106 protein-coding genes and 1 tRNA gene (2 of these 107 cut by a window edge) are annotated in these 93,283 nt (G+C 56.5%); 51 read left to right on the plus strand and 56 right to left on the minus strand.

The genetic code is table 11. From position 1 onward, the window contains the following. From HY751_05425 to HY751_05445, 5 genes are all read left to right on the plus strand, one after another. Positions 1 to 123: the 3' portion of a hypothetical protein gene (locus HY751_05425; protein MBI4665837.1), read on the plus strand. The gene continues 174 nt to the left of window position 1, outside the view; only the last 123 of its 297 coding nucleotides appear in the window; the start codon falls outside the window, past its left edge; its stop codon occupies positions 121 to 123. Between the two features lie 222 nt (positions 124 to 345). Next, positions 346 to 681 (plus strand): STAS domain-containing protein, encoded by a 336-nt coding sequence (locus HY751_05430; protein ID MBI4665838.1) that lies wholly within the window; start codon positions 346 to 348, stop codon positions 679 to 681. 51 nt (positions 682 to 732) lie between these two features. Next, positions 733 to 1,044, plus strand: coding sequence for a hypothetical protein (locus HY751_05435; GenBank protein ID MBI4665839.1), 312 nt, complete (start codon positions 733 to 735; stop codon positions 1,042 to 1,044). Positions 1,045 to 1,061: 17 nt separating this feature from the next. Continuing rightward, a complete protein-coding gene (locus HY751_05440) occupies positions 1,062 to 1,613 on the plus strand; it encodes a LemA family protein (GenBank protein MBI4665840.1) in 552 nt (183 codons plus the stop codon). 188 nt (positions 1,614 to 1,801) lie between these two features. Next, positions 1,802 to 2,647 (plus strand): M48 family metallopeptidase, encoded by an 846-nt coding sequence (locus HY751_05445; protein ID MBI4665841.1) that lies wholly within the window; start codon positions 1,802 to 1,804, stop codon positions 2,645 to 2,647. Between the two features lie 71 nt (positions 2,648 to 2,718). Here HY751_05445 and HY751_05450 read toward each other — a convergent pair whose 3' ends face one another. From HY751_05450 to HY751_05465, 4 genes are all read right to left on the minus strand, one after another. Then, positions 2,719 to 4,371: an FAD-dependent oxidoreductase gene (locus HY751_05450; protein MBI4665842.1), complete on the minus strand. Its 1,653-nt coding sequence runs from the start codon at positions 4,369 to 4,371 to the stop codon at positions 2,719 to 2,721. 54 nt (positions 4,372 to 4,425) lie between these two features. Beyond that, positions 4,426 to 5,922, minus strand: a complete 1,497-nt coding sequence (locus HY751_05455; protein MBI4665843.1) for a (Fe-S)-binding protein — start codon at positions 5,920 to 5,922, stop codon at positions 4,426 to 4,428. 21 nt (positions 5,923 to 5,943) lie between these two features. Beyond that, positions 5,944 to 6,660 carry a respiratory nitrate reductase subunit gamma gene (locus tag HY751_05460; protein ID MBI4665844.1) on the minus strand — a complete coding sequence of 239 codons (717 nt, stop codon included), beginning with the start codon at positions 6,658 to 6,660 and terminating at the stop codon, positions 5,944 to 5,946. Between the two features lie 120 nt (positions 6,661 to 6,780). Further along, positions 6,781 to 7,113: a TusE/DsrC/DsvC family sulfur relay protein gene (locus HY751_05465; protein MBI4665845.1), complete on the minus strand. Its 333-nt coding sequence runs from the start codon at positions 7,111 to 7,113 to the stop codon at positions 6,781 to 6,783. Positions 7,114 to 7,418: 305 nt separating this feature from the next. Between HY751_05465 and HY751_05470 the strand changes: the two genes are divergently transcribed. Genes HY751_05470 through HY751_05485 form a run of 4 tightly spaced genes read left to right on the plus strand, consistent with a single transcriptional unit; the run spans position 7,419 to position 9,106 of the window. Beyond that, positions 7,419 to 7,943: an HPP family protein gene (locus tag HY751_05470; GenBank protein ID MBI4665846.1), complete on the plus strand. Its 525-nt coding sequence runs from the start codon at positions 7,419 to 7,421 to the stop codon at positions 7,941 to 7,943. 3 nt (positions 7,944 to 7,946) lie between these two features. After that, positions 7,947 to 8,426: a universal stress protein gene (locus HY751_05475; protein ID MBI4665847.1), complete on the plus strand. Its 480-nt coding sequence runs from the start codon at positions 7,947 to 7,949 to the stop codon at positions 8,424 to 8,426. 51 nt (positions 8,427 to 8,477) lie between these two features. Beyond that, positions 8,478 to 8,723 carry a type II toxin-antitoxin system Phd/YefM family antitoxin gene (locus HY751_05480; protein ID MBI4665848.1) on the plus strand — a complete coding sequence of 82 codons (246 nt, stop codon included), beginning with the start codon at positions 8,478 to 8,480 and terminating at the stop codon, positions 8,721 to 8,723. Next, on the plus strand, positions 8,720 to 9,106 hold the full coding sequence (locus HY751_05485) for a type II toxin-antitoxin system VapC family toxin (GenBank protein ID MBI4665849.1): 387 nt from the start codon (positions 8,720 to 8,722) through the stop codon (positions 9,104 to 9,106). Before HY751_05480 ends, HY751_05485 begins: the two co-directional genes overlap by 4 nt. Positions 9,107 to 9,160: 54 nt before the next feature. Here HY751_05485 and HY751_05490 read toward each other — a convergent pair whose 3' ends face one another. From HY751_05490 to dsrA, 7 genes are all read right to left on the minus strand, one after another. Beyond that, positions 9,161 to 9,442, minus strand: a complete 282-nt coding sequence (locus HY751_05490; GenBank protein ID MBI4665850.1) for a type II toxin-antitoxin system RelE/ParE family toxin — start codon at positions 9,440 to 9,442, stop codon at positions 9,161 to 9,163. A gap of 3 nt (positions 9,443 to 9,445) precedes the next feature. Beyond that, entirely contained in the window at positions 9,446 to 9,664 is a 219-nt protein-coding gene (locus HY751_05495) for a hypothetical protein (protein ID MBI4665851.1), read from the minus strand. A 464-nt stretch (positions 9,665 to 10,128) separates the two neighbouring features. Further along, positions 10,129 to 11,358: a polysulfide reductase NrfD gene (nrfD, locus tag HY751_05500; protein ID MBI4665852.1), complete on the minus strand. Its 1,230-nt coding sequence runs from the start codon at positions 11,356 to 11,358 to the stop codon at positions 10,129 to 10,131. A gap of 12 nt (positions 11,359 to 11,370) precedes the next feature. Beyond that, the gene (locus HY751_05505) at positions 11,371 to 12,117 is read right to left on the minus strand and encodes a 4Fe-4S dicluster domain-containing protein (GenBank protein MBI4665853.1); all 747 of its coding nucleotides are present in this window, start codon (positions 12,115 to 12,117) and stop codon (positions 11,371 to 11,373) included. Then, entirely contained in the window at positions 12,114 to 12,491 is a 378-nt protein-coding gene (locus HY751_05510) for a cytochrome C (protein MBI4665854.1), read from the minus strand. The genes HY751_05505 and HY751_05510 overlap by 4 nt, the downstream gene beginning before the upstream one ends. Positions 12,492 to 12,617: 126 nt before the next feature. Continuing rightward, positions 12,618 to 14,021, minus strand: a complete 1,404-nt coding sequence (gene dsrB / locus HY751_05515) for a dissimilatory-type sulfite reductase subunit beta (GenBank protein MBI4665855.1) — start codon at positions 14,019 to 14,021, stop codon at positions 12,618 to 12,620. 63 nt (positions 14,022 to 14,084) lie between these two features. Beyond that, on the minus strand, positions 14,085 to 15,281 hold the full coding sequence (gene dsrA / locus HY751_05520; GenBank protein MBI4665856.1) for a dissimilatory-type sulfite reductase subunit alpha: 1,197 nt from the start codon (positions 15,279 to 15,281) through the stop codon (positions 14,085 to 14,087). Between the two features lie 499 nt (positions 15,282 to 15,780). Here dsrA and cobB point away from each other — a divergent pair, with 499 nt between their 5' ends. The 4 genes from cobB to HY751_05540 are packed head-to-tail and all read left to right on the plus strand — an operon-like array spanning position 15,781 to position 18,159. Next, entirely contained in the window at positions 15,781 to 17,199 is a 1,419-nt protein-coding gene (gene cobB / locus HY751_05525; protein MBI4665857.1) for a hydrogenobyrinic acid a,c-diamide synthase (glutamine-hydrolyzing), read from the plus strand. A gap of 15 nt (positions 17,200 to 17,214) precedes the next feature. Continuing rightward, entirely contained in the window at positions 17,215 to 17,691 is a 477-nt protein-coding gene (locus HY751_05530) for an OsmC family protein (GenBank protein MBI4665858.1), read from the plus strand. After that, positions 17,672 to 18,001, plus strand: a complete 330-nt coding sequence (locus HY751_05535; GenBank protein ID MBI4665859.1) for a hypothetical protein — start codon at positions 17,672 to 17,674, stop codon at positions 17,999 to 18,001. Before HY751_05530 ends, HY751_05535 begins: the two co-directional genes overlap by 20 nt. Beyond that, complete coding sequence (locus HY751_05540; GenBank protein ID MBI4665860.1) at positions 17,998 to 18,159, plus strand: hypothetical protein; 162 nt, start codon at positions 17,998 to 18,000, stop codon at positions 18,157 to 18,159. Before HY751_05535 ends, HY751_05540 begins: the two co-directional genes overlap by 4 nt. A 337-nt stretch (positions 18,160 to 18,496) precedes the next feature. On the opposite strand, the gene HY751_05545 is transcribed toward HY751_05540, so the two are convergent. Further along, positions 18,497 to 18,820, minus strand: coding sequence for a nucleotidyltransferase domain-containing protein (locus tag HY751_05545; GenBank protein ID MBI4665861.1), 324 nt, complete (start codon positions 18,818 to 18,820; stop codon positions 18,497 to 18,499). Positions 18,821 to 19,442: 622 nt separating this feature from the next. On the opposite strand from HY751_05545, the gene tusD reads away from it, so the two are divergent. The 4 genes from tusD (at position 19,443) to HY751_05565 (ending at position 21,250) form a co-directional block, all read left to right on the plus strand. Next, positions 19,443 to 19,799 (plus strand): sulfurtransferase complex subunit TusD, encoded by a 357-nt coding sequence (gene tusD / locus HY751_05550; GenBank protein ID MBI4665862.1) that lies wholly within the window; start codon positions 19,443 to 19,445, stop codon positions 19,797 to 19,799. A gap of 27 nt (positions 19,800 to 19,826) precedes the next feature. Further along, on the plus strand, positions 19,827 to 20,201 hold the full coding sequence (tusC, locus tag HY751_05555) for a sulfurtransferase complex subunit TusC (protein MBI4665863.1): 375 nt from the start codon (positions 19,827 to 19,829) through the stop codon (positions 20,199 to 20,201). 17 nt (positions 20,202 to 20,218) lie between these two features. Beyond that, positions 20,219 to 20,512: a sulfurtransferase complex subunit TusB gene (gene dsrH / locus HY751_05560; GenBank protein ID MBI4665864.1), complete on the plus strand. Its 294-nt coding sequence runs from the start codon at positions 20,219 to 20,221 to the stop codon at positions 20,510 to 20,512. 102 nt (positions 20,513 to 20,614) lie between these two features. Then, positions 20,615 to 21,250: a HEAT repeat domain-containing protein gene (locus HY751_05565; GenBank protein MBI4665865.1), complete on the plus strand. Its 636-nt coding sequence runs from the start codon at positions 20,615 to 20,617 to the stop codon at positions 21,248 to 21,250. An 11-nt stretch (positions 21,251 to 21,261) separates the two neighbouring features. Here HY751_05565 and lpxA read toward each other — a convergent pair whose 3' ends face one another. The 9 genes from lpxA to HY751_05610 all read right to left on the minus strand — a co-directional run bounded on the left by lpxA (position 21,262) and on the right by HY751_05610 (position 31,576). Next, positions 21,262 to 22,068: an acyl-ACP--UDP-N-acetylglucosamine O-acyltransferase gene (gene lpxA, locus HY751_05570; protein ID MBI4665866.1), complete on the minus strand. Its 807-nt coding sequence runs from the start codon at positions 22,066 to 22,068 to the stop codon at positions 21,262 to 21,264. Positions 22,069 to 22,074: 6 nt separating this feature from the next. After that, the gene (gene fabZ, locus HY751_05575; protein MBI4665867.1) at positions 22,075 to 22,509 is read right to left on the minus strand and encodes a 3-hydroxyacyl-ACP dehydratase FabZ; all 435 of its coding nucleotides are present in this window, start codon (positions 22,507 to 22,509) and stop codon (positions 22,075 to 22,077) included. Beyond that, positions 22,506 to 23,537: a UDP-3-O-(3-hydroxymyristoyl)glucosamine N-acyltransferase gene (gene lpxD / locus HY751_05580; GenBank protein ID MBI4665868.1), complete on the minus strand. Its 1,032-nt coding sequence runs from the start codon at positions 23,535 to 23,537 to the stop codon at positions 22,506 to 22,508. The genes fabZ and lpxD overlap by 4 nt, the downstream gene beginning before the upstream one ends. Next, positions 23,537 to 24,121 carry an OmpH family outer membrane protein gene (locus HY751_05585; protein ID MBI4665869.1) on the minus strand — a complete coding sequence of 195 codons (585 nt, stop codon included), beginning with the start codon at positions 24,119 to 24,121 and terminating at the stop codon, positions 23,537 to 23,539. The genes lpxD and HY751_05585 overlap by 1 nt, the downstream gene beginning before the upstream one ends. Positions 24,122 to 24,125: 4 nt before the next feature. Further along, complete coding sequence (bamA, locus tag HY751_05590; protein ID MBI4665870.1) at positions 24,126 to 26,420, minus strand: outer membrane protein assembly factor BamA; 2,295 nt, start codon at positions 26,418 to 26,420, stop codon at positions 24,126 to 24,128. 18 nt (positions 26,421 to 26,438) lie between these two features. Then, a complete protein-coding gene (locus tag HY751_05595) occupies positions 26,439 to 28,871 on the minus strand; it encodes an ATP-dependent Clp protease ATP-binding subunit (GenBank protein ID MBI4665871.1) in 2,433 nt (810 codons plus the stop codon). A 127-nt stretch (positions 28,872 to 28,998) separates the two neighbouring features. Next, positions 28,999 to 29,712, minus strand: a complete 714-nt coding sequence (locus HY751_05600) for an ABC transporter ATP-binding protein (protein MBI4665872.1) — start codon at positions 29,710 to 29,712, stop codon at positions 28,999 to 29,001. Positions 29,713 to 29,717: 5 nt separating this feature from the next. Then, on the minus strand, positions 29,718 to 30,305 hold the full coding sequence (locus tag HY751_05605) for a hypothetical protein (GenBank protein MBI4665873.1): 588 nt from the start codon (positions 30,303 to 30,305) through the stop codon (positions 29,718 to 29,720). Continuing rightward, positions 30,302 to 31,576: a lipoprotein-releasing ABC transporter permease subunit gene (locus tag HY751_05610; protein ID MBI4665874.1), complete on the minus strand. Its 1,275-nt coding sequence runs from the start codon at positions 31,574 to 31,576 to the stop codon at positions 30,302 to 30,304. The genes HY751_05605 and HY751_05610 overlap by 4 nt, the downstream gene beginning before the upstream one ends. 167 nt (positions 31,577 to 31,743) lie before the next feature. Between HY751_05610 and HY751_05615 the strand changes: the two genes are divergently transcribed. Both HY751_05615 and HY751_05620 read left to right on the plus strand, forming a co-directional pair. Continuing rightward, positions 31,744 to 31,995, plus strand: a complete 252-nt coding sequence (locus HY751_05615) for a type II toxin-antitoxin system RelE/ParE family toxin (protein ID MBI4665875.1) — start codon at positions 31,744 to 31,746, stop codon at positions 31,993 to 31,995. Then, positions 31,992 to 32,285: an XRE family transcriptional regulator gene (locus HY751_05620; protein MBI4665876.1), complete on the plus strand. Its 294-nt coding sequence runs from the start codon at positions 31,992 to 31,994 to the stop codon at positions 32,283 to 32,285. The genes HY751_05615 and HY751_05620 overlap by 4 nt, the downstream gene beginning before the upstream one ends. Before the next feature lie 23 nt (positions 32,286 to 32,308). Here the strand turns inward: HY751_05620 and HY751_05625 are convergent, their stop codons facing one another. Then, positions 32,309 to 32,953 carry an HD domain-containing protein gene (locus tag HY751_05625; protein MBI4665877.1) on the minus strand — a complete coding sequence of 215 codons (645 nt, stop codon included), beginning with the start codon at positions 32,951 to 32,953 and terminating at the stop codon, positions 32,309 to 32,311. Between the two features lie 96 nt (positions 32,954 to 33,049). On the opposite strand from HY751_05625, the gene HY751_05630 reads away from it, so the two are divergent. Beyond that, complete coding sequence (locus HY751_05630) at positions 33,050 to 33,430, plus strand: BON domain-containing protein (protein ID MBI4665878.1); 381 nt, start codon at positions 33,050 to 33,052, stop codon at positions 33,428 to 33,430. A gap of 4 nt (positions 33,431 to 33,434) precedes the next feature. Here HY751_05630 and HY751_05635 read toward each other — a convergent pair whose 3' ends face one another. From HY751_05635 to HY751_05730, 20 genes are all read right to left on the minus strand, one after another. Further along, positions 33,435 to 34,724 (minus strand): hypothetical protein, encoded by a 1,290-nt coding sequence (locus HY751_05635; GenBank protein ID MBI4665879.1) that lies wholly within the window; start codon positions 34,722 to 34,724, stop codon positions 33,435 to 33,437. Between the two features lie 78 nt (positions 34,725 to 34,802). Further along, positions 34,803 to 35,657: a radical SAM protein gene (locus tag HY751_05640; GenBank protein MBI4665880.1), complete on the minus strand. Its 855-nt coding sequence runs from the start codon at positions 35,655 to 35,657 to the stop codon at positions 34,803 to 34,805. Between the two features lies 1 nt (position 35,658). Beyond that, positions 35,659 to 36,846 (minus strand): three-Cys-motif partner protein TcmP, encoded by a 1,188-nt coding sequence (gene tcmP, locus HY751_05645; protein ID MBI4665881.1) that lies wholly within the window; start codon positions 36,844 to 36,846, stop codon positions 35,659 to 35,661. A gap of 132 nt (positions 36,847 to 36,978) precedes the next feature. Continuing rightward, positions 36,979 to 37,626, minus strand: a complete 648-nt coding sequence (locus HY751_05650) for a DUF484 family protein (GenBank protein ID MBI4665882.1) — start codon at positions 37,624 to 37,626, stop codon at positions 36,979 to 36,981. Between the two features lie 15 nt (positions 37,627 to 37,641). Next, positions 37,642 to 38,892 carry a cell division protein FtsZ gene (gene ftsZ / locus HY751_05655; protein ID MBI4665883.1) on the minus strand — a complete coding sequence of 417 codons (1,251 nt, stop codon included), beginning with the start codon at positions 38,890 to 38,892 and terminating at the stop codon, positions 37,642 to 37,644. A gap of 71 nt (positions 38,893 to 38,963) precedes the next feature. Further along, positions 38,964 to 40,193 carry a cell division protein FtsA gene (ftsA, locus tag HY751_05660; protein ID MBI4665884.1) on the minus strand — a complete coding sequence of 410 codons (1,230 nt, stop codon included), beginning with the start codon at positions 40,191 to 40,193 and terminating at the stop codon, positions 38,964 to 38,966. Positions 40,194 to 40,198: 5 nt separating this feature from the next. After that, complete coding sequence (locus HY751_05665) at positions 40,199 to 41,053, minus strand: FtsQ-type POTRA domain-containing protein (protein ID MBI4665885.1); 855 nt, start codon at positions 41,051 to 41,053, stop codon at positions 40,199 to 40,201. After that, a complete protein-coding gene (locus HY751_05670) occupies positions 41,043 to 41,984 on the minus strand; it encodes a D-alanine--D-alanine ligase (GenBank protein ID MBI4665886.1) in 942 nt (313 codons plus the stop codon). Before HY751_05670 ends, HY751_05665 begins: the two co-directional genes overlap by 11 nt. Beyond that, positions 41,977 to 42,858 (minus strand): UDP-N-acetylmuramate dehydrogenase, encoded by an 882-nt coding sequence (murB, locus tag HY751_05675; GenBank protein ID MBI4665887.1) that lies wholly within the window; start codon positions 42,856 to 42,858, stop codon positions 41,977 to 41,979. Before murB ends, HY751_05670 begins: the two co-directional genes overlap by 8 nt. Before the next feature lie 24 nt (positions 42,859 to 42,882). Further along, positions 42,883 to 44,265, minus strand: a complete 1,383-nt coding sequence (locus HY751_05680) for a UDP-N-acetylmuramate--L-alanine ligase (protein ID MBI4665888.1) — start codon at positions 44,263 to 44,265, stop codon at positions 42,883 to 42,885. Positions 44,266 to 44,290: 25 nt separating this feature from the next. After that, positions 44,291 to 45,364: an undecaprenyldiphospho-muramoylpentapeptide beta-N-acetylglucosaminyltransferase gene (murG, locus tag HY751_05685; protein ID MBI4665889.1), complete on the minus strand. Its 1,074-nt coding sequence runs from the start codon at positions 45,362 to 45,364 to the stop codon at positions 44,291 to 44,293. Continuing rightward, a complete protein-coding gene (ftsW, locus tag HY751_05690) occupies positions 45,361 to 46,482 on the minus strand; it encodes a putative lipid II flippase FtsW (protein MBI4665890.1) in 1,122 nt (373 codons plus the stop codon). The genes murG and ftsW overlap by 4 nt, the downstream gene beginning before the upstream one ends. Continuing rightward, positions 46,482 to 47,831, minus strand: a complete 1,350-nt coding sequence (murD, locus tag HY751_05695) for a UDP-N-acetylmuramoyl-L-alanine--D-glutamate ligase (GenBank protein ID MBI4665891.1) — start codon at positions 47,829 to 47,831, stop codon at positions 46,482 to 46,484. The genes ftsW and murD overlap by 1 nt, the downstream gene beginning before the upstream one ends. Before the next feature lie 7 nt (positions 47,832 to 47,838). Beyond that, positions 47,839 to 48,924: a phospho-N-acetylmuramoyl-pentapeptide-transferase gene (locus HY751_05700; GenBank protein MBI4665892.1), complete on the minus strand. Its 1,086-nt coding sequence runs from the start codon at positions 48,922 to 48,924 to the stop codon at positions 47,839 to 47,841. Further along, the gene (locus tag HY751_05705) at positions 48,924 to 50,318 is read right to left on the minus strand and encodes a UDP-N-acetylmuramoyl-tripeptide--D-alanyl-D-alanine ligase (GenBank protein MBI4665893.1); all 1,395 of its coding nucleotides are present in this window, start codon (positions 50,316 to 50,318) and stop codon (positions 48,924 to 48,926) included. The genes HY751_05700 and HY751_05705 overlap by 1 nt, the downstream gene beginning before the upstream one ends. Beyond that, positions 50,305 to 51,798 carry a UDP-N-acetylmuramoyl-L-alanyl-D-glutamate--2,6-diaminopimelate ligase gene (locus HY751_05710; protein MBI4665894.1) on the minus strand — a complete coding sequence of 498 codons (1,494 nt, stop codon included), beginning with the start codon at positions 51,796 to 51,798 and terminating at the stop codon, positions 50,305 to 50,307. The genes HY751_05705 and HY751_05710 overlap by 14 nt, the downstream gene beginning before the upstream one ends. Beyond that, positions 51,795 to 53,654 carry a penicillin-binding protein 2 gene (locus tag HY751_05715; GenBank protein MBI4665895.1) on the minus strand — a complete coding sequence of 620 codons (1,860 nt, stop codon included), beginning with the start codon at positions 53,652 to 53,654 and terminating at the stop codon, positions 51,795 to 51,797. The genes HY751_05710 and HY751_05715 overlap by 4 nt, the downstream gene beginning before the upstream one ends. After that, positions 53,641 to 53,943, minus strand: coding sequence for a hypothetical protein (locus HY751_05720; GenBank protein MBI4665896.1), 303 nt, complete (start codon positions 53,941 to 53,943; stop codon positions 53,641 to 53,643). The genes HY751_05715 and HY751_05720 overlap by 14 nt, the downstream gene beginning before the upstream one ends. 3 nt (positions 53,944 to 53,946) lie before the next feature. Then, on the minus strand, positions 53,947 to 54,894 hold the full coding sequence (gene rsmH / locus HY751_05725) for a 16S rRNA (cytosine(1402)-N(4))-methyltransferase RsmH (protein MBI4665897.1): 948 nt from the start codon (positions 54,892 to 54,894) through the stop codon (positions 53,947 to 53,949). A gap of 41 nt (positions 54,895 to 54,935) precedes the next feature. Further along, entirely contained in the window at positions 54,936 to 55,364 is a 429-nt protein-coding gene (locus tag HY751_05730; protein ID MBI4665898.1) for a division/cell wall cluster transcriptional repressor MraZ, read from the minus strand. A gap of 563 nt (positions 55,365 to 55,927) precedes the next feature. Here HY751_05730 and HY751_05735 point away from each other — a divergent pair. The 3 genes from HY751_05735 to argB are packed head-to-tail and all read left to right on the plus strand — an operon-like array spanning position 55,928 to position 58,216. Further along, positions 55,928 to 56,914, plus strand: a complete 987-nt coding sequence (locus HY751_05735; protein MBI4665899.1) for a tyrosine recombinase XerC — start codon at positions 55,928 to 55,930, stop codon at positions 56,912 to 56,914. Next, positions 56,901 to 57,302, plus strand: coding sequence for a hypothetical protein (locus HY751_05740; GenBank protein MBI4665900.1), 402 nt, complete (start codon positions 56,901 to 56,903; stop codon positions 57,300 to 57,302). The genes HY751_05735 and HY751_05740 overlap by 14 nt, the downstream gene beginning before the upstream one ends. A gap of 11 nt (positions 57,303 to 57,313) precedes the next feature. Continuing rightward, complete coding sequence (gene argB / locus HY751_05745; GenBank protein MBI4665901.1) at positions 57,314 to 58,216, plus strand: acetylglutamate kinase; 903 nt, start codon at positions 57,314 to 57,316, stop codon at positions 58,214 to 58,216. Positions 58,217 to 58,393: 177 nt separating this feature from the next. Here the strand turns inward: argB and HY751_05750 are convergent, their stop codons facing one another. From HY751_05750 to HY751_05765, 4 genes are all read right to left on the minus strand, one after another. Next, positions 58,394 to 58,747, minus strand: a complete 354-nt coding sequence (locus HY751_05750; protein MBI4665902.1) for a BrnA antitoxin family protein — start codon at positions 58,745 to 58,747, stop codon at positions 58,394 to 58,396. Then, positions 58,731 to 59,003 (minus strand): BrnT family toxin, encoded by a 273-nt coding sequence (locus HY751_05755; GenBank protein ID MBI4665903.1) that lies wholly within the window; start codon positions 59,001 to 59,003, stop codon positions 58,731 to 58,733. The genes HY751_05750 and HY751_05755 overlap by 17 nt, the downstream gene beginning before the upstream one ends. A gap of 426 nt (positions 59,004 to 59,429) precedes the next feature. Next, entirely contained in the window at positions 59,430 to 59,804 is a 375-nt protein-coding gene (locus HY751_05760) for a hypothetical protein (GenBank protein MBI4665904.1), read from the minus strand. 202 nt (positions 59,805 to 60,006) lie between these two features. After that, positions 60,007 to 61,011 (minus strand): flippase-like domain-containing protein, encoded by a 1,005-nt coding sequence (locus tag HY751_05765; protein MBI4665905.1) that lies wholly within the window; start codon positions 61,009 to 61,011, stop codon positions 60,007 to 60,009. Positions 61,012 to 61,157: 146 nt separating this feature from the next. Between HY751_05765 and HY751_05770 the strand changes: the two genes are divergently transcribed. The 13 genes from HY751_05770 to HY751_05830 all read left to right on the plus strand — a co-directional run bounded on the left by HY751_05770 (position 61,158) and on the right by HY751_05830 (position 72,108). After that, positions 61,158 to 61,436 (plus strand): type II toxin-antitoxin system RelE/ParE family toxin, encoded by a 279-nt coding sequence (locus HY751_05770; protein ID MBI4665906.1) that lies wholly within the window; start codon positions 61,158 to 61,160, stop codon positions 61,434 to 61,436. Between the two features lie 13 nt (positions 61,437 to 61,449). Beyond that, complete coding sequence (locus HY751_05775) at positions 61,450 to 61,734, plus strand: HigA family addiction module antidote protein (GenBank protein ID MBI4665907.1); 285 nt, start codon at positions 61,450 to 61,452, stop codon at positions 61,732 to 61,734. A 99-nt stretch (positions 61,735 to 61,833) separates the two neighbouring features. Next, a tRNA-Val gene (locus HY751_05780) sits at positions 61,834 to 61,908 on the plus strand. A 152-nt stretch (positions 61,909 to 62,060) separates the two neighbouring features. Further along, entirely contained in the window at positions 62,061 to 63,266 is a 1,206-nt protein-coding gene (locus HY751_05785) for an MFS transporter (GenBank protein MBI4665908.1), read from the plus strand. A 32-nt stretch (positions 63,267 to 63,298) separates the two neighbouring features. Next, on the plus strand, positions 63,299 to 63,763 hold the full coding sequence (locus HY751_05790) for a very short patch repair endonuclease (protein ID MBI4665909.1): 465 nt from the start codon (positions 63,299 to 63,301) through the stop codon (positions 63,761 to 63,763). Beyond that, complete coding sequence (gene dcm / locus HY751_05795) at positions 63,760 to 64,857, plus strand: DNA (cytosine-5-)-methyltransferase (GenBank protein ID MBI4665910.1); 1,098 nt, start codon at positions 63,760 to 63,762, stop codon at positions 64,855 to 64,857. The genes HY751_05790 and dcm overlap by 4 nt, the downstream gene beginning before the upstream one ends. Positions 64,858 to 64,870: 13 nt before the next feature. Next, positions 64,871 to 65,473: a hypothetical protein gene (locus HY751_05800; GenBank protein MBI4665911.1), complete on the plus strand. Its 603-nt coding sequence runs from the start codon at positions 64,871 to 64,873 to the stop codon at positions 65,471 to 65,473. Between the two features lie 90 nt (positions 65,474 to 65,563). Then, the gene (locus tag HY751_05805) at positions 65,564 to 66,979 is read left to right on the plus strand and encodes a sigma-54-dependent Fis family transcriptional regulator (protein MBI4665912.1); all 1,416 of its coding nucleotides are present in this window, start codon (positions 65,564 to 65,566) and stop codon (positions 66,977 to 66,979) included. 42 nt (positions 66,980 to 67,021) lie between these two features. Next, a complete protein-coding gene (locus HY751_05810; protein MBI4665913.1) occupies positions 67,022 to 68,167 on the plus strand; it encodes a hypothetical protein in 1,146 nt (381 codons plus the stop codon). Between the two features lie 5 nt (positions 68,168 to 68,172). Then, positions 68,173 to 68,661: a hypothetical protein gene (locus HY751_05815; GenBank protein ID MBI4665914.1), complete on the plus strand. Its 489-nt coding sequence runs from the start codon at positions 68,173 to 68,175 to the stop codon at positions 68,659 to 68,661. 15 nt (positions 68,662 to 68,676) lie between these two features. Then, positions 68,677 to 70,362 carry a HAMP domain-containing protein gene (locus tag HY751_05820; protein ID MBI4665915.1) on the plus strand — a complete coding sequence of 562 codons (1,686 nt, stop codon included), beginning with the start codon at positions 68,677 to 68,679 and terminating at the stop codon, positions 70,360 to 70,362. Positions 70,363 to 70,661: 299 nt separating this feature from the next. Then, positions 70,662 to 70,886, plus strand: coding sequence for a hypothetical protein (locus HY751_05825; GenBank protein MBI4665916.1), 225 nt, complete (start codon positions 70,662 to 70,664; stop codon positions 70,884 to 70,886). A 10-nt stretch (positions 70,887 to 70,896) separates the two neighbouring features. Further along, complete coding sequence (locus tag HY751_05830) at positions 70,897 to 72,108, plus strand: MFS transporter (protein ID MBI4665917.1); 1,212 nt, start codon at positions 70,897 to 70,899, stop codon at positions 72,106 to 72,108. Positions 72,109 to 72,155: 47 nt separating this feature from the next. Here HY751_05830 and HY751_05835 read toward each other — a convergent pair whose 3' ends face one another. Further along, positions 72,156 to 73,448 (minus strand): citrate synthase, encoded by a 1,293-nt coding sequence (locus tag HY751_05835; GenBank protein MBI4665918.1) that lies wholly within the window; start codon positions 73,446 to 73,448, stop codon positions 72,156 to 72,158. A 30-nt stretch (positions 73,449 to 73,478) separates the two neighbouring features. Continuing rightward, entirely contained in the window at positions 73,479 to 73,721 is a 243-nt protein-coding gene (locus HY751_05840) for a CDGSH iron-sulfur domain-containing protein (GenBank protein ID MBI4665919.1), read from the minus strand. 247 nt (positions 73,722 to 73,968) lie between these two features. Here HY751_05840 and HY751_05845 point away from each other — a divergent pair, with 247 nt between their 5' ends. The 10 genes from HY751_05845 (at position 73,969) to HY751_05890 (ending at position 82,587) form a co-directional block, all read left to right on the plus strand. Continuing rightward, entirely contained in the window at positions 73,969 to 74,280 is a 312-nt protein-coding gene (locus HY751_05845; GenBank protein ID MBI4665920.1) for a carbohydrate porin, read from the plus strand. A 179-nt stretch (positions 74,281 to 74,459) separates the two neighbouring features. Then, positions 74,460 to 75,521, plus strand: a complete 1,062-nt coding sequence (locus tag HY751_05850; protein MBI4665921.1) for a tetratricopeptide repeat protein — start codon at positions 74,460 to 74,462, stop codon at positions 75,519 to 75,521. After that, on the plus strand, positions 75,518 to 75,880 hold the full coding sequence (locus HY751_05855; protein ID MBI4665922.1) for a roadblock/LC7 domain-containing protein: 363 nt from the start codon (positions 75,518 to 75,520) through the stop codon (positions 75,878 to 75,880). The genes HY751_05850 and HY751_05855 overlap by 4 nt, the downstream gene beginning before the upstream one ends. Before the next feature lie 31 nt (positions 75,881 to 75,911). Next, positions 75,912 to 77,150, plus strand: coding sequence for a SurA N-terminal domain-containing protein (locus HY751_05860; GenBank protein MBI4665923.1), 1,239 nt, complete (start codon positions 75,912 to 75,914; stop codon positions 77,148 to 77,150). Positions 77,151 to 77,174: 24 nt separating this feature from the next. After that, on the plus strand, positions 77,175 to 77,675 hold the full coding sequence (locus HY751_05865) for a roadblock/LC7 domain-containing protein (GenBank protein MBI4665924.1): 501 nt from the start codon (positions 77,175 to 77,177) through the stop codon (positions 77,673 to 77,675). 53 nt (positions 77,676 to 77,728) lie between these two features. Continuing rightward, a complete protein-coding gene (locus tag HY751_05870; GenBank protein ID MBI4665925.1) occupies positions 77,729 to 79,645 on the plus strand; it encodes a tetratricopeptide repeat protein in 1,917 nt (638 codons plus the stop codon). A 3-nt stretch (positions 79,646 to 79,648) separates the two neighbouring features. Next, positions 79,649 to 80,881: a DUF4388 domain-containing protein gene (locus tag HY751_05875; GenBank protein ID MBI4665926.1), complete on the plus strand. Its 1,233-nt coding sequence runs from the start codon at positions 79,649 to 79,651 to the stop codon at positions 80,879 to 80,881. Positions 80,882 to 80,898: 17 nt separating this feature from the next. After that, a complete protein-coding gene (locus tag HY751_05880) occupies positions 80,899 to 81,387 on the plus strand; it encodes a MogA/MoaB family molybdenum cofactor biosynthesis protein (GenBank protein MBI4665927.1) in 489 nt (162 codons plus the stop codon). A 23-nt stretch (positions 81,388 to 81,410) separates the two neighbouring features. Beyond that, positions 81,411 to 82,160, plus strand: coding sequence for an ABC transporter ATP-binding protein (locus HY751_05885; GenBank protein ID MBI4665928.1), 750 nt, complete (start codon positions 81,411 to 81,413; stop codon positions 82,158 to 82,160). Beyond that, positions 82,150 to 82,587 carry a hypothetical protein gene (locus tag HY751_05890; protein ID MBI4665929.1) on the plus strand — a complete coding sequence of 146 codons (438 nt, stop codon included), beginning with the start codon at positions 82,150 to 82,152 and terminating at the stop codon, positions 82,585 to 82,587. Before HY751_05885 ends, HY751_05890 begins: the two co-directional genes overlap by 11 nt. Positions 82,588 to 82,605: 18 nt before the next feature. On the opposite strand, the gene HY751_05895 is transcribed toward HY751_05890, so the two are convergent. Together HY751_05895 and HY751_05900 are read right to left on the minus strand one after the other, a co-directional pair. Next, positions 82,606 to 83,451, minus strand: coding sequence for a methyltransferase domain-containing protein (locus HY751_05895; GenBank protein MBI4665930.1), 846 nt, complete (start codon positions 83,449 to 83,451; stop codon positions 82,606 to 82,608). A gap of 2 nt (positions 83,452 to 83,453) precedes the next feature. Next, positions 83,454 to 84,425 (minus strand): DMT family transporter, encoded by a 972-nt coding sequence (locus HY751_05900; GenBank protein ID MBI4665931.1) that lies wholly within the window; start codon positions 84,423 to 84,425, stop codon positions 83,454 to 83,456. 87 nt (positions 84,426 to 84,512) lie between these two features. Between HY751_05900 and HY751_05905 the strand changes: the two genes are divergently transcribed. Then, on the plus strand, positions 84,513 to 84,770 hold the full coding sequence (locus HY751_05905) for a CDGSH iron-sulfur domain-containing protein (GenBank protein ID MBI4665932.1): 258 nt from the start codon (positions 84,513 to 84,515) through the stop codon (positions 84,768 to 84,770). Positions 84,771 to 85,415: 645 nt separating this feature from the next. On the opposite strand, the gene HY751_05910 is transcribed toward HY751_05905, so the two are convergent. The 3 genes from HY751_05910 to HY751_05920 are packed head-to-tail and all read right to left on the minus strand — an operon-like array spanning position 85,416 to position 87,564. Further along, positions 85,416 to 86,195, minus strand: coding sequence for a type III pantothenate kinase (locus HY751_05910; GenBank protein ID MBI4665933.1), 780 nt, complete (start codon positions 86,193 to 86,195; stop codon positions 85,416 to 85,418). Positions 86,196 to 86,201: 6 nt separating this feature from the next. Continuing rightward, complete coding sequence (locus tag HY751_05915) at positions 86,202 to 87,002, minus strand: biotin--[acetyl-CoA-carboxylase] ligase (GenBank protein ID MBI4665934.1); 801 nt, start codon at positions 87,000 to 87,002, stop codon at positions 86,202 to 86,204. 19 nt (positions 87,003 to 87,021) lie between these two features. Next, positions 87,022 to 87,564, minus strand: a complete 543-nt coding sequence (locus HY751_05920; GenBank protein ID MBI4665935.1) for a cytochrome c family protein — start codon at positions 87,562 to 87,564, stop codon at positions 87,022 to 87,024. Positions 87,565 to 87,778: 214 nt separating this feature from the next. On the opposite strand from HY751_05920, the gene HY751_05925 reads away from it, so the two are divergent. From HY751_05925 to HY751_05935, 3 genes are read left to right on the plus strand one after another with little or no spacing between them, the layout of a single operon-like run. Then, a complete protein-coding gene (locus tag HY751_05925; GenBank protein ID MBI4665936.1) occupies positions 87,779 to 89,263 on the plus strand; it encodes a DUF3391 domain-containing protein in 1,485 nt (494 codons plus the stop codon). 13 nt (positions 89,264 to 89,276) lie between these two features. Then, positions 89,277 to 90,410 carry an aminotransferase class V-fold PLP-dependent enzyme gene (locus tag HY751_05930; GenBank protein ID MBI4665937.1) on the plus strand — a complete coding sequence of 378 codons (1,134 nt, stop codon included), beginning with the start codon at positions 89,277 to 89,279 and terminating at the stop codon, positions 90,408 to 90,410. Further along, entirely contained in the window at positions 90,407 to 90,676 is a 270-nt protein-coding gene (locus HY751_05935) for a DUF3343 domain-containing protein (GenBank protein ID MBI4665938.1), read from the plus strand. The genes HY751_05930 and HY751_05935 overlap by 4 nt, the downstream gene beginning before the upstream one ends. Here HY751_05935 and HY751_05940 read toward each other — a convergent pair. Continuing rightward, positions 90,673 to 91,047, minus strand: a complete 375-nt coding sequence (locus HY751_05940; protein MBI4665939.1) for a hypothetical protein — start codon at positions 91,045 to 91,047, stop codon at positions 90,673 to 90,675. The two genes, HY751_05935 and HY751_05940, sit on opposite strands and share 4 nt — an antisense overlap. Before the next feature lie 207 nt (positions 91,048 to 91,254). Here HY751_05940 and HY751_05945 point away from each other — a divergent pair, with 207 nt between their 5' ends. Beyond that, positions 91,255 to 91,665: a hypothetical protein gene (locus HY751_05945; GenBank protein MBI4665940.1), complete on the plus strand. Its 411-nt coding sequence runs from the start codon at positions 91,255 to 91,257 to the stop codon at positions 91,663 to 91,665. A 233-nt stretch (positions 91,666 to 91,898) separates the two neighbouring features. On the opposite strand, the gene HY751_05950 is transcribed toward HY751_05945, so the two are convergent. Then, the gene (locus tag HY751_05950; GenBank protein MBI4665941.1) at positions 91,899 to 93,035 is read right to left on the minus strand and encodes a type I restriction enzyme HsdR N-terminal domain-containing protein; all 1,137 of its coding nucleotides are present in this window, start codon (positions 93,033 to 93,035) and stop codon (positions 91,899 to 91,901) included. 111 nt (positions 93,036 to 93,146) lie between these two features. Beyond that, on the minus strand, positions 93,147 to 93,283 hold the 3' end of the coding sequence (locus tag HY751_05955; protein ID MBI4665942.1) for a transposase. Its footprint extends 289 nt past the window's final position; 137 of the gene's 426 nt are visible here — the last part of the coding sequence; the start codon falls outside the window, past its right edge; its stop codon occupies positions 93,147 to 93,149.

Consider the following 93,283-nt stretch of genomic DNA (forward strand, 5'->3'; position numbering starts at 1 on the left):
AATCTTTCCGCGGCTAAAAACGTGGTAAAACAAGGCGTGGCCAGCGCCCTGTCTTCCGGCCCGGGCGGGCTTGAATCCCTGATAGCGGAAACCACAGCGGCGAAGATCTCCACCAAAGCCTGAGCGGAAACCTTCCCCAGGGCTGTGGCGCATGGGGCTTATGGCGCCATGACAATGCATGGCGCGATCCCCGGTTGCGCCCGAGAACACTCAAAGTACCTCCTTTTTCTCCCGCCGTCCGCTATCATTTCGTTAAAACCGCTATCGCCGCAATTTGGTAGTGGACTATAACGCGTAATTCATTAGAATAAATCCGGGGTAACTACAAGCATGGAGTTAAACGCCGTGAGAGTTGAAACTAGGGAATCCGGAGGGGTAATAATTCTTGACCTGTTTGGTAACATCCGGACAAATGAGGATTACGCGGTTTTCAAAAAAGCGGTGGATGACATCATAGACGAAGGCAAAGTAAAAATCGTCCTGAATTTCAAGAGCGTCAGTTTCATAAACAGCTCCGGCCTGGGAAGGCTCGTGCTGGCGGCGAAAAGGATAAAAGAGAGCGACGGGGTAATCAGCATTGTGAACCTTTCCGGAGACTTGCGGGAGCTGTTCCTGTTCACACGGCTGGACACAAAGATACCCATTTTCCAGAGTGAGCAGGAGGCCATAGCGGGCGTATAGCATTCGCCCGCTGGCGGCCATCCGGCTTTTGGATGGGAGGACCATACGCCCATGAAATACAAAGCCGCGGCATCGCTTGCCGCATACCTGCTTTCGGCCTCCTGGTATGGGTGGGACGCTTATAACGCTTACATACAGGCCTTCGACGTGGCCTCCAAACCGTTTATTATGGATGTGAGCACAGCCCCATCCGTAGCCTTCACTTTCACCGGCCTTTTATACTGGGTCACTTTCGGGCTGGACCGGTCTGGCACCCCCGCGGCCATTGCGGGCTATTTCCTGGCAGGGGCCCAAGTTCTGGCGTTCGCGTTTCAGGTTTGGCTTGCCCCCACGCTCTGGGCGCTCAATAATCTTACTCAATAACCGTCAAGGAGATAATCATGACCGGATTGGTTTTACTGGGAATCGCAGTTCTCCTGGCTTTGTGGGTGATAGGCATTTACAACGGGCTGGTGCGCCTGCGGGCCCAGGTGAAAAACGCCTGGAGCCAGATAGACGTACAGCTGAAAAGAAGGTACGACCTTATACCCAACCTGGTGGAGGTGGTGAAAGACTACATGAGCTATGAGCAGGAGACGCTCACCCGTGTGGTGCAGGCCAGGGCCGAAGCCATGAAAGCCACCGCCATGGCCGACAAGGCGCAGAAGGAAGGGATGCTCACCGAAGCCCTTAAAAGCCTTTTCGCCCTTTCCGAAAACTATCCGGACCTGAAGGCCAACCAGAACGTGATGGCCCTGCAGGAAGAACTGGCCTCCACCGAGAACAAGATTTCATTCTCCCGCCAGTTTTATAACGACTCGGTGATGGAGCTGAACGTGAAATGCGAGACATTCCCCTCGAACATCGTGGCCAACTCTTTCGGGTTTAAACAGGAGGAATTCTTCAAGGTGGCCGAAGAGGAAGCCAAACCGGTTAAGGTTAACCTGCGGTGAGTTCCGGAAAAATCCCCTGCCCCCAGTGCGGTTACCAGAACCGCGAAGGGGCGGTGATGTGCAACCTTTGCCACGCCATCCTTCAAAGGGAGGGCAAGAAGGCCGAGCGCATCATAAAAAAGGTGGAGGCCAGAAGCTCCTTCTACGCCGAGAAGGAACAGAACCAGCGAAACACCAGTATCCTGCTAATGTCGCTGACCGGACTGCTTGTGGCCCTGGGGGGAATAATAGTTTACGCCGAAGGGGGCGATCCCTTATTGGGAGTGGGTGTGGCGTTCATCGTGGCTTCCGTAATGGGCGCTTTCTCATGGTTCGCGGGGGCCTCGATTATACTGGCCATGAGCGGGGCGAAAAAGGTTACCCATGAATCCGATCCACAGCTGTTCAACGTGGTGGAAGAGATGAAAATAGCCTCGGGCCTTCCCATGCCGGACGTATATATCATCGAGGAAGACGCGCCCAACGCCTTCGCCACCGGGCGGGACCAGGACCATTCGGCGGTGGCGGTGACACGGGGGTTGCTCAACAAGCTCAACCGCGACGAGCTTCAGGGGGTGATAGCCCACGAGTTTTCCCACATCCGCAACCTGGACATCCGTTACGCCATGCTGGTGGGGGTGCTGGTTGGGGCCACGGCCCTTATCGCGGACGCGTTTCTCCGGGGCTTTGGGCGGGGGGGCAAACGCGGTAGCAACCCGGCCCTGCTGGCGCTGGCGCTGGTTTTCGCGATTCTGGCGCCCATCAGCGCGAAGATACTGCAAATGGCCATATCCCGTAGCCGCGAGTTCATGGCGGACGCTTCGGCGGTGGAGCTTACAAGAAACCCGGACGGGCTGGCCTCGGCCCTGGCGAAGATCACTCAAGACCCCGCCCCGCTGGCGGCGGCCAACCGCGCCACCCAGCATCTCTACATCGTAAACCCCGTGAAGAGTTTCAACATGGACTCCAAGGCGCTCTTCTCCACCCATCCACCCACCGAGGCGCGCATCAACAAGCTTGTGGCCATGGGCGCCACGGGGAAATACACGGCTTAACCTTAAGGCCCAGACGAAAAAAAAGACGCGCGGTTTTCAGGCCTCGCGTCTTTAAAGTGGACGATGGGGATTTACTGCATGTCTATATAGCCGCAGGGGCAGTTCTCGGCGCACTTGCTACAACCGATGCAGTTCTCCAGCTTAAAGGCGTAATCCTTCGGGCCGTTCTTTATGACCGCGTTGTCCTGACAGTACATCCAGCAGTTCTCGCAGTCGAAACAGGCGCCGCAGGACATGCACCGGGCCGTCTCGGCCTGTACCTGCTCCAGCGTCAGGGAAAGGTTGGCCTCCTTGAAGCTCCGGCGCTCCTCCAGCGGGATGGTGGAGTAGTTGTTCCGGGGCGCGTTCTTGTACCAGCCCAGGAGCATCTTTTCCTTCACGGCGATCCCGCCATTCTGCTCCACCACCATTTCCCTGCCGCGAAGCTTGTTGTCTATGTTGACGGCGGCCTTGCGCCCCAGCCCCACCGCCTCGGTGACCAGCCCCAGTTTCAGGGTTACGTCGCCGCCGGCGAACACGTTTCCTTCCGATGTCTCGAAATGCTGGTTCACCCCAATCCATCCGTCGCCGTTCGAAAACTTTTCCAGCCCGGCGTAATCGGGTTTCTGGGACACGGCGGCGATGACGGTGGTGGCGGGCATCACGAACTCGGAGCCTTCCACGGGTTTGGGCCTTCTTCTGCCGGAAGCGTCCGGCTCGCCGAGCTCCATGCGGATCATCTTCACGCCGGTGGCGCGCCCGTCGGCGCCCTTGACTATCTCCACCGGAGCGGCCAGCTCTTCCAGCTTCAAGCCTTCGGATAGGGCCTCGTCCACCTCGTGGGAGATGGCGGGCATCTCCTTGCGGGAGCGGCGGTAGGCTATGGTGACGTTGGCGCCCAGCCGCCAGCTGGTGCGGGCGGCGTCTATGGCGGAGTCTCCCCCGCCGATGACCACCACCGTGTCGCCTATCTCCACCTTCTCGCCCTGGTTGATCTTGTTGAGATACGCGGCTCCTGTGAACACGTTTGGCGCGTCCTCGCCGGGGATGTCCAGGGTTATGCCGGTGTGGGCGCCTATGCCCAGGTAGATGGCCTGGTAGCCGCTCTTTATCTGGTCGAAACTTATGTCCCGCCCTATCTTGCAGTTGGTCTTAAGCTCCACCCCCAGGTCGAGGATGCGGCCTATTTCCGCCTTCAACACCTCGCGGGGGAGGCGGTAGCTGGGGATGCCGTAGCGCAACATGCCGCCCGCCTCGGGGAACTGCTCGAAAATGGTAACCTTGTAACCCCGCCTGGCCAGCTGGTAGGCGCAGGAAATGCCCGCAGGGCCCGCGCCAATCACGGCGATTTTTTCGGCATGGGTTTCATCGGTGAGTTTCGAAAGTTTCAAACCGTTCTGTATGCCATAGTCGCCGATAAACCGCTCGACATTGTTGATGGCCACCGGGCCGCCGTCATCCTCCTGCTTATACTGCCGGTTGCACCCCCCCTCGCAGGGATGGGGGCATACCCGGCCCATCACCGCCGGAATGGGGTTTTTGTCCACCAGCTGGCGCCACGACTCTTCTACGGCGTTGCCCTCGGCTATGTTGCGAAGGTAAAAGCGGATGGGCTCCGAACTGGGGCAGGCCACCTGGCAAGGGGGCGTTTTGGGCTGATATTTCGGGCGGAGCGAAGAGCCCGCCGAGGAAGCGCCGGACTTGGCGGCGAAACCCCTGGTTTTTTTCTTAACGACTATAGCCATAAGACCTGTCTCCTAAATTTCAGGGTCATAACCTTTTTACCGGCCCGGCGGACGTTAAACGCCCACCTTGCCGCTCAATACAACGGCGTTGGAGACCAGCTGATGCACGCTGGCCACCACGTCCATCCCTATCCCGTAATTGGGCAGGACCTTGGTGAACTGGGCCTTGCAGATGGCGCATATCATGGCCATGGTGTTCACCCCTTTGTCGCGCATCACCTCGCTCAACGCCTGGGCGCGGGGCATGGCGCCTTTCACCCGAAGGTCCATCAGTTCGTCTGTCAAAAGCCCGCCGCCGCCGCCGCAACAGAAGGTGACCTCCTTGGTGGTCTCCTCGTCCATCTCCACGAAGTTGTTGCATACGGCCTTTATCACCTCGCGGGGAATCTCGAACTGGCCGCCTGGCATATCCCCCATGCGGGAGCCCCGGGCCACGTTGCAAGAGTCGTGATAAGTGACCACCAGGCTGTCGTTGGCGCTTTTGTCTATCTTGATGCCGTCCCGCTTTATAAGGTCCAGCGTGAACTCGCAAATGTGGGTCGGGTTCCGGTATTTGGGGTCCAGAAAATCGAAGGGGCCTATCAGGGTGTTCCAGAAGCTGTAAGCCACGCGCCAGGCGTGCCCGCATTCCCCCACCACTATGCGTTTGACCTTCAGGTCGTGAGCCGCGTCTTTAATCCGCTGGGCCACTTTTTTCATGGTGTCGTAGTTGCCGATGAACATGCCGAAGTTGGCGAACTCCGACGCGTAAGAGCTGACCGTCCAGCTTACCCCCGCCTCGTGGAACACCTTGCCGTAGCCGGTGAAGCCCTCTATGTGCGGGGAACTGAAAAAATCCGCCGAGGGGGCGATAAGCAACACGTCGGCCCCGGCCTCGTCCAGCGGGTATTTGACCTCCACCCCGGTGACCTCCTGCACGTCTTCGGCCACAAACTCCAAAGTGTTTTGCAAAGCGGCGGGATTGATGCCCAGGTTGTTGCCCACGGTGAGGACCTTGCCCAATATCTCGTTGCAATATTTCTGGCCGATGCCCACGCTGTCCATAATCTCCCTTGCGGCCATGGACACCTCGGCGGTGTCTATCCCGTAGGGGCAGAACACCGAACAGCGGCGGCACTGGGAACACTGGTGGAAATAGCTGTACCATTCCTCCATCACGGTCTCGGTGAGGTCTTCGGCGCGGGCCAGGCCGGGGAAAAGTTTCCCGCCCAGGGTGAAATTCTTGCGGTAAACCTTCCGCATAAGCTCCTGCCGGGCCACGGGCATATTGTTGGGGTCGCCAGTGCCAAGGTAGTAATGGCACTTGTCGGCGCAGGCGCCGCACTTTACGCAGATGTCCATGAAAACCCGGAGAGAGCGGTATTTATCGAGCAGGCCGCCCATTTTTTCAACTGCTTTTTCGCTCCAGTTCTCCACCTTGGCGCCGGGGAACCCAAGCCCGGTGTTGTGGGCTTGGGATGCCGGATAGGGTTTCAATCCGGCGGTGGCGCCGGGCTTGATGGCGGGGATTTCTATCTTACCGGTCAACTGTTCGGTCTCTACTTTCGCCACGTCTTTATTCCTATATAATCCTCAGGCCCGCCATGGGTTCACATGCCTGCGCTCCCGGCAATCGTCCGCCTGGTTGCGCGTGGGGGAGAAAAATATTCCGCCAAGATGCATGAGCTTTGAGAAAGGGAAATAAACCATCAGTAAAATCACTAGCCCCAGATGGAGCATGAACATGGGGTCTTCCGGCATCTGCCTGGGAGAAAAAGTGATTACGCTCATCATGAAGTCTTTCACCATGGCCACGTCGGTGCGGATTACGAATTTCATCAACAGGCCCGTGGCGGCAATGAGGCCGATAAGCGAGAGCGCGAAGAAATCCGCCCCGGAGCTTATGTACCGGGCCCTGTCCACCCACAGCCTGCGGGCGAAAAGATAACCGGCGGCCCCCAGCAATATCACCCCGGCCCATATGCCCGCCGGGCCCAGGTAGGCGATAACCTCCGGCACGGGATGGAGAAAATAACGCAGATGGCGGAAAATGACCACTGCGAAGGCCACGTGAAAAACATAGCCCCCCAGCCAGGTCCATTTGTTGCCCTTGAACAGGCTTGTGAACAGGAGCACCTCCCCCGCCAGCCTCAGGGCCACCCCACCCTTTGTAGTGGGGGCCGGGGTTGTGGGGATTTTCAAGGGCGCCGGGGTGGAGGCGTATCCATAGATTTTCACCAGAAACCCCGCAAGAAACACGAAGCCCGCCATGTAACACAAGACCGCGAACAAAACCGACAATCCGGACAATTCACCCATCGCGCCTTTAGACTCCTAAACAAGCGGCGCCAGGCCAGCGCGCGGCTTTTACCCTTGTGAAGGCAAAATCGCGCGCCACCCCAGCCATGAAAACCAGCGGAAAGCCGGAAGCTACACGCAACCGGTGGGCTTGGGCAGACCGGCTATTTTGCAAGCCTGTTTGGCGGGCCCGCCCGGGTAAAGCTCGTACAGGTACTTGGTGTTGCCCTTCTCCGGCCCAAGCTTTTTGCCGATGGCTTTCGTCAGGATCCTTATCATCGGGGCTATTTTGTATTCGTCATAGTACTCCCGAAGGAAATTGACGACCTCCCAGTGGTTCTCCGTCATCTGGATACCCTCGGTTTGGGCCAGGTAACCGGCCACGTCCTTGTTCCATTTGTCGAGGTTGAGAAGGTATCCGTCCTCATCGGTCTCATAACTTACGCCATCAAGTTCAAAAGCCATTTAAAGCGCCTCCTAAAAAATTTATTATCGTTTACATATCAATGAGATATGTGAATAGCTTACCGCGTTTCCCCGGTTTGATGTCATCTTTCGGCAAACTGCGCGATAGGCTGGGCGCAAATTTGGAATGACATCCCCCTCTGGTGCTAAACTTAAAGATGTCCCGTTTCGGATTTGGATTCTCGCAATTATATGATTTTAGTCATGGAACGGCGGAATGGCTGTCTGGCTAAATGATATGCCGTTGATAGAATTGATGGGCATTACCTTGTAAACCAGTGAAAAACCCGGATTTTGCGTGAAAGATGAATGAGTCACTGAAAAAATACCTGGTCAAATTCCAGGGGCAGGGCGCGGCCATCCCCCCCAGGGTTAAAAAAAGCTATGTGGTCTGGTCGGCTCTGGCCTCATTCACCGGCATTTTCATCGTGGCTTTTATCACATACCGGGCCGGGGTTCCCATGATGATAGGCTCTTTTGGCGCGTCGGCGGTGCTTTTATACTCGGCGCTGGAGGGTCCGCTGGCCCAGCCGAGAAACCTTGTGGGGGGGCATGTTATCTCCGCCATCATCGCCGTCACCATAGTTTCCCTGCTGGGAAAAAGCGAGGCCACGGTGGCGCTGGCGGTGTGTCTTGCCATTGTGGCCATGTTATGGACCCGCACGCTACACCCCCCCGGCGGGGCCACGGCGCTTATAGCCGTTGACACCACGCAGGGATACGGGTTTATCCTATATCCGGTGCTGGCCGGGGCTTTGATAATGCTGGCGGTGGCGCTGATTGTGAACAACCTGTCGGAAGACAGGGTTTATCCGCGATACTGGTATTGAGCCATGAACACAGCTTATAAAACCGTCCTTGTGGCCCTGCCGCCGATGACCCACGAATGGTACGGGAGGCCGGTGGACGCCATCCGCAGGGCCGCCGCCACGCTGGGCTCCGCGCCCGGGGTGCGCCTTGTGTTCATAAGCGTGTTCTCGCTGGAGCAGGAACTGGGCACCGGGCAGGTGAACCTTCTGCCGCCGGAGGACCTGGAGCAGATAGTGCTTTTCCATGAACGCAAACACCGGGATGGGATGAACGCTTACCTGAAATGGTTCGCCGACAACGGGGTGGAGCATGAAGTTATCGTCTTGCAGGGCGACCCGGCGGACGTGATACTCCACACGGCCCGGGAACGGGGCGCGGACCTGATCCTCATGGGGCATCATCACAAGACGGGCCTGCTGAACATCTTCGGGAGCGACATCACCGCCCGCGTGTCCAAACACCTCCCCTGCGACTTGATGGTGATAACGCCGGGGGAGGAGTGACTACAGGCCCCACCTGTTTACTTAGTTCACTTCATGGCTTACAATATGGTCATGAAAAAGCTTAACGTCCACGAGGCCAAGACCCATCTTTCGCGTTACCTTGAGATGGTGGAAAAAGGCGAGACCATATTGCTGTGCAGGCGCAACGTGCCGGTGGCCGAGATACATCCCGTTGCCCCCACCAGGAAAAAGCCCCGCCCAATCGGGCTGGCCAAGGGCAAATTCAAGATGAGCGCGGATTTTGACAAGGCATTGCCCAAAGCGCTCATTAAGCTGTTCACCGGCGGGAAACCTTGAAGGTATTGCTGGACACCTGCGCGTTCATTTGGATCGTCACAGGCTCCAACGCCCTTTCAAAACACGCCAGGGCCGTTTTTTCCGATCCGGGCAACGAGGTCTATTTAAGCGCTGTTTCTATATGGGAAATGGGCATCAAACGGGCCCTTGGAAGGCTGGAGTCAACCGGGGATTTCGCCGTTAGCATCATGGAACAGCGGGAACTGCATGGCATCCAACCATTACCGCTGGAGGAGGGATCCGCCGCGAGCCTGCCGAAGCTCCCCTTGATCCATAACGACCCGTTCGACAGGATGCTGATCTGCCAGGCATTGACGCATGGCATGGCGATTCTTACCCCCGACAAAGAAATATCCAAATACCCGGCGCGGGTGGTCTGGTAATTTAGACATTATGAGAGCGCCTTGACGGTTAAACGGGATTTTTTGGGGCCTGATTCAGCTGTCTTTCAGGTAATTCTTTAAATCACGATAGTAGTTTTCGTGAGGCCCAAGCATTATCAACTCCAGGTTCGCCCCGGCTTTTCGATACGCAAGAAGGTATTGGGTGGATTTAAGTTTGAACTTGTAGACGAACACCCCTTTCAGATCGCTTTTCTTTTGTTCCCCGATAGAAATATCCTCCGCGATCTTGCGAATATGCAGGTCTAGTGTCTCCTTTTCCTTTTTCGAAAGTTTTTTTACTCTCTGTCCAAAGGATCTGGACTGGAATATTTTCATGGCCTATCCGAATTTATATTCGCTTTTCTCCCCCCGCTCCAACTCCTCCATCCCTATCAAGATTTCCTTGATTAGCGAATATGTCAGGTCCGGATTTTCCTCGGCGCATTTCCCCATCCAGGCCCAGTGTTCAATTTGGCCCGCCAGCGACCTATGGTCGATCCGGCTGAATTTTCTCGCGTCGTTTATCAATTCTTCAGATATTCTTACCGCCGTCGCCATTTTTTACCCCCGCCTTAATTAGCCACTTATTGAGTCATTCTAGAGCATAGCATTGCATAATGCAACTTTTCATAGCTGACCGCCCACCGGCTGGAAATTAAACCATGGCGCATTGACGGCGAGAAGGGAAATAAAAAAAGCGGTCGATACTGCCCGGCCTTCGTTCGACTGAGGGTTTGAGTCTAACGCTTCCCAGTGGCCGCCCGACCACGGTTCCTTCCGGGTGGCTTGTATAAACAACTGACACCGGAGCGCTGAAGCTTTGCGATGGCCGGGGAACTTCACTTATTCAAACGGGAGGAATTAGATGCCGGGAGGGGGCATTTCCTTAGGCAGGAAACCGTGGTCTGGCGGCCACGGGGAAGCGGGGTTTTGTTTTTTACATACCGGGGGTGTTTAATCTGCCTCTATGGGACAAAATAATAACGGCGCGGCCTGTTCCAAACCTGGCCGAAAAAAACCGTTTATCCCCAGAACTCGTGGACTTCCCGGGCTTCGGCCAGCTCCGCCTCGGGCGGGATATGCACGGCCTCGGTGGGTAACATGGGCCAAAGTTTCACGCACAGGCCGAACCCGAAGGCCACCACGCCCATAAGGCCCAGCGAATACAGAGCCTCCACCAGCGACACGCTGTAATTGGCGAACTGGCCGTCACCGAACACGCTGGTTATCTCCTTGTCCGGGAAGAACTCCAGCGGCATGACCTGGGCGGGGATGACTATGATGTACCTCTCGAAGAACACCCCCACCACCTGCAGGGCCGAGGCCACCAGCACCCAGCCAGTGGCGCGGCCATACCTGGGGTGGAACACTATCATTGTGGGTATGACAAGCCCGGACAGCCCCAGCCCCAGCCAGAACATGAGGGTGTATTTGCCGCCGTGGAACAGCAGGAACGAGGCGGCCTCGTAATTCTTCGGCGCGTAGGACCGGGTGACGTTCTCGATGAACAGGAAGTAGAACACCACCATCATGAACACGCCCATCAAGCGGCCAAGAGAGCTTATGAGGCGGTTGTCCAGCCTTCTGCCCGTGGCGCGGAACATGAGATAAAGCGCGATTATCATAAGCCCCGTGCCGGACGACAGCGCCGCCGCTATGAACGAAGGGGGCAGAAGGGGCGAGCCGTAAAGCTCCCGCACATATACGAAGCCGAATATGGCCCCGGTGCCGGAGTGGACGCCCACGGCGATGAATACCGCCGCCAGGCCCAGTATCTTCATCCACCGGGTGTTGTCCTTAAACTGCGCTATCAGGTACAGGAAACCCACCAGCATGTAGCTGTTGTATAGAATGGCGTTCAGCGAAAACATGGAGCGGGGCTGGAAATGGAAGAACGGAACCAGTATCCTGTCGGGCCTGCCCCAGTCCAGTATGATGGCCATCAGCGCCGCCATGATAAGCAGGATCGCCAACAGCGCCGCTATCCGGGCGAAAGGTTTGTATTCCGTCTTGCCGAACACCGACGACATGGCCGACAACACCAGCGACCCCGCCGACGCGCCGATGAGGAACACCGCCATCACGATGGGCATGCCCCAGGGAACCTGGTTCGTCATGCCGGTCACATGATGCCCGTTTATGAACATGTACAGGGCGGTTAAAGGCGCCAGCGCCGCCACAAGGCCCGTGAGGGCCATGTATGCCCAGTACGAGGCGGAGTTGCCTTCGACTTTCGTGAATTTAATGTTCATCCCCGCGTCCTCCTATATACCCACATAGAAGACTCTGGGATTTGTGCCGAGATCGGCCCTTATCCGCGTGGCCTTGCCGGTTCGGACTATCTTTGACACCTCGCTGTCCGGATCGTTGAGGTCGCCGAACAACATGCCGCCGCCCCCCGCTTTTGCGCAAGCCTCCACGCAGGCGGGCTTTTCGCCCTTGTCGATCCGGTGGACGCACAGGTCGCACTTCTCCACCACGCCGTGCATGCGGATGGGAGCGTCCGGGTTTTCCGCCGGGTCGTGCTCCACATGGCGGGAGACGAAAGAGCGCGCCTTGTACGGGCAGGCTATCATGCAGTACCGGCACCCGATACACCGGTGTTTGTCCACCAGCACGATGCCGTCGGCGCGGGTGAAGGTGGCCGCCACGGGGCAAACGTGCTCGCAAGGGGCGTGCTGGCAGTGGTAGCACATGGCGGGCATGGCCCGCTCCTCGGCCCCGGGAACGCCCTTCTGTTTGAAAGTGATTTTCCGTATCCAGTGGATGTCCAGCTCCGGCTCCGGGAAATGGGGGACGTTGTTTTCCTTCCGGCAGGCGTCGTAACAGGCGGTGCAGTCCGGCGAGCATTTGTTGATGTCTATCACCATGCCCCACTGGTTCCGGGCCGAGGCGCCGGAATTTTCGCCCTCCGCCATAGCCGCTGTTAACAGCGGCGCGCCGGAAGACACAACCGTGCCCGCGGCCATCACCGCGCCTATCTTCAGGAAATCCCTTCTGTCCACGCTCATTTCAACGCCAGGGCCTCTTTTTCCGGGTAATAATGGCAGTTCCAGCATTCCGGCTTAACACCGACGTAGCCATGGCAGGAATCGCAGAACTCCGCCCTGTTGGGATGGCAGGAGCGGCACCCCTGGATGCCGTGGCCGGGTTTCCGCAAACCATCGCGCACGGCGTCTTCCCGGCTATGCATGATGAGAGTCATGTGGTTGTGGCGCATCCAGTCCTTGTCCTTCACGCATTTCTTCGCGGGATCCTGTCCGGGAAGGGACGGCGACGCCGAGGCGTTCGAGGAAAGGCCCACGGAGCTTGCGTTGTAGATGAAGGGGATGGAGAAAAGGAGGCCGAATACCACCACGGCCAGGATTCCCGCCTGTTTTAACACATGCCCTCTTGCTGGATTCGTTTAATTTAACGCCCCGCCCCGCCGCGTAAACTCCGCGGCAGGGGCCCGGGCTGTATATAAGCCGCCATCGCGCCGGGGAACCCCTGCGCGTCAGCGGGTGGAAAACTACTTGGAAGCCCCTTCCTCCCTGGGGAGGCCGATGAAACTTCCGCCGAAATACTCGTACACGGTCTTGCCTTCCATCATGTTCTTGTTGATGGCTTCCTTGCACATGCCCTTGGTGACCGCGTCCTCGCCGTACTTCTTGATCATCTCCTTGGTCAGGTCGCCCGCCTTCAGCTTCTTCTTTCCGGCGGTGGCCTTCAATATGGCGTACATGGCGTCCGCCAGCGTTTCGATGGAAGGAGCGTTGGCCGAAACCGTCGTCTTTACGCCCTCCATTTCGCGCAGATGGCCGCGGGTATCGGCGTAACCGGCCCCGGACACGCGTTTGAACGCCACTGACGTCATAAGGCTTTTCGAGGCGCCCTTGAAGTCGTCAATATGGTACTTGGTGAACTCAATGCCGGTCTCTTTGAAGAACCTGGGCCAGCCGATACGTTCCACCCACTCGCCCACGCGCTCCCAGTTCCTGGCGCCTTTGGAGTACGCCTCGATGATCTTCACGATCGCCTCGGTGGCCTCGGGCCAGCGGGGCGGGTTGTTGGGGATGAACGGTATGGCAAGCTTGGAGAACGTGGGGGCGTGCCGCGCGTTGGACACCTTGCCGCCCACCCATATGGAAAGCCCGTCGTTCAGCGGGTCGGCCAGGGGCATGGCGGGGCATGTGGTGTAGCAGTTGCCGCAATACATGCACTTGTCCTCGTCAACCTCCACCGACGGGTTGCCATCCACGGTGGACGGCTTTATGGCCGCCGTGGGGCACGAGGCCACGGTTGTGGGTATCTCGCAAAGGTTTTTCAGGTTGGCGTGGTTCACCCGCGGCGGACGCCGGTGGATGCCCAGTATCGCTATGTCGGAGCAGTGCACCGCGCCGCACATGTTAAGACAACAGGCCAGGGCTATTCTCAGCCTGTTAGGGAGCTTGTGGCTCTTGAAGTGGTCGAACACTTCGTCCATCACCGCTTTCACCACTCCGGAGGCGTCGGTGGCGGAGGTGTGGCAGTGCACCCAGCCCTGGGTATGCACTATCTGGCTTATGGAGTTGGCGGTGCCGCCCACGGGCAGGCCCCCCTTCTCCAGGTCGGCTATCAGAGGCTCCACATTGGCCTGGTTGCCCAGCAGGAACTCCACGTTGTTCCGGCTGGTGAACCGCATGAACCCGTCGGCGTACTTGTCGGCCATGTCGGCCATGAACCGCAACGTGTCCACGCTGATGAGCCTGGCGGTGCCTGCGCGCACGGTGTAAATCTTGTCGCCCGACTCGGCGGCGTGCACCAGCACGCCCGGCCGGGGTATCTCGTGCCACACCCATTTACCGTAGTTTTTCTTGATAAGCGGGTGCAGGAACTTTGAATAATGAGGCGGACCTATGTCCGTTACCCTGTCTTGGAGAGTGGCGTCTGCCATGTGTCTATCGCTCCATCATCTATAGTGTTCGTTTTTCTTTAACCTGTCAACGCGGGGGCTTTATCAGGCGTCGGAGCCTTCGCCCTCTTCCTCGAAGAACTCGTCGTAGAATATGTACGGGTTGTCCCTGGGGAACTTCACCATCTCCGGAGCCGGATCCAGACCCACGGCCTCCAGGAAGTTGCCGAACCCGACACGCTGGATAAGCTCGCCTATGCGTTCGCGGTTCATGCCGTACTCGTCCCAGAAATCCCATATCCGCTCCACCAGGGAGTGGAACTCTTCGTAATCCGGATCGTCCAGCTTCATAAAGGGCACAATCACCGACGACAGCAGGGCGCCTTCCACTATGGGGGCCTTGCCGCCGATAAGGATGGCCGCGCCCCGCTCCTTGCCGGGCCGCAGGGCCTTGGGCAGAACGTTGATGCAGTGCATGCACTTGGTGCATTCGGCGTCGTCTATGGTCAGCTTGTCCCCTTCCAGCTCGATACAGCGGGTGGGGCACATCTTCACCACTTCGTCCTTGATGTTCTTCCCGCGGGCCAGGTATTCCTTTATGGCGGCCTGGTCTACCTGTATCTCGTCCAGCCATGTGCCGATGACGGACACGTCCGAACGGGCAATGGAGGCGGTGCAATCGTTGGGGCAACCGGAGAACTTGAACTTGAACTTGTAAGGGAAGGCCGGGCGGTGCATGTTGTCCTGGTAGGTCATGGTGATGTTGTAAGACATCTCCAGCGTGTCGAAACAGGCCCACTCGCAACGGGCGGGGCCCACGCAACAGGACGGGGTCCTCATGGCCGAGCCGGAGCCGCCCAGGTCCCACCCAGCGTGGGTAAGCTCCTGGAAGCAGGCTTCCAGGTTTTCCGTTTTGGCGCCCAGGAATATCACGTCGCCGGTGGTGCCGTGCATGTTGGTAAGGCCGGAGCCGTACTTGTCCCAAATATCGCAAAGCTGGCGGATGGCGTCGGAAGTGTAGAACCAGGCCGCGGGCTGGTTGATGCGCATGGTGTGGAACTGGGCCACTTCCGGGAATTGCTCACCAACGCTGGAGTACCGGCCGATGACGCCGGAACCGTAACCGTGAACGCCCACCAGGCCGCCGTGCTTCCAGTGGCCCACGCGGTCCCTGTACGAAAGCTCCAGTTGGCCCAGAAGGTCTTTTACCATGGGCTTTCTGACGGCCATCTTCTTCATCTCGCCGATGAAGCTGGGCCATGGCCCCTTGTCTAGCTCGTCGAGCAACGGGGTATCTGACATATGAACGCCTCCCTAGTCCTGTATCTTGATCTTAAATAAAACCTTTATCGTCACGAAAATCCAGGCAAAAACCGGGACACCGGAAATACCCCTGCAAATTTCCCCGGCCGCCGTTTACTAAATATGGCCGATGCGGCTTAACGCCTGAAACTTTGCAATATCCCGAATCCCCTGGCTTCACCCCCAACAGCCCTTACCCCTCAGGTTAACCGAATGAAATAACTAGCATTTCCCCTTCGATCATATCCACAGGCCGTAATTTAACCATAAGACGGCCCTGTGGATTTCACTACAAGGCTGTTTAGCGCCTTATGATGTTGCCGTCCACAAAAGGATTCGCCCAACTCATTAATCATGTTAATCTTTTTGTAGTGGGAATGCGGGGGGCCAAACCAAAAGTTTAGGCGGAGTTGTGAATCGGCTCTTGGTTTTCAACATCTTAAAATAAGTTAAACCGTTTCCACCATCGCGTTTCCCTCACGGAAAGGCATTTTGCAAAGTGTTTGGGATAGACAGGCTCACAATTTCGGGCACCTCCAGAAGCTCCGGGAAAACCACGTTTTCCATAGGATTGCTGGATATTTTCCGGCGGCGCGGCATAGCCGTACAGCCGTTCAAAAAAGGGCCCGACTATATAGATCCCATGTGGCTTTCCGCCGCCGCCGGGCGGGAATGCCGCAACCTGGATTTCCACATGATGGGGCGGGAAAATATGCTCCGCTCGTTTCAAACCGCTTCCCAGGGCGCGACCCTGGCGGTTATCGAGGGGAACCAGGGTCTGTTCGACGGGCTGGACCTTGAGGGGGGCGATTCCACCGCCAGCCTGGCCCGTCTGCTGGACGCGCCCCTTTTCCTGGTGGTGGACTCTTCCCGGATGAACCGGGGAATAGCTCCTCTGCTTTGGGGATATACCCATTTCGACCCCTCGCTGAAAATCGCAGGGATAATCCTGAACAAGGTGGGCAACCCCCGGCACGAGGCGAAACTGGTGGCGGCCATAGACCGTTATGTGGGGGTTCCGGTGTTCGGCGCCATCCCCAAGATGCCCGATGAACTGGAGATGCTGGAGAGGCATCTGGGCCTTATACCCGTGAAGGAAGACCCGGCCCTGCCGGAAAAAATAGGCGTGATCGGCCTGGCAGTGGAGCGCCATTGCGACATCGGCCGTATGCTGTCTATCGCCAAAACCGCCAGCCCCATGAAGAAAACCGGGCCGTGCCTGCGCGGCCCCGAAAAGAAAGCGGATGTGGCCATCGGCGTGGCCATGGACAGGGCTTTCACCTTCTACTACCCGGACAACCTGGATGCTCTCAAACACGCCGGAGCGCGGATAGTCCCATTCAGCCCCATAAGTGACCAGGACCTGCCGGAGGTGAACGGGCTGTATATCGGAGGCGGTTTCCCGGAGGTGTTCATGGGCCAGCTGGCCGCCAACACCAGCCTGCTTAGGCGTGTGAAAGAAGAGGCCGAGGCCGGCCTGCCCATTTACGGCGAATGCGGGGGGCTCATGTACCTGTGCAGGTCTATCGTGTGGAAAGGGGAAATCCGGGGCATGGCGGGGGTAATACCCGCCGACGTGGAGATGACCAAAAAACCGGTGGGCCTGGGCTATGTCACCATGGAGCCCACGGGGGAATGCCCCTGGCTCCACCCCGGCGCGGAGATACGGTGTCACGAGTTCCACCACTCCCGCCTTATAAACGTGGCCGATGGGTTAATATTCGCTTACAACGTGAAACGCGGCCACGGGATTACCGGCAAACGGGACGGCATAGTTTACAAAAACGTTCTGGCGTCATACGCTCATCTGCATCATTGCGGATCGCCCAACTGGGCGGAGGATTTCGTGAACCTTGTGCGGAGCGCGGGGAAAACGGTTGCCCCCGCTGGCAAAACGCTGGCGCGGATTGGCGGTTAACGGGAGGTTTGGCGGATGACAGACAGGATAGACCTGACGGACTACAAGACCAAAACCGCCTCCACGCTGAAATCCACGTTGCGCTGGGGGCACGAGCTTGTGTTCCAGGGGCGCACCCAGCGGGGGTATGAGCTGGATTTCGACGCGGCGATGGAATGGGGATGTTCCCCCACCGAGGCGCTACTGTTAAGCTTCGCCGGATGCATGGCCATAGACATCGTGAGCATCCTGAGGAAACAGAGGGTGGAGCTGACGGAGTTCCATGTGGACATATCCGCCGACCGCAATCCCACACCGCCCCAGTATTTCACCGCAATGACGCTGGATTTGAAACTGAAAGGACATGGGCTGGATGACGCCAAGGTTCAAAGGGCAATAGGCCTGTCGCAGGAAAAATACTGCTCCGTGCGCCACACGTTAAGGCCGGACTTGAAGATCACCATAAACACCATCTTGGAAAACGAACCGCCCCATGAGCAGGAACCTGCGTAAGCTTTATACCGTAAACGGGGCCACGCCCGACCGGAGCGGCAATCCAGCCCGCAAGGGCGCGTCGGCGCGAAAATTAAAAGCCGTTCCGCCGGTGGAGAAACCATCGGGGTATGTTTACGGGCTTACAGACAAGAAGAATCCGGCAAAGGTGAGCCATCGTCTGGAAAAAGCCAAGGAGCAAAAAACACGGAAACGCTGTTGCGACCCGGAGCATGGAGACCCGTGCAAGTGCCACACCACAAAGAAACTTCGGAAACCGAAGATGAACGCGTTTTTTACCAGCGGGAAAGAGGAGAGTAAAAAGTCATGAAATGCGAGGTGAAGTACCGGCCCATAATCTGGCGCACGCCCGATGATGTCCGGGCAATGCTAAAATCCGCCTATATACAGGGGGAACAATATTGCCCCGCCTGCGTGGCTGGCGGCAGGATGTCCCGCATAGAGGAACGTTTTGGTGAAACCCTTTGAGAGAGTGACGGAACCTACGCCGTGTGCGTAGATGAAAACAGGGATATCCACCACGCCACGTCGTTGGATGATTGAATGGGCGAAGCCGGAGCGTCCGCGCCGGCTCGCGCCTCCCCTTTCCCCCTAGCCGCCATTACATCGCTAACCCGTGGTCGCCCGGCCACGTTTCTTTACCCTCGGCCCGTGCGGAAGATTGCGCCACGAAGGGCTGGGTGATGGTTGTTAATTTCCATTCTTCACCCCCCCCTGCCCCTCCCATCAATGGAGGGGTAAATAAAGGAAACCGTGGTCGGGCGACCACGGGGAAGCAATTAGAAGGCGTAACAGTTTGGCGGCGTTAGCCTCCAAGGGTGTCATAAAGCACCTTCCCGTCCCGCAAAGCCCAAAACACCGCCGAAGAGCTGGAGTTTTGCCGCTCAATAACTTCCGCCTCGGAATAAACCAAAAGGTCGTTGGCCAAACGCAATGGGCGGATGGCTTTGCGAAGGCGAAGGGTTTCGGCTGTCTTGTCTGGAACTTCCGGTTCTATCACAAGCAGATCCACGTCGGAATCTTCCGTGGCGTTTCCCCTGGCATGGGACCCGAAAAGGATAACCTTTGCCTGCCCGGCTGTTTCACCGATTATTCTGGCGGCTTCCTCAATCTTGCTTTCATGGGCCATTCAAGCCAACCTTTTTAATATCCAACCAGTTCAGCGTTTATGCCCAAATTATAATTTAATCCGCGTCCGCATATGCAAACTTCTTTTCGCTCATCAATGGCGCTCCACCCCAGCCTCCCCCCTAGCCGCCATTACATCGCTAACCCGTGGTCGCCCGGCCACGTTTCTTTACCCTCGGCCCGTGCAGAAGATTGCGCCACGAAGGGCTGTGTGATGGTTGTTAACTTCCATTCTTCACCCTCCCCCTGCCCCTCCCATCAATGGAGGGGTAAAGAAAGGAAACCGTGGTCGGCGACCACGGGGAAGCAATTAGAGAGGCGGCCACGGTGAAGTGCGCAAAAGACGCCACGGTGAAGCGCGCAAAAACGCCACGGTGAAGCGCGTAAAAGTCGCCGCGTGGAATCGTAACGTATTGTTAATCTTTGCAATAACCACATTGCTACAAACCAGCGTCATGACACATGGACAATATTGGAAATTCCTGTTAAAAAACAAACCTGCGCCCGGAATCTTCCGCGAATTACCCGCATCTTAACGATACCCGTATGCGCTTTTCCCATTAAATATGGATTTTGCGCGTCAAACGGCTGACCGGTTTTTTTCGATTTCTGGAGAGGGATGGATGAAATTCGCCATATTGATCCACGAAAGCCCGTATAACCACGAGGCTTCGGACACCGCCTACAACTTCACCATGGCGGCTTTGCACAAGGGACACACTGTCGAGAGGATTTTCTTCTATCACGATGGGGTCATCAACGTGTCCAACCTTGCCGAGCCGCCCCAGGACGACCGCAATATCCCCAAACGCTGGAGTGACCTGGGGACGGAGTTCAACATAGACATTGTGGCCTGCATAGCCGCCAGCAAGCGCCGGGGAATAAAGGACGGGTTCATTATGAAGGGTACCCGCATTTCCGGCCTGGGCCAGCTTACTGAAATGACCATCTCAGCCGACAGGCTGGTAACTTTCGGCTAAACCGGACGGAACAGACAAGAGGGAACGATGGAAGAGAACGAAAACGTAAAAAAGATAATGTTCATCATGCGCCAGGCGCCCCACGGCTCCATATACAGCTACGAAGGGCTGGAAACGGTGCTGATAATGGCCGCTTTCGAGCAGGACCTTTCCATGGCGTTCATCGGCGACGGCGTGTTCGCCCTGGTGAAGGGGCAGGACACCTCCGCCCTGGGCATTAAAGGCTACATAAAAACATATTCGGCGCTGGAAGATTACGGGGTGGAAAAATACTACGTGGACAGGCGCTCCATGGAAGAGCGGGGGCTTAAGCCGGAGGATTTCGCCATTCCGGTGGAGGTGGTTGAAGACTCGCAGATCGCCGCGTTCATGGAAGAGCAGGACGCCTGTATCCCATATTAAACAGGAGATAATTTACAATGCTACATACGGTAAACAAATCGCCGTTCAACCATGGCTCACTGGACGAATGTGTCCGTTTCGCCGCCAAAGGCGCGCCCATTCTGCTTATTGAAGACGGCGTTTACGCCGCCAAAAGCGGAACGGCTTACGAGGGGTCGCTCAAACAGATCATGCAATCCCACGAAGTGTACGCGCTGGAGGCGGATCTTAAAGCCCGGGGCGTGGCCGCTCTGGCCGATGGGGTGAAAGTGGTGAACTACGACGGGTTTGTGGAGCTGGTGGAAAAACACAAGATGATGGCCTGGGTGTAAACCGGTTATCGCTTTTGGCAGGGCGGAAGGTTTTAATAAAACTTTCCGCCTTTTTTTATGGGCCCTCACCGGGGATAATCGTACAAAAGGGTTTTGGCGGTTATGGATAAAGAGACACTACAAAGCCTGATCCGCGAAGGGCGGTACGAAGAAGCGCTGGCCATTTCCTGCCATGCGCCGGGGTTCGCCAGGGCGCTGATGTCTTTCCTGTTCACCGATGAGGAGCTTTTATTCTGGCGTACCGTTAAAGTATTCGGTTTGTACGCCGCCCGCGACGCGGAAACCTCCAGCCGGTTCGTAAGAAGGCTCATGTGGCAGTTGAACGACGAGAGCGGATCCATAGGCCGTGGCTCCGCCCATGTCATAGGCGAAATGGCTGTCAACAACTACGAAGTGGTGAAAACCGCCGCGCCGGTGGTGGTCCATTATCTTGAGGACGAGGGAATGCTACCGGGCGTGCTGTACGCCATCGGGCGGATAGGCTCCGTGAGACCAGAGGTCACCAAAGACGTGATACCGGAACTTGTGGCGATACTGGAAGAATACGAGGACTCACCCAAAATCCTGGGTATGGCCGCATGGGCGCTGGGGCGGATAGGGGCGAAACAAGCCGATGTAGCTTTGCGGGGATTATTGGATAACGGGGAGCGGTTCAGTTATTACGATCCGGAGGAGGACTTGATGAAGAACGCGATGGTAGAGGAGATGGCGCGGTGCGCCCTTGAAAGGTTAGGGTAAATCAGGCGTTCCTAGATTTCTTCTTCCTCCCCTCCTCCCTTTCGGGCGAGGGTAAGGCCGCGTTTGGTGGTCTTGGCGAATTCGATAAGCTCTTTCACCGCGCCGTCCTGGGCGATATCGGTTTCCACCTTCGCCACGGCGTCCGGCAACAACAGAGACGGGCTGTTTAAAATGTGGAACGCTTTCTTCACCGCGTTGCGCTCGTCCCGGGATACGCCCCGGCGGCGCATGCCTATAACGTTTATCCCCCGCGCCCGGCAGGGCACGCCGGCCACTATGAAATACGGGGGCACGTCCTGCACTATCCTGCTCATGCCGCCAACCATGGCCATGGAGCCTATCCGCACGAACTGGTGGATGCCCGCCGCGCCGCCTATCACCGCGTAATCCCCCACCTCCACATGGCCGGAAAGCCCCGCCAGCGTGGTGACGGTCACCCCTTTGCCCAGCTTGCAGTCGTGCCCCATATGGGTTTGGGTCATCACGTAACACCCCTCGCCTATCACCGTGGCGCCGTTCTCGTACATGGAGCGGTGGATGGCGGTGAGCTCGTTGATAAAAACGTTGTCCCCCGTTTCCACCCACGATGGAACATTCTTCCAGTTATATATTTGCGGGTTCCCGCCAACAATGGTGTTGGCCCCCACGTGGCAGTTGGCGCCCATCCGCGTCCAGTCCATGGAAACGCGCGGCCCCACCACGCAGTTTGCGCCCAATGTAACGTTGGGGCCAATTATGGAGAACGGGCCTATCTGGCAACCGTCGCCAATAATGGCATTGGGATCAACAATCGCTGTGGGGTGGATTTGGGCGGCCATTGTTGATTAGCCCCCGATCATGGCGGTAAGGTTCGCCTCGCAAGCCAGATCCGCCCCCACGAAAGCTTTACCATTCACCTTCCACATCCGGCTCTTGGCCTTGTCCACGTCTATCTCCATGCGGATAGTGTCGCCGGGTATCACCGGTTTGCGGAACCTTGCCCTTTCGATGGCGGCGAAAAAGATTATTTTCCCGCGTTCGCTCGGGGTGGAATATGTGGCCAGGGTGGCCGCCGCCTGGGCCATGGCTTCGATGATGAGCACGCCCGGCATAACGGGCCGTTCCGGGAAATGGCCCTGGAAGAAATATTCCGAGCCGGTGACGTTCTTTATGGCCACAACCCGTTTGAAAGCCTCAATCTCCGTGATCCTGTCTATCAGCAGGAACGGGTGCCGGTGGGGGATGTATTTTCCGATCTCGTGATGTTCGATTACGCTCATTCTCCGTCCGCCTTCAATTTCTGGCCCTGTTTGGCCTCCAGTTCCTTCAACCGTTTCTCCACTTTGTCCAGCCGCTGGCGGGACATGAGGAACCGGTTGTACTCCATCCGTTTCATGGCCAGCGGGCCGGAATAAACGCCGGGCTCCGTGATACTTCCGTGAACGCCCGTATGTGCCGCGATAATCGCGCCCGAGCAAACCCGCACATTGTCCGTCACCCCCGCCATTCCCCCAATCATCACGCCGTCTTCAATCACCGTGGATCCGGCCACGCCGGAACATCCGGCTATCACCACATCGCGCCCGATGGAAACGTTGTGGCCGATATGCACCTGGTCGTCCAGCTTGGCCCCGCTTTTAATGATCGTAATGTCCATGGTAGCCCTGTCCACGGTACAGCTTGCGCCTATCTCCACGTCGTCCTCGATAACCACCCGGCCCAGCTGGGGGATTTTCACATAGCGCCCCGTCTTATCGTCCCGGGCGAAACCGAACCCGTCCGCCCCGATGGTGGTGTTGGCGTGGATGAGGCACCGGGCGCCAATTTGCGTTTCCGCGTAGATAGCGGTGTTCTCGCGGATATCCGTGTTTGCGCCGATCCGGCAACGCTCACCTATCTTCACCCCGGCGCGGATAACCACGCCCGGGCCCAGGATTGCGCCGTCTCCAATAACTGCGAACGGGCCGATGAAAACCCCATCGCCGACGTTGACGGAAGCGCCGACAACCGCCATTGGATGAATTCCCGGCTCCGGTTTTTTCTCTGGATTCAAAAGGGCGGCGACCCTGGCGAATATCAGTTTGGGGTTGCCGGTGATAAACGAAGGCCGGTCCGCCTCCGCCCCGTTGGGGAGGATCAGCGCCCCGGCCCTGGATTCTTTCGCGGACTTCTCAGCCTTGCCGCCGGAGATAAAGGAAATCTCATCCGGCCCGGCTGTTTCCAGCGGGGCGACCCCGGTTATATCCGTGTCGCCACCCCCGCCGGACAGTGTCAGGCCCAGCGTCCCGGCGATGAGCCCAAGCTTCATTACTTCTTGCCGCCAGCCCTGGTCTCTTCGTCGTAGATTTTCACGATGGATTCGGTGAGGTCCACCGCTTCGTCCATGTAAAGCACGAAACCGCCCACAACCTGCGAGCCTTCGCCCTTCTCCATTATCAGGGTGTAGCCGTTCTTTTTGCCGTAATCCTTGATGATGCGGGAGATGTCGTTGACTATCTTCCTCATGGTCTGGGCCTGGATTTTCTGGAAATTCTGCTGGGTGTCCTCGCGGTAGGCGTCCAGCTCCCTCTTGAGATTCTTAAGCTCCTGCTCTTTTTCATTTATGGCTTCCGGTTTGGCCACCATCCGCTGGGACTCTATGTCTTTCTCCAGTTTCTTTATGGAGTCCAGCTTCTTTTCCAGGATGCCGCGCTCCTTTTCGGCCTTGGCCTTAAGCTCCGTAAGGGCTTTTTTGCCCGCCTCGGAGTTGTCCAGCACGGTCTGGATATTCACCCCGCCGACTTTCACGGCCTTGGTTTCGGCCTTGGCGCCGGGCGCGGCCATTAGTGAAGCGGCGAACATGAGGAAAATAGCGGTCACAAGGCCATACAAGCCTTTTTCTTTCTTTTCCATTTTTCTAGAAAGCTCCTCCAATTGTGAAATGGAATTCGTTGGGGCTCTCGCCCGTTCTCTGATCCAGCTTGAAGCCGTAGGCTACGGATATGGGGCCCATCGGCGAGAAGAAATGGACGCCGAAACCCCAGCTGTGCCTCATCTGCTCCAGGTCGTAAAGCTTGTCCGTGGTGTTGTTCTGCACATCGTCCGTCCCGTAAACGTTGCCACGGTCGTAGAACAGGAACCCTCTGAAGTATCTGGTGAACCGGTATTGTAATTCAAGGTTTAATTGCAGTAAAGCCTGTCCGCCTATGGCCTCCCCTTTTTCGTCCTTGGGGCCAATGTCGCGGATGGTGAAGCCCCTCAGGGTGGTGGGCCCGCCCAGGAAAAAGCGTTGGGTTATGGGAAGGCCTTTACCCTCATATCCGTCGGCCCGGCCGATGCGGCCATGAACCATTCCAACAAAATCCAGGAACATGGACTGGTAATAGGTGTATTCGCCCACAAGCCTGTAATAGCGCTGGTCTCCGCCCAGCCCGGCCACCTCCACGCTACCGTAGATCTTCTGCCCGGCGGTGGGGCTGAAGGGGTCGTTGCGGGTGTCATAGGTGATGGAGGGGAAAACCGAGCCTGAATCACTGGTTCCCTCCTGCTCCAACAGGTAGGAGCTGGCGGTATCCCTGTCTATGATGGTCACTTCGTTCTTTTCGTACCGGTACCCCAGCCGCGCGTAAACATATTCGCTTAAAGCCTTGCCGGTCCGTATGGAGCCGCCGGTGGAGCGGGACTCGTAAGCGTCGTACGTGTATGACTTGTTGTAAACGTCGAACCCGCCGGATATCTCCCGGTCCATAATCGAAGGCTCGGTGAAGCTTATGGTAAAGTCGCTCCGGCGGCTGGAGGTGTCCACCGAAAGGGAAAGCTCTTGCCCCATACCCAGCAGGTTGCCCCATTTCACCTGTCCCTGGATTATGAGGTTTTCAAGGGAGCTGTAACCGACGGCGAAAGACAGCTGGCCCGTGGAGCGCTCGGCCACCTTCGTCTCGATATCTATAAGGTCTTCTTCCTTGCGGCTTCTCTGCTCGATCTCCACGGTGTCAAAGAAGCCCAGGTTGTTGATGCGCTGTTTGCTTCTGCGCAGTTTCTCGCTGTTGAAAAGCTCCCCTTCGGAAAGGCGGAACTCGCGGCGGATGACCCTGTCGCGGGTGGATTCGTTCCCCGTGATGTTGATGCGCCCCACATATACCTTGCGCCCCTTGTTGGTGGTGATCTTCACGTCCACCGTTTTGGTGTCCTCATGGGTCTCCACGGCGGGGATGACGTTGGCGTAAGCGTAACCTTTCTGGGAGTAAAGGTCGGTGATGTCGAAAATGTCCTGCCTGAACTGGCTCCGGTTGAACACGTCGCCGGGTTTAAGTTTTATTTTCTCCCTCAGCTCATCTTCGGAATAAACGTCGTCACCGGCTATCTCGATGGAGCCTACCCGGTACTGGTCCCCCTCCGATATGGGGAACACCACATAGATGCGGCGTTTCTCCTTGTCCACCTCAACTTCCGGGTCGAACACTCGGACCTTTATGTAGCCGTTGTCGTGGTAGAACGACTCCATTCTCAACAGGTCGGTCTTGAGGGCGTCCTTTTTATACGCTCCTGTTTCGGTAAGCACCGAATACCAGGAGGCCGGTTCGGTCTCTATCTGGCCTTTCAGCGTCCGCTCCGGGAAGGCGGAAACCCCGCGGAAATAGACCCCGCCCACGGTGATCTTCTGCCCCTCGTCGATGATGAACTCCACATCAACGTAATTGTCCTTGAGCTTTTTGACCACCACGCGGGTATCGGAGAAATAGAATCCCTTGTTCCGGTAGGTCTGTTTGATGCGTGTCTTATCCCAGGGTATCTGGTCTTGCCGGAAGAAGGTTCCTTTCTGGGTTTTTATGCGGGCGCGCAGGATTTTCTCCTCCACTTCCTTTGTCCCGGAAATAAGGATGTCCCGCACAAAAGGCTTTTCCTTGAATACGTAGGTAAGCGCAACGCCGCCCTGCTCTTCCTTGAGATCCAGCTGGATGTCGTCGAAGTAGCCGAGGGCGAAGAGTTTGCGGATGTCCTCGGCGGAAGAGGCCGGGTCGTACTTGGCGCCGGTCTTGGCCTGGATGTAGTACCTTACGGTGTTCCTATCGGCCCGCACGAGCCCCTTGATGCGGATATCCTTGATTACCCTGGTGTCCGGGGACGCAAAAGCCCGCCCGGGCGCAAGCGCGGACAGGAGCAGTATTAACCCCAGGGCTATGCTGGAAAAGCGGAAGGGCAATGGTTTCATCAGATCGGCGCGGCCCTTTTATACGCTTTCCACTACTGCGTTTTTCTCGTAGAACTTTATCCTGCCATCCTCAAACTTCACCAGGACCACGGAGCCGCTCTTGAACCTGCCCAACAGCATCTCCTCGGACAACGGGTTCTCGATAAGTTTCTGGATGGCCCTCTTGAGCGGCCTGGCGCCATAAGACGGGTCGAACCCTTCGTTTACTATGAACTCCTTGGCGGCGTCGTCCACCTCCAGCGTCACGCCTTCTTCCACAAGCCGTTTGTTGAGCTGTACTATCTGCAGGGTCACTATTTTCTCTATATGCTCCCGCTCCAGCTTGCGAAACGTCACTATCTCGTCTATCCGGTTGATGAACTCCGGATTGAACGTGCGCCTAAGCTCGGCTTTTATGCCGTCGCTCATCTTCTTGTGGGACATCTCCACGCTGTCTGACTGGAAGCCCAGTGTGGAGCCTTTCTCTATAATCCTGGCCGACAGGTTGGAGGTCATTATGATAATGACGTTCTTGAAGCTCACCATCCTGCCGTAGCTGTCGGTAAGCCTGCCGTCGTCCATTATCTGCAGGAGCATGTGGAATATGTCGGGATGGGCTTTTTCGATCTCGTCGAAAAGCACCACGGCGTACTGGCGCCTGCGCACCCGCTCGGTAAGCTGGCCCCCTTCTTCGTACCCCACATAGCCTGGGGGCGCGCCCACAAGCTTGGACGCGGCGAACTTCTCCATATACTCGGACATGTCCAGCCGGATGAGCGCCTGCCTGTCGCCAAACAGGTACTCGGCCAGCACGTTGGCAAGCTCCGTTTTCCCCACGCCTGTCGGGCCCAGGAACAGGAACACGCCCATGGGCTTGTTGATCTCCTTCAACCCCATGCGGGAGCGGCGGATGGCTTTGGACACGGCCTCCACGGCCTCGTTCTGCCCGAAAACCTTCTTTCTCAGCTCGTCGGCCATGGCCAGAAGCTTTGCGGACTCCTCTTTCTCTATCCTGCTCAAGGGTATGCCGGTGATGGACGAAACCACCTGGGCCACATCCTCCTCCAGCACCATGGGCCGGGCCGCGTCCTGCGTGCGCTCCCACTGTTCCCTCTTCAGGTCCATCTCCACGCGAAGCTCCTCTTCCCTGTCGCGGAGCTCCACGGCCTTCTCAAACTCCTGTTTCTCTATCCGATCCCGCTTCTCCATGGCCACTTCGTCTATTTTCTTCTGCATATCGCGTATCTCGGGCGGAAGCGTGACCTTGCGCAGATGCACCCTGCTACCGGCCTCGTCTATCACGTCTATGGCCTTGTCGGGCAGGAACCGGTCGGATATGTACCGGTCTGCCAGCCGCACGGCGGCGATGATGGCCTCGTCGGTGATAATGGCCTTGTGATGGGCCTCGTACTCGTTCTTGAGCCCGCGGATTATCTCGATGGTCTCCTCCACGGCGGGCGGCTGTACTATGATGGGCTGGAACCTGCGCTCCAGGGCGCCGTTCTTTTCGATATATTTCCTGTACTCGTCCAGCGTGGTGGCCCCGATGCACTGTATCTCCCCGCGGGATAGCGCGGGCTTTAGCATGTTGGAGGCGTCCACACTGCCCTCCGCCGCGCCGGCGCCCACCAGGGTGTGTATCTCGTCTATGAAGAGGATAACGTTGTGGGCCTGCGTTATCTCCTTCATTATAGCCTTTATCCTCTGCTCGAACTGGCCGCGATACTTGGTGCCAGCTATTACCGAGCCCAAGTCCAGGCTTATCACCCGTTTGTCGTACAGAAGCTGGGGCACTTCGCGCCCTACTATCCGCTGGGCCATGCCCTCCACAATGGCGGTCTTGCCCACGCCGGGCTCGCCGATGAGCACCGGGTTGTTCTTGGTGCGCCTGGCGAGGATCTGTATGACCCGCTCTATTTCCTTGTCGCGCCCTATCACCGGGTCCAGCTGGCCCTTGATCGCCATTTCCGTAAGGTCACGGCCAAACTCGTCCAAAGCCGGGGTCTTGCTCTGCTGTTTTTCCTGGGTGGTGGAAGGCTCCCGCAGAAGGTTGATTGTGTGTTCCCGCACATCGGCGTAGGTGACGCCGAAATTGCTCAACACCCTGGCGCCTATTCCGTCTTTCTCACGCATCAGACCCAGCAGGATATGCTCGGTGCCTATGTAGCTGTGGCCCATGGAACGGGCCTCTTCCACCGAGTACTCCAGCACCTTCTTGGCCCGGCTGGTGAAAGGAATGTCCCCTATGATAAGGGTGTTGGAACTGGCGGGCATGTGGCGCTCCACCTCGGCCCGGACCTGCTTTAAGTCCACCCCCAGCCGCTGGAGCACCGCCACGGCCACGCCGCCGGCGTCTTTTAGCACTCCCAGAAGAAGATGCTCCGTGCCCAGGTATTCATGCTGGTTCTTCTCGGCCTCTTCCCTGGCCAGGATTATTACTTTGCGGGCTCGCTCGGTGAATCGCTTAAACATCGGCTCAATTCCTTAGTGGTTCACGAAAAGCGCCATCCCGGAAAAGGGTGCGCTTCAAAAAAAACGCGGCGCGACGGCCATTTGCTCCCGCAACGCCATTTCCAAACATGGCGCGACAACTCTTCCTTTAGGCTGATTTTATCACATCGGCGCCGGTGTCAACAATCTTGCCGTCCCTTATCCTTATTACCCGGGTCATCCGTTCCGCCAATTGCGGGTTGTGGGTAACGATAACAAAGGTTTGCCCGCGTTGTCCGTTAAGCCCGGCCATAAGCTCGAAAACCTCTTCACCGGTGGCCGTGTCCAGGTTGCCGGTGGGCTCGTCCGCCAGCAGAAGGCCGGGGCCGTTCACCAGCGCCCGGGCCAGCGCCACCCTTTGCTGTTCACCGCCGGACAATTTTCCAGGGCGGTGCGCCAGCCTTCCGGAAAGGCCAACCAGCCCCAACAACTCCCGTGCCCTTTTTAGCGACTCGTTCTTGTCCGCCCCGGCTATCATGGCCGCCAGCGCCACGTTCTCCTCGGCGGAAAACTCGGGCAGAAGGTTGTTGGACTGGAAAACAAAACCAATTTCCCGCGCCCGGAAATAGGCTTTCTCCCGTTCCGTTAGGGCGAAAATGTCCGTGGATCCATAACGAACCGAGCCGCCGGTGGGCCTGTCCAGCGCCCCCATCAGCAATAGCAGGGTGCTTTTCCCGGCGCCGGAGGCTCCCATCACCCCCAACATCTCGCCCTGGTTTATGGTCAGGTCCACCCCGTCCAGGACCTTTATCTCCCGGTCGTCCATCAAGAACGTCCTGCTCAGGTTCTCGACGGTCATCAAAGGTTTTAAGGATTCTTCCATCGCCGCTATCCGAAAGACACCATGGTTGCCCCGGCCAAAATGGGCACCATAAGGTTATCGTCTATTCTCCCCGAGTAAAGCTCCGCCAGGGTGGCCACCAGCGCCCCGGCGATGGACACGGGCCAGGCGAACCCGCCGATGAACCGCGCCACAACAAGGCACACGGCCAGCATGGCCAGGCTTCCCTGCAAAGAGCGGCCATGTAGAAGTTTTATAGTTCCGAACCGCTTGCCGATTACCGCCGCGGCAGGGTCCCCCAGGGCGATGAAAAACAGGGTGGACACCGCCACCGCCGGTGGAAACAAAAGAAGCGCTATGGCCGTGCCGCCTAAAAGGTAAGACACGCCGCTGACGCTGTGAGCCTCTTTTTTTTTCATGAGGAACGAAAACCTGGCCATCACCCAGGTGTTGAACCGGGGGAGTTTCAGCCGGGCAGAATCCACCCATATCCAAAGAACGGCCAGCAAAGTTACCGCCGCAACGATCACCCCACGGGGCAAAACCTCCAGATGATACAGCGCGGGTATGATGGACGCCGCCAGGGCGTGAAAAAGTTTCCGGGGCGCGTGGCTGTCATGCTTCGGCGCTGTCATTCGTACCTCAACGCTTCCGCCGGATCCAGCCGCGAGGCGCTCCAAGACGGGTAAAGCGTGGCCAGCGCCGTTATGAACAAAGCCGACGCTGATATCAACAACACGTCCAGAAGCTCAATCTGCACCGGCAGGGTGTCCACGTTGTAAACATCCTTTGGCAGGCTTATGAAATGGTAATTGTCCAACAACCAGCAGAGCACCAGCCCCAGCGCGTCCCCCAAAATGGTTCCGGCTATGCCAACTATAAGCCCCTCTATGAAGAACACCATGGTGACGCTCCGCTTGGTGGCGCCCATGGCGGTAAGGATAGCGATGTCCCGGCTTTTCTCCATCACCACCATGATGAGTGTGGATACTATGTTGAACGCCGCCACGCACACTATAAGGGTGAGGATAATCCCTATCACCGCCTTCTCCAGCGCCAGCGCGAAGAAAAGGTTGTGGTTGAGCTGGCGCCAGTCCCGGGCTATATAAGGGAAACCCAGGGCGTCCTCTATCTTCCCGGCTATGAAAGGCGCCTGGTAGATGTCCTTCACTTTCACTTCCACACCGGTGACGTTATCCCCCATGTTGAACAGGGATTGCGCCTGCGTAAGGGACACGATGGCCAGCGACGAGTCATACTCGTACATCCCGGCGTTGAATATCCCCGCCACGTAAAACTCGCGGGATATGGGGGCGCCACCGGCGGGAGTGGCGCGGCCCACGGGGCTAACCACCGTCACAGGATCGTACAGGCCCACTTTAAGGTTACCGGCCAGTTCCGCGCCGATGATTATCCCGGCCCTTTTAACCACCGTCTCCACCCCCAGTTCGTCCAGCTCCGTACCTTTGCGGATGTATTCGTCCTTCAGCCTGTCCAGGGAGCCCTCTTTCATGTAATCGCCGATGTCCGTGGAGCGGATAGCGGAAGATACGTCCAGCCCACGGATGACCACTCCGGAAATGCGGGAGGCGGAGGTGATCATCACCTGGTTCATCACAAAGGGGGATACCGCCGCCACGCCGTCTATCTTTTCCGCTTTCCGGGCCACCATCTCGTGGTCTGTTATGCCCGCGGCGGAAATGTGGTTGATGATTATGTGGGAGGTTGCGCCCAGGATTTTTTTCCTGAGGTCCTCCTGCATCCCGGTCATCACCGCCAGCACAACGATGAGCGCGGCCACACCAACAGCCACGCCCAGCACCGAAATCCAGGTGATCAGCGATATGAAGGTCTGCTTGCGCTTTGCCTTGAGGTAGCGGAGGCTGATGAACCATTCGTAAGACATAATAGTGGTGAAGTATAGCGCAACACGGAAGCGAGGCCAATGAGGAAGGGGATGTTCTGGAAAAACTTGCTTTTGTCTTATATTTATGACATAATGCCGCAATGATACGAATTGACCGCGCATGCCAGCGGGAGATCGGAAAGTTTCCCGAAATCATAAGAGAGTAATTGGCTGACGCGGCGGCAAGGATTGAGCCGGGAATGACTCTAACGATGCCCCTTTCAAGGCCAATGCCCGGCATTGGGAGCGGAGTTAATGAGCTTCGTTTCAGAGGACCCGGCGGAGTGTACCGGGTGATTTATTGGCTTGCGGGGGGCGGAGTGGTTTGGTTCATTCATGCTTTCCAGAAAAAAACGGCTCAAACATCGCTGACCGATATTAACGTGGCGAGACTGCGATTGAGGAGGATTCAGGAATGAAAAGGACAACGGCTGGCGAATTGTCGGAGATGTTCGGCATTAGAAACTCTCGCGCCCTTGAAGCGATATTGAAGGCGGACATCATTAAAGCTGTATTAAAAGAGATGGAGAGAAAAGGGATCACCCACGCCGGGTTGGCAAAGCGTTCAGGCTTGGCGAGGTCAACCGTTACCGGAATATTAAGCGGCAGTCTTCAGAAGATAACCCTGGACAGAACTTTGCGGCTTCTTGAAGGGGCCGGATTGACCGCCAAACTGCAGGTAATAAGGGCCAAACAAAAAGCGGCTTAAGATAAAGAAGGGGTCTGGCTTCCTTACAACTCCCCCCGCGTCTCGGCGTTTAGCCTGCCGAAAAAAAGCTCCATGAAACTGTGCCGCTCTTCGGCCATGGCCTTGCCGGTTTTGGTCTGCATGCGGTCTTTCACATGCCGCAGTTTAACCAGGTATTCGCGGTAGGCTGTATCGTCTTCCGTATATGACTCCGTCTTCTCTATGTCCACGTCCGGGTCGTGTAGCATTGCGCCTATCTCGCCTGCGAAAAGGAACGCCCGGCCTATGCCCACCGCGCCGATGCCGTCCAGTTTGTCGGCGTCGAACAACACCTTGGCCTCCATACTCACAGGCACGGCCCCGCGCCGGAACCTGTGGGTCTCCACGCAATGGGCCACCGCCCCGATGAGCGCTTCATCGGCCCCTGCCTCCTTCAATATGCCTCTGGCCATTTCCGCCCCCAGTTGGGCGTGGCAAGTCTCGCCGCCGCCCGCGTCGCTTTCGTTCCTGCCGATGTCATGCAAAAGCGCCGCCAGCCTCAACACCGTCATGTCGCACCCTTCCAGCGGGCCGATGTGCTCGCAGAGTTTCAACACTCTTTGAACATGGTCCCACCCGTGGGAGCCGCGCACGCTCTCAAAATGGCTTTTCGCCAGAGGCTCCACCAAAAAACAAAGTTTACCTGTCATGATAGCCAAACCTTAAATCACCGCCGGTTTTGCGTCAAGCGGCCTGTTGGCGATATAATCCACAGAACCTTTACCAATAACGGAGGTTTACCCAGGATGCTCCACCGATTTACGCCGTTCGCCGTGGCGATTGTGATGGCCATTGCCCTGCCCGCACATGCTCAAGCGGAAAAAGAAGAAAAAGGGACCATGGAGCGGTTCGGCGCCGCCGTGGATGAAAAGTATGAGAAGACCAAGGAGTTTTTCAGCGACACGGCCATAAACGCCAGAATCAAGAGACGCCTGCTGGAAGACGATCAGGTTTCGGTGAAAAATATCAGCCTCACCGTTGACCAGGGCGCCGTGACTGTGGAAGGGGACGCGCCAAGCGAAGAGATGGCCCAGCGGACGCTGGAGATAGTCCGCGCCACCGAGGGGGTCACAGGCGTGACGAACAAACTCCAGATAATAGTAAGAGAACCTTCGCAGGCCAAGTAATCAGTTAAATCTCCACGGGTGTTACCAGCCCGTGATCCGGCAGTTCCCGTTTCCTTATGATGTAGGCTTTTCCCCCGTCCACCAGCGCTTCGGCCGGGGCGGGATGGGAGAGAAAATAGATCATCCCGGCGGTATAGCCGTAAGCCCCGGAATTGAACACTCCCAAAAGATCGCCCACCCTGGGTTTGGGCAGTTTAAGCTCCCGCGAGAACTGGTCGGCGGAGGCGCATAACGGCCCCGCCACCGTAACCACACAGCGCGCGGGTTCTCCCATCCTGTTCAGCAGGGCCGAGGGATAATTCTTGTTGAACACTATCGGCACCAATGCGTGATGTATCCCCCCGTCGGTGAGAACGAAAGTCCGCCCGCGAGACTCTTTAATGTCCGTGATCCTGGTTACATAAACCCCAGCCGGGCCAGCCAGGTATCTGCCCGGCTCCAGAATGTAACGGGTGTTTTTGAAATAAGCGGAGCGCCCCAGCCGGTTGACTGTTTTCTTTAACGCGGCTCCCAGCTTTTTCACGTCCAGCTCCCGCTCGCCTTCCTTGAAGGGTATCCCCAACCCGCCGCCAAAATTTATCATCCGCACCGGGAAAGAGAGTTTAGCGGCGGCCTCCACGGCCCATGCGCCAAACGCGCCATGGATCGCGCCCAGCGTGGCGGTGTCCAATAATTGCGTGCCTGCGAAACAATGGAACCCCAGCACATCAACCCTTGGGTCTTTAATGGCCCGCGCCACCACCGGAAGCAGTTTTTCCCCATCGAACCCGAATTTGCGCGCCCCACCTATCATCACCGTGCCTCCAGCGGCGGAGAACTGGAGGTTCACCCGGAACGCTATTTTGACCGGGGCGGATTTTTTACCCATGGCATCCGCCGCTGAAAAAATCCGCTCCAGCTCCGTTTCCGACTCTATATTGATGGAGCCTATCCGTTTTTTAGCCGCCAGGCGGATTTCCTCTTCACTTTTTCCCGGCCCGGCGTAAATTATGTCTTCCGGTTTGAATCCGGCGGACAGGGCCATGGCAAGCTCGCTGGCGGAGGCCACTTCGGCGCCCGCCCCCAGCTTTTGAAAAATGTGGGCCACGGAACGGTTGGGGTTGGCTTTTACGGAGTAATGGACGCGGAAGCTGGCGGGTATCGCCGATGTAAGGGCTTTATATTGTCCGCGCATTATGCCCGCATCGTACAGGTATAACGGCGTACCGGCCTTGGCCACTATCTTTTCCAGGGAGGCTCCGCCAGCGGAAAACCCGCCCCCTTTGGACATATACAGCTTGATTACAGGGTTCATCCTCCGGATTATACCCCGCCGGGAGCCGTCACACCAACGCAGGGTAATTTGACTTAAATTTTGTTGATGGACATTGAATTATTCAACTTCCACAATAGTCCCAACTTTGAGATTGGAAAATAGAGCGCCAACACTTCCTTTCTTATTTCGCTCCGGGCAATTCGCCATTGTGCCATGCTTAATGTGAAAACCCTTTTTCCTTGATTGGCAAAACCCAATTACTTGCCGACTCAATTGGTCGTAAAAATCTGTTTCCTCATTTAAATATTTAGTAACCAGTGAATTGTAATTAAGCCTTCCAAAAATAATCTTATCTACAAAGGCAATCGATTCCAGTATCTCTCTAAAATCTTGATCCAAAATATTTGGAGTTGGATATGGCTCAATGCTCACCCATGTTTTTACTCCCTTTTTATGCAAAGCATAAAGGCTCCTAATTCTCTCTTTATACGGCGCTGAAAATGGCTCGTATTTTTTTCTATATTTATCGTCAAGCGAAATTAAGGTTATTCCGAATTCATTCAATTCGCTTAGCGAGGAAAGCTCGGCTGGGAGCGTTCCCTTTGTCAGCGCAGTGCACCTTATGTTTGCATTATTAAGCATTTCAATAATTCTTAAGGTTAAATTCGAGATTTCCTTATAACCGTGCATAAAGGGATCCGTGCTAAAACTTAGATGGACAAACTTGATTTTGTCTCTATACTTCGGTATTTCCTTTTGTAGAAGTTCAAGCGAATTTGAAACAATTTTAGGCCTAATCCAATCTTCATAGGTTTTTACTTTGCCGAACCTTTTGGCCATAAGCATAGCGTAACAAGGATACAGGCATCCATGCGAGCAACCTTCGACATGGTTAATCGTGTAGTCCCCGTATTCAACGCCTGTTTTATAAAGAAGTGATTTTCTCTCAATATAAGAACATACCTTATTCATACTATGAAAGCTTTCTAACCATGATATCGTATTTGGAATACTCCATTGATGTTGCAGGCCTCCTTGTCTTTTTGGTTACAGGGGGATCTCGGACTATTACCAAATCGGAATCGCTTTCCATTCGGCGAATCTCTTTTTTATAATCTGACTCGCAAAATGCAATCCCGTATTTTTGAATCAATCCGACAATCAAGTCCTGCAGAGAGATGCCTGAACTGCTTGCAGACACTAAAGACATAATGTCAGCATGTAAATCAAATCCCTGACACAGTTTAAAATCAGGGAATTCAAGGTCAAGAAGGGCTAGTTGACCATTTCGTTGGCGGGCAACTATTTCCTTCCATTTTTTGTGCATATTATCTGCCATTAAAATCAAACCGTCTTTATGATTGGAGCAAAAAATTAACCGATATTTAGGGATGTGGTTTGATTTGGTTTTTATTGGTATATTTACAGTGTACTTAAATACATTCCTCAGCGTTAGACAGTACTCCGATATAAAAGCATCTTCAGCCTCATAGAAAGTTATCGCTTTTTCATAGTATCTCCTCAGTATATCTTGCCAGTATGCGCCCCCAGCAATTTCGTTTAAGCGGGCAATGGTATTAATGTCTCCATCGCTCTCATAATCGGCCAATTCATCGTCGCCCAGGGGATCTGTATATTTCAATAACCGACAGCCTTCTCTGAGGAATCCGACTGAATTGAAATTCATCAGCATTTCAATGGATGAAAAACTTGTTTCTCCGACACGCTGGAAGTTGTTGAGGTTGAGGCTTTTTATGCCGTAAGGATCAACATACAAAAAAATGCTACTGTTTCTGTCTAATGATAATATTTCATTCAGGTTGTCCTCGAATGTTCCATGCAATACCTTTGTATTCGGGTAACCGGCCAGATTGTTTTCTAAATCTGTACCGTACTTTTTTTCAATAAAAGCTCCCCTAAGCATACCGGTATTTGTCTGATTACTTAGAAGCTTTCCTCTTATTTGTTCTGCTATTATCAACGGCGAACCTGGCGTACCATCGTCAAACCTTCCTTTGCCAGCAAAACAATCAAATATATATAACGGCCTATGTGCTCGTAAAATTTTTGAAATATATGGGGTAAGATAGTAGTCAAGAATTTCGTCTTTCAGCGCCGACCACGCTTTCTTTTCCTTGAAAAAATCTTTGGTCTGCCCCACGATTTCCTTCCCCAACCAAACGTTTTTAAATCAATAACCGTTACCCGCCATAACCAAAATATTCGCACACCACAAACTTTTATCCATACAGGCTTACACCCAAACCGCAATCTAACGTGGTGTGGATATCAATCAAATTGGCACACTTTCCACCACAGCGGCTTGCTCCACCCTTTCATAACGGGCGGCGAAATTGTCCATCTTCAACGCCAGCAGGCGGGCCAGCCTTTTGAGGTATCGCACGCCATCCCCTTCGTTGAATCTTGTGGGAATGGAGCTTCCAAAGGCCACCACCGCCAGCAACCCTCCGGCGCTTCTGACAGGCAGAAGAGCCTCGGAACGCACCTTCATGCACAATCCGTTTGGGAAGAAGGTTTCAGACCCCTTTTTGCCCCGGCGCAGGCGTGGCTCTGTAAGATCAACCAGTGACTGGTCGGCCATAAGCTCCGCGAAGAAAACATTGCCGGAATTGATGAACACGTTTACGCCGGGCTCCTTGTACCCTTCGGGGTAGCCATTCTCGAACCGTGTGTCCAGGGTGACGGTTATGGCGTCCAGCCCGAAGATCTGCCGTCCCTGGGTGATGAGCGTGTCGAACATCTCTTTAAGCGACCCGGAGGTGAAGATTATCTCCTCCATCTCCTCCACCCGCTGGTCCTTTATCTCGTTCTCCTCGGAGCAGTTGATGAGGAACTTGAGCTTCTTGCTCAACGACGCCACCGATTCCCTGAGCCGCACATTGTTCATCTTAAGAGACTGCGAGGCCAGATCCTGCTTCATACCGTAATGCTCCCCCTAGTCCGCCTGGCGCCGGATGAACGCGGGTATGGCCAGGTTTTCGTTCTGGATGTCCATATCACCGTTGACCGCTTTCAAAGTTGGCCGCCTGGGTGGCACGAAAGCCCTTTCCGCCGCAACTTCCCGCGCGATGTCGTCTGCTATCAGCCTGTCGCGGGATATGCGGAGGGGGGCTATCTTCCCCTGGGGCGCCAGCTGGTCCTGCCGGGAGGATGAACCGTACTCGTCGCCCCTGCGCCCTTCCTGGAAGGCCTTGAACCCGGTGGCGATGACGGTAACGCTAACGCGTTCGCCCATGGTCTCGTCTATCACCAGCCCGAACTTGATGTCCGCGTCGTGGTCGGCGTGGTCGGTGATGAAGGATACGGCCTCGCTCATCTCGTTGAGGGAGAAATCCGGCCCGCCGGTGATGTTTATCAAAAGCCCCTTGGCGCCGTCTATGTGGGAGTCTTCCAGCAGGGGGCTGTTTATGGCGCTCTGGGCGGCTTCCATGGCGCGTTTGTCGCCGGAACCCACGCCCACGCCCAACAGGGCCATGCCTTTCTGGCTCATCACTGTGCGCACGTCGGCGAAGTCCACGTTTATGTTGCCCACGCCGGTGATGATGTCGGATATGCCTTTAACCGCGCCGGACAGCACCCCGTCGGCCTTGCCGAAAGCGGCCACGGCGGGGGTGGACTTGTCCACATACCCCAGCAATTGCTGGTTGGGGATAATTATGAGCGTATCGGCGTTCTTCCTTAACTCCGCCAGCCCCTGCTCGGCGTTGCCCAGCTTCCTTTTCCCCTCAAAGGAGAAAGGCTTTGTTACCACCGCCACGGTAAGCGCTCCCATCTCCTTGGCGATAGCGGCTATAACCGGCGCGGCCCCGGTGCCAGTGCCGCCGCCCATGCCAGCGGTGACGAACACCATGTGGGCGTCCCTTAAATGCTCCCTTATATCCTCCTCATCCTCGATGGCCGAGGCCTTGCCCACCTCGGGCCTGCCGCCGGCGCCAAGCCCGCGGGTGTGCTGTTTGCCCAGCTGTATCTTCTGCGGCACGGGCGAGGCGCGCAGGGATTGCGCGTCGGTATTGGCCACGATAAACTCCACGCCGGATATGCCGTGGTTTAGCATGGTGCGCACGGCGTTGCCCCCGCCGCCCCCAACGCCCACCACCTTTATCTTCGGGGTGAAGTTGTAATCCGCAATGCTGTCGGCGCAATCGAAAATCACTTCGCTGTCATCTATATCCTGGAACTCGCTCATCTCATCCTCCCTAGCGTTTATTGCCTTGCGCATGGCGGCCCGTTAAAAAGCCGCCCCTCCCGTGTGACCTATCAGAAAAAATCCTTTATCCAGTCTTTTATCTTCACCAGCCCGCCGTCCAGAGCGCCTTTGCCACGGCTTCTCCTCTTGCGTCCACTGGCCATATCCCTCGCCCCGTAAAGAATCAGCCCCACCGCGGTGGCGTATTCGGCGCTGTCCACAATGTCGGTAATGCCGCCGAGCTTTCGCGGATGCGCCCGGCGCACCGGCATGTTGAAAATAGCCTCGGCTATCTCCGGCATCCCCTGCATCATGGCCGTGCCTCCTGTAAGCGCCAGGCCCGCCGCCAGCTGGTCCAGATAGCCGGATACCTCCAGGTCGCGTTTGACCATCATGAATATCTCCTCCACCCGAGGCTGGATTATGTCCGCCAGTGTCCTGCGGTAAACCTGCCGCGCCTCGCGTTCACCAACGCCGGGCACATCTATCACCTCGTCGTCGGGCACCAGGTCTGACGCGGCGCAACCATAAAGACGTTTTATCTTCTCGGCTTCGTGCCCCGGGGTGCGGAAGCCGATGGATATGTCCCCGGTGATGTCGTTTCCGCCCAGGGTCACCACCGAGGTCCATTTGATGGAGCCTTTGTGGTATATGGCTATGTCGCAAGTGCCGCCACCCATGTTCACCAGGGCCACGCCCAGCTCTTTCTCGTCCTCGTCCAGCGCCGCCTCGGAGGCGGCCAGCTGTTCGGCCACAGTGGCCGAAACCACCAGCCCCGCCCTGTTCACGGAACGCACGATGTTCTGTATCCACGTTACCGACCCGGTGATGATGTGCACCTTGGCCTCCAGCCGCACACCCCGCATACCCACGGGTTTGGCCACGCCCCCCTGCTCGTCCACGATGAATTCCTGGGAGAGCGTGTGGATCATCTCCCGGTCCATCGGTATGTTCACCGCCTTGGCCGCCTCCAGCACCCGGTCCACGTCGGCCTGGGTAACCTCCGAGCCTTTCACGGCGATTATGCCGTGGCTGTTTATCCCCTTGATATGCTCCCCGGCCACCGAGGCGTAAACGCTTTCTATCTCCGCCCCCGCCATGGTTTCCGCCTCTTCCACGGCGGCCTTTATGGACTCTACCGTGGACTCGATGTTCACCACCACACCCTTGCGCAGGCCGTGGGATGCGTGGCTTCCCAGTCCCACTATGTCTATGGCCCCACCGCTAATGTCCGCCAGCACACAGCAGGTCTTGGAGGTGCCGATATCCAAACCGGCGATTAGTTCCCTGTTCTTGGCCATGTCTTCTATCCTCTGCTTCCATTTCCGGCGCTTCGCGGCGACGGATACGTGACAATCACCTTGTCGGCGAACATCATGCTCAGCGACAAAGGCGTCCCCTCCTTAGTCCTCAAGATGTGGTCCACGGTAATCAGCCTCTCCACTTCATCCTCCCACTTGCGTCTTGGGAACGTAAGCGAGGTTTGAGAGTCCTTGATCCGTATTTTTATTTTCCCCGGCTCGGCCAGGTCGAATCCCATCACCTGGTGTTTTCCCAAAAACCTGTAGCCGCTCAAGCGTTCCCATGCGTAAACGGCGGCTTTGAAATCCTGCTGGGAAAGCTTTGCCCCAGCCGTCACTTTGCCATCTTCCACCGGGGCTCCCTCGATGATCGGCAGGAGGATTTCCGCCGGGTTCTCGGCGGGGCATATCAGCACGCCGCCGTCGTCCACCACCCAGAACTCTTTCCCAGCCCTGGCCACGAACGCCGGAACCCGTTCCTTTATCCTTACGCCCAAGGTGGAGGGAAGCTCGCGCCTCAGCTCCACTTCGCCCACCCAGGGGTGGGCTAACAACCTCTTGCTTATCTCACGCATGTCCAGCGACAGGGTGTTGCGCCCCTCCACCGGCCCGGCCAGCTTCTTTATCTCCTCCTCGTGGATGACAGAAAGGCCTTCCACACGGATCTGCGACACGTCGAAATAACGGTTTTTCACCGCCGCCTCGTAGCCTGTGTTGGCGCCGAAAGCCATAATGGCCACCGCCGCCAGCGCCGCCATGGTTTTAAGCGCCGCCCAAACCACCACCCGGGCCGCCTTTTTTCGTCCCTTTCCGGCGGAACCTGTCATCTTTCCATTGGGGGTATTCTGTTCACCGGTCATCGGCTAAAGCCTCCATAAGGATGGTCAACACCAGGTCATCGAACGAAAGTCCCACGGCGGCGGCCTCTTTGGGCAGAAGGCTGGTTTCCGTCATTCCCGGGATGGTGTTGAGCTCCAGAAACCAGGGTTTGCCCGCCCGGTCCACAATAAACTCGGAACGGGTGGCCCCCTTGCAACCCAGCGCCCCGTGTACGGCCAATGTCATGCGGGCGGCCTCTTGCAACGACCCGTCCGCCAGCCGGGCGGGAATGTGGTAATGGGTAGAGCCTGGGGTATATTTATGGGTGTAGTCGTAAAAACCCCCGGTGGTCTCTATCTCCACGGCGGGCAAGGCCATGTCGCCCAGCACGCCAACGGTTATAAGCGCGCCTTCCACGAAATCCTCGGCCACCATTTCATGGTATTCGCCGAATGCCCTTTCCACCGCATCCGCTATCTTGTCGCCGGAAAGGCAGACCGTAACACCTATGGACGATCCTCCAACCGAAGGTTTTATGACCACCGGCGCGGCCAGGGACGCTATCGCCGTTTCCCTGTCCGCGTCGTTTTTCCCTATAACCCGGTAACCCGGCGTGGCCACGCCGATGCTTTGGCAAACCATTTTCGTGAGCCGCTTGTTCATGGCTATGGCGCTGGCCGCCACCCCGGAAGCGGTGTATGGAACGCCCATGGCCTCCAGCGCCCCCTGGATGCACCCATCCTCGCCATAGCGGCCATGCAGGGCGATGAACGCCACGTGGGCGCCGCTCTTTTTTATCTGCTCGCATACGTCGCGGCCGGCGTCTATGCTTACAGAGGGGATCCCCAGCCGCGCAAGGGCCCCCAGCACGGCGGCGCCGGTTTTCAGGCTTATCTCCCGTTCGCTGGACAGGCCGCCCATGAGTACGGCCACTTTTTTGTATTTGAGCGTATCTATGCGAGCCTTACTCATCGAATTCCCCCACAAGCTTTATCTCCGGCGCAAGTTTCACGCCGGACATTTCGTAAACCCTGTCCTGGGCCAGCTTCATAAGCGCGCGCACGTCCCGCGCAGTGGCGCCACCTTCGTTCACTATGAAATTGGCGTGTTTTTCAGACACCCTGGCGCCTCCAATTCGAGTCCCCTTAAGCCCAGCGGCCTCTATGAGCCGTCCGGCGTAATCCCCCGGCGGGTTTTTAAACACCGATCCGGCGGAGGGAATGTCCAGCGGCTGTGAAGCCTTCCGCGCAAGCTGGGACTGTCGCATCCGCTCTTTTATCCGCGCCCTGTCCCCTTCCCGCGCCACGAAGCGGCAGGAAAGAATCAACGCGTCTTTAGGCAAGGCTGACGAACGGTACGCAAACCCCATATCGTCACTTCCCAAAGTAATGGTCTCCCCTTCCCTTGTGACAACGGTGGCGGACAAGAGGACATCTTTAACCTCTCCGTCCCTCGTTCCCGCGTTCATCACTATCGCTCCTCCAACCGTGCCCGGAATCCCATGGGCGAACTCAAGCCCGCTCAACGACTGGCGGCATGCCGCCACCGCAAGTTTCGTAAAAGAAACCCCGGCTTGCGCCTCTATTACCATTTGCCCGCCGGGCCCCTGCAAAAACTCCACTTCGGCCAGTACACCCGCAAGGCAAAGCGCCGTTCCCCTCACGCCCGCGTCCGACACCAGCGTGTTCGATCCGCCGCCCAGGATGAGCGAAACCTCTCCGGAGCGTATCCACCTCCCCGCCTCTTCCGCCGTGGCGGGAAAAACCAGCCTGTCCGCCGGGCCGCCTATTCCAAAGGTGGTAAGCCCGGCCAGTGGAGCGTTCACCTCCACCAATCCTTTTTTCATCGGCTTCTCTCATTCCTTATTCCGTCAGGCCAGCGCGGAGAGGATCCTGCCGCCCAGTTGAGTCACATTTCCAGCGCCAAGGGTAAGCACAATGTCCCCCTCGCGCGCGGTCTCCAGCGCGATCTTCAGGGCCGCGTCCAGGCTGGCGGCGAACTTCACCCCTTTTTTCCCGTGGGCGGCCACCCCTTCGGCCAGGATCTCACCGCGTACCCCTTCAATGGGCGCCTCACCGGCGGCGTATATCTCCATAACGATGAGTTCGTCGGCGTCGTAGAAAGAGGTGTGGAACTCCTCCATCTGGTCGCGGGTCCTGCTGTACCTGTGGGGCTGGAACACCACCACAAGCCTCCTGTCGGCGAAACCTTCCTTGATGGCGCGCAAGGTGGCGCGGATCTCGTTGGGGTGGTGGCCGTAATCGTCTATCATCATTATTCCGCGCGCCTCGCCCTTCACCTGGCACCGCCGCTGGACACCGGCGAAACCGGTTAGCGACGCCACCGCCCCGGCGGGCTCCATGCCAAGCTCCATCCCCACAGACATGGCCGCCAGAGCGTTATACACGTTATGCACGCCGGGCATGGATATGCCCACGCGGCCCACTTCATGCCCTTCTAACGCCACGGTGAAGGTGGAATTGAACTTGTCGTATTTTATTTCCCGCGCCGTAAGGTCGGCCGTGGACTTAATGCCGTAAGTTCGGAACCGCTTGGTGACGTGGGGGATTATTTCCTGTATCGCCGGGTCGTCCAGGCACAGCACCGACACGCCGTAGAACGGGGTCTTGTTGATAAACTCCACGAAGGCGCGTTTGACGTTGTCGAAGGAGCCGTAATGGTCCAGGTGCTCGGCGTCTATATTGGTCACTATGGCTATGGTGGGATACAGCTTCAGGAACGACCCGTCGGACTCGTCCGCCTCGGCCACCAGAAACTCACCCTGCCCCAGCTTGGCGCCGGAGCCGAACCTGTCCACCTTGCCGCCGATGATTATCGTGGGGTCATATCCACCTTTTGTGAGGGTCACCGCCGTCATGGAGGTTGTGGTGGTCTTGCCGTGGGCGCCCGCCACCGCCACCGAGTGTTTCATCCGCATAAGCTCGGCCAGCATTTCCGCCCTGGGGATCACCGGTATCAGGCGGCTCCTGGCTTCCACTATCTCCGGGTTGTCGCTCCGGATGGCGGAGGAGACCACCACCACGTCGGCTTCGCCAACGTTTTGCGCCCCATGGCCCACGGCCACCCTCGCCCCCATCGAACGCAGGACCTTCACCGTGTCAGACTCGGCCACGTCCGACCCTGTAACCGCGTACCCCATGTTAAGCAGTATCTCCGCTATGCCGCTCATCCCCGCCCCGCCTATGCCGACGAAATGCAGGGTCTTGGTTTTTCCGAACCTTTGAGTTTTCATTTCCTGTCCGTCCACAGCTTTTTCCTTACGCCGCCACGAGCTTCATGAGCCCGTCGGCGATCTCCCGCGCCGCGTGGGGCCTGGCCATCCGCCGGGCGCTTTCGCCCATTTGGGCAAGTCCGGCGCGGTCATTTAAAAATTTCTCAACCATCCCGGCGATTGCGGCGCCGTTCAACCCCTGATCCCTCACCACCAGCGCCGCCCCCGCCTGGGCCATTGCCTGGGCGTTTTTCGTTTGATGATCGTCCGCCGCGTGGGGGAACGGAACGTAAACCGCAGGCCTGCCCACGGCGCATATTTCCGCCACGGCCCCGGCCCCGGCGCGGGAGATGACGATGTCCGCGTCGGCCAGCCTCTGGGGCATATCCGCGTAAAACGCCGAAGCCTCCCATCGGAACCTGGCGTTAATGTAGGCTTTCTTAACCCGCTCTATATCCTTGGCTCCGGTCTGGTGAACAACGCTTATGGAGCCCGCGAAAGCGTCCATCGTTTGCACAGCCTCCATCATTGCCGTGTTCATGGAGGAGGCGCCCAGACTGCCCCCCACAACCAATATGCCCAGCCGCGAGTCCTGCCGTCTTCTCTGGACGGTGAAAAATTCCGGCCGTATGGGGTTGCCCGTCACAATCCCTTTGCCGCCGGGAAAGAAACTTTCAGAACCTGGCCAGGTGACGAAAACTTTTTGGGCTATCTTTCCCAGCCACCGGTTGGTCAACCCCGGCGCGGCGTTCTGCTCGGCCACCGCCAGCGGTGTTCCCGCAAGAACCGCCGCCAGCCCCACCGGGCCAGACGCATAGCCCCCGCAACCTAGTATCACGTCCGGCTTAAAATTACCCATGATCTCCCGAGCCTGTCCGACGCCCTTCACCAGCTTGGCCAGGGCCGATACGCGGCTTAAAAAACCTTTGCCTTTGATTCCCGCCACATCCAGCGTTTCGATGGCGAAACCCTCCTGGGGCACAAGCCTTGTCTCCACCCCGTTCACTGCCCCCACAAACAGGATTTCCACCCCGGCCCTCCGGGCCAATAGCTCCTTGGCCACCGCCACTCCCGGATAAACGTGGCCCGCCGTTCCGCCGCCGGTGATTATCACTTTCATGACCTTTCCAGATACGGCCTTGCGGCCTTCTCCGATATGTTCGCCAGCAGACCAACGCTTATGAGCCACATCACCAGCGCCGTGCCTCCCAAGCTTATGAAAGGAAGCGGCAGACCCTTGGTGGGCATGGCTCCGGCGATTACCGATATGTTCAACAACGCCTGTATGGTGATGGTGAAGGTTATGCCCAGGGCCAAAAGGGAGCTGAACCTGTCCTGCGCCATAAGCCCCGCGCGGATCCCTCGCCACGCCAGAATCAGGAATAGCCCCACCACCGTGAGCGCCCCCACCAGGCCCAATTCCTCGCCGATGATGGAAAATATGAAATCCGTATGCGGCTCCGGCAGGTAGAAAAGTTTCTGTCTGCCATTGCCCAGGCCAACGCCCAGCACGCCACCCTTGGCCAGCGCCACGAAGGACTGGATGATCTGATAACCTGAATCGGACGCGTCGTCCCACGGGTTGAGGAACGAGAGGATCCGGCGGCGCCGGTAGCCCACGTTGTAAACCGCCGCCCACAGGATGGGCAGGGCCAGCAGAAATGTGCCCGCCAGGTAACGGCCACGGACACCCGAAATCAGGAACATGGTGAACGAGACCATGCCTATTATCATGGCCGTGCCCAAATCGGGCTGGAGCTGGATGAGGATGAACACCACCAGCAAGGCCACCAGGTTGGGCATGTAGCCGAACACGAAGTCCTTTATGGTGTTCTCCTCTTCTTTCTTGGCCAGAAAACCGGCGAAGAATATCACTATGCCCAGCTTGGCCACCTCTGAAGGCTGGACGGTGGCGAACCCGAGGTTTATCCATCTTTTCGCGCCGTTCACGTTCACTCCGAGCCCCGGCGCGTAAACCAGCACAAGCGCCGACAGGACCAGCGCGTAAATCAGCCATATCCTTTTTTTCAGGAACCGGTAATCGAACCTCATGGCGGCGAACATGCCCAGCACGCCCAGCAGGGACCACATCCCCTGCCGTTTGAGGAAATAATAGGAGTCCCCGTGTTTCTCTATGGCGATTACCGCCGAACTGGAGAAGATCATGACTATCCCCAGCCCCAGCAATAACAGGGCGCATATGATTATCCAGATGTCGGGCCTTGTTTTTACCGGCATCAGGCCCGCTCCTTCCCGAAAGCGGCCACGGCTTTCCTGAACTCTTCGCCGCGATGCTCGTAATTCCTGAACATGTCGAAACTGGCGCAGGCGGGGGATAGAAGAACCGTGTCACCCGATGCGGCCATGCCAGCGGCCAACCGCACGGCCTCTTCCAGGCTGGCCGCCATTTCCACCGGATTAAAATCCCCCAGGGCCGTTTTTATTTGACCGGCGGTCTTGCCGATAAGCACGGCTCCCTTGGCGTGGAGGCGCGCCGCTTCGGCGAAAGATGTGAAATCCGCCCCTTTGCTGGAGCCTCCGGCGATTATCACCACGTTCCCCTTGTATCCTGAGAGGGATTTTATGGACGCGTCGGTGTTAGTCCCTTTGGAGTCGTTTATGAACGCAACGCCGTTGATGAGACCCACGCGCTCCATGCGGTGCGGCAGGCCTTCGAAATCCACGATGACCTCGCGGACATCCTCCACGGAGGCTCCGCCCGCCAGCGACAAAAGCGACGCGGCCAGCGCGTTTTCCACGTTGTGGGTTCCTGGAACTTTCAGGTCGGTCAAGGTGAACAGCTCCACCTTGCCGCCACCGATGTCGGCCACGGCTTTAGAGCCTTCCACCCACGCCCCGGGTTTGCCGTGGGGGTTTATCCCGAAATACAGTTTTCGAACCCCTGGCGGCGGCGTGAGCCTGGAGCCTATGGGATCTTCGGCGTTGAGGATAACCGTGTCCCCCTCCCTCTGGTTTTCGAACAACCTGGCTTTCAGCCCGGCGTATATCTCCATGGTCTTGTGCCTGTCCATATGGTCCGGCGTGACGTTCAGCACGGCGCTAACCTTCGGCCTGAACGTCTTTATCCCCTCCAGCTGGAAGCTGGACATTTCCACCACGGCCCACTGATGCCCCCCGCCCACGGCCCAGCAAAGCGGATCCCCAATGTTGCCGCCCACGAAGGTTTTATGCCGCCGGGACATCATCCTGCCGGTGAGGGTGGTGGTGGTGGTCTTGCCGTTGGCTCCGGTTACAGCCATAACCGGCGCGTTCAAATGGCGGAACGCCAGCTCCACCTCGGAGATAAGCTCCACCCCCGCGTTTCTTACCGCCGCTGGCAAAGGCGCCTCCCACGGCACGCCGGGGCTTATAACCGCCAGGTCGTACTCCGCAGGATTTATCCCGTCATGGCTACCCAAAACGCGTGTGGTCCTCCCGGGTAGCATGGCGGCAAACTCCGCCAGGTCCTTTTCGGGCTTCACGTCGGTGACCATGGTCTGGCCCCCCATGCTGTCTATCAGCAATGCCGCGGCGGCTCCGCTTTTGGCCAGGCCGATTATCAGCGCCTTTTTATTTTTGTAATCCATCACTCCCTCACCTGAGTTTCAGCGTGCTAAGGGAGATGAGGGCCAGGATGGCGGACACTATCCAGAACCGCACGATAACCTGCGGCTCGGGCCAGCCCAGCTGTTCGAAATGATGATGCAGGGGCGCCATCCTGAAAAACCGTTTGCCGGTGGATTTGTACCAGGCCACCTGGATGATCACCGACAGCGCCTCCACCACGAACACGCCGCCCACGATGGCCAGCAGTATTTCCTGTTTGCACATCACCGCCACCACGCCGAGGATACCCCCCAGCGCCGTGGAGCCCACGTTGCCCATGAAGATCATGGCCGGGTAGCAGTTGTACCAGAGGAACCCCAGTGAGGCCCCCACCACCGCCGCGCAGAACACCGTCATCTCCCCCGCCTGGGGCACGTAAGGGATGTTGAGGTACTCGGCGAACTTGGCGTTGCCCGACAGGTACATGAGCGCGGCGAAGGCAAGGAATGACACTGTTACGGGGCCTATGGCCAGCCCGTCCAGCCCGTCGGTGAGGTTAACGGCGTTGGCCGCCGCCACTATCACCAGCATGGCGAAGGGGATATAAAATACTCCCAGGTCCGGCCGCACACTTTTAAGGAACGGCACATGTATCCTTGTGAAACTTTCCGCCCCGCCGTTGATGACGTAAAGGATCAACACCACAACCAGGGCGGCGGCGAACTGCAAAAGAAGTTTCCGCTTTCCGGAGATGCCCCCTTTTCTCAATCCGGTGAGTTTGGCGTAATCGTCATAAAACCCGATGAGGCCGAAAAGGAGCGCCGTGAGGACGGCGGCCCAAATGTAGCCGCTGGTAAGGTCCGCCCACAGCAAGGTGGGAAAGGCCAGCGATATCAGTATCATTATGCCGCCCATGGTGGGGGTGCCCGCCTTGGAAAGGTGGGTCTTGGGCCCGTCGGCGCGGATCTTTTCCCCTATGTTCTGGGTCTTGAGATACTCGATAAGCACGGGCCCGATGATTAGCGCCGCCGCCAGGCCGGTTATCACCGCGTAGATTGAACGGAACGTGATATACCGGAACACGTTGAACAGCGTGTGGCTGTCGTGCAGAGGATATAGAAGATGATATAACACTACGCCACTCCCCCCATGACCGGCAAAAGCCTGTTTACCACTTTTTCCATGGCCGACCCGCGCGAGCCTTTAATAAGCGCCGTGTCATACGGCTTTATAAACGCCGCCAGTTTGTCCGCAAGCTCCTCGTGGGTATGGCCCACTACGGCTTTGACGCCCAGCCGCGCCGCTTCCGCCGCGGCGTCTTCCGAATGCGTTCCCAACACGAAAATCGCGGAAACGCCGGTTTTCGCCGCCACCTTGCCGATATGCCTGTGCACGCGGGAACTGGCCGGGCCAAGCTCCAGCATGTCGCCCAGCACGAATATGGTTCTGCCTTTGTCCTTGTATTCGGCCAGGGTGTAAAGCGCCGCCTCGGCGGATTGCGGGTTGGCGTTGTACGTGTCGTTTATAAGTAGCGCGCCGTTCTTCAAGCGGACCGGCTCCATTCGCATCTTCTCCGCTTTAACCTTTGCCAGGCCCCGGCCTATTTTCTCCGGCTCCACACCGGCCATAACGGCGGCGGCGAAAGCGGCCACGGCGTTCTCCGCGTCTTTCAATCCTATAAGCCCGATGCGCGTCTTGTATTCTTTGCCTTTGGCTTTTATGGTGAGCGCTCTGCCCCCCGTTCCAAGTATTGGCTCGGAGCCCATTAGGCGGAACGAGGCCCCGGCGGCGGCGCCAAAGGTGACCGTCCGCCTTATCTTCTTTTCTATCAGCGGCGCGCTATGCCAGTCATCGGCGTTGAGCGCGGCCACGCCACCCTTGCGCATGTTCTCCAAAAGCTCCGCCTTGGCGGCCCGCACAGCGGCCACCGAGCCCAGCTTGCCCATGTGCGCCGAGCCCACGTTGGTAATTACGCCTATCTTCGGGTCTGCTATCTTCGCAAGCCTTGCAATCTCGCCGGGGGAACTCATCCCCATCTCAATAACCGCCGCCTGGTGTTTTGCCGTGAGGTTTAGAAGGGTCAAAGGCGTTCCTATATGATTGTTCAGGTTGCCTTCCGTTTTCAGGGTGTTGTATTTCACCGAAAGGGCCCCGGCTATAAGGTTCTTCACCGTGGTCTTCCCCGACGAGCCTGTAACGCCAACGACAATCAACTTCCTGAACTTTCTCCTGTGATAGGCCGCCAGCTCCTGCAGGGCGAAAACCGTATCCTCCACCAGGATAAGCGTGGCCTGGGGCTGGGTGAGTATAAGATACGGCTCCGATATGATTGCCGCACCGGCGCCACGGTTGAAAGCTTCGCGGGTGAAGACGTGGCCGTCGAACCTGTCCCCTTTTATCGCCACGAAAAGGTTCCCCCGGCGGACAAGCCTGGAGTTTATGCACACCCCGCGCGTTTTCTGGCCCGTGCCCAGCACCAGCCTGCCGCCCACGGCGTGGGCTAGTTCCAACGCCTCAAACGCTGGCATTTAAAAGCCTCACCGCTTCCGCCGCCTCCTCGCGGTCGTCGAAATGTATCTTTGTGGCGCCGATTATCTGGTAATTCTCGTGTCCCTTCCCGGCGATCACCACTATGTCCCCTTCCCTGGCCTGCGCCACGGCGGAACGGATGGCCGCGCGGCGGTCCGCCTCCACCATAAGCTCACCGGCGGGATTTTCTTCCCTGTCAATCCCGGCCAGGACCTCTTCAATTATTTTGTCCGGGTCTTCCGTGCGGGGGTTGTCGGAGGTCACCACCACCCGGTCGGACAGCCTCCACGCCGCCCTTCCCATAAGCGGCCTCTTTTTCCTGTCCCGGTCCCCGCCGCATCCGAACACGGTGATTAGCTTGCCCCTGGTGACTCCCCGCGCAGTGGTCAGGACGTTTACAAGGGCGTCGTCGGTATGGGCGTAGTCCACTATCAGCGCGAAAGGCTGGCCCGCGTTCACGCTTTCAAACCTTCCCGGCACGTTTTTCAGGCTGGCCACGCCCTTTACCAGCGTGTCTATATCCACCCCCTCGGCCACAGCCACCGCCGCCGTGGCCAGGATGTTATAAACGTTGTGCCGGCCTACTAAGGGGGAGCGTAGCGGCGCGTCGCCAAAAGGGGTTTTAAGGGTCATGCTTATCCCTTCCACAGTCACCGCAACGCCCTCGGCGAAACAGTCGGCGCCCGGCTGGAGGCCGTAGGTTATTTTCGGCGCGTGGGTGATATCGAACAGCCTTACGCCATACGGGTCGTCCATGTTGATGACGGCGTGGCCTGGGGAAAGCTCCGTAAACAGCCGCGCCTTGGCGGCGAAGTAGCGCTCCATGTCCCCGTGGTAATCCAGATGGTCCTGCGTGAGGTTGGTGAAGACCGCCGTGGAGAATTTAACCGCGTCGGCCCTTCCCTGGTCCAGCGCGTGGGAAGACACCTCCATGGCGCAGGCCGACCCGCCATGTTTGCGGATGGTGGCCAGCATCCGCATAAGGTCCAGCGCTTCCGGCGTGGTGTTCTCCGCTGGCATCTCGGTTCCGGTCAGAAGGTCGTGACCCACGGTGCCTATCCGCCCGCAGGAACGCCCGGCGGTCCTCATCATTCCGGCTATGAGGTACGAAGTGGTGGTCTTGCCGTTGGTGCCTGTTATCCCCACCACGCTCAATGCGGAGGCGGGCCAGTTGTAAAAATATCCAGCCAGCGCACCCAGCGCTTTTCTTGCGTTTTCCACCACAACCATGGTGACGTTGGCGGGGATGGGCGTCTGCGGCTCCTTCTCGGCCACTATCATCGAGGCGCCTCTGTCCAAGGCGTCCGCCACAAAAGCGGTTCCGTCCAGTTTCGCCCCGGGGATAGCCACAAAAGCGAAACCGGAGCTGGTCTGTCTTGAGTCGTAGCACAACCCATTCAGCGCTCCAGCGCCATGCCCGGCCACGCGCAAAGGCGCAATGGTTTTTAGCGCCTCTTCCAGGCTTTTTGCTCCGGTCATGAATCCAGTCCCGGCTGGCTCTCAATAGCCCGCCCGCCATTCCCGGCTCCCGCCACCCGGTCTTTGCCGGAGAGCTTCCGCCAGTTGATTTCGTATATCTCCGAGTCGGTTGATGGTATCCGCAACGCGCGGGCCGCCCGGGCGCCTATCTCCGAGAACACCGGCGCCGCCACCGCCCCGCCCCATTCAACACCCTTAGGTTCGTCCACCATCACAAGGATCACAAGGCGCGGCGCCTCTACAGGGAAAAAACCCACAAACGAGGCCAGGTATTTATCCGTCGAATAGGCCCGTGTGACAGGGTCTATCTTCTGGGCTGTGCCGGTTTTCCCCGCCACGGTATAGCCGGGTATGGCCGCGTTCTCGCCGGTGCCGCCGGTCACCACGCCTTTCATCATCTCGCGCATGAGCATGGCAGTGGCCGCCGTTATGGGCCTCCCCACCACCTCGCGGGCGGTCACTGAATCCACTTCGCCCTCTCGCATTTTCGCCCGCAGGAAATGGGGGCGCACCAGGTATCCGCCATTGGCGAACACCGCCACGCCGGTAATTAACTGGATCGGCGTAACGGAAGTCTCCTGCCCGAACGAGATGGACGGAAGCGACGTGGCCGACCATTGGGAGACCGGCCGTAGCAGGCCAGGGGCTTCGCCGGGCAAGTCAATTTCGGTTTTAGCGCCGAATCCGAAATCCTTAAGATGCCTCATGAGCCGTTGCGGACCCAGCATTTCGCCTATCTTTATGGCGCCAATGTTGGAAGATTTGGCTATGATCTCCGAAACCGTGAGGTTGCCATATCTGTTTTTGTGCGCCTCTTTGAACTGCCTTCCACCCAGAGAATAACTGCCCAGCTCGCAATCAATAACATCGTCGGGAGTGACAAGCCGTTCATCCATGGCGGAGGCCACCACGAAAAGCTTGAAGGTGGAGCCCGGCTCCACCGACTCGGCCACGGCCTTCGGCTTCATGTTCTCGGCGCTGTATCTTGCAAAATTGTTCGGGTTGTACCTGGGCTGTTCGGCCATGGCCAGTATTTCCCCCGTGGCCGGATCCATCACTATGGCCACGCCCCCTTTGGCGCCAGACTTGAGCACCTGTTTTTCCAGGGCTTTTTCCGTGATGTACTGCACCCGCTCATCTATGGTGAGGACCATGTCCAAAGGCGCCGCCTTGTCCGCCAGCTCCATGGCCTCGGGCATGGACACGGGCCTGCCCAAAGCGTCTTTTAGCACAACGAACTGGGAGTTCAACGGCCTCATAACGTTGTTGTAGGCGTACTCGATGCCGTATAGCCCCTGGTTGTCCATTCCGCAAAACCCGATTATTTTCGCGGCGATGTCCCGTTTAGGATAGAACCTCTTGGACTCCTTAACGAACCCCACGCCCGGCAAATCGGCCTTGCGCACCTTTTCCGCCAGCTCCGGCTCCACCTTGCGGCGCACCCATATAAAACTCCTTCTGCTCCTCTTGCGCAGGTCGGAGAGCATCTTCTTGTGTAAAGCGTCCCGCGCAGTGGCGTCTTCCGGCTCCAGCATGTCCGCCAGCGTCTTGATGGCCTTGGCCGGGTTTTCCATCAGGCGGGGGTTCATATAGATGGAGTTCATGTCTATGGAAACGGCCATCTCGTTAAAATTCCTGTCGTAGATGACTCCACGGGGAAGGTGCACCCGCATATGGCCGAAATGGAGGTTCTCCGAATACTCATCCACCCGCTCATCCGAGAACAGCATCAGCTGGGCCAGCCTGCCGGACAAAACGGCGAACCAGACCAGTATCACAGCGGAAACAAGATAGACCCGCGCCTTGTACCAGTCCCGCTTTACGCCCCCGGCTGAACCGCCGTTACCGCTTCGCAATTATCACCACCTGGTCCCGCGTGGGGAAAACGTAGCCCAACTCCCGCACCGCGCGGTTTTCTATAAGGTCAAAAGAGCGGCGCGAGGACACCTCCAGCTTCATTTTTTTGTTCAGTTCCCGCAGGTCGGCCAGCTTTTTGAGGTTGGCGGAATATTCATACATCAGCGCCGTGGCCCGTATGGAGGGATAAACGTAAATGAGCGTGGCCGTCACAAATAGGACTCCGGACAAAACATATAGGGCCAAAACCTTGGCCCCATGCCCGTTTTTGCCGTTCTGACTGATCATCCTTTAAGCCGCCTCTTTTTCTTCCACACGCTCGGCCACTCTCAGCTTGGCCGACCGCGCCCTGGGATTGGCCCCCGTCTCTTCATCACCGGCCGTCACCGGCTTTCTGGTGATAACGTTCACCGATTTTCTCTTGCCGCACACGCACACCGGAAGCCCCGGCGGGCATTCACAGCGGCCCGAAAGCCTGCTGAAAACGTCTTTTACTATCCTGTCCTCCAGGCTGTGGAAGGAGATCACCCCTATCCTGCCGCCCGGGTTGAGCCTCTCGGCCGCCTTCTCTATGGATTGGGCCAGGTTGTCCAGCTCGCCGTTCACCGCAATCCTCAACGCCTGGAACACCCTGGTGGCCGGATGGATGGGGCCGTGTTTCGCTCCGCCGGGCATGGCTTTTTCAACTATTTTCGCCAGCCTGCCGGTGGTGGCTATGGGCTCTCCAGCCCTCTCTTTTACGATTTCTTTGGCGATCCTGGCCGAATGGCGCTCTTCGCCATATCTGTAAAAGATCAAAGCCAGTTCCCTTTCTCCAAGGGTGTTCACCAGTCCGGCGGCGGTAAGGGATTGGGCTTTGTCCATCCGCATGTCCAGCGGACCGTTCTTGGAAAAGGAAAAACCCCGTGCGGGATCGTCCAAATGAAATGAAGAAACGCCCAGGTCCATCAAAACCGCGTCCGCCTTCGATACGCCCATACGGTCCATAACATCCCCCAGTTCGATGAAATGGGCCTTTTGCGCCCGAACCCTCGGGCCAAAAGGAGCAAGCCTGGCGGCGGCTCTTTCCACCGCCTCTTCGTCCCTGTCCAGCCCTATGAGAAGTTTCACCTCCGGAAACCTTCGCAGAACCGCCTCCGCATGGCCGCCACCGCCCAAAGTGGCGTCCACCACGACACTCTCCCCCCTGCCGAACAGGAAAGAGACAACCTCCTCCAGCAAAACAGGCACATGCTTCATCACGCCGGCCATTCCAATGGAAAACCGGCGAAACCGGCTTTCTAGTATCCGTACTGGCGGATGCGCTCCGACAATTCTCCCGCCGGAACCGACTGGCTAACCTGCCGGTACCGCTCCGCCGACCAGATCTCTATTTTCTTGACGCAACCTACTATCACCGCGTCTTTGTCTATCCCCGCGTACTCCCGGAGCCTGGCGGAAATTAACACCCTGCCGTTTTTCAAGGGGCATTCCTCGGCGTTGGCCGAGATGGCCCTCAAAAGATCCCCCTTTTCGGGGGTATAAGGCTCCGATGCCAGCTTCTCGTACCGCTCCAGCCATTGCCTGGCCGGATAGCCCGCCAAACACCGGTCCGATACTGTAACCACAAGAGGCGGCTCGTAAACTTCCATGAGCGCATCCCGCACCTTCGCCGGAAGATGGACCCTTCCCTTGGGATCCACACTTACTTCGTACGTGCCTATGAACATGCTCGCCTCTTGCCACTTTATGACACTTTATGACACCGTTCATAATATTAGCTAAACAAAGTAAGAGCGTCAAGCCTATTTAATCTATATTTAGCAAAAGCGCCCAGTTTCATTATTTAAAATTATCCCAGATTTATCAGATATTTATAGCTCAATTAATCCTAATAACATTTTAATATCATCTAATTTTTGTAAATAATATGCTAATTATATATAAATGTCAACCGGACTGTCAAAATAATGACGGGGGGAAATCCTGGTCAATTGAGAGCCGATGTCAACTGAATCCAAACCTGGCTGGACGTTCCATGGGCCGCGAATCCACGACGGTTAAAATTTGAAAAGGGTAAAAATTTTATAACCCGTTTCCCAATCCCCGAATCGTGATGATGGGTCACTGCGGCCAACAAAAAACGTAGCTTTCCAGGCGGCAAACCAGTGATGTTTAAAATCAGGTTTAAATAGCTTATTTAAACTCTTTGTTTATATAGGAGTAATTAATTTGAAAAAGCGGGGCGAATTGGTACTTAACTTGCTTTTTCCATTTCCGCATGAGCGCAAAAGTGGAAATCAAATTTCCGGAGAAGGAGATAATTGACCTTTATCTGGATCGAATGCTGGCGGAGAAAAGCGCATCCTCCCATACGTTGCGTGCATACTCCCTAGATCTCCGCCAGTTTTTCGATTTTCTCCGGAAACGGGGCGCCTGGAGCGACAACTCGGATGTTAAAACGTTTATTGCCATAGACTGCCCCGGCATACGGGCTTTCGTTGGGGCCCTGCATGCGCGGGGCCTGGCGCCCTCCGCCATTGAGCGGAAGATTTCCACTTTGCGTTCCTTTTTTTATTACCTTATGCTCATCGGCCTCATCCAGGCCAACCCGGCGCGTTCTGTTCCCCTCCCATCCAAGCCCAAAACCACCCCGGGCTTATTGACACCAGACGAAGCTTTCCTGCTAGTACAGGCGCCCGAAGGAGACGATTTCGCCGCCGTGCGCGACAAGGCCATCCTTGAGATGTTTTACGCCACCGGCCTGCGGGCCTCGGAGCTTGCCTCTTTGTCCATATCCTCCCTGGACATGGGGCGGTGTTTCGTGACCGTGATGGGCAAGGGGATGAAAGAGCGCATCACGCCCTTCGGCGGCAAGGCGGCCCAGGCCTTGCGCGAATGGCTGATGATAGCCACGCCCAAAGGCCCCGACGGTTTGGGGACTCCCCTGTTCTTAAACCAGCGCGGGGAGCGGCTGACCGTGCGTTCCATCCACGCGATCGTTAAGAAATGGGGCAGGAAAAGCGGGCTGGACCGGCCCGTGGCGCCCCACAGGCTCCGCCACAGTTTCGCAACCCATCTTTTGGATGGCGGGGCGGACCTGCGGCTTATCCAGGAAATGCTGGGCCATTCCAGCCTTTCCACCACCCAGAAGTACACACACGTAAGCCTGACCCAGCTTATGAAAGTTTACGACAGCGCCCATCCAAGGGCCCTTATCCAACGAAACCCTCGCGATGACAGACGTGTCAGGAAGGAAGAATCCCATGAACAACCTTAAACGCAAGATCACCCTGGACAGGTTCATGTCCTATCCCAGCCAGGTGGTGAGCCTGGCCAACCGGCGCGGGCTGGAAGTTGTGGTGTACGACTCCACCGGGCCAATCGCCCGCATCATGCCCTGCAGAAAAAACTCCATGGTGGCCATAACAAACCTCCGCAAAGAACCCGCCGAGGCGGTGGAAGCGGCGGTGTCGCAGGAGATAGGCTATCTAAGCGAGGTGACTTCCGAACAGCTGGACACTGGCGGCGTGTGGCGGCTGGACGATTACCTGAAAAAAGACATGGAGCGCCCGGCGTGGGTCTCCAGGCTTTCCAGGCTTTCCGTGTCCGGCCTTTTGAAAAAAGTGAAGGTTTTGGACTTCATTCCCAGCTCTGTCCGGGCGTAAAATAGCCCTCCATGGAGAGAGCTAAAGAATTAGGGGATTTAGTCCGCAAGGCCGAGGTGCTGGCCGAGGCCCTGCCTTACATGCAGAAGTTCCGGGGCAAGACCATCGTTATAAAGTACGGTGGCGCCGCCATGGTGCAGGAGGACTTGAAAAAGGTCTTCGCCAGGGACGTGATACTGCTAAAACACATCGGCATAAACCCCGTGGTTGTCCACGGGGGCGGCCCGCAGATTGGCGATTTCCTCAAACGGCTGAACATACCCACCCAGTTTATCCAGGGCATGCGCGTTACCGACGAGGCCACGGTGGACGTGGTGGAGATGGTACTGGTGGGCAAGGTGAACAAGGAGATAGTCTCCCTCATCAACGGCGCCGGTGGCCGGGCCGTGGGCCTTTCGGGAAAAGACGGCAACCTTATCCGCGCCGAAAAGCTATATGTGGAGAAGGCCGGGCCCGAGGTGGACAGGCCGGAAATAATAGACGTGGGGCTGGTGGGCAAAGTGACCGATGTGGACGCCACCGTTCTACGCGCTCTGGAAAACGCCGGGTTCATCCCAGTAATAGCCCCGGTGGGTTTCGGTGAAAACGGCGAAACTTACAATATCAACGCCGATTATGTGGCGGGGGCCGTGGCCGGAGCCCTGCGGGCAGACAAGGTGGTATTGCTTACAGACTCCTCCGGCGTGCTGGACGGCGACAAGAACCTTATTTCCGCCATAACGGAATCCGAAGCGAAAACGCTCATCGAAACCGGCGTAATCTCCGGCGGCATGTTACCTAAGGTGGACGCCTGTTTTTCCGCCCTGGACGCGGGCGTTCACAAAGCCCACATCATAGACGGCCGGGTGAAACACTCATCTTTGCTGGAGATTTTCACGGATACTGGAGTGGGGACGGAGATTAGGCGGGGGTAGGGGGTTTTCTTCGCGGTTTATCCCTTAGCTAAGCTTCGCCGGGGTCGCCGACCCCGGTTTATCACCACACATCAAGGCAACTACATGAGGTTGCCCTTACGCTAATAATCCGTGGTTTTGTAGTGGCGCCGCTTGCCGCGCCCTTGGGCAGGGCAAGTCCTGCCCCTGCCGCGGGAATCATCCATCATGGTTTGTGGCTCGGCAAACTCGCCATGACAATTTCCCGCTCCGCCGGGGTCGCTGACCCCGGGCATACACGCTTCTGATTCTCTCGCGCATCTGCCACCCTCCCCTTTCCCATCCCTCTTTCACTGCCTCTTTCACTATTTCCTGAATTGGCCGCTGGTCTTGCTGGATGTAATTCCGCAAAGCCTGATTAATGGCTGTTTGATAGCCGACCGCATCGCTTTCCGCTTTTTCCTTGAACCATTCAAGGGTAGAGTTGTCCACCCAAATGGTGATCCTGGTTTTTCCGGCGTTAGGAACAACCGGGCCGCGTTTCCCTTTGCTGAAGTCATAATCCTTTTTCATAATCACGCCTTTCTTTATGGGTCGCTTTGCGGGCCGAAATCAGCCGTATTTCATCATCGCCAGTTATCGAAAAAACAACTACGATCAATCCGCCTGTCATATCGCTACCAAGTGAAACGAATCTCTGTTCACTATGTCTTTGGTCTTCAATGGTAAGGGCCATGGGATCATCAAGAACTGTGGCGGCCATCGAAAACTTCACCCCATGCTTTTTCTCATTCAAGGCCGCCTTGACCGGATCCCATACGATTCTCATGCGATTATTATATGTATATTATATGCATACCGCAACACCAAGAGTCCATATTGATGGAATTAGTGGTTTTGTAGTGGCTCCGCTTGCCGCGCCCTTGGGCAGGGCAAGCCCTGCCCCTGCCGCGGGAATCATCCATCATGGTTTGTGGCTCGGCAAACTCGCCATGACAATTTCCCGCTCCGCCGGGGTCGCTGACCCCGGGCATACACGCTTCTGATTCTCTCGCGCATCTGCCACCCTCCCCTTTCCCGGAAGCAGAAGAACCGTGGTCAGCGACCACGGGGAAGCAGATGGGGGGGCTACCACGGGAAACGTAAATGATGTGGCATAAAGCGCGCATCCACCCCCACCCCTTCACGCAGTACGCCGGGATTATCCAAAACCCCGGCGTATAAAATCGCGCAATGTAACCGGTTACCGGCAATATCAGGGCGCTTTGATCTCCGCGGACTCCATGCTCTCCCCATCGGAACCAACGGCTGTCACCACGAAATAGTAGCTCTTGCCGCCTCCGGCCTTGGGATGGTTAAAAGATGGGCCGGATGCTGTATGGGTCATGGCGTCTGGAAGGTTTTTGTAACCCTTCATTGTCACCCCGGGAGCGGAGGCCATATATATGTTGTAAGACTTGGCCCCGTCCACGGCTTTCCATGAAAGGGTTATGAATATCATCCCGGTGTCGGCTTTCAACCCATCGGGGGCTTTCAGCATGCTTTCGCCTGCCAATGCGGAAGCAGGGTCAAGGACAGATAGCGCCAGGAAACCGGCCAGCGCCATAAGCGCCAGTCTTAACCTTTTCATTTTCAACCTCCTTCAAGGATGAAAGATGATTATTAGCCCCTATCGGGGCCGGTTCTTTTCTGTGCCTAATATTGTTCCCGGAAAGCCAAAAAGCAAGATTTTATATGCATCTTCTAAATTTTCGATGTACTGCGGCACAGGTTGTTAAGAATACAGGGTCGGGCGACCCCGGGGAAGCGTTAAGCGCGCTAGGGATTTTCAATCATGGCGCGGTTTCGCCAGGAACGGGTTTGGTGGTCCCTTTCTTCCAGTACACCAGCCCGCCGAGCATGACAAAGGTAAGGTCCATGGCGAAGCTCAAAACGCCAAGGCTTAAGGCCTGACCCGCGTCCAGCCCGGCATAGGTGAAGAAAAACACATACCCCCCCTCGCGCACACCGATGCCGGATATGGATACGGGAATCATCATCAACGCGGCTATTACAGGCACGAACACGCAGAAAGCCACGAAATCCACGTTGAATCCCAGGGCCAGCGAGGTCATGTAAACGCAGATGATACGGTTCATCTGCAAAGCCGCCGCGCCGGACAGGGCCATATACATAGCCGGGCCGGGTTTCATATAAGAGATGAACGCCGAGTGCAGTTTTAATAGTTTCGCTTTCAGCCCGTCGCGCCCGAACCAGTCCAACACAACAGCGCCAGCGCGGGTCATGGGGGTGGAGAAGAAAAACCCCGCCACGAAAAGCGCCGCCAGCGCCGTTACGGCCATGGTGGTCAGCTCTATCACCGGGGCGTCGGGCAGTCTGCCCGGGAACAGGGCCGCCGCAGTGGCCGCGATGCCGAACAGCATGATGTACCCCACCCCGCGAAACACCACCAGCGACGAAAGCGCCTCCGCAGTGTTCGAGATATACCGGGAAAGGCTAACCACCTTCACCACATCCGACCCCATTGACGATGGCATCACGAACCCGATGAAGTTGGACACCAGCAGTATGTCCAGCACCGGTTTGAAAGGCAGGTTGAACCCTTTTGTGGACAACATCGCCCGCCATGAGAACGCCACCACCATCTGCTCCATATATATCAACGCCAGCACCCCCGCCAGCCACAATGGATTGGCCGTAACGATGGCTTTCAAGAAAGCTGGAATGTCCACCTGGGTGAGGATGAGGGTGATTATCCCGCCGGAAACTATCAACTTGAGCAACCATGTTTTGCTCTTCTTCTCCGGTGGCTGGCGGGGCGCGTTATTGTCCATCATCAATCCAAAAGGTCAGGTGAAGTTGCTTTGCGAAAAGGGGGATTGTACGCCAGCGGGTTAACACAAGGCAATCGGGCCCACAATTTTTTCCGGCTTGGGACGGCCGCCTATTGACGGATGTTAACTACTGGTTTACAGTATTAAAGGTGATAATTACGATACGTCATAAGGGGCTTGATGCCTTTTACCACAAGGGGATAACGAAAGGGCTTCCCCAGAAGCTCGTCAAACGCATCGCTATCATATTGCCGGTTTTGGACGTGGCGGAGGACCATGGAGATTTGGACATTCCAGGTCTGGGTCTTCACCAGTTGAAAGGTGGAATGAGAGGCTATTGGGCCGTGTCCGTATCGGGTAATTGGCGTTTTGTTTTCAGGTTCAGGAACAAGGCCATATATGACCTGGACCTGGTTGACTATCATTGATGGAGATTAAGCTATGCCCATTAAAAACCCGCCCCATCCAGGCGAAACTATAAGGGAGCTATGCCTGAAGCCGCTCAAATTGTCCGTGACAGCGGCGGCGGCGGCCCTTGGTATAAGCCGTGTGTCTCTTTCCGAGCTGTTGAATGGCAAGAATGGCGTTTCACCCGAGATGGCCTACCGGCTGTCCAAGGCATTCGGTTCCACTCCGGAATTCTGGCTGAGGTTGCAAATGGGCTACGACCTCGCCCAAGTAAAGAAGTCAGCCTCAAAGTTCAAAATCAAGCGCATAGCCGCCTGATTGCCGGACAGGATTATTCGCGTTCCGGGAAGCCCCTGTCACGCCCCAAAATTTCCCGGTGACAAATTGCCGGATTGCCGCTATCATTTCTCTTTTGCTGGGCGGTTAACTCAGCGGGAGAGTGCCACCTTCACACGGTGGAAGCCGCAGGTTCAATCCCTGCACCGCCCACCATTTCAATCTACATCCCGGCATTTTTCAGAATCATCACCTTGAAATACCACGATTTTTCAAAGCCCGCTTCCACTTGAAGGCTCAATTTTTCGCCAAAAGCGAAGCGTGGCGCGTTAATATAGCTGGATTCATTCTTAACATTTTTTGGCGCCGTGAAAAAGAACAGCAAATTTAATTTCGCCCCCGGGGAGCGCAAGGCCATAGCTGGCCTATCGTCTGTAATCAGCCTCCGTATGCTGGGGCTTTCTTTCATGATACCCGTGTTTTCGGTTTACGCCACAAACCTGCCGGGCGCCACAACGCTTTTGGCTGGCGTGGCGTTCGGCATATATGGGCTGACCCAGGCCTTTTTGCAGATTCCGTTCGGCTTCATGTCCGACAAATACGGCAGACGCCCAGTAGTGGCGGGTGGCCTTTTCGTGTTCGGAGTAGGTAGCGTTATAGCCGCGATAACCACCAACATTTACATACTTATCGCCGCCAGGTTCCTGCAAGGGGCCGGGGCTGTGGCATCGGCATGTTTCGCGTGGATAGCCGACCTTACCGAGGAGTCCCGCAGGAACACGGCCATGGGTTTCATGGGCATGTCTGTGGGCATGGGCGTGGTTGGGGGCATGGTGCTGGGGCCGATATTGGCCGCCTGGTGGGGAGTGCCTTTCCTTTTCTGGCTTTCGGCCATTCTCTCGGCGGTGGCCATAACCATAACGCTGGGCTTTTTAAAAGAGCCTCCGGTGAACCAGCCCCATGTGAGCGCCGATTTCGAGCTTAACGCCAAATCCACCCTGTCCCACGCCCTTACGCCAGACCTTATCAAGCTGGACCTGGTGGGGTTTCTGGTTAACTCCACCATGATCGCCACCAACTTTTATGTGCCGCTGAAACTCAAGGAGACCCTTTCCATGGGCCAGTTGTGGAAAGTTTACCTGCCCCTGACAGTGCTGGGCGGGCTCACCATGATGTTCTCCTCCATGCGGGCGGACAAGGGCGACCCCAAAAAGATCATAATCACCGCACTCATAACCCTAACGGCCGGTTTTCTTGTGATGTCTTCATCGCAAGGGTTCTGGGTGGTGGTGGCGGGGTTCGCCCTGTTTTTCGCAGGCTTCTCGGTGCTGGAGGCCACGCTTCCGGCGGCGGTGTCCAAGCTTGCCAACCCGGCCCATCGCGGGTCCATCATTGGCGTATATAACCTGAGCCAGTTCTTTGGCGTGTTCATAGGCGGAGCCCTGGCGGGATTGTTAAGCTCGGCCCATAGCGGGGCGCTGTTCCTGATAATGGCCGGGGCGGCGGCCTCGGCGGCCATATTGGTGGGGGCGGCAAAGGGTGTGCGCCCGGTGGCCCCGGAAATGGTCGCCTGAAAGCCGGATGATTGTCCCCCGGGCGGGGCTCCATGAAAAAGCGGAGAAACGCAAAACTGGTTAGCCGCATAATGGCCTCGGTGAAAAGCGCCGGAACCAGGCCCGAAATAATCCTAAGAAAAGGTGTTTGGGCAAAAGGTTTGAGATACAGGCTTCACGATTCGCGCCTGCCCGGCAAGCCGGACATGGTTTTCACCTCGGCCAGGCTGGCCGTTTTCGTGGATGGGGATTTCTGGCATGGCAACCAGTGGAGGCTGAGAGGCTTTAATAGCCTGGAGGAGCAGTTGAAAGGCCTTCGCAACAAACCGTACTGGGAGCGCAAGATTAAAAGAAACATGGAGCGGGACCGCCAGGTAAACCATGCCCTCCGCCGGGGGGGCTGGCGCGTGGTGCGGATATGGGAAAGCCAGATAACAAAACAGCCGGACAGGGCCATTAACCGGATATTTAACGCTGTTTCCCGTTGGAAGCCGCAACTCATCGTTCAGCCTAAATGACCCGGGGCGCCCATAAGACTTTCGCCGAATTTTTCGCCGGGGTGGGGCTCGTGCGGCTGGGCCTTTCGCGGGCGGGCTGGGAATGCGTTTTCGCCAACGACATAGACAAAACCAAGGCGGCCATCTATAAAAACAATTTCGAGGGCAACCATTTCGTCCTGGGCGATGTGCGCCATTTAAAACCTTCCCAAATACCCCCATGCGCCTTGGCCACGGCATCTTTCCCCTGCACCGACATATCCCTGGCCGGAGCCCGGCGCGGCATTCGCGGAAAACAGTCTGGCGCTTTTTTCGGGTTCGCCTCCAGGCTTGCAGGCATGAGAAGCGCAAAACCGAAACTCCTGCTTTTAGAGAACGTCCCGGGCCTGCTCACCGTCAACGGCGGCAAAGACATCCACGAAACTCTCAAGACCCTGAACGAACTCGGCTATGGGGTTGACATGTTCGTGATGGACGCCCGGTGGTTCACGCCGCAAAGCAGGCCCCGGTTATTTGTGGTGGGGGTTCATGGAGCCGGGAGAAAAGGGGACGTGGCGGGGTTGACGGGGCGTGATGAAAAACTACGCCCCAAAACGCTTGTACGGGTGGCCTCCTCGCTAGAGGACATCAAATGGGCGTTAAATCCCATCCCCGCGCCGCCCCGGAATGTGTCCATTAAACTGCGGGACATTATCGAAGATGTTCCCGATGAAAACTTTTGGCCCGGCGAAGAGGTGGAAAACCTGTTAAGGCAGATGAGCGAGAAAAACATTTCAACCGTAAAGCAGTCGCTCAATAGCAAGTCGTGGGTACACGCCACGGTATTCCGCCGGGTGCGGAAAAACCAGGTGGCGGCGGAACCCCGGTTCGACGGCGTGGCGGGGTGTTTACGCACACCCCGGGGCGGCAGTAGCAGGCAGATCCTTTTACGGCTGGGGTACGGGCGGGTGGAAGCCCGTTACCTGACAGCCCGGGAATATGGCAGGCTTCAGGGCGCTCCGGACGATTTTGTTATTCCGCCCAGGCAGAACGCCGGGCTTTTCGCATTTGGCGACGCCGTATGCGTTCCCGTCATCCAATGGATAGGCGAAAACGTTTTAAACCATCTGGCTTAAAAGGAACCAGCTCATGAACGACAGGATAGACGCCCTATACAAAAAGATCCGGGAGCTGGAGAAGGAACTGGAAGAGGCCATAACCCGCGCCGGGGAAGAGCTTAGCTACCACCTGGAGGAGCGGCGGATACGCTTCGAAAGGAGCGCGCTGGAGCTTCACCGCAGGCTTAAAAAACCGCTATTAAAATTCATTGGCGAGGCCAGCGTATCCCATGCGCTCACAGCTCCGGTGGTTTATTCGCTCATTTTCCCGATGGTACTGCTGGACATCTTCGTGACCGTTTATCAATGGATATGCTTCCCGGTGTACGGTATCAAGAAAGTGCCCCGGAGCGATTTTATCGCCGTAGACCGCCATCACCTGGCGTATCTGAACATCCTCGAAAAGGTGAACTGCGTATATTGCGGTTATGGCAACGGCCTTTTGTCATACGCCAGGGAAGTGGCCGCCAGGACGGAAAATTACTGGTGCCCCATCAAACACGCCACGCGGATAAAATCCCCCCATTCGCAATACCACAAGTTCGCCCGGTACGGCGACGCGGAAGGATACCGGGAGCTTATCGGCAAACCCGCGCCCAAAGCCGGGGAGAATGGCGAAAACAACGGGGCGTGACATTTTTCATCCCCGTTCCATTCACAAGGATGTTGTGTTAAATTACGGCATCCTGTATTCATTGAATTTACCAAAGGCGCGGTTAGGCTCATGGAAGAGGAAATTAAGCCACTAATCCTCGCGGTGGATGACGAGGAGGACAACCTTGCCCTTTTAAAGGGCAGGCTCACCCGCAGGGGATACGAGGTGCATTGCGTATCGTCCGGGGATCTGGCTTTAAAAACGCTTGAAGACATCTCGCCGGACCTGATATTGCTGGACGTGATGATGCCCGGCATGGACGGTTATGAGACTTGCAAACAGATAAAAAGCCGCTCCACCAGCGAATTTCTGCCCATAATCCTGCTCACAGCCAAGGATGACAAGGAATCCAAGATAAAGGGGCTGGAGATCGGGGCCGACGATTATGTAACCAAACCTTTTGACATGGACGAGCTTGTAGCCCGCATCCGGGCCATGCTCCGCATCCGCGCCCTCCAGCAAGCCCTTGCCGACACCAAAAAAGAGGTGCGAAGGCTGGAGGGCGAGCTTAAGGGCCGTTACGCTTTCGACAACATTATAGGCGTGTCCGAGGCCATGCGGGAGGTGTTCGAGAAGATGCGCGGCGCCGCCGCCATCACAAGCCCCGTCATAATCACGGGGGAGTCGGGCACCGGCAAGGAGCTGGTGGCCAGGGGTATCCATTACGCCAGCCCGCTGGCGGCGAGGCCGTTCGTGCCGGTAAACTGCGCCTCTTTGCCGTCGGATCTTATAGAGTCGGAGCTGTTCGGGCATAAGAAGGGGTCGTTCACCGGGGCGGTGTCGTCCTCCATCGGCCTTTTCAAGAGCGCCGATGGTGGCACCATTTTCCTGGACGAGATAGGCGAGCTTCCCAAAGAGGCCCAGGCCAAGCTGTTACGCGTCCTGCAGGAAGGGGCCGTGCGGCCGGTTGGCGGGACAGAAGAGGTGAAAATAAACGTCCGCGTCATCGCCGCCACCAACGTGGACCTGGAAGAGGCGGTGGAGGAAGGAAGGTTCCGGGAAGACCTTTATTACCGTATCACCGTTTTGCCAATAGAGCTTCCCCCGTTGAAAAACCGGCGGGCGGACCTGCCCATACTGGCCTCCCATTTCATAAAGAAGTTCAACGAGAAGTTCAACAGGAACATAAAGGGGCTGAGCGATTCGGGAATGGAAGCTCTGATAAATTACGACTGGCCAGGCAACGTCCGGGAGTTTCAGAACGTCATAGAACGCTGTTACATATATCCCGACGTGGAATGGATAGAGGCCAAGCACCTTAGCCTGCGCGGAGGGTTGCGAAAGAAGGAGCCCGCCGCCGCGGAAACGCCAGCCAAGCCAGATGAAACTGGCGATAAAATGCCCACCCTGGAGGAGGCTGAAAAGGCTTTGATCGAGCGGGCTCTCCAGGTGGCCGACAGCAACAAGGCCAAGGCCGCCAAATTGCTGGGCATACACCGTTCCAGGCTTTATAAAAAGCTGGAATATTATGGTTTGGCGTTGTAAATTGCCGTAATGGGCTTATTACCCGTTTTCTGGAAAGTTCCAATGATCACAGAAAAACCGGCTGTAAAGATCCGCAACAGGGGCTTTTGCTTCCCCGTTGGCTGGATTACTACGGGTTTAAAGGTGGCGCTGACAGGCGCGTTCTTCTCGATTTTCAGCGTCACGCCAGCCTCCGCCGTTACATGGGACAGGGTGACCCTCCACGGTTACCTCGACCTTGAATACACCCAGGCCACCAAACCCGAGGGGGAGGACGACCCTTCATCCCCCGGCGCCGACAACGGCTCGTTCGACCAGCATCATTTCAACCTGCTGACGGACATCCATGTGGCTCCAGACCTTTGGGTGAAAGCCCATGTGGAGTTTGATCATGGGGCGGACAGTGAGCTGGGGCAAGGAGGAATAATCCTGGAGTACGGCTTTGGCGAATATGTCATGCGCGAATGGCTCAAATTCCGCGGCGGCAAGGCGCTTACCCCTTACGGCATATATAACGAGATCCACGACGCCACCCCAGCCTTCATAAGCGTTTCCGTGCCCGAAATGATCTACAAATCTGAAAGGCGTGGCGGATTCGCCATGATGCCCAAATGGATTACGGGCTTGTACGCGCTGGGCGAGACTCCCGTTGGGAAAAGGCAAAACAATTTCGACTATGTGTTCTATGTGGGCAACGGCGAGTCTGTCGGGGTGAATGAAGCCCAACACGACGCCAACCCCAACAAAGCCGTGGGCGGAAGACTTCAATACTCCATGGACGACGACAAGTTCATGGGCGGGGTTTCATACTATTACGGAGACAAGGCCGTTTCCGAAGACAACCTTTCGCAAAACCACTGGGGCTACATTGTCTCCCTAAATTACAACGCGTATCCGTTGAACCTGATGGGCGAGTATGGCCAGTCCAAGCTTGGCTCCAGAACGTTATACGCATGGTACGGACAGGCCAGTTACGCGCTGGGGAGGTTCACCCCTTACGCCAGGTATCAGTCCATAGACCCAAGCGACAACGAGGCGGACGATTTCTGGAACGCGCTGACCTTGGGGCTGAACATAAAGGCCAACAACAACCTGTTCTTCAAGTTCGAATGGAACGATAACAGGCGCGGCGAGAACAATAACGACATACTGACGCCGGGGAACGAGGATTTCAGCGAGTTCCGCTCGGCGATAACCATATTTTTCTAAGACGGATGAAATTCAACTTTCGGTCTTGGGCTTTGGTGACGGCGCTTTGCGGCGCCATACTCGCCACCGGCTTGCCTTGGGCGGGCGTGGCGGAGAACGCCCAGGCCGCATCCAAGCGGGAGATACTGGTTATAGTCAACCGGGCCAGCGGCTTAAGTTCCATGTCCCGGTCGGAGCTGTCCAGCATTTTTCTGGGTAAAAGAAGGGTGTGGGCCAACGGTGATTCAATTAAACCCTGCGACCTGCAGGAGCCGGGGATGGACGAGGAGCGCACGGCCATGGCCAGCTTCAGCCAGACATACCTTGGGAAAGACATCGCATCCCTCAAGCATTACTGGATAAGGATGATATTCTCCGGCGCCGGGGAGCCTCCGCAAGTCTTCAAACGGGCCGAGGACGTCATCCGGTACGTTTCAGGGAACGCCGAGGCCATCGGCTACGTTTACGAAGACCAGGTGACCCCGGACGTGAAGGTCGCGCCGGTAAGCGATTAAGGGCTTTCCGGTGAAGTGTCCACAGGCCCGGAAGGCGCCCGGCGGGCGATTGAACGATACGAGGATGTCAGGAGCGCCGCTCAATCTGTGAAAAACACCACCATAAAAGCCAGGCTTTGGACGGGGGCGGCCATGTTCCTGGCTTTTTACATATTGATGTGGATCCTGTCATATTACACATCGCTTAATATCAGCTCCAACCTGGATCCATCCAAGGTGGACGTGATGCGGCAGGCCGACCAACTGCACCACTCCCTGACCGACGTGGAACAGAAGCTTAACGAAGCCGCCCAGAGCAAGGAACCGGACCTGGTGGCAGACGCGTCCAGGCGCGCTGAGGATTTCAAAAAAGCCGTGGCGAAACTCCGCGCCGTGGACGAAACCAACCGGGCGGACTATGACCTGGTGGAAAAAGAGTTCGACCGCTATTTCATCAGCGCCAGAGAGGCTTCCATCGCCATCATCCGGGAGGGGGAGCTTACCGGCGAGGTGCTGGCCCTGGCCAGGGAGATGAACGAAAGCCTGCCTCCATTGCGGCGGGATGTGGACAAGATCACCGACCGGAGCTACAACACATTTTCCGCGCTGTTAGACAAATCAGTGCGGAGCGCCTCTCTGCTGGTCACCCAGAATTTCGTGGTACTCATTTCGGTGGTGATGCTTTGGGCCATAATCTTCCCCATGATAATCCGCTCAATTATTTTGCCCATCGAAAAGCTGGTGTACGCCACCAACGAGCTGGCCCAGGGTAACCTGGAAACCCAGGCTGAGGTGAGCAGGATGGACGAGATCGGGGTGCTGGCGGTGTCGTTCAACCGGATGGCCAGGGCGTTGAAAGACAAGAACGCCGCGCTGGAAAAAACCACCAGCGAGCTTAAGACATCCCTGGAAATCCGCAAGGAAATGCAAAAAAGGATAGTGGAGGCCAACCGGGACCTTACCGCCGCCAACGCCCGGCTAATGGAGGCCGACAGGCTAAAGTCCGACTTCCTGGCCTCCATGTCCCATGAGTTGCGCACGCCGCTCAACGCCATCATCAACTTTACCGACCAGATAATAGAGGACTGGGACTATCTGGAGAAAGATAAAAAATGGGCTGGCGAAGCCAAAGAAATGCTCACCAGGGTTTATAAAAGCTCCAGACACCTGCTCTCGCTGATAAACGACCTTCTGGATCTGGCCAAGATAGAGTCCGGCCACATGGGGTTGGACCTGGCGCAGACAGACCTGAGGGAAATCGTGGCCGAAAGCATAGCTTCCGTGTCGTCGCTGGCGAAGGCAAAAGGTCTGGAGTTGAAGTCCACAGCCCCTGCCCAGCTGGCGCAATTCACCCTGGATGAGCGCCGTGTGCTTCAGATACTCATCAACCTGCTTTCCAACGCCATAAAGTTCACCGAAACAGGCTCCGTGACAGTAAAAATCGAAACCCCCCAGGATTATCCTGAAGGAGCGTTGATAAAAGTGGTGGATACGGGGGTAGGTATCCCGGAAAGTTATTTATCGGTGATCTTTGACCGGTTCCGGCAGGTTGATGGGGGCGATTCCAGGAAACACGCGGGTACCGGACTGGGTCTGAACCTGGTTAAAGAACTGGCGGAATTGCATGGCGGATCGGTAAAAGTGGAAAGCGAAGTGGGGAAAGGCTCAACCTTCATTGTCCACCTCCCATTTGTCGCCAGCGAAACGAAAAACGAGTCGTAAACAGGCTCAAAGACCGGCCCTTGCGCAGGTGATGTAGCGTTACCTCCAAAACGGCCTTCAACCTTCCAAGAACCGTAGCTTCCAAAGCCAGGCCAGCCTGTGGATAACTTATGGAAAACTTCTTCCTATAATTGCCAACTCTCTCTTTTTTAATAATTTACATATCAGCGCCACACCCCCCACAATGGGTTTACCCCTTTATCTATCAATATGATACGCGAGCCACAGTTGAAAACACCAAGTATTTTCCAACTGTGTCCATCCTAATACAAATTTTTTCCACATTAGCAAGGGCGAAATTGGAAAAAACCGTTTGCCATAAAGTGGCCCATCCTGCTTCTATTGCAAGATTTTCCCTGTTTTCAACGATAAAAAATGTGTTTTTAAAACCGTTAATTTTGCAGAGTCAGATAGCATGGTTCCTTGTTGGGGGATATGATGTGGCTATTGGTTATCAGCGCCCATTTATCCCTGCGACGCAAGAAGACGCAAGAAATAAAAGCCACAATTTGTTAGTTTTTTAACGCTTAAACCATGAACTCGCCAAAATCCGGCTCCCCTGACCGCCGCTTACCGGGAACCGTGGTAGTTTTGGGCCTTGTAAGTTTCTTCAACGACATCGCCAGCGACATGATAATCCCCCTGTTGCCGGTGTTTCTCACCACGGTTCTGGGGGCAGGCCCAGCGGCGCTTGGGCTGATGGAGGGTTTGGCCGAATCCGCCTCTAGCCTTTTAAAACTCTGGTCTGGAAAACTGGTGGACAAGGGCGCCAGCCAAAAACGGTTGGCGCTAGCGGGCTACATTGTGTCCAACGCGGCCAGGCCTTTTCTAGCCATGGCGGGAAGCTGGCCGATGGCGTTGACCTTGCGGTTCGCCGACAGGGTGGGCAAAGGGTTAAGGACCACCCCAAGGGATTCGTTGCTATCCCGGTCGGTGGACAAAAATAACCGCGGCAGGGCTTTCGGGTTCCACCGTTCCATGGATCACGCCGGAGCCATGGTGGGCCCTTTGGTTGCGGCAGGTCTTCTGGCATTTGGGCTGGGCATGCGGGATGTGTTTCTTCTGTCGGTGATTCCCGGGGTGGCGGCTGTGTTGTTGTTGGCCTTGGGCGCCAGGGAGCCAGAACCCGCCGCCCGGCCCGTGGAGCCCGTGTCCGAGCCTATAATTCCATGGAGGGAACTGGACAGGAAAGCCCGGGCCATGATTATCGCTGGAGGCGGGTTGGCGCTGGCCACCGCGCCCGACGCTTTTTTCGCGTTATGGTTGTCGCAGGCGGGTGTCCAGCTGGAGCTTATCCCGGCGTTATGGGCGGCGGGCCATCTGGTGAAGGCCGTGGTGGCCATGCCCGCAGGCAGGCTTTCGGACAACCACGGGCGGTTCCGGGTGGCGATTTCCGCCTGGATCCTCCGGGGCGCTGTGGTAGCGGTGATTCCGTGGTTCGAAGGTGTTGGCCCGGCCGCCGGGCTTTTTATGCTCTACTGCGCGGCGGCGGCGGGCTCCGAGGGGGCCGAGCGGGCGTTGATAGGCGACAGCGCAAGGCCCGGCGTTTCCGGAGCGGCCTTCGGAATGTATCACATGACGGTGGGGATTATGGCTTTGCCTGGCGCTTTGTTGTTTGGGGCTGTTTGGCAGGTATCCGGCCCGAAAGAGGCGTTCGGGCTATCGTGCGCGCTTACGATATTGTCGGCGGGCGCGGCGCTTATGGCCGTGAATAACAAGCGGGGACGGGGCCGTGGCCATGCCTGAGGGAGTGCACATACCCACGGGGGGCCCGTCCGCCGCAAAATGAAAACCTATCGTTTCTCCACAGGCGTGTAGTCCCGCCGGGCCGGGCCCACATACAGCTGGCGCGGCCTGCCTATCTTCATGGTTTTCTCGTTCATCATCTCGTTCCACTGGCTTATCCAGCCTATCGTCCTGCCGATGACGAACATCACAGTGAACATGCTGGTGGGTATGCGAATGGCCCTCAGGATGATTCCCGAATAAAAATCCACATTCGGATAAAGCTTCTTCTCGATAAAATACTCGTCTTTTAACGCTATTTCCTCCAGCCGCATGGCTATCTCGAAAAGAGGCTCGTCCACCTTCATTTCCTTGAGCACTTCCATGCAGGCTTTACGGATTATCTTCGCCCTGGGGTCGTAATTTTTGTAAACGCGGTGGCCGAAGCCCATCAGCCTGAAGGGGTCGTTCTTGTCCTTGGCCCGTTCCACGGCCTTTTCCACGTGTTTGGGGTCGCCAATATGCTCCAGCATTTTTATCACCGCCTCGTTGGCCCCGCCGTGGGCAGGCCCCCATAGCGCGCCCACCCCGGCGGATATGCAAGCGAAGGGATTTGCCTGGGACGACCCGGCCAGCCTCACCGTGGAGGTGGAGGCGTTCTGCTCATGGTCGGCGTGCAGGAGGAACAAAAGGTCCAGCGCCTTGGCCGCAACCGGGTTTACGTGGTAATCCTCGGTTGGGAACGAGAACATCATGTGAAGGAAATTTTCCGAGTATTTAAGCTTGTTCCTCGGGTACGCGAATGGCTCCCCCCGGGAGAACCGGTAAGCGCCAGCGGCTATTGTGGGCATCTTGGCTATCAGCCTGTGGGCGGAAATCTCCCGGTGGCGCGGGTTCCAGATGTCCAGCGAGTCGTGATAGAAAGAGGACAAAGCCCCCACCACGCCCACCGTGATGGCCATGGGGTGCGCGTCCCGCCTGAAGCCGTTATAGAAGTTGTGGAGCCCCTCGTGCACCATGGTGTGGTGGGAGATGATACCCCTGAACCCGGCAAGCTCATGTTGCGTGGGCAGATGGCCGTACCAGAGAAGGTAGCAAACTTCCATGAAGTCGCTCTTCTCCGCCAACTGTTCAATGGGGTAACCCCTGTACAGGAGGACCCCCTCGTCGCCATCTATGAAAGTTATGGCGCTTTCGCAGGCGGCGGTGGCGGTGAACCCGGGGTCGTAAGTGAACATTCCAAGCCCCTGGTACAGCCCCCCAATGTCTATGACCGGTTGGCCGTGGACGCCCCGCTTTATGGGAAGCTCCACGGATTTGCCTGTGGAGTTGTCGGTAATGGTGACTGTGTCTTTAGACATATTGGCCAGCCTCTTCCCGCAATATTTAGTTTAAGGGAGCTTTACGTGCGCCCCGTCGCACCATGGGCTCATCTTGGTATGCTTGCACATGCACCATGGAACCTTGCCGCTCTCGGTGATTTTCACCTCTTTTGGCTCAATCCCCGTGCCTTTGTGCGCCCCATCGCAGAACGGCTGGTTGGCCGAACGCCCGCAGGCGCACCACCAGTAGACACCTGGCTCCATGTGTAATACGAGAGGATTTTTCTTGACCACCACAGGCTCTCCGGCCATCTTCACCCCCAACAAAAACAGGTTCGTAAAGAAAAGGGTCCAGTTGTAAAAAACAACCTATCATACCCTCCACCGGGGCGCATCTGAAAAAGATATGGCAAAACCATATTATGCTTGCCATTGCTACCGGTTATGAGCTAAATTATTACCAGCTTTTTTTTAGTTGCCGCCGGGGTCTTCGGGGGCCCCGGCAATTTTTGCTTCCCCCTGCAATCATCATCCACTTCACTATATATGCGGCGCCAAAATGCCCGTGGTTTATACGCGGCATGACGCCGGATACACGGATTCCGCCACCGGAAGTTACGGCCTTAAACTTACCGGCGGCCCCTGGGGCCGGGCCAACAACGCCTTGGGTTTGGCCAATGGCGCGATTACGGTCAGCAATAACGTTCTAACCGGGCAGGACGGCGATGAGCCAGCCGCGGAAGTTTATTACCGCTGGCAGATGGGCGAGAACCTCGGCCTTGCCGCTGACGGACATTATCTTACCAACCTTGGGCGGCCCATGAACCGGGATGAGGCCGTTTTTGGAATCGGCGCTCCGGCGGATTTTTAGCCAAACGGAGGCGCCCGCCCTTTGGACACCCCCGTTTTCATCTTGTTTTCATCTTTGACAACGCCTTGAATCACAAATAGAATGGTGTTTGCCGGCTGGGGGCTGGCGCGGTAATCCCGCCTTGGCCTGGCGGGTGATAAAAATAAGGCCATTACGGGCCTAAACATTTTTTACGGACAATGGCAGGCCTTATCGAACCGAAGGAATCACCGGCGGCCTTGGCGCTGGCATACGGCAAGATCGCCAAAAGCCTGCATGGCATGGGCGAGAAGGCGCTGGCGCTAGAGGTTTTGGACAGCGGAGCCAAAAAACTTCCCGAAGCCGCCGGAATCCACATCGCCCGGGGCGAGATATTCATATCCAGCTACAACGCCGAAAACCGGGCCGACTATCTGAAAGCCGCGCTGGAGAGCCTGGAGACGGCCATCCATCTGGATCCCCAAAATTACCTGGCAAGGCTGTTGGCCAGCCAGATTTATGTTCGAGCGAAAAAGGCATCCCGCGCCAAGGCGCTCCTTGAGGATATTCTTAAGACAACTCCCGGCGACGACAGGGCCACTGCGCTTCTCAACATGATCGTGGAAGCCCAAAAGGCGGCCCAGGCCAGGAAGGAAGAAGCGGCCAGACGGGCGGCCGAAGAGCAGGCCAAGGCCGCCGCGCCCGTTCTGGAGCCAGCGCCTGCGGCGCCTGAGGCCATAGCCGAAGTGCCCCCCCCCGCTCCCGCCGAACCGCCCGCCACCGAGACATTGGGCGAGGGAGAAGAAGATGAAAACGAGCCGGGCGATATCATCATATCCGGCGGGGGCGCCGCCGATACCGGCGGCAAAGGCCAGTGGGGCCTCGACGAAAAAGTGGTGATAGGCGCCCATGAGGATGAAACCGAAGAAGAGATGGCCCAGGAGAACCTGGTGGCCAAGCTCCCCATCTTCTCAAGGCTCGAAGGGATGATGGGCATTTTCCTGCTGGACGCCAACGGCCAGCCTTTCAAGATAATAAACAAGGCCAAGCTGGACGAGAACGTCCTGCCGTCGCTTATATTCAACCTGTTCAAGACATCGGTCAACGGCGTCCGCCGAAGCGGCCTGGGCAGTTTCCAGCGGGGAACGCTGGTCACGCCCATCGGCACCCTTCTGGTGGCCAACGCCTTTTACGCCACCATCGCCCTTATGGTGGATAACGACTCCAACATGCAGGTGGTGGAAACCAGGTTGCAACGCTACTTGAGCGAGGTGACGGGGTGAGCCAGCTAAAGCCGATACTCAAGGTACTTTGCGGCGTGTCCGGGGTGCGCGGCGCGGTGATCATAACCAAGGACGGCATGGTGATAGACTCCATGCTGGAACCGCCGTTCGACGCGGAAACGATGGCGGCATTCATGTCGCAGATCGCGGTGACGATCACCAATTCGCTGGCCAGCATGGGCGTGAAAGAATTCACGCGGTACGTCATGCAGTCCAACAGCGGCAGGATATACATGATGGACCTGGGCAAGTCGGCATTGTTAGCCCTTACCGAGGGAAACGCGGATCAGGGCAGGATGAACGTTGCCCTGTTCCAGGCCGCCAACGAGATCAAGAAATCCGGTCGTATAGACGTTTGATGGCCCACGGTTTTTTGGAGACCTGAGGGAAGTGCAACTTAATTACGCGAAACGCGAAGTCTCGTGCAAGCTTGTGTACTACGGGCCGGGCATGAGCGGTAAAACCACCAACCTGGAAATAATACACCAGCGGGTGCCCGACCAGAATAAGGGGGAGATGACATCCATCGCCACCGAGGGGGACAGGACGCTGTTCTTCGATTTCCTGCCGCTGGACCTGGGCCAGGTGCGGGGGATGAACACCAAGTTCCAGCTTTACACGGTTCCGGGCCAGGTGTATTACGCCTCCACCCGCAAGCTTGTGCTTCAGGGGGCGGACGGGGTCATATTCGTCGCGGACTCCCAGCGGGAGAAACTGGACGAGAACATCGAGTCGCTCAAAGACCTGCAACAAAACCTGGAAGACTACGGGCTGAAAATAGAAGAGTTGCCCATGGTTATCCAGTGGAACAAGCGGGACCTGCCCAACGCCATGCCCGTCGAAGAGCTCAACGAGAAGATAAACTGGATGCGCGCCGCCACCACCACCGCCGTGGCGGCCACCGGCGAAGGGGTCTTGAACACGCTGAAACTTTGCGCGTCGCTGATCCTGGACCGGCTTAACGCCAAGGAGCCCGGCTCCGCGGCCAAACCCCAGAAGGCGGAAGCGGCCCAGGCCCCAGCCCCCGAGGCTCCTCCTGAGAAGAAAGAGATATTCGTAGCCAAGGTCAACGCGGACCAGATATCCAAGAGCTATTTCACCCAGTACTGCCAGGTGCAGTACCGCCTGGCCTCCAGGACCGACGAAGTTGATGATTTCAAGAAATTCTCCCCGGAGGACAAGCAGAAGCTCCTGGACTCGCTCATGAATTTCGTGCTTCTGCTCCAGGACGCCAAGAAAAGAGGCATCGCCGCCCCCAAGGAGGATGTGGACGCCCAGGTGGCCGAGTATCTGAAGAGGTTCAAGAGCCGCGAGGATGTGGACGGGTATCTTTCCCGCAGAAAGCTCACGCTGGACAATTTGCGCAACGAAGCCACGAAAAATGTGATAATAAGCAAAATCATACAGAAGGTAATCCCAAACCTTAACGAGAGGCTGAAGATTACCGAAAGCGAGGTGCGGGATTTTCATTCCGCCAACGCCGCGCGGTTCGGTGGCAGGCCGCTGGACGCGGCGAAGGCCGAGGTGATAGCCGCCATAAAGGGGCAAAGGAAGAAATCCCTGCTCGATGAGCTTTTCATGAGGCTCAGGCAGGAGGCGAATATAACCGTGTTCAAGGAAAATCTGTAAGACAGGCTGGAAGGTCGGCGAAACATGAAGGACGAAAAGCTCCGCGAAAAGCGGATGGTGTATTACAAGGAGGATTTCGACCAGATTGAGAAGCTTATGGAGGAATACCTTAAGCTGTCCAATTCCCGGTGCGTGTTCCTCATAGACAAGGAAGGCCATCTTGTGACCCAGCGTGGGATGACCCAAACGTTCAACGCCGAGACCCTCTCGGCGCTGGTGGCGGGCGCTTTCGCGGCCACCAAGGAGATGGCGCGCCTGCTTGGCGAAACGGAATTCACCGTGATGTTCCACCAGGGCAAGAAAGACAACATACACCTTTCGCTGGTTGGGGACAGGTCCATCGTGGCCACGGTTTTCGACGAGAAGACCACTGTGGGAATGGTGAACCTCTACTCCAAGGAGCTTACGGGAAAACTGGTGAGGATATTCGAAATAGCGTTGAAACGCCAGCCCCAGGAACAGCCGATGGAGGCGGACTATTCCGATTCGGTGCAGAACCGCCTCGACGACATGTTCAAGGAATGACCCTTGGCCGGCCTTCGCCTGAAGGACGCGGCCTTATTCACGCATATGGCCTCATGATTAAATTCGCCCGCTTCATCATGGCCCTGGCCGCGGTCGCCGCTTTGGCGGCCGCCCCCCCTTCTTTCGGAGAGGGCAAGGTGGACGAGGCCCGGTTCGCGCCAGTCTCGGAGCTTTCCGTGGGGGACATAGAGCATGACCCGGAGATGAAAAAATCTTTCTCCATATGGCTTGAGGCGCTCCATAAAGGGGACGAGGCTTCTTCCTTCGCCGAGACCAACAGGATGCTGGAGGGGATGAACCGGCTTGGCACCCGCAACCTTTATCCTTTGTCGGACGCGTGCATAGCCCTGGCCCGGTCGGCCCTTACCGGCGGTGACGCGGCCAAGGCGGTCACGGCGGCGAGGTACGCGACGTTTTTCGCTCCAGACTCCGCCCAGGCCCATTTCTTCCTGGCGCGGGCCATATTCGCCAAGAACAAGGCCGACGTTTCGGCGGCGGGCATGAGCGCGTTCACGGGGTTTAAGAAACTGCTGACCGACAGGATCCAGCGGGACCTGTTCATATCCCAGGCGGCCCTTTACATGTTGCTGGCGGTGGGCACGGCTTTTGTAATCACATTCATAGCGCTTTTCGCCCAAAGCCATCAGGCGGTGCTTTCCAACATAACCTCGTTCTTCCCTGCGGCCCAGCACGGTTTCTGGCGGCCACTGGTTGGCGCCATGGTCATACTGGCGCCGCTGGCGGTGGGCGGCTGGCAGATATTTATCATATCGTTGCCGCTGTTCCTGTGGCCCTGCTCACGGCGCGGGGCAAGGGTGTTGATGGTGATTTTCGCGGCGTTCGTGCTGTCGGCCCCGTATCTTTTCATGAACATGGCAAGAGGCGCCGCCATGGCATCCGCGGACACATACAGGTCGCTTTACCTGCTCTCCCAAAGCACATGGGACCACGACACAAAGCTTGCCCTGGAGCGGGAGCGGGCGCGCAATCCGGAAGACACGCTGGTGGCTTTCGCCCTGGGGCTTCTAAACAAAAGCAGGAAAGACAGGCCCGCCGCCGTGGAGGCATTCGACGCGGCCCTGGCGCAGGACCCGCGGGACATCCGGACGCTGATAAACAAGGGCAACGCATATTATGTGGCCCGGGAATATGAAGACGCGGTGGCCATGTACCGGGAAGCCATGGAGGCCGACCCCCAATCGGTTGAGGCGCATTTCAACCTCTCGGTCACCTTCAACGAAATGTTGCGCACGAAAGACTCGGAGGGGGAATACAACAAGGCCAACGTCATAGACCCCAAGAGGACGCAGGAGTTGGTGGAACTTACAAAGGACCAGGAGCATGACCGCAAGGTGGTGGATTTCCCCATCACCGACGCGGACTTGAAATCATACGAGCAGGCGGCCGAGGAGCGGACGATGAGCGTGGGCGCGTCCATGTGGAGCGTCTATTTCGGCGCCATCACCATGAAGACGTACCTGGGCATCACCGCCGGTTTCATCGCGCTACTGGCCCTTTCCCACGTTTACTGGATGCGCAGGGTCTCCCACGAGGTGTGCTCTTCTTGCGCGTCTCCGTTCCTGCCCCCCATCAAGCTGGGGCCGGAGCTTCCGCAGTGCAACCAGTGCGTGGCGGCGCAGATAACCAAGGCCGGCGTATCCTCGGCCAAGAAAGACAAGAAGCGCAAGGAGATAAGGGAAAGCAAGGAGCGCCGCAGGATGGCGGCTGTGGTGATGGACAGGATAATCCCCGGCGCGGGACGGATATACGCCCACGAGTACATTTCGGGCCTGTTGTTCAGCGTGCTCACCAGCATGATACTGGTCTACGGCGCGGGTTTTATCATGCCGGACCTTATGGAGCGGGAAGGCGCCATGACGGACGCGCTGAAACTTTACATCCCGTTCATCGCGGTGGCGGCGGTTTACTGGGCCCTGATGAACACGGCCCTGAAAAGGGAGTTCTACTAGGTCATGGCCTTACAGGGAAGCCTGGACGATTTTAACATCCTCAACATTCTCCAGATGATAAAGCTGGAGGGCAAGACGGGAAGGCTTACCATTACCGAGGGTGAAGACCTGGTGAAAATCACCTTCGACAACGGGGCCATAATATTCGCCGAATGCGCCCCAGGCCGGGAGGAGGCCCGCATTAAAGGCACCCTTATCGGCAACAGGATAGTGGACCTGCAGGCGTGGAACGAAACGAAAAAAGAGCATGAAGACTCCTTAAAACCATACTGGGAGCTTCTCGCCAAAAGATTGCCATTGCCGACGCTGGTGGAGCTTATAAAGCGCCAGGTGCTGGACAACGTGTATTACGCCCTGCGGTGGAAAAAGGGGACCTACGAGTTCACCCCCATGAAAGGGATCAAGTACAACGACAAGATCATGCCCCCCATGGACGTGGACGCGGTGCTGATGGAGGGATGCAGGATAGCTGACGAATGGCCCAGGATAACGGCGGCCATCCCGCCGCTGGGCACATACATCATGAAGAACATCCTTGCCGAGGACGAGTATGAGTCGCTGGCGTTAAAAGGGCCCGAAACCGGGGTGGATTTCCAGACTTCCATCGAGTACGAGATACTCATGGCGCGAGGGATGCGCCTTTCCCCGTCCGAGGTGAATGTCCTGTCGGTCATAGGGCACGGGATGACCATCCAGACAGCGCTGGACGCGGCCAGGCAAGGGCATTTCACAAGCCTGGAGGCCATCCAGAGCCTGTTCCGCACGGGCATCCTGAAAGCCGGCGCCAAGAAAAAAGACACAACCGTAGCCGTGGACAACACGGGAAACACCGCCCGGATTGCCACAGTGGGGGCGCTGGGAGTCATCCTGGCGGCTGGTTTGGCGTGGCAGATTTTCTCATGGCCCAAGTTTGTGGAGGCCCGCAAAGAGGGGATAATAGAGGTCAAGTCCATGCAAGCCGCTGGACAGCTAAACAAGATAGAACGGGCGTTGAAAATCTACACCACCCTCAATGGCGCGCCGCCGCAAAACCTCAAGGCTCTGGTGGAGAAAGGGGCGCTGGAAAAGAGCGGCCTTTCAGACCCATGGGGAAACCCATACCAATACTCGTTGAAAAACGACCGGTTCATTTTATACTCCACAGGGCCTGACACGTTCCTGGGGGCCGACAATATCTATATTCCCAGCCAGTCCTCCCCCCGGCCCGCCGCGACAGCGCCGGACGAGAACACATGACCGCGCAATCCCGCGGGATATCCATAGCCCTTCTGGTGGTTAGCGACAGGGCTTCCACGGGCGTAAGGCCAGACCAGGTTGAACCGGCCATGCGGGCGTTCCTGGAAAAACAGGGGGAGAGCCTGGCCCATTGCGCCGTGGTTCCAGACGAAAAGGGCCCAATCGCCGAAACTGTGGCCCGATGGGCCGATTCCGGCGATTACGACCTGATACTCACCGCGGGGGGCACGGGCCTGTCACCAAGGGACGTCACCCCCGAAGCCGTAAAGCCTCTGCTCGAACGGGATATACCGGGAATACCCGAGATCATGCGGGCCGAGTCTTTCAAGATAACCCCCAACGCGCCCCTGTCCCGCGGTTACGCCGGTTGCCGGGGCCGGGCCATGATAATAAACCTGCCAGGAAGCCCCAAGGCCGCCGTGGAGAACCTGTCGTTCGTCTGGAAGGCGGTGGCGCACGGTGTGGTAAAACTAAAAGGCGACATGGGCGATTGCGCCCCGGCGTAAAATAACCGGGTGTGTTGTAGGAAATGATACATATCCATAACGTCACGAAAATGTACGGCAAGACCGTGGCGGTCAAGGAGTTGACCCTTCATGTCCGGGCCGGTGAGGTGTTCGGGTTTCTAGGCCCAAACGGAGCGGGTAAAACCACATCCCTCAAGATGCTCGCGGGGCTCCTCACTCCCACGGAAGGCTCCATGGCCATAGCCGGGTTCGACACGCAGACGCAAGCGCTGGAGTCCAAGCGGGTCATCGGCTTTGTTCCGGACAAACCGTTCATTTATGAAAAGCTCACGGGCAGGGAGTTTCTGGAGTTCGTCCGCGAGATCTTCAGAATGGGGCAGGACAAGGCGGCCCTCGAAAAACAAGACGGGCTCATAGAGATGTTCGGCCTGTCCGGCTGGCTGGACGAGCTGGTGGAAAGCTATTCCCATGGCATGAGACAGAAGCTGGTGATAACCTCCGCCCTCATGCACAACCCCAAGGCGCTCATCATAGACGAGCCGATGGTGGGGCTGGACGCGCGGGGCATGCGGCAGGTAAAAGAGCTTTTCCGGCAGGTGGCGCGGGACGGGTGCACGGTTCTCCTTTCCACCCACACCATGGCCACCGCCCAGGAGATATGCGACAGGATAGGCATACTCAACAAGGGAAAGCTTGTGGCCGTGGGGGACATAAACGAGCTTCGCGCCATGTCCGGCGAGACTGATGACGACCTGGAATCCATATTCCTCGCCCTCACCGAAAAGGAGCTTAAAAACAGCCATGGCGCTTAACCTGCGGAGTACCCTTATTGCCGCGCCGGTTCTTATAACCCTTGCAATATTGGCGGCGCCCGCGGCTTACTCCGCCGCGGTGGAGAACTACGACATCCAGGGGGAGAAGGTGCGGATCAGAAAGACTTACAAAGACGGCGACACCATAAGGTTCTGCCTGACGCGGGCCAATTCGGTCAAGAATGTAAAATGGATAAAGCTTCTCAATAAGGATGGGCATGGGGTGGCGTTGCTTGAGATAAACGGAAAATCCGATGCGCCGGTATGCGCCACAGTGAGCCGCGAAGCCCTGCCCGGAGGGTTCCGGTACGAAATGTGGAAACGCCGCCTGCTGTTTTTCGACACTTACTTAAACGGCGTGGATGTGACCTACCCCGGGCTTGCCCCCCTGGCCCGGCTGGATGTCCACTGGTTGGGAGAAAACTGACGCGCGCGACTGCCTGTCTCAGTCCATCCCCACGGGGCCGCCCATCAAATCCCCCTCCAAACTGCCCCAATACCTGTGACCATGAACTGAAAGAATAACCCGCTCCACGGCGAAGCATCCGTCGGCACCCGGAGGATAGTTTTTAACAACGGAATCTATAAACGGCGAATGTTGCGACTGCGGCAGATTCTGGATATATGGAGCCCCGGCATTGGCGGCCAGCCATATTGGAAAATAGCCGCTATTTATCCTGACGGTTTCTTTGCGCATCTCCACTGCTGGCCTGCCATAGCCCGCTTCGGTTACTATCTCCAACGCCTCGTTTCTGGAAAGCGGTCTATACGGGTATCGAAAAGCCATAAAATGACCGGCGAAGGGGCCACTGGCCATGTTGTCCATGACATCCCTTAGCGCCTGGCAGTCCCCCTCTCCCGCCATTTCCATATAAACCTGCCCATCCTGCCGGGCAAGCCGGATAAGCCTGTGGAAGAGCCTTGTCATGTTGGGACACCGCTCTGCGGCCATGTGGCTCATCACCACATCGAAAGGCGCGCCGGGCAACTGGCTGGGCAGGGCGCAAGGGTCGCCGGTCAAGAACGTCACATTGCCCCGGGCGGGAAACCTTTTATCGGCCATAGCTTCCCGAAACGGGGCCTCGCCGAAATCCACCGCCAACACATGGCCATCTGGCGCCAGCTCCGCCAACCGGGCGGTTAAATCCCGCCCTCCAAACGACACCTGCAAAATGCTGTACGCAGGCGCCACGTTAACCTTTTCAAAGAACAGGGAGGGCCAATCGTTCTGCGCTCCCTGCGCCCTGCGGTATTTGGGACCGGACCAGACGTCCTTGGGATTTGCGCGCATCTTCACCCGGCTTTCCTGCTGAACGCCTGGTACGCCGCAACCGAAGCTACCACCAACAATCCGCCCACCAGCGATGAGGCGCTGGGCGACTCCCCCAGCATGCCCACACCGTAAACAAAAGCGAACACCGGTATGAGCAGTTTGAACGCCGCCGCGTCCGCCGAGCCAACCCGTATCATCCCCTCGTTGAACAGCAGGGATGGAACACCTGTGCAAATAACGCCGAAAAATACGGCCACCGCCGCATGGCCTGCGGTTAAAGAAGCAAAGCGCCCAGTACAAACCAGGACCCCGATGGAAACCACGGCGGCTATCCAGAAAGACATGCGGGTTACAGCCACGCCGCCCGCCTGGGCCAGCGGTTTTTCTATGGCTATGGTCATCAGCGCGATAAGCGCCGCCGCCATTAAAAGATAGGCCACTCCCAGCGCCTGACCGCCCAAAGCGCCCCGTTCAACGCTTACCCAGACAACTCCGGCGAAGCCCGCGCACAGCGCCACAAGTTGGGGAGCCGTGAATTTCTTGCGCCCCAGCGCCCAGGCCAGCGCCGCCACCATCAGGGCGTTGGATATCACAATGACCGCCGCCAGGGATGGTGTGATAACCCGTGAGCCTTCCATCACCATAAAACAGGTGGCCGCCGACCCCACTCCGTTGAATACGATGGGCCATATGTGCGGGCGCATCCCGGAGCCAGCGAATTTGCCCGGCGTCAACGATAGGAGTATGGCGCTCACCACCATCCCCTGGGCCACCAGCATGTCCATTCCGTACGACGCGTCCACCGCCCGGGCCAAGGGATAACCCGAGGCGAACATTGCGCTGGCCGCCACGAGAAAAACATAAGCCATCGCCCGGCTTCCCTCGCCGTTTGCGGGCTCAACCTCGCCGGGCCGCTCCATATCCCGCCCCGCAAGGCCGGAAGGAACAGCATCATCCATAGTGGCGGGTTCCATGTCGAGTTTTAATTCCATGCTTGTTATACTAACTCAAAACCGGCCAGCTTTCCTTAAGTGGGAGCCGGTGGAGAGGCCAAAATTTAGAAGCGGAGGAGAATAGGCATGCCTGAACCCAAGTCGCCCCAACACGCCCCTTATGTAATGGACATTGAGCCTGGAACATATATCTGGTGCGGATGTGGTCTCTCAAAAAACCAGCCTTTCTGCGACAACGCCCACAAAGGCACAGCATACGAGGGAACGCAACACGCCGCCGTTCTTTTCGAGATTGAAGAGGGCAGGACCGTAGCCCTGTGCGGATGCAAACACACCCACAAGCAACCCTTCTGCGACGGGACCCACGCCCTGCCGAAAGAATAACATCAGGTGGCCAAAAAAGGATGGGGGGCCGCCGCCCGGGTTTTATAGCTCCACCGTCCCCCGCGCCTTGCGGCTGGAGCGACAAGATAAATTTCTATGGCGCGTGGACTGCCTTAAACCCTGGGCGACGGCCACCTCATCCTAAAAAAAGGGAGCGGAACCGGATGGCTCAGATGGTCAAGCCGCTCATGTACACCATCATATAAGTAAGGCTCAATAAGCCCATCACCCAATCCCTGTGTTCCAAGGTCATGTTCCGCTCCTTCCCCGTCATCTATTTCGCCCGGCGTTCTAGTTGGCCAAGGCAACGGTTAAAATAACCATGTAGGCCGAAGCAAGCGTCAACATGGCGCCCACGGCGAACACCACAAACTTACTGTCTTCAACACCCTGTATGTTTTCCATTTCCTTTTCCCTATCCAAATCCTGTTTATCATCTTCGGCGACTTTCACCGATACGCTTACATAAAAGCAACGGCTGTGCCAAATCTTGCTACACATTAACAATCTAAATGTTGAGTGATTATCCATGGATCAATGGAGGTTGGTTGTGTGCAGTTTGCAAGGCCTTACGTCTGTTATCAGGACAAGGAAATGTCCTAAAGGAGGCGGACAATAGTCCGAACAAGAAGGAAAAGGGAAAAGTTACTGCCGGTTGCGGTAGTAGATGGCTTTCAGCCCTTGCAGGGTGAGGTGTTCTTCCACCGCTTCTATAGTCTCGGAGGCGGAGGCAACAAGCAAGGCCTCGCCACCGGTGGCTATTACCTTGGGTTCCGGGGTCAGCAATGGTTTCATCTTCTTAACGATACCGTCCACCAGGCTGGCGTAACCATAATATGAACCCGACTGCATGGAATGGATAGTATTGCGCCCTATGACGGAAGGGGGCTTGGCGAATTCCACTTCCGGCAGTTTGGCGGCGTTATGGTAAAGGGCGTTTAAGGAGAGCCGCATGCCGGGGACGATGGCTCCGCCAAGGTATTCGGATTTGGCAGACACCGCGTCTATGGTGATGGCCGTGCCGAAATCCACAATTATAAGCGGTGGCTGATACTTCAGCAGGGCCCCGGCGGCGTTGGCTATCCTGTCGGCCCCCACCTCCCTGGGGTTGTCTATGTTAATGGAGACGCCGGTTTTTATCCCCGGCCCGATGATGAGCGGGTCCAGCCGGAAAGTTTTTTCGCAGAACCCTGTGATAATGGGGAGTATCTGGGGTACCACACAGGATATCACCGCCCGGGAAACCTTGGAGATGCCCAGCCCGTTGATGGCGAATAGCTGGGTGACCACCACCGAAAGCTCGTCCTCGGTTCGGCGAAGCTTGGTTTCCAGCCGCCAATGGGCCAGCAATTCGTCGCCGTCATACAACCCCAGCACGATGTTGGTGTTGCCTACGTCCACCACCAGCAACTGCCCGTCCGCCATATCCCGCTACCCCGCGCTTCTTATGGTGTGATGGAGGCTCGTCTCTCCGGAAATAACGGTGACCACTCCACCCTCATCCTGCTCCAAAAGCAACGCGCCAGCGCCGTCCACATCCAGCGCCATGCCGCTGAGTTTTCGTTCCCCTTCCAGCACGGTAACGCGGCGGCCCAGCAACATGGAGAGAGAGCGGTAGCTAGCCAGCATCCGCTCCGGGCCTGTTCGGGTCACTTCGTTTAAAAGAGGCTCCAGCCTGTTTATGAACCCGGCCAGTAACGCCTCCCTGGAAGCGGGTTGGCCGGTCTCTATCTTTATGGACGTGGCTGTCTCCCGCAAATCTTCCGGGAACATCCATTCCTCAGTGTTCACGTTCACGCCCAGGCCAATCACCGCCCAAGGCTCCTGGCCCCGGATTTTGCGCTCGGCAAGAATACCGCCCGCTTTGCGCCCGTTCAAATAAAGGTCGTTCGGGTATTTTAATGTGGCCGGGGCGCCGCAAACGTCCCGTACGACCTCGGCCAGCGCTACTCCCGCCGAAAGAGTCACCAGCCCCGGAGAAATGACCGCCGAGGGCAAAGGCCAGGCCAGGCTTGCGGCTATATTCACACCGGCTGGGCTGACCCAGGATTTCCCAGACCGGCCCCGGCCGTCTGTCTGGCGCTCGGCGAACACCAGCATGGCCCCAACATTCCGCTCCACTAGCATGGCCGCAAGGCGGGTGTTGGTGGAATCCACGCTATCAAGACGCGCAACGCTCCGGCCCATCAGGGTTGTGGTCAATAAACCCTCATAGCGATGAGTATCGAACATGATCCTTCGCCAGCTTCTTTTACTTTTTTGGGATGATGTGGTAGGTTTCTACAAATTTGGGATCGGCCCAATTACGGTCCCGGTTAGGGAGCCTGTGTTTGAATGGGCTGTTCTGGTTATAGTGGCACGAGGCGCACGTCCCCTGTCCAGATTGGTCGAACGGTTTCCTCAAACCAGCCTGTTTAAGCTTGCGGTCGCGGCGCTCCAGATCTTTTTTCTCGTGGATCTCAAGGTATTTTTCGGCGGAACCGTGACAGTCCTCACATCCCACGCCTTTCCATTCATCCTTGTCGGCGCGCTCAGAAGAATAGCCTCCTTCTTCCCAACCCATCACGTGACACCGCATGCAGGATTTGTCTTTCCGGTAGTCTTCGGCGGGTTTTAAGCCAGCCTCCTTTTTCTTGTCCGCCCGCGTTTTTGGCGCCAGCAGGTCGAACGTTTTGGCGTGGATGGTTTTTTTCCAGGAATCGTAAATCTCTTTGTGACACTTTTGACAGGACTTGTTCCCTGTATAGCCGAAGGCGGCCATGGCCGGCCCGGTCCACGCTAGAAGGAGCGTCACAACAGTAAACGCCAAGAGAGCCAAGCCCCTCTTTTCCTGCGAAATCATTACGCAAAATCCCCCGAAGTTAAAGTTTACCCCTTTAAAATTCGCTATTTGATGCATTGAAATGATAACACGATTCACATGGCCCAAGACCTTGCGAATAAAAATTGTAATAGATAGCGCCATGCCATAGAATCGTTCTATGGAATGGCGGTAACCCGGGGCAAGTATGCCAAAACAAGATCAGTCGCACATCAAGAAAATCCGCACCACCGACCTGCGGGTGGGTATGTATGTTACCCAAACCGACAGCCCATGGTTATCCACGCCGGTCATGATCGGCGGATTCGAAATAAACTCCGAAAAAGACATCAAGAAACTGCTGGATTACGAGATCCAGACGGTTTCCATCGATGTCTCCAAGGGTCTGGACATAGGGCAGGAATTACCCTTACATTTCCCGGAAGTGCGGGTAATAACCCCGGATGACACTTTCGAGGTGGAAATAACGGAGTTTAAGGTTGGCCGGGAGATGCCTGTGGACATATACCACACAACATCCGACGGGCATTTCGCTCTGGAGTTGAAACGGGGGCTTTCATACACCGAGGAGGTGGAGGAGCTTTTTCAGGGGCGGGGCATCTCCCAGGTGCGTGTTCCGCAAGACCAGCGACGGGCTTACGATCTATATAAAAGGACACTGGAAGGGGAAACGGCAAGCCAGAAAGACAAAGGGTTTTCCGACAGGTACCTGGATCCGAAAAAAGTCGTTATCCATTACAACTTCATGGACAATTACCATGCCATAAGCCCGCATGCGCTGATAGATGGAACAAAGCCACCCTTCTCGGTTTTTGTCCGGGCAAAGGAGGATGTGACGCTGGCTCACAACGCCGGAGACACAATTGGAGCGGGTACGCTGGAAGAATGGGCCCACAAAGACCTCAACCTGCTTATTCTTAAAAAGGAAATGCCCCCCTACCAGGCTTACCTGATGGAGCATACGAAAAACTCCAAGAACCACGCGGCCAGGGTTACTTTCGTGCGGGAAAACTCAAAAATGATCGTGGAAGGGCTGGCCCACAACCCGCGCTCCGAGCAACTGATGAAGGAAACCAAGGAGTCCATCACGGACCTTACTGATCTGGTCATAGAAAATCCCACAACTTTCTACGGCCTGATGAAGATAAATAACTACGACTACTACACCTTCACCCACTCGGTGAACGTGGCGACCCTCTCGCTGGCGCTGGCCATGGCCGCTGGTGTGCATGAAAAACAGGATTTGGCGGACTTGGGGCTGGGCTCAATTTTGCACGACCTCGGCAAAAGCCGGGTGGACCAGAAACTTATCAACAAGCCCGGCAAACTGACGGACGATGAATACAAGGCGGTATCAAACCACGTCACCCTCGGCTACGAGATGCTCAAGAACCACAAGTCGGTGCCGGAACGGGCGCTTATACCTCTCCTCCAGCACCACGAGAAACTCACCGGCAAGGGTTATCCAAACAAACTGGCTGGTGATGATATCCATTATTTTGGCCGGATAGCCGCGATAATAGACATCTATGACGCACTGACCACAGAACGGGCCTATAAAAAAGCATTCCGCCCATTTGACGCGCTTGCCCTTTTGACCAAAAGCGAGGGTGATTTCGACATGGCCCTGATCACCACATTCATAAAGCTCATCCACCGTCAGGAGACATAGGCCGCTCACCCCCATGCGCAATAAGCTGGTTTACCTGGACAACGCGGCCACAAGTCACCCCAAACCCGCCACTGTGATAAATGCGGTAGGCAAGGCTATCGCCGGAATCGCCGGGAGCCCTGGCCGGGGCGGGCATAAAGGCTCGCTGGCGGCGGCGCGCATGATGTTTTCAGCGCGGGAGACCATAGCTGAATTTTTCGGACTCTCATGCCCGGAGCGGATCGTTTTTACCCGTAACGCCACCGAGGGGCTTAACATCGCCATAAAAGGGCTTATCCATGCCGGGCATAAGGTGGCCATATCCAGACTGGAGCACAACTCTGTGATCCGGCCCATTATGGCGAGGAAAAATGTTGGGGTGGATGTGGATTATGCCCCCTGTGACAATAATGGATTACCGGACATTGTAAATCTTCCAGACGTGGATTACCTTGTGACCACTTCGGCCAGTAATGTGACCGGAGCAGTTATAAACACGCAAGCGTTGGCTTCCGCTTGTCGCAAAAAAAATATAAAACTTATCCTGGATGCGGCCCAGTCCGCAGGCTCCATCCCGCTCAACGCCAAAGATGTGGATGTTTTGGTATGTTCAGGCCATAAAGGGCTTTTAGGCCCTCAAGGCATAGGATTCGTTTATTTCGCCCCTGGCATGGAGCCGGACTGTTTCCTGGAAGGTGGCACTGGATCGGATTCCGAAAGCGAAAGAATGCCGGATATCTGGCCGGACAAGTTTGAGGCGGGCACTCCAAATGTGCCTGGTGTGGCTGGGTTAAAAGCGGGGATCGAATATATAAAACGAATGCCGGTGGCAAAAATCCGCCAGAAGGAGTTGGCCACCCTTAAGCTACTCATCAGCAATTTAAAGGATATGGAGGGGGTGACAGTATATGGCCCCGGGAAGCTGTCTTCCAGGGCGGGACTGGTCTCTTTCAACGTGGCTGGCATTGATCCATCCATCATCGCAGATGAGCTGGATAGCCAGGGGGTGGCCGTCCGGGCTGGATTGCATTGTGCGCCGGAAGCTCACAAGTTTATAGGCTCTTTCCCTCAAGGATCCGTCCGGGTAAGCCCCGGCCCTTTTACCGCGTTGAAAGACATAAACATTTTTATTGAGGCGATGCGGCGAATCCTCAAAAAGAAAAGATGAGCGGAATTATTTACGCCGTTTTCACGACCACTCATGAAACCATGCGGGCGGAAAAATTCTTAAAACAGGCTGGCATTAAATTCCGTACGGCGATAAAACCCAGAAGCCTCGGGGGAAGCTGCCAAATGGCCTTAAGTTTCGCGCCGGATTCATTAAACCGGATAATCTCACTGGCCACCGCCAACGGGCTTGGTCTTGTGGGTTTCTTTATTGAGAAAAATGGGGGGTGGGAAAAACTATCTACCGCCAATCCTGCGCAATCCTAACGCCGTTCATTTCCCTTCAGCCAAAACGCGGCAACAGCTACACCGATGGCCATGGCCGCCGTGGCTGGCCCGTCATTTACCAGATTGCGGGTTTGGTGCGCCACCATTAAATAGATGATTGGGGAGGTCAAACCCAGCCAGGTCAACAATTTCACGCTGGTTTTTTGCGACTTCCAGTCGTTGGCTAAAACAATCTCTAAAGCCATCCCCAGCGCAGAGCCCAACAAAAGCCCGCAGAGCCCGCTCAACAAATGTTCGCCCGGCCTTTCTGCGACAGTCATCAGCACGGAACCGTTTTTAAAAAATCTTGTAGCCGATGTAACCGCCAGCGCCAGGGTTATGGCCGCTTGAAAAACAAGCCCCTTGTTCAAACTGTCTCCTTTTTAACGCTAAAGCCGGTAGCCCGGAAGTAGGATTATATACCTTTAGTTTTTATACAACGTTTACTGCATACAAATCTTGACTTTACTTGATATGAAGCCAATACTCATTCCAAACGGGTAATGGCGGTATTTGGCGGTTATGTGATTTAAACCAGAGCCGTTCCTACCCAAAACTAAACTTCTTGGGGGGATATCATGTTTAACAAACGTTCCATCGGCATTACAGCTCTGCTTTTTGTATTTACCATATTTTCCGCGAACGCGGGCGAGTTTGGAGATTTGAAGAAAAAGGTGAACGACGCCAGGGAAGCCTTCGTAACGTTACTTAAGAACAAGGACAAGAGGGGAGCCGACCAGCAAAAGCTTGTCAAAGACACGGCGGATGCGGTCAGCGCGGCTCTTGCCAAGATGAAATCCCCCGCGGGCAAAGACGCGCAGTTCAAGGAGCTTTCGGACACCTGGGCCGCTTTCAAAAAGACCCGCGAGGATGAACTGGTGCCGATGGTGCTGGCCGGCAAGCAGGAAGACGCGGAAAAACTGGCCGGCGGGATCCAGAAAGAGAGACTTGGCAAAGTAAACGCCCTTTGCGACGAGCTGGACAAGTAGCCTAGAGTTGCTATTGGCGTGAACAAAAAAGCCCCGATCTCATTTCTGAAATCGGGGCTTTATATTTTTAATCCCGGCGGCGTTTATTGCCGTCATTTCACCGGCGTCGAGTCGGCGAAAAAGACGTTGTGGGCGGGATGCCCGCACTCCCAGGGGGAAGATAGCGCCAACACATCACCGAGCGAAAAAAGTCAAAAGTAAAGACCTGACCCCTTTCTTGTGACTGTTTATTGTCATTTTGCTTGTTCGACTTTAAGCACTAAATCAGACTTAACGTATCCAAACTTCGCTAATAGCATGTAGCAAATTTTTACGATTGACGTTGCGCTTTCATTAGTACCTACATAATAGCCCGATTCGCCAATGGGTTCAGGACTAAAGACATCAGCTTTTTCCTTGCTAAAATATTTTCGTTTACGTCCGACAAGTTCCGTGCATTTATGGAAATCACTTTTTTGCATCTCATAAATTTTCTTGCTCGTTAACAATAAAAGTTGGTTATAATTCTTTGGACGGAAACTTTGCCCGAATAATTCAATCTCAATAATTTTTTTATGCGCGTAATTAGATTCTCGATTAATATGAGAAATAGGAATTTCCATATGTTGTTTTTCAGGGCGTTTTGGTAAATTTGTACTGGGAACATCTTTTTGCGAGATTATTTCCGCCTTTGGTTCAGGCGCTTTAACTTCGTCGCTAATACTTGAATATTCTTTTATTGCCTCCTTCGCCTCTTCACGATCAATTTCAAATCCCTTTTCACTGCAGATATCTATCAATGCCTGTACCCAGCTTTTATCGGGATCATCCTCTGCGATTCGTTTGGCGATAGGAACAGAATCATCAACAGTTTTTTGCTTTTTGGTTAATTTAAGATAATTCTCTGCATATTCCCGCGCCTTTCCTGATGTTATTGCTTGCCTTGATAGAAAAGATAATATTGTGAGTTCAACATCTTCAATGCCATCCTTGCAAATATTCATAGTCCTAAAACATTTCTCACTAAACTCACCTCCAGTCTGGGAAAAGTAAAATCTCCACTCTTCCCCGTCTGTTATTATTGAAAAGGGTGCGGTATTGTTTCTGTTGTAATCCCTTAGTTGGCGCTCAGTTTCTTGTAACTTTGCCCTAATAGAACCAAGCGACTTTACTTCAATGAATGCGGTTGGTTCATTTGAATTGGCAAATATGGCTATATCTACTTTTGTTTTGTCCTCATTTCGATTTGCGCTAAATTCTAAGTAAACTTCCGCCGGATCGAAAATATCCCACCCTGCTTTTTGCAATAACCGTAGAACAATTCCTATGCGAACATGTTCCTCGTTCTTATATGCCATTCTCTGACGTTTGGCAATAATGTCATCAATCATGGTTCTCATTGTTTATCTCATGCAGTACATTAAGATTCGATGCGAATTTACTGTTTTGTTAAGCCTCTGTTTTTTTGTAGCACATTGGACTGCGCCCCGTCAACTGGAGTGTTAATCGGCCAGTTTTAGTGTGACCTGTCCCAGCTCCTGTTTCCTGTCCTCGTCCCGCAATATAGCCTCAAACTCCTCCGGCGGCAAGTATCCTATGCCGGAATGCACCCGTTTCCTGTTGTACACCGTCTCGATGA

The sequence above is a fragment of the Nitrospinota bacterium genome, from assembly GCA_016208975.1.
Taxonomy (GTDB): domain Bacteria; phylum Nitrospinota_A; class UBA7883; order UBA7883; family JACRLM01; genus JACQXA01.

What these genes read in the sequence shown, in the direction of transcription:
- HY751_05435 (MBI4665839.1), top strand. Translation starts at nt 733, where the DNA reads ATGAAATACAAAGCCGCGGCATCGCTTGCCGCATACCTGCTTTCGGCC.
- HY751_05440 (MBI4665840.1), top strand. Translation starts at nt 1,062, where the DNA reads ATGACCGGATTGGTTTTACTGGGAATCGCAGTTCTCCTGGCTTTGTGG.
- HY751_05445 (MBI4665841.1), top strand. Translation starts at nt 1,802, where the DNA reads ATGTCGCTGACCGGACTGCTTGTGGCCCTGGGGGGAATAATAGTTTAC.
- HY751_05450 (MBI4665842.1), bottom strand. Translation starts at nt 4,371, where the DNA reads ATGGCTATAGTCGTTAAGAAAAAAACCAGGGGTTTCGCCGCCAAGTCC.
- HY751_05465 (MBI4665845.1), bottom strand. Translation starts at nt 7,113, where the DNA reads ATGGCTTTTGAACTTGATGGCGTAAGTTATGAGACCGATGAGGACGGA.
- HY751_05470 (MBI4665846.1), top strand. Translation starts at nt 7,419, where the DNA reads ATGAATGAGTCACTGAAAAAATACCTGGTCAAATTCCAGGGGCAGGGC.
- HY751_05475 (MBI4665847.1), top strand. Translation starts at nt 7,947, where the DNA reads ATGAACACAGCTTATAAAACCGTCCTTGTGGCCCTGCCGCCGATGACC.
- HY751_05480 (MBI4665848.1), top strand. Translation starts at nt 8,478, where the DNA reads ATGAAAAAGCTTAACGTCCACGAGGCCAAGACCCATCTTTCGCGTTAC.
- HY751_05490 (MBI4665850.1), bottom strand. Translation starts at nt 9,442, where the DNA reads ATGAAAATATTCCAGTCCAGATCCTTTGGACAGAGAGTAAAAAAACTT.
- HY751_05495 (MBI4665851.1), bottom strand. Translation starts at nt 9,664, where the DNA reads ATGGCGACGGCGGTAAGAATATCTGAAGAATTGATAAACGACGCGAGA.
- nrfD (MBI4665852.1), bottom strand. Translation starts at nt 11,358, where the DNA reads ATGAACATTAAATTCACGAAAGTCGAAGGCAACTCCGCCTCGTACTGG.
- HY751_05505 (MBI4665853.1), bottom strand. Translation starts at nt 12,117, where the DNA reads ATGAGCGTGGACAGAAGGGATTTCCTGAAGATAGGCGCGGTGATGGCC.
- dsrB (MBI4665855.1), bottom strand. Translation starts at nt 14,021, where the DNA reads ATGGCAGACGCCACTCTCCAAGACAGGGTAACGGACATAGGTCCGCCT.
- dsrA (MBI4665856.1), bottom strand. Translation starts at nt 15,281, where the DNA reads ATGTCAGATACCCCGTTGCTCGACGAGCTAGACAAGGGGCCATGGCCC.
- HY751_05530 (MBI4665858.1), top strand. Translation starts at nt 17,215, where the DNA reads ATGACAGACAGGATAGACCTGACGGACTACAAGACCAAAACCGCCTCC.
- HY751_05535 (MBI4665859.1), top strand. Translation starts at nt 17,672, where the DNA reads ATGAGCAGGAACCTGCGTAAGCTTTATACCGTAAACGGGGCCACGCCC.
- HY751_05540 (MBI4665860.1), top strand. Translation starts at nt 17,998, where the DNA reads ATGAAATGCGAGGTGAAGTACCGGCCCATAATCTGGCGCACGCCCGAT.
- HY751_05545 (MBI4665861.1), bottom strand. Translation starts at nt 18,820, where the DNA reads ATGGCCCATGAAAGCAAGATTGAGGAAGCCGCCAGAATAATCGGTGAA.
- tusD (MBI4665862.1), top strand. Translation starts at nt 19,443, where the DNA reads ATGAAATTCGCCATATTGATCCACGAAAGCCCGTATAACCACGAGGCT.
- tusC (MBI4665863.1), top strand. Translation starts at nt 19,827, where the DNA reads ATGGAAGAGAACGAAAACGTAAAAAAGATAATGTTCATCATGCGCCAG.
- dsrH (MBI4665864.1), top strand. Translation starts at nt 20,219, where the DNA reads ATGCTACATACGGTAAACAAATCGCCGTTCAACCATGGCTCACTGGAC.
- HY751_05565 (MBI4665865.1), top strand. Translation starts at nt 20,615, where the DNA reads ATGGATAAAGAGACACTACAAAGCCTGATCCGCGAAGGGCGGTACGAA.
- lpxA (MBI4665866.1), bottom strand. Translation starts at nt 22,068, where the DNA reads ATGGCCGCCCAAATCCACCCCACAGCGATTGTTGATCCCAATGCCATT.
- fabZ (MBI4665867.1), bottom strand. Translation starts at nt 22,509, where the DNA reads ATGAGCGTAATCGAACATCACGAGATCGGAAAATACATCCCCCACCGG.
- lpxD (MBI4665868.1), bottom strand. Translation starts at nt 23,537, where the DNA reads ATGAAGCTTGGGCTCATCGCCGGGACGCTGGGCCTGACACTGTCCGGC.
- HY751_05585 (MBI4665869.1), bottom strand. Translation starts at nt 24,121, where the DNA reads ATGGAAAAGAAAGAAAAAGGCTTGTATGGCCTTGTGACCGCTATTTTC.
- bamA (MBI4665870.1), bottom strand. Translation starts at nt 26,420, where the DNA reads ATGAAACCATTGCCCTTCCGCTTTTCCAGCATAGCCCTGGGGTTAATA.
- HY751_05595 (MBI4665871.1), bottom strand. Translation starts at nt 28,871, where the DNA reads ATGTTTAAGCGATTCACCGAGCGAGCCCGCAAAGTAATAATCCTGGCC.
- HY751_05600 (MBI4665872.1), bottom strand. Translation starts at nt 29,712, where the DNA reads ATGGAAGAATCCTTAAAACCTTTGATGACCGTCGAGAACCTGAGCAGG.
- HY751_05605 (MBI4665873.1), bottom strand. Translation starts at nt 30,305, where the DNA reads ATGACAGCGCCGAAGCATGACAGCCACGCGCCCCGGAAACTTTTTCAC.
- HY751_05610 (MBI4665874.1), bottom strand. Translation starts at nt 31,576, where the DNA reads ATGTCTTACGAATGGTTCATCAGCCTCCGCTACCTCAAGGCAAAGCGC.
- HY751_05620 (MBI4665876.1), top strand. Translation starts at nt 31,992, where the DNA reads ATGAAAAGGACAACGGCTGGCGAATTGTCGGAGATGTTCGGCATTAGA.
- HY751_05625 (MBI4665877.1), bottom strand. Translation starts at nt 32,953, where the DNA reads ATGACAGGTAAACTTTGTTTTTTGGTGGAGCCTCTGGCGAAAAGCCAT.
- HY751_05630 (MBI4665878.1), top strand. Translation starts at nt 33,050, where the DNA reads ATGCTCCACCGATTTACGCCGTTCGCCGTGGCGATTGTGATGGCCATT.
- HY751_05635 (MBI4665879.1), bottom strand. Translation starts at nt 34,724, where the DNA reads ATGAACCCTGTAATCAAGCTGTATATGTCCAAAGGGGGCGGGTTTTCC.
- HY751_05640 (MBI4665880.1), bottom strand. Translation starts at nt 35,657, where the DNA reads ATGAATAAGGTATGTTCTTATATTGAGAGAAAATCACTTCTTTATAAA.
- HY751_05650 (MBI4665882.1), bottom strand. Translation starts at nt 37,626, where the DNA reads ATGAAGCAGGATCTGGCCTCGCAGTCTCTTAAGATGAACAATGTGCGG.
- ftsZ (MBI4665883.1), bottom strand. Translation starts at nt 38,892, where the DNA reads ATGAGCGAGTTCCAGGATATAGATGACAGCGAAGTGATTTTCGATTGC.
- ftsA (MBI4665884.1), bottom strand. Translation starts at nt 40,193, where the DNA reads ATGGCCAAGAACAGGGAACTAATCGCCGGTTTGGATATCGGCACCTCC.
- HY751_05665 (MBI4665885.1), bottom strand. Translation starts at nt 41,053, where the DNA reads ATGACCGGTGAACAGAATACCCCCAATGGAAAGATGACAGGTTCCGCC.
- HY751_05670 (MBI4665886.1), bottom strand. Translation starts at nt 41,984, where the DNA reads ATGAGTAAGGCTCGCATAGATACGCTCAAATACAAAAAAGTGGCCGTA.
- murB (MBI4665887.1), bottom strand. Translation starts at nt 42,858, where the DNA reads ATGAAAAAAGGATTGGTGGAGGTGAACGCTCCACTGGCCGGGCTTACC.
- HY751_05680 (MBI4665888.1), bottom strand. Translation starts at nt 44,265, where the DNA reads ATGAAAACTCAAAGGTTCGGAAAAACCAAGACCCTGCATTTCGTCGGC.
- murG (MBI4665889.1), bottom strand. Translation starts at nt 45,364, where the DNA reads ATGAAAGTGATAATCACCGGCGGCGGAACGGCGGGCCACGTTTATCCG.
- ftsW (MBI4665890.1), bottom strand. Translation starts at nt 46,482, where the DNA reads ATGCCGGTAAAAACAAGGCCCGACATCTGGATAATCATATGCGCCCTG.
- murD (MBI4665891.1), bottom strand. Translation starts at nt 47,831, where the DNA reads ATGGATTACAAAAATAAAAAGGCGCTGATAATCGGCCTGGCCAAAAGC.
- HY751_05705 (MBI4665893.1), bottom strand. Translation starts at nt 50,318, where the DNA reads ATGCCAGCGTTTGAGGCGTTGGAACTAGCCCACGCCGTGGGCGGCAGG.
- HY751_05710 (MBI4665894.1), bottom strand. Translation starts at nt 51,798, where the DNA reads ATGACCGGAGCAAAAAGCCTGGAAGAGGCGCTAAAAACCATTGCGCCT.
- HY751_05720 (MBI4665896.1), bottom strand. Translation starts at nt 53,943, where the DNA reads ATGATCAGTCAGAACGGCAAAAACGGGCATGGGGCCAAGGTTTTGGCC.
- rsmH (MBI4665897.1), bottom strand. Translation starts at nt 54,894, where the DNA reads ATGAAGCATGTGCCTGTTTTGCTGGAGGAGGTTGTCTCTTTCCTGTTC.
- HY751_05730 (MBI4665898.1), bottom strand. Translation starts at nt 55,364, where the DNA reads ATGTTCATAGGCACGTACGAAGTAAGTGTGGATCCCAAGGGAAGGGTC.
- HY751_05740 (MBI4665900.1), top strand. Translation starts at nt 56,901, where the DNA reads ATGAACAACCTTAAACGCAAGATCACCCTGGACAGGTTCATGTCCTAT.
- argB (MBI4665901.1), top strand. Translation starts at nt 57,314, where the DNA reads ATGGAGAGAGCTAAAGAATTAGGGGATTTAGTCCGCAAGGCCGAGGTG.
- HY751_05750 (MBI4665902.1), bottom strand. Translation starts at nt 58,747, where the DNA reads ATGAAAAAGGATTATGACTTCAGCAAAGGGAAACGCGGCCCGGTTGTT.
- HY751_05755 (MBI4665903.1), bottom strand. Translation starts at nt 59,003, where the DNA reads ATGAGAATCGTATGGGATCCGGTCAAGGCGGCCTTGAATGAGAAAAAG.
- HY751_05760 (MBI4665904.1), bottom strand. Translation starts at nt 59,804, where the DNA reads ATGAAAAGGTTAAGACTGGCGCTTATGGCGCTGGCCGGTTTCCTGGCG.
- HY751_05765 (MBI4665905.1), bottom strand. Translation starts at nt 61,011, where the DNA reads ATGATGGACAATAACGCGCCCCGCCAGCCACCGGAGAAGAAGAGCAAA.
- HY751_05775 (MBI4665907.1), top strand. Translation starts at nt 61,450, where the DNA reads ATGCCCATTAAAAACCCGCCCCATCCAGGCGAAACTATAAGGGAGCTA.
- HY751_05790 (MBI4665909.1), top strand. Translation starts at nt 63,299, where the DNA reads ATGAAAAAGCGGAGAAACGCAAAACTGGTTAGCCGCATAATGGCCTCG.
- dcm (MBI4665910.1), top strand. Translation starts at nt 63,760, where the DNA reads ATGACCCGGGGCGCCCATAAGACTTTCGCCGAATTTTTCGCCGGGGTG.
- HY751_05800 (MBI4665911.1), top strand. Translation starts at nt 64,871, where the DNA reads ATGAACGACAGGATAGACGCCCTATACAAAAAGATCCGGGAGCTGGAG.
- HY751_05805 (MBI4665912.1), top strand. Translation starts at nt 65,564, where the DNA reads ATGGAAGAGGAAATTAAGCCACTAATCCTCGCGGTGGATGACGAGGAG.
- HY751_05810 (MBI4665913.1), top strand. Translation starts at nt 67,022, where the DNA reads ATGATCACAGAAAAACCGGCTGTAAAGATCCGCAACAGGGGCTTTTGC.
- HY751_05815 (MBI4665914.1), top strand. Translation starts at nt 68,173, where the DNA reads ATGAAATTCAACTTTCGGTCTTGGGCTTTGGTGACGGCGCTTTGCGGC.
- HY751_05830 (MBI4665917.1), top strand. Translation starts at nt 70,897, where the DNA reads ATGAACTCGCCAAAATCCGGCTCCCCTGACCGCCGCTTACCGGGAACC.
- HY751_05835 (MBI4665918.1), bottom strand. Translation starts at nt 73,448, where the DNA reads ATGTCTAAAGACACAGTCACCATTACCGACAACTCCACAGGCAAATCC.
- HY751_05840 (MBI4665919.1), bottom strand. Translation starts at nt 73,721, where the DNA reads ATGGCCGGAGAGCCTGTGGTGGTCAAGAAAAATCCTCTCGTATTACAC.
- HY751_05845 (MBI4665920.1), top strand. Translation starts at nt 73,969, where the DNA reads ATGCCCGTGGTTTATACGCGGCATGACGCCGGATACACGGATTCCGCC.
- HY751_05850 (MBI4665921.1), top strand. Translation starts at nt 74,460, where the DNA reads ATGGCAGGCCTTATCGAACCGAAGGAATCACCGGCGGCCTTGGCGCTG.
- HY751_05865 (MBI4665924.1), top strand. Translation starts at nt 77,175, where the DNA reads ATGAAGGACGAAAAGCTCCGCGAAAAGCGGATGGTGTATTACAAGGAG.
- HY751_05870 (MBI4665925.1), top strand. Translation starts at nt 77,729, where the DNA reads ATGATTAAATTCGCCCGCTTCATCATGGCCCTGGCCGCGGTCGCCGCT.
- HY751_05875 (MBI4665926.1), top strand. Translation starts at nt 79,649, where the DNA reads ATGGCCTTACAGGGAAGCCTGGACGATTTTAACATCCTCAACATTCTC.
- HY751_05885 (MBI4665928.1), top strand. Translation starts at nt 81,411, where the DNA reads ATGATACATATCCATAACGTCACGAAAATGTACGGCAAGACCGTGGCG.
- HY751_05890 (MBI4665929.1), top strand. Translation starts at nt 82,150, where the DNA reads ATGGCGCTTAACCTGCGGAGTACCCTTATTGCCGCGCCGGTTCTTATA.
- HY751_05895 (MBI4665930.1), bottom strand. Translation starts at nt 83,451, where the DNA reads ATGCGCGCAAATCCCAAGGACGTCTGGTCCGGTCCCAAATACCGCAGG.
- HY751_05900 (MBI4665931.1), bottom strand. Translation starts at nt 84,425, where the DNA reads ATGGAATTAAAACTCGACATGGAACCCGCCACTATGGATGATGCTGTT.
- HY751_05905 (MBI4665932.1), top strand. Translation starts at nt 84,513, where the DNA reads ATGCCTGAACCCAAGTCGCCCCAACACGCCCCTTATGTAATGGACATT.
- HY751_05910 (MBI4665933.1), bottom strand. Translation starts at nt 86,195, where the DNA reads ATGGCGGACGGGCAGTTGCTGGTGGTGGACGTAGGCAACACCAACATC.
- HY751_05915 (MBI4665934.1), bottom strand. Translation starts at nt 87,002, where the DNA reads ATGTTCGATACTCATCGCTATGAGGGTTTATTGACCACAACCCTGATG.
- HY751_05925 (MBI4665936.1), top strand. Translation starts at nt 87,779, where the DNA reads ATGCCAAAACAAGATCAGTCGCACATCAAGAAAATCCGCACCACCGAC.
- HY751_05930 (MBI4665937.1), top strand. Translation starts at nt 89,277, where the DNA reads ATGCGCAATAAGCTGGTTTACCTGGACAACGCGGCCACAAGTCACCCC.
- HY751_05935 (MBI4665938.1), top strand. Translation starts at nt 90,407, where the DNA reads ATGAGCGGAATTATTTACGCCGTTTTCACGACCACTCATGAAACCATG.
- HY751_05945 (MBI4665940.1), top strand. Translation starts at nt 91,255, where the DNA reads ATGTTTAACAAACGTTCCATCGGCATTACAGCTCTGCTTTTTGTATTT.
- HY751_05950 (MBI4665941.1), bottom strand. Translation starts at nt 93,035, where the DNA reads ATGATTGATGACATTATTGCCAAACGTCAGAGAATGGCATATAAGAAC.